Origin of the sequence: Limimaricola pyoseonensis (assembly GCF_900102015.1) — a bacterium.
Classification (GTDB): domain Bacteria; phylum Pseudomonadota; class Alphaproteobacteria; order Rhodobacterales; family Rhodobacteraceae; genus Limimaricola; species Limimaricola pyoseonensis.
Genome location: NZ_FNAT01000001.1, coordinates 275,528 through 384,838, shown reverse-complemented (window position 1 = coordinate 384,838; position 109,311 = coordinate 275,528). Strand labels below are relative to the sequence as shown.

Annotated in this window: 115 protein-coding genes, 2 tRNA genes and 1 riboswitch (2 of these 118 only partly in view); of the genes, 51 read left to right on the top strand and 66 right to left on the bottom strand. The window is 69.3% G+C overall.

Translation table 11 applies throughout. The annotated features are described in order from the left end of the window. The 5 genes from BLT43_RS01885 to ypfJ all read right to left on the bottom strand — a co-directional run. Nucleotides 1-559, bottom strand: the beginning of a protein-coding gene (locus BLT43_RS01885; protein WP_090109569.1) for a Hint domain-containing protein. It extends 1,826 nt beyond the left edge of the window; the window shows 559 of its 2,385 coding nt (coding positions 1-559); its start codon is at nt 557-559; its stop codon lies off the left edge, out of view. Nucleotides 560-1,105: 546 nt separating this feature from the next. After that, nucleotides 1,106-1,705 (bottom strand): DUF1190 domain-containing protein, encoded by a 600-nt coding sequence (locus tag BLT43_RS01880; RefSeq protein WP_090109567.1) that lies wholly within the window; start codon nt 1,703-1,705, stop codon nt 1,106-1,108. 47 nt (nt 1,706-1,752) lie between these two features. Continuing rightward, nucleotides 1,753-2,928 carry a glutathionylspermidine synthase family protein gene (locus BLT43_RS01875; protein WP_090109565.1) on the bottom strand — a complete coding sequence of 392 codons (1,176 nt, stop codon included), beginning with the start codon at nt 2,926-2,928 and terminating at the stop codon, nt 1,753-1,755. Between the two features lie 20 nt (nt 2,929-2,948). Next, a tRNA-Leu gene (locus tag BLT43_RS01870) sits at nt 2,949-3,033 on the bottom strand. 45 nt (nt 3,034-3,078) lie between these two features. Then, complete coding sequence (ypfJ, locus tag BLT43_RS01865; RefSeq protein ID WP_090109563.1) at nt 3,079-3,930, bottom strand: KPN_02809 family neutral zinc metallopeptidase; 852 nt, start codon at nt 3,928-3,930, stop codon at nt 3,079-3,081. An 81-nt stretch (nt 3,931-4,011) separates the two neighbouring features. On the opposite strand from ypfJ, the gene BLT43_RS01860 reads away from it, so the two are divergent. The 3 genes from BLT43_RS01860 to rocF are packed head-to-tail and all read left to right on the top strand — an operon-like array spanning nt 4,012 to nt 6,025. Then, nucleotides 4,012-4,590, top strand: a complete 579-nt coding sequence (locus tag BLT43_RS01860) for a YqaA family protein (RefSeq protein WP_090109561.1) — start codon at nt 4,012-4,014, stop codon at nt 4,588-4,590. Between the two features lie 9 nt (nt 4,591-4,599). Further along, nucleotides 4,600-5,058 (top strand): disulfide bond formation protein B, encoded by a 459-nt coding sequence (locus BLT43_RS01855; RefSeq protein WP_090109560.1) that lies wholly within the window; start codon nt 4,600-4,602, stop codon nt 5,056-5,058. Between the two features lie 43 nt (nt 5,059-5,101). Beyond that, nucleotides 5,102-6,025 carry an arginase gene (gene rocF / locus BLT43_RS01850; protein ID WP_090110226.1) on the top strand — a complete coding sequence of 308 codons (924 nt, stop codon included), beginning with the start codon at nt 5,102-5,104 and terminating at the stop codon, nt 6,023-6,025. Nucleotides 6,026-6,071: 46 nt separating this feature from the next. Here the strand turns inward: rocF and BLT43_RS01845 are convergent, their stop codons facing one another. After that, nucleotides 6,072-6,347 (bottom strand): usg protein, encoded by a 276-nt coding sequence (locus tag BLT43_RS01845; protein WP_090109558.1) that lies wholly within the window; start codon nt 6,345-6,347, stop codon nt 6,072-6,074. Between the two features lie 206 nt (nt 6,348-6,553). Here BLT43_RS01845 and gyrA point away from each other — a divergent pair, with 206 nt between their 5' ends. From gyrA to gluQRS, 5 genes are all read left to right on the top strand, one after another. After that, on the top strand, nt 6,554-9,331 hold the full coding sequence (gene gyrA, locus BLT43_RS01840; RefSeq protein WP_090109556.1) for a DNA gyrase subunit A: 2,778 nt from the start codon (nt 6,554-6,556) through the stop codon (nt 9,329-9,331). Nucleotides 9,332-9,482: 151 nt separating this feature from the next. Continuing rightward, a complete protein-coding gene (locus BLT43_RS01835) occupies nt 9,483-10,316 on the top strand; it encodes a LysR family transcriptional regulator (protein WP_090109554.1) in 834 nt (277 codons plus the stop codon). Between the two features lie 279 nt (nt 10,317-10,595). Further along, nucleotides 10,596-11,951: a methylenetetrahydrofolate--tRNA-(uracil(54)-C(5))-methyltransferase (FADH(2)-oxidizing) TrmFO gene (trmFO, locus tag BLT43_RS01830; RefSeq protein WP_090109552.1), complete on the top strand. Its 1,356-nt coding sequence runs from the start codon at nt 10,596-10,598 to the stop codon at nt 11,949-11,951. Nucleotides 11,952-12,013: 62 nt separating this feature from the next. After that, nucleotides 12,014-12,196, top strand: a complete 183-nt coding sequence (locus BLT43_RS01825; RefSeq protein WP_090109551.1) for a hypothetical protein — start codon at nt 12,014-12,016, stop codon at nt 12,194-12,196. A gap of 7 nt (nt 12,197-12,203) precedes the next feature. Further along, on the top strand, nt 12,204-13,049 hold the full coding sequence (gluQRS, locus tag BLT43_RS01820; RefSeq protein ID WP_090109549.1) for a tRNA glutamyl-Q(34) synthetase GluQRS: 846 nt from the start codon (nt 12,204-12,206) through the stop codon (nt 13,047-13,049). 42 nt (nt 13,050-13,091) lie between these two features. Here gluQRS and hisI read toward each other — a convergent pair whose 3' ends face one another. Beyond that, on the bottom strand, nt 13,092-13,448 hold the full coding sequence (gene hisI / locus BLT43_RS01815) for a phosphoribosyl-AMP cyclohydrolase (RefSeq protein WP_090109547.1): 357 nt from the start codon (nt 13,446-13,448) through the stop codon (nt 13,092-13,094). Between the two features lie 66 nt (nt 13,449-13,514). On the opposite strand from hisI, the gene BLT43_RS01810 reads away from it, so the two are divergent. After that, nucleotides 13,515-13,988: an iron-sulfur cluster assembly scaffold protein gene (locus BLT43_RS01810; protein ID WP_090109545.1), complete on the top strand. Its 474-nt coding sequence runs from the start codon at nt 13,515-13,517 to the stop codon at nt 13,986-13,988. 183 nt (nt 13,989-14,171) lie between these two features. On the opposite strand, the gene BLT43_RS19425 is transcribed toward BLT43_RS01810, so the two are convergent. The 5 genes from BLT43_RS19425 to sciP all read right to left on the bottom strand — a co-directional run bounded on the left by BLT43_RS19425 (nt 14,172) and on the right by sciP (nt 19,931). Continuing rightward, on the bottom strand, nt 14,172-14,294 hold the full coding sequence (locus BLT43_RS19425; RefSeq protein ID WP_278245629.1) for a hypothetical protein: 123 nt from the start codon (nt 14,292-14,294) through the stop codon (nt 14,172-14,174). A 127-nt stretch (nt 14,295-14,421) separates the two neighbouring features. Further along, nucleotides 14,422-16,518, bottom strand: a complete 2,097-nt coding sequence (gene recG / locus BLT43_RS01805; protein ID WP_242652185.1) for an ATP-dependent DNA helicase RecG — start codon at nt 16,516-16,518, stop codon at nt 14,422-14,424. Further along, on the bottom strand, nt 16,515-18,701 hold the full coding sequence (gene ligA / locus BLT43_RS01800; RefSeq protein ID WP_242652184.1) for an NAD-dependent DNA ligase LigA: 2,187 nt from the start codon (nt 18,699-18,701) through the stop codon (nt 16,515-16,517). The genes recG and ligA overlap by 4 nt, the downstream gene beginning before the upstream one ends. 118 nt (nt 18,702-18,819) lie before the next feature. Continuing rightward, the gene (gene ctrA / locus BLT43_RS01795; protein ID WP_090109543.1) at nt 18,820-19,536 is read right to left on the bottom strand and encodes a response regulator transcription factor CtrA; all 717 of its coding nucleotides are present in this window, start codon (nt 19,534-19,536) and stop codon (nt 18,820-18,822) included. A 95-nt stretch (nt 19,537-19,631) separates the two neighbouring features. Further along, nucleotides 19,632-19,931, bottom strand: coding sequence for a CtrA inhibitor SciP (gene sciP, locus BLT43_RS01790; RefSeq protein WP_090109541.1), 300 nt, complete (start codon nt 19,929-19,931; stop codon nt 19,632-19,634). A gap of 157 nt (nt 19,932-20,088) precedes the next feature. On the opposite strand from sciP, the gene mnmA reads away from it, so the two are divergent. Beyond that, nucleotides 20,089-21,228, top strand: coding sequence for a tRNA 2-thiouridine(34) synthase MnmA (gene mnmA, locus BLT43_RS01785; RefSeq protein ID WP_090109539.1), 1,140 nt, complete (start codon nt 20,089-20,091; stop codon nt 21,226-21,228). 55 nt (nt 21,229-21,283) lie between these two features. Here the strand turns inward: mnmA and lpxB are convergent, their stop codons facing one another. The 12 genes from lpxB to pyrH form a co-directional block, all read right to left on the bottom strand. Beyond that, nucleotides 21,284-22,432 (bottom strand): lipid-A-disaccharide synthase, encoded by a 1,149-nt coding sequence (lpxB, locus tag BLT43_RS01780; protein ID WP_090109538.1) that lies wholly within the window; start codon nt 22,430-22,432, stop codon nt 21,284-21,286. Beyond that, nucleotides 22,432-23,217 carry an LpxI family protein gene (locus BLT43_RS01775; RefSeq protein WP_090109536.1) on the bottom strand — a complete coding sequence of 262 codons (786 nt, stop codon included), beginning with the start codon at nt 23,215-23,217 and terminating at the stop codon, nt 22,432-22,434. Before BLT43_RS01775 ends, lpxB begins: the two co-directional genes overlap by 1 nt. A gap of 1 nt (nt 23,218) precedes the next feature. Beyond that, entirely contained in the window at nt 23,219-24,001 is a 783-nt protein-coding gene (gene lpxA / locus BLT43_RS01770; protein WP_090109534.1) for an acyl-ACP--UDP-N-acetylglucosamine O-acyltransferase, read from the bottom strand. Further along, nucleotides 24,001-24,477, bottom strand: coding sequence for a 3-hydroxyacyl-ACP dehydratase FabZ (gene fabZ, locus BLT43_RS01765; RefSeq protein WP_090109532.1), 477 nt, complete (start codon nt 24,475-24,477; stop codon nt 24,001-24,003). Before fabZ ends, lpxA begins: the two co-directional genes overlap by 1 nt. Nucleotides 24,478-24,567: 90 nt before the next feature. Beyond that, nucleotides 24,568-25,191: an OmpH/Skp family outer membrane protein gene (locus BLT43_RS01760; RefSeq protein ID WP_090109530.1), complete on the bottom strand. Its 624-nt coding sequence runs from the start codon at nt 25,189-25,191 to the stop codon at nt 24,568-24,570. Then, a complete protein-coding gene (gene bamA / locus BLT43_RS01755; protein ID WP_242652183.1) occupies nt 25,191-27,500 on the bottom strand; it encodes an outer membrane protein assembly factor BamA in 2,310 nt (769 codons plus the stop codon). Before bamA ends, BLT43_RS01760 begins: the two co-directional genes overlap by 1 nt. Nucleotides 27,501-27,809: 309 nt before the next feature. Further along, nucleotides 27,810-29,141 carry an RIP metalloprotease RseP gene (gene rseP, locus BLT43_RS01750; protein WP_090109527.1) on the bottom strand — a complete coding sequence of 444 codons (1,332 nt, stop codon included), beginning with the start codon at nt 29,139-29,141 and terminating at the stop codon, nt 27,810-27,812. Between the two features lie 12 nt (nt 29,142-29,153). After that, on the bottom strand, nt 29,154-30,326 hold the full coding sequence (dxr, locus tag BLT43_RS01745) for a 1-deoxy-D-xylulose-5-phosphate reductoisomerase (RefSeq protein ID WP_090109525.1): 1,173 nt from the start codon (nt 30,324-30,326) through the stop codon (nt 29,154-29,156). Continuing rightward, a complete protein-coding gene (locus BLT43_RS01740; RefSeq protein ID WP_242652182.1) occupies nt 30,323-31,075 on the bottom strand; it encodes a phosphatidate cytidylyltransferase in 753 nt (250 codons plus the stop codon). Before BLT43_RS01740 ends, dxr begins: the two co-directional genes overlap by 4 nt. A gap of 101 nt (nt 31,076-31,176) precedes the next feature. Next, a complete protein-coding gene (uppS, locus tag BLT43_RS01735) occupies nt 31,177-31,908 on the bottom strand; it encodes a polyprenyl diphosphate synthase (RefSeq protein WP_090109521.1) in 732 nt (243 codons plus the stop codon). Between the two features lie 38 nt (nt 31,909-31,946). Further along, nucleotides 31,947-32,510: a ribosome recycling factor gene (gene frr / locus BLT43_RS01730; RefSeq protein ID WP_090109520.1), complete on the bottom strand. Its 564-nt coding sequence runs from the start codon at nt 32,508-32,510 to the stop codon at nt 31,947-31,949. Nucleotides 32,511-32,633: 123 nt separating this feature from the next. Then, the gene (pyrH, locus tag BLT43_RS01725; protein ID WP_090109518.1) at nt 32,634-33,359 is read right to left on the bottom strand and encodes a UMP kinase; all 726 of its coding nucleotides are present in this window, start codon (nt 33,357-33,359) and stop codon (nt 32,634-32,636) included. 107 nt (nt 33,360-33,466) lie between these two features. Between pyrH and miaA the strand changes: the two genes are divergently transcribed. The 4 genes from miaA to BLT43_RS01705 all read left to right on the top strand — a co-directional run bounded on the left by miaA (nt 33,467) and on the right by BLT43_RS01705 (nt 38,670). After that, entirely contained in the window at nt 33,467-34,345 is an 879-nt protein-coding gene (gene miaA, locus BLT43_RS01720; protein ID WP_090109516.1) for a tRNA (adenosine(37)-N6)-dimethylallyltransferase MiaA, read from the top strand. A 104-nt stretch (nt 34,346-34,449) separates the two neighbouring features. Further along, nucleotides 34,450-36,096, top strand: coding sequence for an ABC transporter substrate-binding protein (locus tag BLT43_RS01715; RefSeq protein ID WP_242652181.1), 1,647 nt, complete (start codon nt 34,450-34,452; stop codon nt 36,094-36,096). A gap of 190 nt (nt 36,097-36,286) precedes the next feature. Continuing rightward, nucleotides 36,287-37,756 (top strand): hypothetical protein, encoded by a 1,470-nt coding sequence (locus BLT43_RS01710; RefSeq protein ID WP_090109513.1) that lies wholly within the window; start codon nt 36,287-36,289, stop codon nt 37,754-37,756. 80 nt (nt 37,757-37,836) lie between these two features. Beyond that, nucleotides 37,837-38,670 carry a DUF1206 domain-containing protein gene (locus tag BLT43_RS01705; RefSeq protein WP_242652180.1) on the top strand — a complete coding sequence of 278 codons (834 nt, stop codon included), beginning with the start codon at nt 37,837-37,839 and terminating at the stop codon, nt 38,668-38,670. Between the two features lies 1 nt (nt 38,671). On the opposite strand, the gene BLT43_RS01700 is transcribed toward BLT43_RS01705, so the two are convergent. Next, complete coding sequence (locus BLT43_RS01700) at nt 38,672-39,268, bottom strand: lytic transglycosylase domain-containing protein (protein WP_090109509.1); 597 nt, start codon at nt 39,266-39,268, stop codon at nt 38,672-38,674. 184 nt (nt 39,269-39,452) lie between these two features. Here BLT43_RS01700 and ssb point away from each other — a divergent pair, with 184 nt between their 5' ends. Continuing rightward, on the top strand, nt 39,453-39,965 hold the full coding sequence (gene ssb / locus BLT43_RS01695; RefSeq protein ID WP_090109507.1) for a single-stranded DNA-binding protein: 513 nt from the start codon (nt 39,453-39,455) through the stop codon (nt 39,963-39,965). Between the two features lie 36 nt (nt 39,966-40,001). Here ssb and BLT43_RS01690 read toward each other — a convergent pair whose 3' ends face one another. Then, the gene (locus BLT43_RS01690; protein ID WP_090109505.1) at nt 40,002-41,126 is read right to left on the bottom strand and encodes an anhydro-N-acetylmuramic acid kinase; all 1,125 of its coding nucleotides are present in this window, start codon (nt 41,124-41,126) and stop codon (nt 40,002-40,004) included. Between the two features lie 63 nt (nt 41,127-41,189). On the opposite strand from BLT43_RS01690, the gene tyrS reads away from it, so the two are divergent. After that, entirely contained in the window at nt 41,190-42,440 is a 1,251-nt protein-coding gene (gene tyrS / locus BLT43_RS01685) for a tyrosine--tRNA ligase (protein ID WP_090109503.1), read from the top strand. A 57-nt stretch (nt 42,441-42,497) separates the two neighbouring features. On the opposite strand, the gene BLT43_RS01680 is transcribed toward tyrS, so the two are convergent. Then, nucleotides 42,498-43,475, bottom strand: a complete 978-nt coding sequence (locus tag BLT43_RS01680; RefSeq protein ID WP_090109502.1) for a DUF3179 domain-containing protein — start codon at nt 43,473-43,475, stop codon at nt 42,498-42,500. A 158-nt stretch (nt 43,476-43,633) separates the two neighbouring features. Here BLT43_RS01680 and BLT43_RS01675 point away from each other — a divergent pair, with 158 nt between their 5' ends. From BLT43_RS01675 to eno, 3 genes are read left to right on the top strand one after another with little or no spacing between them, the layout of a single operon-like run. Beyond that, on the top strand, nt 43,634-44,053 hold the full coding sequence (locus BLT43_RS01675; RefSeq protein ID WP_090109501.1) for a Fur family transcriptional regulator: 420 nt from the start codon (nt 43,634-43,636) through the stop codon (nt 44,051-44,053). Then, the gene (locus BLT43_RS01670; protein WP_090109500.1) at nt 44,054-44,947 is read left to right on the top strand and encodes a DMT family transporter; all 894 of its coding nucleotides are present in this window, start codon (nt 44,054-44,056) and stop codon (nt 44,945-44,947) included. A gap of 31 nt (nt 44,948-44,978) precedes the next feature. Next, nucleotides 44,979-46,256 carry a phosphopyruvate hydratase gene (gene eno / locus BLT43_RS01665; protein WP_090109499.1) on the top strand — a complete coding sequence of 426 codons (1,278 nt, stop codon included), beginning with the start codon at nt 44,979-44,981 and terminating at the stop codon, nt 46,254-46,256. Nucleotides 46,257-46,330: 74 nt separating this feature from the next. Here the strand turns inward: eno and BLT43_RS01660 are convergent, their stop codons facing one another. Next, on the bottom strand, nt 46,331-46,804 hold the full coding sequence (locus BLT43_RS01660; protein ID WP_090109498.1) for a PRC-barrel domain-containing protein: 474 nt from the start codon (nt 46,802-46,804) through the stop codon (nt 46,331-46,333). Nucleotides 46,805-46,881: 77 nt separating this feature from the next. On the opposite strand from BLT43_RS01660, the gene BLT43_RS01655 reads away from it, so the two are divergent. Continuing rightward, nucleotides 46,882-47,142, top strand: a complete 261-nt coding sequence (locus BLT43_RS01655) for a sulfurtransferase TusA family protein (protein ID WP_090109497.1) — start codon at nt 46,882-46,884, stop codon at nt 47,140-47,142. 149 nt (nt 47,143-47,291) lie between these two features. Here the strand turns inward: BLT43_RS01655 and BLT43_RS01650 are convergent, their stop codons facing one another. The 6 genes from BLT43_RS01650 to purC all read right to left on the bottom strand — a co-directional run bounded on the left by BLT43_RS01650 (nt 47,292) and on the right by purC (nt 55,548). Then, on the bottom strand, nt 47,292-50,045 hold the full coding sequence (locus tag BLT43_RS01650) for an Rne/Rng family ribonuclease (protein ID WP_090109496.1): 2,754 nt from the start codon (nt 50,043-50,045) through the stop codon (nt 47,292-47,294). A gap of 430 nt (nt 50,046-50,475) precedes the next feature. After that, on the bottom strand, nt 50,476-51,810 hold the full coding sequence (locus BLT43_RS01645) for a sigma-54-dependent transcriptional regulator (protein ID WP_090109495.1): 1,335 nt from the start codon (nt 51,808-51,810) through the stop codon (nt 50,476-50,478). A 9-nt stretch (nt 51,811-51,819) separates the two neighbouring features. Beyond that, nucleotides 51,820-53,568: a sensor histidine kinase gene (locus BLT43_RS01640; RefSeq protein ID WP_090109494.1), complete on the bottom strand. Its 1,749-nt coding sequence runs from the start codon at nt 53,566-53,568 to the stop codon at nt 51,820-51,822. A gap of 71 nt (nt 53,569-53,639) precedes the next feature. Next, nucleotides 53,640-54,308 carry a phosphoribosylformylglycinamidine synthase subunit PurQ gene (purQ, locus tag BLT43_RS01635; protein WP_090109493.1) on the bottom strand — a complete coding sequence of 223 codons (669 nt, stop codon included), beginning with the start codon at nt 54,306-54,308 and terminating at the stop codon, nt 53,640-53,642. Between the two features lie 199 nt (nt 54,309-54,507). Next, nucleotides 54,508-54,747, bottom strand: a complete 240-nt coding sequence (gene purS / locus BLT43_RS01630; protein WP_090109492.1) for a phosphoribosylformylglycinamidine synthase subunit PurS — start codon at nt 54,745-54,747, stop codon at nt 54,508-54,510. A 39-nt stretch (nt 54,748-54,786) separates the two neighbouring features. After that, nucleotides 54,787-55,548: a phosphoribosylaminoimidazolesuccinocarboxamide synthase gene (gene purC, locus BLT43_RS01625; protein ID WP_090109490.1), complete on the bottom strand. Its 762-nt coding sequence runs from the start codon at nt 55,546-55,548 to the stop codon at nt 54,787-54,789. A 175-nt stretch (nt 55,549-55,723) separates the two neighbouring features. On the opposite strand from purC, the gene BLT43_RS01620 reads away from it, so the two are divergent. The 3 genes from BLT43_RS01620 to bmt all read left to right on the top strand — a co-directional run bounded on the left by BLT43_RS01620 (nt 55,724) and on the right by bmt (nt 59,154). Further along, nucleotides 55,724-56,038 (top strand): DUF1476 domain-containing protein, encoded by a 315-nt coding sequence (locus BLT43_RS01620; protein WP_090109488.1) that lies wholly within the window; start codon nt 55,724-55,726, stop codon nt 56,036-56,038. Between the two features lie 154 nt (nt 56,039-56,192). After that, a complete protein-coding gene (locus BLT43_RS01615) occupies nt 56,193-58,178 on the top strand; it encodes a phosphatidylglycerol lysyltransferase domain-containing protein (protein WP_090109486.1) in 1,986 nt (661 codons plus the stop codon). Continuing rightward, entirely contained in the window at nt 58,141-59,154 is a 1,014-nt protein-coding gene (gene bmt / locus BLT43_RS01610) for a betaine--homocysteine S-methyltransferase (RefSeq protein WP_090109483.1), read from the top strand. Before BLT43_RS01615 ends, bmt begins: the two co-directional genes overlap by 38 nt. 69 nt (nt 59,155-59,223) lie before the next feature. Here the strand turns inward: bmt and BLT43_RS01605 are convergent, their stop codons facing one another. The 3 genes from BLT43_RS01605 to BLT43_RS01595 form a co-directional block, all read right to left on the bottom strand. After that, nucleotides 59,224-60,693 carry a carboxypeptidase M32 gene (locus BLT43_RS01605; RefSeq protein ID WP_090109481.1) on the bottom strand — a complete coding sequence of 490 codons (1,470 nt, stop codon included), beginning with the start codon at nt 60,691-60,693 and terminating at the stop codon, nt 59,224-59,226. Further along, complete coding sequence (gene ctaA / locus BLT43_RS01600; protein ID WP_090109479.1) at nt 60,690-61,835, bottom strand: heme A synthase; 1,146 nt, start codon at nt 61,833-61,835, stop codon at nt 60,690-60,692. The genes BLT43_RS01605 and ctaA overlap by 4 nt, the downstream gene beginning before the upstream one ends. A gap of 118 nt (nt 61,836-61,953) precedes the next feature. Then, on the bottom strand, nt 61,954-62,697 hold the full coding sequence (locus BLT43_RS01595; protein ID WP_090109477.1) for an RNA methyltransferase: 744 nt from the start codon (nt 62,695-62,697) through the stop codon (nt 61,954-61,956). Between the two features lie 74 nt (nt 62,698-62,771). Between BLT43_RS01595 and BLT43_RS01590 the strand changes: the two genes are divergently transcribed. Both BLT43_RS01590 and BLT43_RS01585 read left to right on the top strand, forming a co-directional pair. Beyond that, nucleotides 62,772-63,101: a TfoX/Sxy family protein gene (locus tag BLT43_RS01590; protein ID WP_090109475.1), complete on the top strand. Its 330-nt coding sequence runs from the start codon at nt 62,772-62,774 to the stop codon at nt 63,099-63,101. A 52-nt stretch (nt 63,102-63,153) separates the two neighbouring features. After that, nucleotides 63,154-63,780: a thiamine phosphate synthase gene (locus BLT43_RS01585; protein ID WP_090109473.1), complete on the top strand. Its 627-nt coding sequence runs from the start codon at nt 63,154-63,156 to the stop codon at nt 63,778-63,780. Here the strand turns inward: BLT43_RS01585 and olsA are convergent. The 3 genes from olsA to BLT43_RS01570 form a co-directional block, all read right to left on the bottom strand. Further along, nucleotides 63,756-64,637, bottom strand: coding sequence for a lyso-ornithine lipid O-acyltransferase (gene olsA, locus BLT43_RS01580; protein WP_090109471.1), 882 nt, complete (start codon nt 64,635-64,637; stop codon nt 63,756-63,758). The two genes, BLT43_RS01585 and olsA, sit on opposite strands and share 25 nt — an antisense overlap. Then, nucleotides 64,634-65,395, bottom strand: a complete 762-nt coding sequence (gene olsB / locus BLT43_RS01575) for an L-ornithine N(alpha)-acyltransferase (protein WP_090109469.1) — start codon at nt 65,393-65,395, stop codon at nt 64,634-64,636. Before olsB ends, olsA begins: the two co-directional genes overlap by 4 nt. Before the next feature lie 146 nt (nt 65,396-65,541). Beyond that, on the bottom strand, nt 65,542-65,721 hold the full coding sequence (locus BLT43_RS01570; RefSeq protein ID WP_090109467.1) for a DUF3553 domain-containing protein: 180 nt from the start codon (nt 65,719-65,721) through the stop codon (nt 65,542-65,544). A gap of 33 nt (nt 65,722-65,754) precedes the next feature. On the opposite strand from BLT43_RS01570, the gene BLT43_RS01565 reads away from it, so the two are divergent. After that, the gene (locus tag BLT43_RS01565; RefSeq protein WP_165612515.1) at nt 65,755-66,375 is read left to right on the top strand and encodes a histidine phosphotransferase family protein; all 621 of its coding nucleotides are present in this window, start codon (nt 65,755-65,757) and stop codon (nt 66,373-66,375) included. Here BLT43_RS01565 and BLT43_RS01560 read toward each other — a convergent pair. From BLT43_RS01560 to BLT43_RS01530, 7 genes are all read right to left on the bottom strand, one after another. After that, the gene (locus tag BLT43_RS01560; protein WP_090109463.1) at nt 66,347-67,612 is read right to left on the bottom strand and encodes a glutamate-5-semialdehyde dehydrogenase; all 1,266 of its coding nucleotides are present in this window, start codon (nt 67,610-67,612) and stop codon (nt 66,347-66,349) included. The two genes, BLT43_RS01565 and BLT43_RS01560, sit on opposite strands and share 29 nt — an antisense overlap. Before the next feature lie 51 nt (nt 67,613-67,663). Then, entirely contained in the window at nt 67,664-68,770 is a 1,107-nt protein-coding gene (gene proB / locus BLT43_RS01555; protein WP_090109461.1) for a glutamate 5-kinase, read from the bottom strand. After that, nucleotides 68,758-69,798, bottom strand: a complete 1,041-nt coding sequence (gene obgE, locus BLT43_RS01550; protein WP_090109460.1) for a GTPase ObgE — start codon at nt 69,796-69,798, stop codon at nt 68,758-68,760. Before obgE ends, proB begins: the two co-directional genes overlap by 13 nt. Nucleotides 69,799-69,900: 102 nt before the next feature. Beyond that, complete coding sequence (locus tag BLT43_RS01545; RefSeq protein ID WP_207497384.1) at nt 69,901-70,428, bottom strand: GNAT family N-acetyltransferase; 528 nt, start codon at nt 70,426-70,428, stop codon at nt 69,901-69,903. Then, complete coding sequence (locus BLT43_RS01540; RefSeq protein WP_090109458.1) at nt 70,428-70,973, bottom strand: GNAT family N-acetyltransferase; 546 nt, start codon at nt 70,971-70,973, stop codon at nt 70,428-70,430. The genes BLT43_RS01545 and BLT43_RS01540 overlap by 1 nt, the downstream gene beginning before the upstream one ends. Nucleotides 70,974-71,131: 158 nt before the next feature. Next, the gene (gene rpmA / locus BLT43_RS01535) at nt 71,132-71,401 is read right to left on the bottom strand and encodes a 50S ribosomal protein L27 (RefSeq protein ID WP_090109457.1); all 270 of its coding nucleotides are present in this window, start codon (nt 71,399-71,401) and stop codon (nt 71,132-71,134) included. Nucleotides 71,402-71,413: 12 nt separating this feature from the next. Continuing rightward, on the bottom strand, nt 71,414-72,028 hold the full coding sequence (locus tag BLT43_RS01530) for a 50S ribosomal protein L21 (RefSeq protein WP_090110220.1): 615 nt from the start codon (nt 72,026-72,028) through the stop codon (nt 71,414-71,416). Nucleotides 72,029-72,244: 216 nt separating this feature from the next. Between BLT43_RS01530 and BLT43_RS01525 the strand changes: the two genes are divergently transcribed. Further along, nucleotides 72,245-72,571, top strand: a complete 327-nt coding sequence (locus tag BLT43_RS01525; RefSeq protein ID WP_090109456.1) for a hypothetical protein — start codon at nt 72,245-72,247, stop codon at nt 72,569-72,571. 3 nt (nt 72,572-72,574) lie between these two features. On the opposite strand, the gene BLT43_RS01520 is transcribed toward BLT43_RS01525, so the two are convergent. Further along, complete coding sequence (locus BLT43_RS01520; protein ID WP_090109455.1) at nt 72,575-73,414, bottom strand: DUF2059 domain-containing protein; 840 nt, start codon at nt 73,412-73,414, stop codon at nt 72,575-72,577. A 164-nt stretch (nt 73,415-73,578) separates the two neighbouring features. Between BLT43_RS01520 and BLT43_RS01515 the strand changes: the two genes are divergently transcribed. From BLT43_RS01515 to BLT43_RS01505, 3 genes are all read left to right on the top strand, one after another. Further along, nucleotides 73,579-73,668: transfer RNA gene (locus tag BLT43_RS01515), tRNA-Ser, on the top strand. Nucleotides 73,669-74,134: 466 nt separating this feature from the next. Next, nucleotides 74,135-74,920: an ion transporter gene (locus BLT43_RS01510; protein ID WP_090109454.1), complete on the top strand. Its 786-nt coding sequence runs from the start codon at nt 74,135-74,137 to the stop codon at nt 74,918-74,920. Nucleotides 74,921-75,240: 320 nt separating this feature from the next. After that, complete coding sequence (locus BLT43_RS01505; protein ID WP_165612514.1) at nt 75,241-76,806, top strand: GAF domain-containing protein; 1,566 nt, start codon at nt 75,241-75,243, stop codon at nt 76,804-76,806. 483 nt (nt 76,807-77,289) lie between these two features. On the opposite strand, the gene merA is transcribed toward BLT43_RS01505, so the two are convergent. The 3 genes from merA to BLT43_RS19290 are packed head-to-tail and all read right to left on the bottom strand — an operon-like array spanning nt 77,290 to nt 79,289. Further along, a complete protein-coding gene (merA, locus tag BLT43_RS01500) occupies nt 77,290-78,705 on the bottom strand; it encodes a mercury(II) reductase (protein WP_090109452.1) in 1,416 nt (471 codons plus the stop codon). Nucleotides 78,706-78,717: 12 nt separating this feature from the next. Further along, complete coding sequence (gene merF / locus BLT43_RS01495) at nt 78,718-78,948, bottom strand: mercury resistance system transport protein MerF (RefSeq protein ID WP_090109451.1); 231 nt, start codon at nt 78,946-78,948, stop codon at nt 78,718-78,720. Further along, nucleotides 78,945-79,289, bottom strand: a complete 345-nt coding sequence (locus BLT43_RS19290; RefSeq protein ID WP_242652179.1) for a hypothetical protein — start codon at nt 79,287-79,289, stop codon at nt 78,945-78,947. The genes merF and BLT43_RS19290 overlap by 4 nt, the downstream gene beginning before the upstream one ends. Nucleotides 79,290-79,362: 73 nt before the next feature. On the opposite strand from BLT43_RS19290, the gene BLT43_RS01485 reads away from it, so the two are divergent. The 6 genes from BLT43_RS01485 to BLT43_RS01465 all read left to right on the top strand — a co-directional run bounded on the left by BLT43_RS01485 (nt 79,363) and on the right by BLT43_RS01465 (nt 82,940). Beyond that, the gene (locus BLT43_RS01485; RefSeq protein WP_090109450.1) at nt 79,363-79,818 is read left to right on the top strand and encodes a MerR family transcriptional regulator; all 456 of its coding nucleotides are present in this window, start codon (nt 79,363-79,365) and stop codon (nt 79,816-79,818) included. A gap of 201 nt (nt 79,819-80,019) precedes the next feature. Next, entirely contained in the window at nt 80,020-80,349 is a 330-nt protein-coding gene (locus BLT43_RS18820; RefSeq protein ID WP_131802608.1) for a hypothetical protein, read from the top strand. A gap of 72 nt (nt 80,350-80,421) precedes the next feature. After that, on the top strand, nt 80,422-81,837 hold the full coding sequence (locus tag BLT43_RS01475) for a multicopper oxidase family protein (RefSeq protein ID WP_207497383.1): 1,416 nt from the start codon (nt 80,422-80,424) through the stop codon (nt 81,835-81,837). Nucleotides 81,838-81,858: 21 nt separating this feature from the next. Then, on the top strand, nt 81,859-82,290 hold the full coding sequence (locus BLT43_RS01470; RefSeq protein WP_090109447.1) for a DUF411 domain-containing protein: 432 nt from the start codon (nt 81,859-81,861) through the stop codon (nt 82,288-82,290). 57 nt (nt 82,291-82,347) lie between these two features. Then, entirely contained in the window at nt 82,348-82,485 is a 138-nt protein-coding gene (locus BLT43_RS19060; protein ID WP_017927530.1) for a hypothetical protein, read from the top strand. Between the two features lie 2 nt (nt 82,486-82,487). Continuing rightward, the gene (locus BLT43_RS01465; RefSeq protein WP_242652178.1) at nt 82,488-82,940 is read left to right on the top strand and encodes a c-type cytochrome; all 453 of its coding nucleotides are present in this window, start codon (nt 82,488-82,490) and stop codon (nt 82,938-82,940) included. Between the two features lie 39 nt (nt 82,941-82,979). Here the strand turns inward: BLT43_RS01465 and BLT43_RS19210 are convergent, their stop codons facing one another. Both BLT43_RS19210 and BLT43_RS01460 read right to left on the bottom strand, forming a co-directional pair. Next, nucleotides 82,980-83,165: a hypothetical protein gene (locus BLT43_RS19210; protein WP_207497382.1), complete on the bottom strand. Its 186-nt coding sequence runs from the start codon at nt 83,163-83,165 to the stop codon at nt 82,980-82,982. Between the two features lie 207 nt (nt 83,166-83,372). Then, complete coding sequence (locus BLT43_RS01460) at nt 83,373-84,347, bottom strand: AraC family transcriptional regulator (protein WP_090109443.1); 975 nt, start codon at nt 84,345-84,347, stop codon at nt 83,373-83,375. Between the two features lie 620 nt (nt 84,348-84,967). Between BLT43_RS01460 and BLT43_RS01455 the strand changes: the two genes are divergently transcribed. The 3 genes from BLT43_RS01455 to BLT43_RS01445 all read left to right on the top strand — a co-directional run bounded on the left by BLT43_RS01455 (nt 84,968) and on the right by BLT43_RS01445 (nt 88,225). Beyond that, nucleotides 84,968-85,789, top strand: a complete 822-nt coding sequence (locus tag BLT43_RS01455; protein ID WP_090109441.1) for an SDR family oxidoreductase — start codon at nt 84,968-84,970, stop codon at nt 85,787-85,789. 278 nt (nt 85,790-86,067) lie between these two features. Next, nucleotides 86,068-87,444, top strand: a complete 1,377-nt coding sequence (locus BLT43_RS01450) for an NAD-dependent succinate-semialdehyde dehydrogenase (RefSeq protein ID WP_090110217.1) — start codon at nt 86,068-86,070, stop codon at nt 87,442-87,444. Between the two features lie 184 nt (nt 87,445-87,628). Further along, nucleotides 87,629-88,225 (top strand): SDR family oxidoreductase, encoded by a 597-nt coding sequence (locus tag BLT43_RS01445; RefSeq protein ID WP_090109439.1) that lies wholly within the window; start codon nt 87,629-87,631, stop codon nt 88,223-88,225. 330 nt (nt 88,226-88,555) lie between these two features. On the opposite strand, the gene BLT43_RS01440 is transcribed toward BLT43_RS01445, so the two are convergent. Beyond that, complete coding sequence (locus BLT43_RS01440; RefSeq protein ID WP_090109437.1) at nt 88,556-88,936, bottom strand: winged helix-turn-helix transcriptional regulator; 381 nt, start codon at nt 88,934-88,936, stop codon at nt 88,556-88,558. 138 nt (nt 88,937-89,074) lie between these two features. On the opposite strand from BLT43_RS01440, the gene BLT43_RS01435 reads away from it, so the two are divergent. The 3 genes from BLT43_RS01435 (at nt 89,075) to BLT43_RS01425 (ending at nt 91,089) form a co-directional block, all read left to right on the top strand. Then, on the top strand, nt 89,075-89,683 hold the full coding sequence (locus tag BLT43_RS01435) for an NAD(P)H-dependent oxidoreductase (RefSeq protein ID WP_090109435.1): 609 nt from the start codon (nt 89,075-89,077) through the stop codon (nt 89,681-89,683). Then, nucleotides 89,670-90,371, top strand: coding sequence for a glutathione S-transferase family protein (locus BLT43_RS01430; protein ID WP_090109433.1), 702 nt, complete (start codon nt 89,670-89,672; stop codon nt 90,369-90,371). The genes BLT43_RS01435 and BLT43_RS01430 overlap by 14 nt, the downstream gene beginning before the upstream one ends. Before the next feature lie 70 nt (nt 90,372-90,441). After that, nucleotides 90,442-91,089, top strand: a complete 648-nt coding sequence (locus BLT43_RS01425) for a DsbA family oxidoreductase (protein WP_090109430.1) — start codon at nt 90,442-90,444, stop codon at nt 91,087-91,089. 99 nt (nt 91,090-91,188) lie between these two features. On the opposite strand, the gene BLT43_RS01420 is transcribed toward BLT43_RS01425, so the two are convergent. Genes BLT43_RS01420 through BLT43_RS01410 form a run of 3 tightly spaced genes read right to left on the bottom strand, consistent with a single transcriptional unit; the run spans nt 91,189 to nt 93,228 of the window. Continuing rightward, entirely contained in the window at nt 91,189-91,983 is a 795-nt protein-coding gene (locus BLT43_RS01420; protein WP_090109428.1) for a metal ABC transporter permease, read from the bottom strand. After that, nucleotides 91,983-92,747: a metal ABC transporter ATP-binding protein gene (locus tag BLT43_RS01415; protein WP_090109426.1), complete on the bottom strand. Its 765-nt coding sequence runs from the start codon at nt 92,745-92,747 to the stop codon at nt 91,983-91,985. Before BLT43_RS01415 ends, BLT43_RS01420 begins: the two co-directional genes overlap by 1 nt. A 4-nt stretch (nt 92,748-92,751) precedes the next feature. After that, nucleotides 92,752-93,228, bottom strand: coding sequence for a Fur family transcriptional regulator (locus tag BLT43_RS01410; protein ID WP_090109424.1), 477 nt, complete (start codon nt 93,226-93,228; stop codon nt 92,752-92,754). A gap of 97 nt (nt 93,229-93,325) precedes the next feature. On the opposite strand from BLT43_RS01410, the gene BLT43_RS01405 reads away from it, so the two are divergent. From BLT43_RS01405 to BLT43_RS01375, 7 genes are all read left to right on the top strand, one after another. Next, nucleotides 93,326-94,411: a zinc ABC transporter substrate-binding protein gene (locus BLT43_RS01405; RefSeq protein ID WP_090109421.1), complete on the top strand. Its 1,086-nt coding sequence runs from the start codon at nt 93,326-93,328 to the stop codon at nt 94,409-94,411. 119 nt (nt 94,412-94,530) lie between these two features. Beyond that, a complete protein-coding gene (locus BLT43_RS01400; protein WP_242652177.1) occupies nt 94,531-95,178 on the top strand; it encodes a DUF1007 family protein in 648 nt (215 codons plus the stop codon). Beyond that, nucleotides 95,160-96,080 carry a nickel/cobalt transporter gene (locus BLT43_RS01395; protein ID WP_090109418.1) on the top strand — a complete coding sequence of 307 codons (921 nt, stop codon included), beginning with the start codon at nt 95,160-95,162 and terminating at the stop codon, nt 96,078-96,080. Before BLT43_RS01400 ends, BLT43_RS01395 begins: the two co-directional genes overlap by 19 nt. A gap of 184 nt (nt 96,081-96,264) precedes the next feature. Next, nucleotides 96,265-97,476 carry a GTP-binding protein gene (locus tag BLT43_RS01390; protein ID WP_090109416.1) on the top strand — a complete coding sequence of 404 codons (1,212 nt, stop codon included), beginning with the start codon at nt 96,265-96,267 and terminating at the stop codon, nt 97,474-97,476. After that, nucleotides 97,473-98,093, top strand: a complete 621-nt coding sequence (locus BLT43_RS01385) for a DUF1826 domain-containing protein (RefSeq protein ID WP_090109414.1) — start codon at nt 97,473-97,475, stop codon at nt 98,091-98,093. The genes BLT43_RS01390 and BLT43_RS01385 overlap by 4 nt, the downstream gene beginning before the upstream one ends. Next, entirely contained in the window at nt 98,090-98,383 is a 294-nt protein-coding gene (locus BLT43_RS01380) for a DUF6525 family protein (protein ID WP_090109413.1), read from the top strand. The genes BLT43_RS01385 and BLT43_RS01380 overlap by 4 nt, the downstream gene beginning before the upstream one ends. A 626-nt stretch (nt 98,384-99,009) precedes the next feature. Beyond that, nucleotides 99,010-99,408: a nuclear transport factor 2 family protein gene (locus BLT43_RS01375; RefSeq protein ID WP_165612513.1), complete on the top strand. Its 399-nt coding sequence runs from the start codon at nt 99,010-99,012 to the stop codon at nt 99,406-99,408. 216 nt (nt 99,409-99,624) lie between these two features. Here the strand turns inward: BLT43_RS01375 and BLT43_RS01370 are convergent, their stop codons facing one another. The 8 genes from BLT43_RS01370 to BLT43_RS01335 form a co-directional block, all read right to left on the bottom strand. Next, nucleotides 99,625-100,389 carry an ABC transporter ATP-binding protein gene (locus tag BLT43_RS01370; protein WP_090109410.1) on the bottom strand — a complete coding sequence of 255 codons (765 nt, stop codon included), beginning with the start codon at nt 100,387-100,389 and terminating at the stop codon, nt 99,625-99,627. Further along, on the bottom strand, nt 100,379-101,389 hold the full coding sequence (locus BLT43_RS01365; protein WP_242652176.1) for a FecCD family ABC transporter permease: 1,011 nt from the start codon (nt 101,387-101,389) through the stop codon (nt 100,379-100,381). The genes BLT43_RS01370 and BLT43_RS01365 overlap by 11 nt, the downstream gene beginning before the upstream one ends. Beyond that, entirely contained in the window at nt 101,386-102,318 is a 933-nt protein-coding gene (locus BLT43_RS01360) for an ABC transporter substrate-binding protein (protein WP_090109409.1), read from the bottom strand. The genes BLT43_RS01365 and BLT43_RS01360 overlap by 4 nt, the downstream gene beginning before the upstream one ends. Next, complete coding sequence (locus BLT43_RS01355) at nt 102,315-103,022, bottom strand: (2Fe-2S) ferredoxin domain-containing protein (RefSeq protein WP_090110214.1); 708 nt, start codon at nt 103,020-103,022, stop codon at nt 102,315-102,317. The genes BLT43_RS01360 and BLT43_RS01355 overlap by 4 nt, the downstream gene beginning before the upstream one ends. Nucleotides 103,023-103,113: 91 nt before the next feature. Then, nucleotides 103,114-103,330, bottom strand: a riboswitch (cobalamin riboswitch). Between the two features lie 73 nt (nt 103,331-103,403). Then, entirely contained in the window at nt 103,404-104,720 is a 1,317-nt protein-coding gene (locus tag BLT43_RS01350) for an MFS transporter (RefSeq protein ID WP_090109408.1), read from the bottom strand. Between the two features lie 7 nt (nt 104,721-104,727). After that, nucleotides 104,728-104,982, bottom strand: a complete 255-nt coding sequence (locus tag BLT43_RS01345) for a metal-sensing transcriptional repressor (RefSeq protein ID WP_090109407.1) — start codon at nt 104,980-104,982, stop codon at nt 104,728-104,730. Nucleotides 104,983-105,075: 93 nt separating this feature from the next. Beyond that, nucleotides 105,076-105,789 carry an NAD(P)-dependent oxidoreductase gene (locus BLT43_RS01340; protein WP_090109406.1) on the bottom strand — a complete coding sequence of 238 codons (714 nt, stop codon included), beginning with the start codon at nt 105,787-105,789 and terminating at the stop codon, nt 105,076-105,078. A 24-nt stretch (nt 105,790-105,813) separates the two neighbouring features. Further along, complete coding sequence (locus tag BLT43_RS01335) at nt 105,814-106,536, bottom strand: DUF4386 domain-containing protein (protein ID WP_090109405.1); 723 nt, start codon at nt 106,534-106,536, stop codon at nt 105,814-105,816. Nucleotides 106,537-106,639: 103 nt separating this feature from the next. On the opposite strand from BLT43_RS01335, the gene BLT43_RS01330 reads away from it, so the two are divergent. Next, nucleotides 106,640-107,527, top strand: coding sequence for a LysR family transcriptional regulator (locus BLT43_RS01330; RefSeq protein WP_242652175.1), 888 nt, complete (start codon nt 106,640-106,642; stop codon nt 107,525-107,527). Between the two features lie 41 nt (nt 107,528-107,568). On the opposite strand, the gene BLT43_RS01325 is transcribed toward BLT43_RS01330, so the two are convergent. Beyond that, nucleotides 107,569-108,282: a winged helix-turn-helix transcriptional regulator gene (locus BLT43_RS01325; protein ID WP_207497381.1), complete on the bottom strand. Its 714-nt coding sequence runs from the start codon at nt 108,280-108,282 to the stop codon at nt 107,569-107,571. 155 nt (nt 108,283-108,437) lie between these two features. Between BLT43_RS01325 and BLT43_RS01320 the strand changes: the two genes are divergently transcribed. Further along, nucleotides 108,438-109,311: the 5' portion of an FAD-binding oxidoreductase gene (locus tag BLT43_RS01320; protein WP_090109403.1), read on the top strand. Its footprint extends 563 nt past the window's final position; 874 of the gene's 1,437 nt are visible here — the first part of the coding sequence; the start codon lies at nt 108,438-108,440; its stop codon lies off the right edge, out of view.

The window sequence follows — 109,311 nt, the reverse complement described above, 5'->3', positions numbered from 1 at the left end:
CGGAGGTCACGGTCAGCGGGTCGCCGTCGGGGTCGCTGTCGTTGTCGAGCACGTCGATGGTGACGGCCATCTCCTCGCCGGTGCGGGCGCTGTCGTCCTGCGCGTCGGGGGCGCGGTTGTCGCCCGGCTGCGGGTCCTTCAGGAAGTTCTCGATGTCGTAGAAGTCGAGCCGCTCGCCGATCGGCTGCATGTTCTCGTCGAGGAACTGGATCCAGCCATTGACGCCGTTGCCGTCGTCATCCGGCGTGACGTCCTTGACGTAGAGATTGCCAAGGCCGCGCAGGTCGAGCGTGTCGACATCGTCGGAGCCGCCATCGCCGCCGCCGTAGACCTTGCCGCCCTTCTCGACATCGAAGGTGTCGCGGCCGTCGCCGCCATGCATGGTCTCGCGGGCATCGCCGATGATGTGGTCGTCGCCGTCACCGCCATAGACGTGGTCGGCGCCGCCGCGACCGTCGATGTGATCGTTGCCCGCGCCCCCCTTGATGACGTCGTTGCACTCGGTGCCGATCAGCTTGTCGTCACCATCCGTGCCCACGATACGCTTGCCGCCTGACATCAATCGTTCTCCTTCCTCGCGGACCCAGCGGCCCGGCATGACCTCTTGGTGCGCCGGGCGGCTGATGGCTCACCGGCGCCGCGCCGCCGGGCGCGTCTTGCTATGCTGTCGCGATGCCGGCCGGGCGGCCCGCATGCAGACTGAATTCGTCCGACCCTCGGCCGGACCGGCCACCCCAGCTGGCCGGCTCCCCGCAACCGGGAATGGTTCGTAAGGTATCCCCCGCCCGCCGGCGGACAAAGGAAATCTTGTCGAAATCATGGTGCGGCGATGACCTCCTTGCGCCCGAATGGGGCGAGATGACGGCGAAACGCCCGCAAGCCCCCGCGCCATTGTCGCGTCAGGCGGGACAGTCGGCGGCCGATCCGGCCCTGACAGCCGGTCTAGCACGGCTCTTGGGCCCCGATAGGGCGATGTTCGGAAACAACGCGGCAGCATGACGGCACGGGCCGGACCGGGGCCGCGCCCGGACCGATCCCGTCAACTCATTGTTTTCGTTTTGCGATCAGTCGGCGCCCGCGCGCCGAATTGGCCCGCCCGGCCGGTTCAGCCGCCGAAGCCGCCGCGCAGGCCGCTGCCGGTGCGCGCGGCGCCGAAGCCGCCGCTGCGGGCCACGGTGGCCCGCGTCATCGGCGCGGCGCCGCGGGTCACGGGACCAGAGCGGAAGGCCTGCGGCGAAAGCGCCGCCGCGCCGCGGTTCGAGTTCAGCACCGTGCCGCCCGTGGTGGCAAAGCCGCCCGAGGAGCGGCCGTAGAAGGGCTGCGCGCCGACGCCGCGCCCGCCCATCATGTTGCCGATCAGATAGCCCGCCATCAGCGGCAGGAAGATCGAGCCGCCACCGCCGCCCGCGCGCTCGTCGACTACGCATTCGGTGCCGTGCTCGGCCTCGCAGAGCGCCTCGTCGTCGTAGCGCGGCGCGGTCTCGACATGCGCCTCGAGCGCCTGGCCGAAGCCCTCCTCGCAGGACTGCTCGGTCACCCAGGTGCCGGGCCCGGCCGCGGCCTCCATGCAGGCCTCGAGCGTCGGGAAGGCGGCGGAGGGCACATCTTCCTCTCGGCAGGCGGCAAGGCTGAAGGCAGCGGCGCCCAAAAGTGCGATGCGGACGTGGCGCGAACGCTTGCGCGGGGTGGCGGTGGTGCGGGTCATGGCGTCTCTCCCTTCGGAGCGGAGCGGAACGTAGCGGCGCGGCCGGCTCAGTCCCTGATGAAATGCGGCTTGAAGCGGCTCAGGTCGCGCGTCACGCGGTCGCGGTCCTCGCGCAGGCCCATGCCGACGCAGCTTTGGCCCACGACCCACGCGCCGATGACGGGGTGCATGCCGTCGAATTCGGGCAGCGGCTGATAGGCCTGCAGGATCTTCGGATGCGCGTCGTAGGTCCGGTCGGCGGCGCGGTCCTCGACCCCGGGCGCCACGATGTCGACGCTCGCGCCTTCGCGCGAAAACAGCGGCTTGCGGACATGGCCGTCCGCCAGCGCGGCACGCGCCGCGGGCGTGTCGGCCTCGTCCTCGAAGAAGGCGGGCAGCAGGTTCGGATGCCCCTCGAACAGCCGCCAGAGCACCGGCAGGATACCCTTGTTCGACAGCACCGCCTTCCAGGGCGGCTCAAGGAAGCGGCAGCGCGCGCCGGGCAGCGCCTCGGCGAAGTCGTCGCGCAGCATGTCCTCCCACGGGTAAAGCTTGAACAGCGCGCCGATCACCCGGGATTCGTTGTCCGAAAGCTGCCCGGCTGTGGTCAGGCCGATCTCGGGGATCGGCACGAAATGCGCGCCCAAGCCGGCCTCGCGCGCGGCCCAGGCCATGTATTCGGTGGTGGCGTAATCCTCGGGGTTGTCGGCGAAGCAGGCGAAATGCAGGTCGGTGTCGGGCGCGAAGATCTCCTGCAGCCGCGCCACCAGCGCCTCGTGGAGACCGTTGAACTGGTCCGCGCCCTCGGGCAGCCTTCCGGCCGCCGCCATGTCCTCGAGCCACTGCCACTGGAACGCGGCGCTCTCGTAGAGCGCGGTCGGCGTGTCGGCGTTGTATTCCAGGAGCTTCGCCGGCCCCTGCCCGTCATGCGCGAGATCGAAGCGGCCATAGAGTTCCGGCTCGCCCGCGCGCCACGACTCCGCCACGAAATCGCGGGACGCCTCGGGAATGGCGAGGCGCTCCATCAACTCTTCGGAGCGGATCACGTGGTCGACCGCCTCGCGGCACATGGCGTGCAGCTCGGTGGCGGGATCCTCGATCATCTCCTCCACCTCGGCGAGGTCGAAGGCGTAGACCGTCTCCTCGTCCCAGTAGGGCTCGCCATGCATGTGGTGGAATGTGAAGCCGGCCTCTTCGGCCTTGGCGGCAAGATCGGGGCGGGCCCCGATGGCGATGCGCTGCATGTGCCCCCCGTCGTCTACGCTGGTGCCGGTGATCGGACTCGAACCGATACGCCTTTTGGGCGGCGGATTTTGAATCCGCTGCGTCTACCATTCCGCCACACCGGCCAGCGCGACCGTCCTAGACCGCCGCGCAGGCCCGGTCAACGCGGCTCAGAGCGTCTCGACCGAGAAGGTGTCGCAGGCGGCGATCTCGCCCTGCTCGTAGCCGCGGGCGAACCAGCTCTGGCGCTGCTCCGACGTGCCGTGGGTGAAGCTTTCGGGCCGCACCGTGCGCCCCGCCTCGCGTTGCAGCGTGTCGTCGCCGATCTGCGCGGCGGCGTTCATCGCCTCGGCGATGTCGCCGGGCTCGAGCGAGCCGAAGCGCGCCTCGGCCCGCGCGGCCCAGATGCCGGAAAAGCAGTCGGCCTGCAGCTCGATCCGCACCGAAAGGGCGTTCGACGTGGCCTCGTCGCTCTGCCGCCGCACGGCGTTGACCTCGGACAGGATGCCCAGCTCCTGCTGCACGTGATGCGCGACCTCATGCGCCACGACATAGGCCGCGGCAAAGTCGCCGCCCGCGCCGAGCCTGCGGTCGAGCGTCACGAAGAAATCGGTGTCGAGGAAGATCCGCTCCTCGGGCGGGCAGTAGAACGGGCCGCTCGCGGCGCTGGCACCACCGCAGGCCGACTGCGTCGCGCCCTTGAACAGCACCAGCTCCGCCGGGTCGTAGGTCGCGCCCAGCTCGGTGGCGAAGATCTCGGACCAGACCTCCTCTGTGTCGGCCAGCGTCACCGAGACGAACTGCGCGCGCTCCTCGTCGGCGGCGGTGACCTCGCCGCCGCCCTGCGGCGCGAGCTGCCGGTCGTCCAGCAGGGGCGTCAGATCGACGCCGAGGAAGTAGCCCACGACCACGATCGCCAGCACGCCGAGGCCGCCCGCCCCGCCCACGGCGACGCCGCGCCTGCCGCCCATGCGCCGCCGGTCGATGATGTTGCCGCTGCCGCGGCGTCCGCGCCATTTCAAGGGTCGGCCCTCCGATGCCGGTTGACCCCGGGGCGGGGTCGTGGTCCTGAAAGCAGACGCTCCCTGGGGGATACCGGTTCCATGCTCCGTCGCCTATACGATCTCACCCTGTCTCTCGCCGGCCATCGCCATGCCATGCCGGCGCTCGCCACGGTCAGCTTCGCCGAATCCTCGGTCTTCCCGGTGCCGCCCGACGCGCTGATGATCCCGATGATCCTCGCGCGGCCGCGCCGGGCCTGGGCCATCGCGCTGGTCTGCACGCTGGCCTCGGTGGCCGGCGCGCTTCTGGGCTATTTCATCGGCTGGGCGCTGTTCGAGAGCGTCGGGCAATGGGTGCTCGACCTCTACGGCAAGGCGGACGAGTTCGACGCCTTCGCCGAGCGCTACAACGAATGGGGCGCCTGGGCGGTGCTGGTCGCGGGGGTCACGCCTTTCCCGTTCAAGGTCATCACCATCGCCTCGGGCGTCACCGGCCTGTCGCTGCCGATCTTCATCGTCTCCTCGATCCTCGCCCGCGCGGCGCGGTTCTTCCTGGTGGCGGCGGTGCTGCGGGTGTTCGGCGACAGCGCGCGCGACTTCATCGAGCGCAGGCTGGGGCTGATGTTCACGCTGTTCTGCGTCGCGCTGATCGGCGGGTTCTACGTCATCAAATACGTCTGAGGAGGCCGGATGAGCCGCCAGATTTCCCTGATCTTCGCCACGCTGGGCTCGATCGCGCTGCTGGGCGGCGCGTTCATCTTCCAGGCGCTGGGCTATCCGCCCTGCGCAATGTGCATCTGGCAGCGCTGGCCGCACGGCATCGCCATCGCGCTCGGCGTGGTGGCGATGCTGCTGCCGGGGCGGGTGCTGCCGGCGCTGGGCGCGGCGGCGATGGCGACGACGGCGGCGATCGGCGTGTTCCACACCGGGGTCGAGCGCGACTGGTGGGAAGGCCCGGCCAGCTGCACCGGCACGGGCCAGAGCCTCGGCTCGCTGTCGGGTGGCGACCTGCTCTCGACCGACGGGCCGCTTCTGGTGATGTGCGACGTGGTCAGCTGGGAGTTCGCGGGCCTGTCGATGGCCAGCTGGAACGCCGTGCTGTCGCTGGCGCTGCTTCTGTTCTGGCTCTCGGCGCTGCGGCGCAGCTGATAGCCCCTTTCGCCCGGCGGCGGCTCGGGTCATGATGCGCGGCATGACTGATTGCATTCTCATCGGCGCCCCGGTGGACAGCGGCAAACGACGCCGCGGCTGCCTCATGGGCCCCGACGCCTACCGCACCGCCGGGCTCGCAGAGGCCCTGTCTTCCCTTGGCCACGGCGTGACCGACATCGGCAACGTCGCCCCCGACAGCGTCGAGGTCGACCCGCCGCGCAACGCCGCGATCCACGAGCTGGCGCTGAATGTCGGCTGGACCGCCGCGTTGATGCGCGCCGCGCGCGAGCAGGCGCCGAAGGGCTTCCCGATCTTCATGGGCGGCGACCACGCGCTGTCGCTCGGCACCGTGGCGGGCATGGCCGCCCATGCCGAAGAGATCGGCCGGCCGCTCTTCGTGCTGTGGCTCGACGCGCATAGCGACTTCCACACGCCCGACAGCACCACCAGCGGCAACCTGCACGGCACGCCGCTGGGCTACGTGACGGGGCGCGAGGGCTTCGAGGCCTTCCCCGACCTGCCCGCCACCGTGCCGGTGGAGCGGGTCGGCATGATCGGCCTCAGGAGCGTCGACCCCGAGGAGCGCGCCGCGCTCGAGGATGGCGACGCGACGCTGGTGGACATGCGGATGATCGACGAGGTCGGCATCGCGCGGCCGCTGTCGGAGTTCCTCGACAAGGTGCAGGCGGCGAACGGCATCCTGCACGTCTCGCTCGACGTCGATTTCCTCGACCCGATGGTCGCCCCTGCCGTGGGCACCACCGTGCCGGGCGGCGCGACGGTGCGCGAGGCGCATCTGGCGATGGAGATGCTGTCCGACAGCGGTCTCGTCGCCTCGCTCGACCTGGTCGAGCTCAACCCCTCGCTCGACGAGCGCGGCCGCACCGCGGCGCTGATGGTCGAGCTGGCGGCCTCGCTGATGGGACGGCGGGTCTTCGACCGGCCGACACCGCGCGGCCACTGACGGTTCGCCGCCAATGTCCGGGGGCCGTGTCCCCCGGACACGGGCCTCAGTGCAGGGTGAACTCGCCGGTGACGTGGCGCCATTCGCCGGGCGCGATCAGCTTGCGGTGGGTGAAGCGCACCGAGTGCAGCGGCCCCTCGATCTCGGCCTGCCAGTACTCGATGAACTCGAAGAGCTTCGGGTGGTCCGGCGCCAGATCGTAGTGCTGCCAGACGAAGCTGTTGAGCACGTGACGGTAGTCGGGCATGCGGTAGAACAGCTCGGCCGTGGTCAGCCCGTAGCCCTTCAGCATCAGCTCGGTTTCGGAGGGGTCGCGAGGCATTGTCCTGCTCCTTGTTGGCGCGCGCTCTTGACGCCGCCGACCGATTCCAGCATGACCCCGTAAAAAGTCAATTATCCCAGTTTGTTAGCCACAAGGCTCGCTGGCTGCCAGCGGTGTCTGGGATCGCGTGTTGCGCCCCATATCGCGCGGGTGCTATAGGTTCCGCCAACAATATATAGCAGTCATCAGACGGCAGGTTCCCCCACGTGAGCGACATTCCCGACACGCCCGAGACCGAGGATTCCACCCCGCCCGAGCGGCCGGCGCCGCATGGGCCGACGATCTCGATCACCGACGAGATGAAGACCTCCTATCTCGATTACGCGATGAGCGTGATCGTGAGCCGGGCCATCCCCGACCTGCGCGACGGGCTGAAGCCGGTGCATCGGCGCATCCTCTACGCGATGCACGAGACCGGCAACACGCATGACAAGCCCTATCGCAAGTCGGCGCGCCCGGTGGGCGACGTGATGGGCAAGTATCACCCGCATGGCGACTCGGCGATCTACGACGCGCTGGTGCGGATGGCGCAGGACTTCTCGATGTCGCTGCCGCTTCTGGACGGCCAGGGCAACTTCGGCTCGATGGACGGCGACAATGCCGCGGCCATGCGCTACACCGAGGTCCGGATGGACAAGCCGGCGGCCTACCTGCTGGCCGACATCGACAAGGACACGGTCGACTTTCAGGACAACTACGACGGCAAGGACCGCGAGCCCACCGTGCTGCCGGCGCGCTTCCCGAACATGCTGGTCAACGGCGCGGGCGGCATCGCGGTCGGCATGGCGACCAACATCCCGCCGCACAACCTTGGCGAAGTGGTCGATGCCTGCCTCGCGCTGATCGACGACCCGGACCTCTCCTCCGAGGGACTTATGGAGATCGTGCCGGGCCCGGATTTCCCGACCGGCGGGCTGATGCTCGGCCGCTCGGGCGCGCGCAAGGCCTATCTCGAAGGCCGCGGCAGCGTGATCATGCGCGCCAAGACCCATGTCGAGGAACTGCGCCGCGACCGCTTCGCGATCGTGATCGACGAGGTGCCCTACCAGGTGAACAAGGCGGCGATGATCGACCGCATCGCCGAAGCGGCGCGCGACAAGCGGATCGAGGGCATCGCCCATGTCCAGGACGAGAGCGACCGTTCGGGCGTGCGCGTCGTGGTCGAGCTCAAGCGAGACGCGACGCCGGACGTGGTGCTGAACCAGCTATTCCGCTTCACGCCGATGCAGACCTCTTTCGGCTGCAATATGCTGGCGCTGAACGGCGGCCGGCCCGAGACGCTGACGCTGCGCGGCTTCCTCACCGCCTTCCTCGACTTCCGCGAGGATGTCATCGCGCGGCGCACCGCCTATCTGCTGCGCAAGGCTCGCGAGCGCAGCCATATCCTGTGCGGCCTCGCCGTGGCGGTGTCGAACGTCGACGAGGTGGTCGCCACGATCCGCGCCTCCGCCGATGCGGCGGATGCGCGCGAGAAGCTGATGACCCGCGCCTGGCCGGCGCAGGACATCCTCGAATACATCAAGCTGATCGACGACCCGCTGCACCCGGTCAACGAAGACGGCACCTACAACCTGTCCGAGGCGCAGGCCCGCGCCATCCTCGAGCTCAGGCTGCAGCGCCTGACCCAGATCGGCGTGAAGGAAGTCACCGACGAGCTGCAGGAGCTCGCGGGCAAGATCCGCGACTATCTCGACATCCTGTCCTCGCGCGAGCGCATCCTGACGATCATCCGCGAGGAGCTGCGCGAGGTGCGCGAGCTCTTCGCCGTGCCGCGCCGCACCGAGATCGTCGACTGGGCCGGCGACATGGAGGACGAGGACCTCATCGAGCGCGAGGACATGGTCGTCACCGTGACCCAGGGCGGCTACATCAAGCGCACGCCGCTGGCCGAGTTCCGCGCGCAGCGCCGCGGCGGCAAGGGCCTGGGCTCGATGCAGACCAAGGAGGACGACGTCGTCACCTCGCTCTTCGTGGCGAACACGCATGACCAGATGCTGTTCTTCACGACCGACGGCATGGTCTACAAGCTCAAGTGCTGGCGCCTGCCGCTGGGCGGGCGCACCGCGCGCGGCAAGGCGATCGTCAACATCCTGCCGATCCCCACGGGTGTCTCGATCGCCGCGATCATGCCGGTCGACCGCCCCGAGGAGGACTGGTCCGACCTGCAGATCGTCTTCGCGACGAGCGCGGGCGACGTGCGGCGCAACGCGCTGTCGGACTTCACCAACGTCATGCGAAACGGCAAGATCGCGATGAAGCTGCCCGAGGGGGTCAGCCTCGTGAACGCGCGCATCGCGTCGGAGGATGACGACGTGATGCTGGTCACCGACTCGGGCCGTGCGATCCGCTTCCGCACCACCGACGTTCGGGTGTTCCAGGGCCGCTCCTCGACCGGGGTGCGCGGCATCCGGCTGGCCGATGACGACCACGTCGTGTCGATGGCGGTGATCCCGCATTTCGAGGCCGAGGCCTCGGAGCGCGTCGCCTACCTCAAGATGCGCCGCGCCATGGCCGGGCTGACCGACGAGGCCGAGGCGGAGACCGAGGACGACGACGACAACGTCGCCGCCGGCGCGCTCAGCCCCGAGCGTTATGCCGAGATGTCGGCCTCCGAGACGCTGATCCTCACCATCTCGGCGCGCGGCACCGGCAAGCTCAGCTCGAGCCACGACTACCCGGTGCGCGGCCGTGGCGGCATGGGCGTGGGGGCGACCGACAAGGGGATGCGCGGCGGCCCGATCGTCACCGCCTTCCCGGTCGAGACCGGCGACCAGATCATGCTGGTCACCTCGGCCGGCCAGTCGATCCGCGTGCCGGTGGACGGGATCTCCTTCCGCTCGCGCTCGGCCGGCGGGGTCAAGGTGTTCAACCTGTCGCGCGGCGAGGAAGTAGTGTCGGTCGCGCGCATCGCGGATCAGGGCGACGCCATCGAAAATGGTGGCGAAGCCGAGAACGGCGGCGAGGAGGATACCCCGGCGGGGTAAGTTGCCAGAAAGCCACGGCATAGCCGTTTCCGGAAACGCGCCGCTTGTGAAGCGGCGCGTTTCTTTGTGATGTGCCCGCATCTTCGCAAGTCCGGTTTTGCGGTATTCGCCCTTTTCGTCCGAAACGCGATCTGATCCCCGAGGCCCGTTCATGGACAACTGGGACGACCTGCGCTTTCTGGTCGCAGTCTCCAAGACCGGTACGATGACCGGGGCCGCACGCCTGCTGGGCACCAACGTGGCGACGGTGTCGCGCCGGGTCGAGCGGCTGACGCAGCAGCTCGGGCAGCCGCCCTTCGTCAAGACGGCGGAAGGCTGGAAGCCCTCGGCCGCGGCCGCGGGGCTGATCGAGGTGGCCTCGGCCTTCGAGGGGCGGATCTCGCGCGAGATCAACCAGAACGGCGCGCAGGGCGCGCGCGGGCCGATCCGGATCGGCTGCCCGCCCTTCATCAGCAGTCACGTGCTGTTCCCGGCGCTCGCGCACAGCGCCGACCGCCTCGCCTCGGTGCAGCTCGAATTCACCGACCGGGTGTTTCAGGAGGGTCTCGGCGACAACGACGTGGTGATCCGGCCGAAGCCGCCGACCGGCGGCCGGCTGAGGACCCGGCGGGTCGGCGAGATGGCGGTCAGGCTCTACCGGCACGAGCGCGAAGGCGAGGAATGGGCGGGGCTCGACCGCAGCTACGACGAAACCTCGGTCAACGGGCTGGGGCTGACCCGCTATGGCCGCCCGCCGCTGATGCGGGTGCCGACATTCCGCGCGCTGGCCGACCTTCTGGTCCAGAGCGGCCTGCCCGGCCCCCTGCCCGACCTGCTGGCGCAGGATCATCCGATGCTGGAGCCGGTGCCCGAGGTGCCGCCCTTCCAGATCGAATTGTGGGTCATCTACCATGAAAGCCGGCGGGGCGACCCGGCGATCGAGGCCGTGCTCGACTGGATCGATGCCGCCTTCGCCCAGCTGGCGCCGCCGCATCACGCGAAATGAATTGCACAAACGCAAGTACGGGTTTGCCGGGGTGAGGCTTGGCAGCCGCACCCGTCGCGTGAAAATGTCGATCCAGTGGTGGTCGTTCCGGACGCCCCGCCCACAAGCCCCGGCCCGGCCGATCGACCGGACAAGAGCGGCAAGGGAGGTTGGACGGGACGGCGCGCCCTCAAGACGGCCAAACTCTCCGCGCCGCGATCTGGGGCTGCTCACTCACCGGGCGGCCCCTCGCGCCCCGACCGTCTTTTCTTCCCTTCCGCTTCGTCCTATCTGGGCGTCATGACAGAACCCCTTCATATCGTCGGCGGCGGCATGGCCGGCTCCGAAGCCGCATGGCAGGCCGCGCAGGCCGGCATTCCCGTGGTGCTGCACGAGATGCGGCCCAAGGTCGAAACCTTCGCGCATCGTACCGGCGACCTGGCCGAGATGGTCTGCTCGAACTCGTTCCGCTCGGACGACGACGAGCAGAACGCGGTGGGCCTTCTGCATTGGGAGATGCGGGCCGCGAACGGGCTGATCATGTCCACCGCCGACCGGCATCGCCTGCCCGCGGGCGGCGCGCTCGCGGTCGACCGCGACCCCTTCGCCGCCGACGTGACCGCGCAGCTCAAGGCGCATCCGCTGGTCAGCGTCAGCTACGAGGAAGTGACCGAGCTGCCCGAAACCGGCCGCTGGATCTTCGCCACCGGCCCGCTCACCTCGCCGGCGCTGGCCGAGGCGATCTCGGCGGTGACCGGCACCGGGGCGCTGGCCTTCTTCGACGCCATCGCGCCGATCGTCTATGCCGAGAGCATCGACATGTCGGTGGCATGGCGGCAGTCGCGCTACGACAAGGGCGAGACGGAGGAAGAGCGCACCGCCTACATCAACTGCCCGATGACCAAGCCCCAGTACGAGGCCTTCATCGACGCGATGCTCGCCGCCGACAAGGCCGAGTTCCACGAGGGCGAGACGGCGGGTTATTTCGACGGCTGCCTGCCGATCGAGGTGATGACCGAGCGCGGCCGCGAGACGCTGCGCCACGGGCCGATGAAGCCTGTGGGCCTGACCAACCCGCACGACCCGGAGAACAAGCCCTACGCCGTCGTGCAGCTTCGGCGCGACAACAAGCTAGGCACGCTCTACAACATCGTCGGCTTCCAGACGAAGATGAAATACGGCGCGCAGACCGAGGTGTTCCGGATGATCCCCGGCCTGCAGGAGGCGCGCTTCGCCCGGCTCGGCGGTATCCACCGCAACACCTTCCTGAACTCGCCGACGCTGCTCGACGGGCAGATGCGGCTGAAGGCGCGGCCGAACATCCGCTTCGCCGGACAGGTCACCGGCGTCGAGGGTTATGTCGAGAGCGCCGCGATGGGGCTGCTGGCGGGCCGCATGGCCGCCGCCGAGATACTGGGCCGGGAGCTGCCGCCGGTGCCGCAGACCACGGCGATGGGGGCGCTCGTCACCCACATTAGCGGCGGGGCCGAGGCCAAGACCTTCCAGCCTATGAACGTCAATTTCGGGCTGTTCCCGCCGCTCGAGGGCGTGCGCGGCGGACGGCGCGGCCGCAAGGATCGCTACAAGGGCTACACCGACCGGGCCAAGGAAGACTGGACCGGCTGGCTCGAGGGACAGGCGGCCGAAACCGCCTGACCCCTTGCCCGGGCCGCATCGCAACCACAGATGTAGCGAAACGCCTCTTACACGGACCCGACATGCTCTACGTCCTTGCCCTGCTTCTGCCGCCCGTCGCGATCATGCTGACGGGCCGCGTGATCGTCGGACTGATCGTGCTGGTGATCTGGCTGCCCGCGATCCTGATCTCGGGCGGTCTCGGTCACCCGATCTTCATCCTGCTGGCCTGGTTCCTGATCCATCAGCGCGCGGTCACGCGCTGACCGAGGCATGAGCGTCACCCGCTTCGCGCCCTCGCCCACCGGGCCGCTGCATCTCGGCCATGCCTTCTCGGCGCTGACGGCGGCGGCACGCGCGGCGGCCGCGAACGGGACATTCCTGCTGCGGATCGAGGACATCGACCGGCAGCGCTCGAAGCCCGAATGGGAACGGCAGATCTACGACGACCTGCGCTGGCTCGGGCTCGACTGGCCCGAGCCGGTTCTGCGCCAATCGGACCGCCTGCCCGCCTATCGCGAGGTGCTGGAGCATCTCTGGGCCGAGGGGCTGCTCTATCCCTGCGGCTGCAACCGGCGCGACATCCTCGAGGCGGCCTCCGCGCCGCAGGAAGGCGGGCCACGCTTCGGGCCGGACGGGATGATCTATCCCGGCACCTGTCGCGACGCCGCCCGCCACGGCCCGTTGCCCGAAGATACGCCGCTCAGGCTCGACCTCGGGCTGGCCGCGCGCCGGATCGAGGGGCCGCTGATCTGGCGCGAGACCGGCGAAGACGCAGGCGAGCGGCGCATCGCAGCCGCCGAGCTGATCGAGACGGTCGGCGACCCGGTGCTGGCGCGGCGCGACATGGGCACCTCCTACCACCTCGCCGTGGTGGTGGACGACGCGCATCAGGGCGTGACCGAGGTCGTGCGCGGCCGCGACCTTCTCGAAGCGACGCCGCTGCACGTCTTCCTGCAGCGGCTCCTTGGCCTGCCGGTGCCGGACTACCACCATCACCAGCTGATCCGCGACGAGACCGGCCGCAGGCTCGCCAAGCGCGACGACGCGCGCGCCATCGCCGTCTTCCGCGACGAGGGCCGCACGCCCGACGACATCCGCCGGATGATCGGGCTCTAGGCCACTTTACTCTTCAAATACTCCGGCCCGACGGTTCAGCCGTCACACCATCGGCTTCGTGAGCTCGACCTCTTCGCCGTCCCGCACCGCGGTGTAGAAGCAGCTGCGCCGCCCGGTGTGGCAGGCCGGGCCGGTCTGTTCGACCTGCAGCAGCAGGCAGTCGCTGTCGCAGTCGATCCGCATCTCGACGAGGCGTTGGCGGTGGCCCGAAGTCGCGCCCTTTTCCCAGAATTCCTGCCGCGAGCGCGACCAGTAGGTGACCATGCCGCTGGCCAAGGTCTTCTCGATCGAGGCCGCGTTCATCCAGGCCATCATCAGCACCTCGCCGGTGTCGGCCTCCTGCGCGATGGCGGGGATGAGGCCGTTGGCGTCGTAACGCAGGGAGGCGGGGTCGAACATCGGTGGAAACCTTTTGCATCTGCTGGCGCCGTGCCTATCTAAGGGGGCGGCAGGGAAAGGGCAAACATGACCGACACGACCGGCGGCGAGACCGACCTGATCAAGCTCTACTCGCAGCGGATCCTCGCGCTGACGACCGAGATGCCGTTCACCGAGCGGCTGGAGGCCCCGGACGCCACGGTGCGCCGCCGCGCGCCGCTCTGCGGCTCGACCGTGACGGTGGACGTCACAGTGTCGGAGGGCCGGGTGACGGGCTACGGTCAGGACGTGAAGGCCTGCGCGCTGGGCCAAGCCGCGGCCGCGGTGGTGGGCCAGAACGTGATCGGCCGGTCGCATGCCGAACTGGCGCGGGCGCGCGACGAGCTGCGCGCGATGCTGGCCGAGAACGGCCCCGCCCCCGCCGCGCCCTTCGATGAATTCGAGGTGCTGCAGGCGGCGCGCGAATACCGCAACCGCCATGCCTCGATCCTCTTGGCGATCGAGGCGGTCACGCAGGCGGTCGAGGAGGCCGAGGGCGGCGCGCAGACGGCCTGCGGCTGAGGCATTCCGGATAAAAAACGCCGCCGCGCACCCCTCGGGGTGGCGGCGGCGAAGTCGGGACCTTCCGGGGCTCCGGCCGCGAACGGAACGGGGCGGTTCCGGGCGACGGATCAGGCTATCCGCCGCCAGCGCCCTGCGGGACTTGGGCTGCGGCGACCGGCGAAGGGTCCGGGCAAATCGGTGTCAGACCAGGCCGGGGAGGCAAAGACCGACAAAAAGCAATGCAACGAGGGAGGCCACGCCCAGCGCGTCCGAAAGCAGCGTGTCGCGCGAGCGGTCGATCACCAGTTTCAGTTCCCGTGCCATGGCGCGTCTCCTTCCCTGCGCGTTCCAGTTGCCACTTTGTTCTCACACGGGAACGGACCTGTAAAGAACTTAATGAGAACATTCCGTTCTCATGCGGTCTCGGCGTGTTCCGGTGTTGCGGAAATGTTCACCCGACCGAGATGAGGCGGATGGCGCGGTCCTGCTCCATCAGCCACAGCAGCACCCGCGCCGCCTGCCCGCGTTCGCCCTTGAGCGCCGGGTCGAGCGTCAGCAGCGTGCGCGCGTCGCTCTGCGCCAGCGCCATGAGCCCGGCATGGCGTTCGAGATCGGCGATGCGGAAGCGCGGCAGCCCGGACTGGGCGGTGCCGATCACGTCGCCCGCGCCGCGCATCGCGAGGTCTTCTTCGGAGATGCGGAAGCCGTCCTCGGTCTCGCGCATGATCTCAAGCCGGCGCCGCGCGGTCTCGCCCAGTGGTGGCTGGTACATCAGCAGACAGGTGGACTTGGCCGTGCCGCGCCCGACCCGTCCGCGCAGCTGGTGCAGCTGAGCGAGGCCGAAGTTCTCGGCCCGCTCGATGACCATGATCGAGGCGGCGGGGACGTTGACGCCGACCTCGATGACGGTGGTGGCGACCAGCACCTTGGTCTCTCCCGCGACGAAGCGGGCCATGGCGGCGTCCTTCTCGGCAGGCGGCAGCTGCCCGTGCACCAGCCCGACCGCGCCTTCGCCCAGCGCGGCGCGGAGCCGCTTGAAGCGTTCCTCGGCGGCGGTCATGTCGGAGACCTCGCTCTCCTCGACCAGCGGGCAGACCCAGTAGGCCTGCCGCCCCTCGGCGATGGCGGCGCGCAGCTTCTCGACCACCTCGCCCAGCCGCTCGTTCGAGACCAGCGCGGTGGTGACAGGCGACCGACCCGGCGGCTTTTCGTCGAGTACGCTGACATCCATGTCGCCATACTGGGTGAGCGCGAGGCTGCGCGGGATCGGTGTGGCGGTCATCACCAGCACGTCGACGCCCTTACCCTTCGCCCCCAGCTCCATCCGCTGCGCGACGCCGAAGCGGTGCTGTTCGTCGATCACGGCGAGGCGCAGGTCGCGGAACTCCACGTCCTTCTGGAACACGGCATGGGTGCCGACGAGGATCTGGATGCGCCCCTCGGCCAGCGCGGCAAGCTTGGCGCGCCGCTCCGCTCCCTTGTCGCGGCCGGTGAGCAGCTCGATCACCACGCCGGCGCTCTCGGCCAGTGGCTGCAGCCCCTCGAGATGCTGTCGGGCGAGAATCTCGGTCGGGGCCATCATCACCCCCTGCCCGCCCGCCTCGACGGCGATCAGCAGCGCCATCAGCGCCACCAGCGTCTTGCCGGAGCCGACATCGCCCTGCAGCAGCCGGTTCATCCGCCCGTCGGAGCCCATGTCCTTGGCGATCTCGTCCACGGCGCGGGCCTGTGCCCCGGTGGGCGCGTAGGGCAGCGCGGCGATCACCTTGCGCCGGTAGCGCGTATCGCCCCGGCTGGAGCGACCCGGCGCGCGGCGGGCGCGGGAGCGGGCCAGCGCGAGGGTGAGCTGGTGAGCGAAGAGTTCGTCATAGGCCAGCCGCAGCCGCGCCGGGTGCGTAGGGGAAAGGTCGTCAGCACCATCGGGGTGGTGCAGCGCATCGAGCGCCGCGTGCCAGCCGGGCCAGCCCTCGCGCGCCTTCAGTCCGGGATCGATCCATTCCGGCAGATCCGGCGTCATGCCCAGCGCCGAGCGGGCGGCGCGGGCCATCAGCTTCTGCGTGATCCCGGCGGAGAGCGGGTAGACCGGCTCGAAGGCGGGGATCTGTTCGCCCTGCTCCACGGGCAGCACGTGGTCGGGATGCACCATCTGCGCGAGGCCGTCGAAGAGTTCGACCTTGCCGGAGACGAGGCGACGCGCGCCGACCGGCAGCGTGCGTTTCAGGTGGTCGCCGCGCGCGTGGAAGAATACGAGCTGGAAGCTGGTCTCCGCATCCTCCACCGTCACGCGCCAGGGCCGACCCTTCACCGCGGGCTCGTGATGACGCAGCACCTCGACCTCGACCGTGGCCACGGTGGGCGGGACGACCTCGCGCAGGCTGCGGCGACGGGTGCGGTCGATGCCGGAATGCGGCAGGGTCAGCACCACGTCGCGCGGTCGCGTGAGGCCCGCCGCCTCGAAGGCCTGCGCGGTCTTCGGCCCGATCCCGTCCAACGCCTTCAGGTCGCCGAAGAGCGGGAACAGGATCTCGGGCCGGCCCTTCACGCTCATGCGTCGCCGATCAGGGCGAGCCACCCGTCCTCGTCGATCACCTCCACGCCCAGCGCCTCGGCCTTCGCGGCCTTGGAACCGGCACCGGGACCGGCGATCAGCAGGTCGGTCTTGCCGCTCACCGAGCCGGCCACCTTGGCGCCGAGTTGCTCGGCGCGGGCCTTGGCCTCGGCGCGGGTCATCTTCTCGAGCGTGCCGGTGAAGACCACCGTCTTGCCCGCCACGGGGCTGCCCTCGGTCTTCGGGCGTTCGGCCTCCTGGATGTCAAGCTCGGCCACCAGCCGGTCGATGGAGGCGCGCTCGGCCTCCTGGCTCATGGCGGTGACGAGGCTGACGGCGACGGTGAAGCCGATGCCGTCGATACCGGTGATCTCGGCCCAGCTCGGGCTCTCGGGCAGTGCGGCCTTGCGGGCCTTGTCGTCCTCGGCCTGTGCGGCAGGCTCCGCGGCGGCGGCGTCCAGCGCGGCGATCAGCGCCTCCCACGTGCCGAAATGCCGGGCCAGCACGTTCGCGGCCACCTCGCCGACATGCGGGATGCCGAGGCCGAAGAGCATGCGCCCGAGCGGCACCTTGCGGGCGGTGTCGATCGCGTCGAACAGCGCGTTGGCCGACTTCTCGCCCCAGCCCTCGCGGTTCTTGAGCTGCTGCAGCCCCTGACCGTAACGGGTGCGCAGGGTGAAGATGTCGGCCGGCTCCCTGATCCAGCCATCCTTTTGGAACTGCTCCACCTGCTTCGCCCCGAGCCCGTCGATGTCGAAGGCGGCGCGCGAGACGAGGTGGCGCAGCTTCTCCACCGCCTGTGCCGGGCAGATCAGACCGCCGGTGCAACGCCGAACGGCGTCGCCCTCTTCACGCGGAGCCGCCGAGCCGCATTCGGGGCAACGATCTGGGAACACATAGGGAACACTGCCCTTCGGGCGGCGGGCCAGGTCGACATCGGCGATCTTCGGGATCACGTCGCCGGCGCGGTAAACCTGCACGCGGTCGCCCTCACGGATGTCGCGGCCCTCGCGGATCTCCATCCCCTTGGAGTCGCGCCCTCGGATGTAGTCCTCGTTGTGCAGCGTGGCGTTAGAGACGACGACGCCGCCCACGGTGACGGGCTTCAGACGCGCCACGGGCGACAGCGCGCCGGTGCGGCCGACCTGGATCTCGATCTTCTCGAGCGTGGTCCAGGCCAGCTCGGCCGGGAACTTGTGCGCGGTCGCCCAGCGCGGCGTGGTCGAGCGCATGCCGAGACGGCGCTGGAAGGACAGGTCGTCCACCTTGTAGACGACGCCGTCGATGTCGTAGCCGAGATCGGCGCGCTTCGCCTCGATCTCGCGGTAGGTGTCGACCATGCCCTCGGGCGTGTCGCAGCGCCGGGTCATCGGGTTGGTGCAGAAGCCCAGCGCATGCAGCCGTGCGATGGCGTCGAACTGGGTCTTAGCCAGCGGCGCGGAAAGCTCGCCCCAGGCATAGGCGAAGAAGCGCAGCGGCCGGTTGCGGGTGATCTCGGGGTCGAGCTGGCGCAGGGAGCCCGCGGCGGCATTGCGCGGGTTGGCGAAGGTCTTGCCGCCGCGCTCGGACTGGCGGGCATTGAGCGCCGCGAAATCGGCATGGCTCATGTAGACCTCGCCGCGCACCTCGAGGATGTCGGGCGCGCCGTCGAGCGTCTCGGGGATGTCGTCGATGGTGCGGGCGTTGGCGGTGACGTCTTCGCCGACCGCTCCGTCGCCACGGGTGGCGGCCCGCACCAGCTGGCCGTTTTCGTAGCGCAGGGACAGCGACAGCCCGTCGATCTTCGGCTCGGCGGTGAAATCGAGGGGCGCATCCTCGTCCAGCCCGAGGAAACGGCGGATGCGCTTGGCAAACTCGACCACCTCCTCATCGGTGAAGGCGTTGGACAGGCTGAGCATCCGCACCGCGTGCGCCACCTTGCCAAAGCCCTCGGCCGGTGCCGCGCCGACCTGTTCGGAGGGGCTGTCCGCGCGCTTCAGCTTCGGGAAGCGTGCCTCGATCTCGGCGTTGCGGCGGCGCAGCGCGTCGAACTCGGCATCGCTGATCTCCGGAGCGTCATGGGCATGATAGGCCGTGTTCGCCGCTTCGATCAGCGCGGCGAGCCGCGCGAGCTCATCGCCGGCCTGTGCCTCGGTCAAGTCGGAGACCTCGATCTGCCGCAGTTCCTGTTCCGTCGCCGCCAAGGCCGTCCCCCGTTCGCTTGCGGGCCCAGCGCCCGCGCCGCGAACTTAGAAGCCCGCCCCGGCAGCGTCCAGATCGGTCGGCGGGCCGAAGCCGGGAAAGGGGCCGCGTTCGCGCCGCTCAGGCCCCGACGGCGATCCTGGGGGCGGCCTGGCCCTTCGGCTCGGGGTCGCGCAGCACGTAGCCACGGCCCCAGACGGTCTCGATATAGGTCTCTCCACCGGTGGCCTGGGCCAGCTTCTTGCGCAGCTTGCAGATGAAGACGTCGATGATCTTCAGCTCCGGCTCGTCCATGCCGCCGTAGAGGTGGTTGAGGAACATCTCCTTGGTCAGGGTGGTGCCCTTGCGCAGGCTCAGAAGCTCCAGCATCTGGTATTCCTTGCCGGTCAGGTGCACCGGTTGGCCGGCCGCCTCGACGGTCTTGGCGTCGAGGTTGACCGACACCAGCCCGGTGGTGATCACCGACTGGGCATGGCCCTTCGAGCGGCGGATGATCGCATGGATCCGCGCGACCAGCTCGTCGCGGTGAAACGGCTTGGTCAGGTAGTCGTCGGCGCCGAAACCGAAGCCCTTGAGCTTGCTTTCGGTGCCGTCATCGCCCGACAGGATCAGGATCGGTGTCTCGACGCGGTTGAGCCGGAGCTGGCGCAGAACCTCGTGACCGTTCATGTCCGGCAGGTGCAGATCCAGAAGGATCAGGTCGTAGTCGTAGAGCTTCGCCAGGTCGATGCCTTCCTCCCCCATGTCCGTCGCGTAGACGTTGAGGTTCGCGTGGGTCAGCATCAACTCGATGCTCTTCGAGGTGGTCGGGTCGTCCTCCACAAGCAAAACGCGCATTTCTTGGCCCCTTCCGATACCGGCATGCGTTGAGTCCGACTTAACCGCTCAACCGTTAAAACCATGTTACCATGGTTGGAGAGTGCCAATACACGCTATGGTTGTCCACGCTTTCGTGCGGGACCCCGGTATTTCTGCACCGAGGTGGCCCTGAGCCCCGGGACACCATGCCGGCCCGCCAGCCGCTCCCAGCTGGCCAGTTCCTCGGGCGAGATCCCGTAGGTCTCCTCCACCCAGTCGCGCCGAACGAGCCCCGAGGCCACCGCCTTGAGCAGGGCCGCCTTGCGCGACGCCACCCAGCGGGCGGTGCCCGGCGGCGGCAGATCGGCACGGGTCATCACCGTGCCGTCGGGCAGCGTGACCGCGCGTGGCCCGTCGATCTTCCTGAGATACATCGTCACCCTCCTTCCACCCCCGACCGGACCCTGACGCGAAAGCCCCTAAGGACGGGTGAAGGAGGGGGGGTTGAGAACGGGCGCGTTTTTCATATATTCCGGCGCGATCGCCAGCGCCGCGCGCCGACGCCCCTCCCCAACGCGCAAGGATCACCCCATGCCGCTCGATACCGCAGTCAATTCGCTGGGCTTCGCCAAGCCGGCCTCCGAAACCCGCGTCGTGGTGGCCATGTCCGGCGGCGTCGACAGCTCGGTGGTGGCCGCCCAGCTCAAGGAAGAGGGTTACGACGTCGTCGGCGTGACGCTGCAGCTTTATGACCACGGCGCGGCGCTGGCCAAGAAAGGTGCCTGCTGCGCGGGCCGCGACATCCACGACGCGCGCCGCGTGGCCGAGAGCATGGGCTTTCCGCATTACGTGCTCGACTACGAGAACACCTTCCGCGAGGCGGTGATCGACGAGTTCGCCGACAGCTACCTCGCCGGTGCGACGCCGGTCCCCTGCATCCGCTGCAACGAGCGGGTGAAGTTCAAGGACCTGCTCGCCACCGCCAAGGATCTCGACGCCGACTGCATGGCGACCGGGCACTACATCCGCCGCGAGATGGGCGAGCACGGGGCCGAGTTGCACTCGGCCGCCGACGCCAACCGCGACCAGAGCTACTTCCTGTTCTCGACCACGCAGGAGCAGCTCGACTACCTGCGCTTTCCGCTCGGCGGGCTGGCGTCGAAGGCCGAGACGCGCGCGCTCGCCGCGCGCTACGGGCTGTCGGTCGCAGACAAGCCCGACAGCCAGGACATCTGCTTCGTGCCGAACGGCAACTACGCCGCGGTGATCGAGAAGCTGCGCCCCGGCGCGGCCGAGCCGGGCGAGATCGTGCATGCCGACGGCCGGGTGCTGGGCGAGCATCGCGGGCTGATCCACTACACGGTGGGCCAGCGGCGGGGCCTTGGCATCGGCGGCCTCGACGAGCCGCTCTACGTGGTCAAGCTCGACGTCGACGCCCGCCGCGTCGTGGTCGGCCCGAAGGAGATGCTGGCAACGCGCCGGGTGCCGATCCGCGAGGTCAACTGGATCGGCGGCGGCAGCTTCACCGACCAGGCCGAGCGCGAGGTGCTGGTGCGCGTGCGGTCCACCCGACCGCCGGCGCCCGCCGTGATCCGCCCGATCAGCGAAACCGAGGCCGAGGTCGAGCTTCTGTCGCCCGAGCAGGGTGTCTCGCCGGGCCAGGCCTGCGTGTTCTACGCCACCGAGGGCAGCCGCGTGCTGGGCGGCGGCTGGATCTGGAAGGGCCGCTGAGGCCGGGGGCAAAACTCTTCGAAGAGTTTTGCCGGTATCTCCGAAGAAACCGGTACTAGCCCGCGCGGTCGAGGATCGCGCGGGCCGCGCGCAGCCCCGGGGCCTCGCCTGCCGCACCCAACCGCTGCATCGTCTCGGCCAGCGCCGCGCGCTGCGCCTCGGGACGCTCCAGCACCCGCAGCAGCGCCCGGCCTATCGGCTCGGGCTGGCAATCGCGGCCGATATATTCCGGCACCACGCGGGTCTCGCTCACGAGGTTCACCAGCGTCACCGTGTCGGTCAGCAGCATCCGCCCGATAATCTGCCGCGAGATCCAGCCCATGTCGTAGGCCACGACCATCGGCGTATCGGCCGCCGCCAGCTCCAGCGACACCGTGCCCGAAGCCGCGAGCGCGACGTCGGCGGCGCGGAAGGCCGCGCGCTTCTCGGCCCCGTCCGGGTCGTCGGCCGGATCGATCAAGAGCGGCGCGACGTCCCAATGCCGCGTCTCCGCGCGTACGAGGTCCGCCACCGGCGCGGCGCAGGGCAGCACCACGCGGGCCTCGGGCAGCGCCGCCTGCACGCGGGCCAGCGCCGCGCCGAAGGTCTCGGACAGGCGCTGCACCTCGCCCCGCCGCGATCCGGGCAGCGCCAGCACCAAGGGCGCATCACCGATGCCGTGGCGGTCGCGGAAAGCGCGGGCTTCCTTCTCGGTGGCCTGCGGGTCGGTCACGACCGGGTGACCGACGAAGTCGCACTCCATCCCGGCCGCCTCCATGTAGGGCGGCTCGAACGGAAAGAGCGCCAACACGTGGTCGATGCTGCGCGCCATTTTTGCCGCCCGGCCCGGCCGCCAGGCCCAGACCGTCGGCGCGACGTAATGCACGCAGCGCACCTTTGCGCCCGCCTCCTTCACCCGCCGCGCCACGCGCAGGCAGAAATCGGGGCTGTCGATGGTCAGCAGGATGTCGGGCCTGGTCTCGATCACCGCGCGGGCGGTCTCGTCGATGCGGCGCATGAGCTGGCGGTAGCGCGGCAGCACCTCGGCGATGCCCATCACCGACAGCTCGTCCATCGGAAAGCGGCTCTTCAGCCCTTCGGCCTGCATGCCGGGCCCGCCGACGCCGTCGAAGGCGATGCCGGGGGACAGCTGCTTCAGCCCCGCCATGACGGCCCGGCCGAGCCGATCGCCCGAGGGCTCGCCCGCGATGACGAAGACCCGCATCAGCGCACCCAGAGCGCGATGCCGTGGCGGTCCGCCAGCGCGACGACCTCGTCGCGGCCCAGCACCATGACACCGCCCGCCGCGATGACGATGGCCGAGAGGCCCGCGCGCGCCGCGCGCTCCACCGTGGCTGGGCCGATCACCGGCAGATCGGCGCGGCGATCCTGACCGGGCTTGGGCGCCTTGTAGAGCAGCCCGCCCGCAGCCTCGCCGTTCGCGAGGCTGTCGAGCATCCAGTCGGTGCCGGGCAGCGCCTCGACCGCGAGGCAGAGGCCGCCGCGCACCACGCAGGCCTGCCCGACATCGGCGGCGGCCATGGCGCGGTGCACCGCCTCGGCGCGGTCGGCATCGGCGCGATGCGCGTCGTTCGGGGCGACCGCACCCAGCGCCCCGGCTTCGGGCAGCAGGTCGGGCGCGATCTCGTGCGCGGCGCGCAGGGCGAAGCCCTGTTCTTCGAGGAGCGCCATCACGGCGCGCAGCGTGCCGTCGTCGCCCTGGCCCATGGCTGCCATCAGGCGCGGCACCAGCGGCGCGGTGGCGGCGTCGATGGCCGACGGGTCGACCGCGGGGCGGGTCATCGCGCCGGCAAGGCAGATCTCGTCCACGCCGTGCGCCTTCAGCTCGGCCAGCAAGGTGCCGAGCGTCTCGATGCGGTAGGATAGCCGTTCGGCCACCTCGGGCGCATCGACCGGCACGCCGCGCATCTCGCAGACCAGCGCGTCGGGGCGGCGCGCCAGGATCTCGCCCGGCAGCGCCCCGGTTCCGGCAAGGAGCGCCAGCGCCATCTCAGCCCTGCGGCGTCAGGAACTGGCGGTCGCTGTCGCCCGAGACGAAGGCCACGAGTTCGCGCACCAGGGCGCTGTCGCTCTCCGACAGGTCGGCCGCGCGCTGGTGGAAGGTGCCGTCGCCCTCGGCCAGCGCCCGGAAGGCGGCGCGCAGCGCGGAAATCTCGGCGCGCTCGGTGCCGCGGCGCTTCAACCCGACGAGGTTCAGACCGTCGAGCCGGCCGCGCGGCCCCTGCACGAGACCGAAGGGAATGACATCGTTGGTCACCATGGTCACCGCGCCGATGATCGCGCCGCGGCCGATGCGGACGAACTGGTGGATGCCGCAGAGCCCGCCGACGATCACGTCGTCGCCGATCTGGCAGTGGCCGGCGACGCTGGCGTGGTTCACGAGGATCACCCGGTCGCCGACGGTGACGTCATGCGCGACGTGGCAGCCGGCCATCAGCAGGCAGTCGTCGCCCACCCGCGTCTCGCCGCCGCCGCCCTGGGTGCCGGTGTTGATCGTCACGTGTTCGCGGATGCGGTTGCGCGCACCGATCCGCAGCCGGGTGCGCTCGCCGCCGAACTTCAGGTCCTGCGGGATCTCGCCGATCACCGCGAAGGGGAACACCACCGTCTCCGCGCCGATCTCGGTGTCGCCGGTGACGACGACGTGGCTCTTGAGCTCGACGCCGTCGCCCAGCACCACCTCGGGCCCGACATGGCAGAACGGGCCGACGCGGCAGCCTTCGCCGATCCGCGCGCCCTCCTCGATCACGGCGGAAGGGTGGATCGCGGCCATCAGCCCTGCAGGTCCATCATCGCGGTGAACTCGGCCTCGGCGGCCATCTCGCCATCGACGGTAGCCACGCCCTTGAAGCGCCAGACCTTGCCGCCGGGCTTGCCGCGCGTGGTCTCGACCCGCATCTCCAGCCGGTCGCCGGGCACCACCTTGCGGCGGAACTTGCAGTTGTCGATGCCCATGAAGTAGATCAGCATGTTGCCGTCGACGAGGCCCATCGAGGCCCCGACCATCACGCCCGCGGTCTGCGCCATCGCCTCGACAATGGTGACGCCCGGCATGATCGGCGTGCCGGGGAAATGCCCCTGGAAATGCGGCTCGTTCATGGTGACGTTCTTCAGGCCCGTGGCCGAGCGCGTGCCGTCGATGTCGACCACGCGGTCCACCAGCAGGAACGGGTAGCGATGCGGCAGGATGCGCTGGATCAGCTGGATGTCGGCGGTGGTGGGCGCGCCCGTCTCGGGGGTGTCGGTCATGTCTCGGGGTCCTTCCCTCGGGGCCAATATTCGCCGTCTGACTAGCAACTCGCCCCCCGCCCGGCAAGCGCCGGCCCCGATCGCCCGGCCTCAGCGCGGCGCCGGGTCCTCGCCCCGGGGCGCGTCCTCGATCTCGGCCCCGTCGCCCACCGCGGCGTCGAGCGCGGCGATCGCGGCATCGGTGGCGTCGACCGCACCGGTCGACAGAAACACCGCCCGGCGGTCGAGCATCACCGAGGCGCCGCGGGCGATCATCACCTCGCCGAGCGTTGGTCCGGCCGCGGCGAGAAAGCGTTCGCGGCTTTGCGCGATTTCCTGCTGCAGCGCCCTTTCCCTCGCGTCGCGTTCACGGCGGATCTGCTGCACCTTGGCGTCGAACGCCTCGGCCTCGGCCCGGAAGGCCTCGGGCGTCATGTCGGCGCGGCGTTCGGTCAGGCTCTGCTCTTCCGCCGTCAGCTCGGCCTCGAGGGCGCGGTTTTCCTCGGCCAGCGCCTCGGAGTCCTGCTGCAGTTCGCGCGCGATGCGCTGGCCGAAGCGGGTTTCGGCAAACAGCCGCTCGGTGTCGATCACCAGAACCGCGGAAACGGCGGGCGCCGGCGCCGGCGCGGCCTGCGTGTCGGCCACGGGCCGGGCATCGGCCACGCGCTGGGCCATGGCCGGACCGGCCGACAGCGCCAGGCAAAGGCCGAGAAGCGCCAGAGCCGCGCGGCGCATCAGAAGCGCGAGGAAATCGTCAGGTCGAAGTTGCGCGTCTCGTCCCGCTCCTCGGCCTGAAGGGCCTCGGTGAAGTTGAAACGCAGCGGCCCGATCGGCGTGTCCCAGAAGATCGAGGCGCCGACCACCGCCCGCGGCGTGTAGTCGTCATAGAGCACCTCGGCCCCGGTGCCGCGATCCGAGCCGATGTCCCAGACCGAGCCGTAATCCGCGAACAGGCCGCCGGAGATGCCGTAATCCTCCGGCAGGCCGAGCGGGAACTCCGCCTCGAGCCGGGTCACGGCATACTTGTTGCCGCCGAGCGCATCGTCGGAATCCGCATCGCGCGGCCCGATCCCGCCCGGCTCGAAGCCGCGCATGAGCCGGCTGCCGAGGAAGAAGCGGTCGGTGACGCGGGTGTCGCCGTCCTCGTGATGCAGCACGCCGCCCTCGACGGTGGCGCGCAGCAGCACGTCCTCGCCCCAGACCCGGGTCTCGGCCGAGGCCAGCGCCGTGGTCTTGATGAAGGCCTCGTCGCCGACGCCGAACTCCTGCCCGAAACGCAGGCGATAGCCGCTGCGCTGGTCGAGGCCGGCGCGGCGGCTGTCGTAGCTGTAGTTGTAGCCCACCGAGTTGGTCCAGACGCCGGCCTCTTCCTTCTCGGCCTTGATGATCTCGCTCGCATCGTCGGAGACGTCGGTGATGTCGGTGTACTCGGCGGCGTAGTAAGTCTGCAGCCGGCCGTTCTCGCTCACCGGGAAGGTGAAGGAGGGCGAGATCCGGAAGGTGTCGGTGTCGTAGAGCGCCGAGTCGTTGTCGGTCGAGCGGTAGTCGACGCCGATGCCAAAGCGCAGGTCGCGGCCGAGGAAGGCCGGCTCGGCGAAGTCGAAGGAGATGCGGCGGTTCTTCTCGCTGGTCGAGATGTCGAGGCTGAACAGCTGGCCGCGGCCGAGGAAGTTGCGCTCGGAGAACCCGGCCACGAGGCCGAGGCCGTTGTCGGTCGAGAAGTTCGCGCCGAAGGAGAGCGAGCCGGTGGGCTGCTCCTCGACATCGACGTCGATCACGACGCTGTCGGGGCGCGAGCCGGGCCGTGCCTGCACGTCGGCGTCGGCGAAGTAACCGAGGGCACGGATGCGCTCGGCGCTCTCGCGGATGGCGCGCGGGTTGAAGGGGTCGCCCTCGACGGTGTTGAACTGCTGGCGCACGACGCGGTCGAGCGTCGTGGCGTTGCCCTCGATGTCGATCCGCTCGACGAAGATGCGCTCGCCGCGGGTCAGCACGTAGGTGACGTCGAGCGACAGGTCGCGCGGGTTGCGCTCGATCCGCGGCTCGACCCGCAGGAAGTCGACACCCTGCCGGATCGCCAGCTTCTCCATGCGCGCGATGTCGTTCTCGATCGCGGTGGGCGAATAGGTCTCGCCCCGGTCGAGCTCGACCGCCGACTCGAAGCGGGCGGCGTCTAGCCCCTCGATCTCGCTGGCCACGCCGACGCGGTTGATGCTGTATTGCTGCCCCTCGCGGATGTTGAGCGTCAGCAGGTAGGCGTCGCGTTCGCGGGTGAGCGAGCTGTCGACATCGAGCACCTCGAAGTCGATATAGCCGCGCGAGCGGTAGAAATCGGTCAGCAGCTGCCGGTCCAGCGCGATCCGGTCCGCCACGAAAGTGTCGTTCTTGAGCAGCTGGCGCAGGAGCCCGGCCTGGCGGGTTGCCAGAACGCTGCGCAGCCGCCGGTCGGAGAAGCTGCGGTTGCCGGTGAAGGAGATCCGCTCGATCTCGGTGACGCCGCCCTCGGCGATCTGGTAGACCAGATCGACGCGGTTGTCGGAGCGCTCGATCAGCGCCGGCCGCACGGTGGCGTTGATCCGGCCGCGATCGACATAGGCCGCGGCAATGGCGTCGGCATCGGCCTGCGCCTGCACCGGGTTGTAGACCCGGCGCTCGGTCGAAGACACGATCTGCGACAACTCCGCGTCGTCGACCCTGGAATTGCCCTCGAAGGCGATGCGGTTGATGGTCGGGAACTCGGTGACCTCGATCACCAGCCTGTCGCCCTCGGGGCGCAGGTCCACGCTCTGGAACAGGCCCGATTCACGGATCCGCTGGGCGGCGTCGTTCAGCGCCGCGGCCGAGACCCGTTCGCCCCGCGTCACGCCGGCATAGGTGAGGATGGTGCCGGTCTCGATCCGGCGGTTGCCCTCGACCGAGACATCGTCGAAGCGGAATTCCTGCGCCCAGGCCGGCGCCGTGGCCGCCAGTACCGCCGCGATGGCCGCGACGCTCGCGCCGGCCGAGATCCTGCGCGCGAACGCGCCCCTGCTGCGAGCCGTCATCGTCACCATCCCTGCCCCGCGTCGTTTCTTGGCAACGGAGTACCGGCAGCCGCGCGGCTTGTCAAAAGAACTGGGCGAGCCGACGCCAGATTATGCGCGTCAGGGGGATGTGGTCCACACGGCCAGCACCAGCGCGACCAACGTCACGGCCGGAAAGAGCAGCCGGTCGAGGTTCATCGCAAGCAGCAGCCCCAGGGGCCTGATCGAGGTGTCGTGCATCGCCAAGCCTCCAGCAAGAGCGTCCATGGGCTCATCATGCCGCCGGATCGTGGCGACATTCGGGCAAGGCGGTGGCTCGGGCGGCGCCGCTCAGGGGCAGAGGAACAGGTCGTTGAGCACCGCGAAGACGGTCAGCGTCAGGATCAGCGACAGCCCGAGCGCCATCAGCAGCCGCAGCGCCTTGTCGCCGGGCTGGCGGCCGGTGATCGCCTCGTAGCCGAAGAACACCAGATGGCCGCCGTCGAGCACCGGGATCGGAAACAGGTTCAGAAGGCCCACCGCGGTGGACAGCACGGCGACGAACCAGATGAAGCTTGCCGCGCCCTGCTCGGCCATGGCGCCCGAGGTTTGGGCGATGCCGACCGGGCCCGAGAGGTTGCACGACGAGATCGCGCCGGTGATCATGTGCCACAGCCCCGACAGCGAGGACGTGATGATGGTCCAGACCTGGCCGGCCGCTTCGGCCATTGCCGTGGCGAGGCCGGGCGACTCGGTGGCGGCCTCGAAGAACAGCCCCGAGGAGATGCCCATCAGCCAGCGGGTCTCGAAACCGCCGCCCTCGCGCGGCAGGTCGACCCGGCGCGGCGCCAGCGCCAGATCGCGGGTCTCGCCGTCGCGCCAGACCCGCAGCGACAGCTCGCGCCCGTCGGAGCGGCTGACGATGTCGACCAGTTCGGCGAAGGCGAAGACCTCCTGCCCGTCGAGCGACAGGATGACGTCGCCCGGACGCAGCCCGGCATCGGCCGCGGCCGAGCGCGGCGAGACGCCGCCCACCAGCGGCGGCTGCGGGTAAGGCCCGCGCAGCATCCGCTCCTGACCGTCGCGCCGCACGCGGTAGTCGAGCACCAGCTCGGCCGGCAGTTCGCCCAGCACGGCGAGGCCGCCGCTTTCGGGCAGGGTCCGCCCGTCGATCGCGAGGATCTCGTCGCCGGGCCGCAGCTCGTTGACATAGCCCGCCGGCAGCGGCGCGAGCGACTCCACGGTCAGAGGGTCGGTCGCGCGCCCCTGCGCGAGGATCACGCCGGCGAAGATCGCGAGGCTGAGCACGAAGTTGAAGATCGGGCCGGCCGCGACGGTCGCCGCGCGCGCCCAGAGCGGCGCGCCCAGCATGGTGTGGCGCAGCCGCGCCGCGTCGGTCCCGGCCGCGTGCCCGACCGAGGCGGCATTGGCGTCGCCCAGGAACTTGACATAGCCGCCGAAGGGCAAGGCCGCGACCTGCCAGCGGGTGCCGCGCCGGTCGGTGCGCGAGAACAGCACCGGCCCGAAGCCGAGGCTGAACACCTCGGCATGGATGCCCGACAGGCGGCCGATGATGTAGTGGCCGTATTCGTGGATCGCCACGATCACCGACAGCGCGGCCACGAAGGCTAGCAGGGTGAAGGCGGCATTGCCGAATTGCGGCAGGATCTGGCTGAGCTCCAAGGCGATGTCGTCCTATGCGGCTTGGGTCGCCGCGGCACGGGCCGCGCGCGACCGCGCTTCTGCGTCGGCCCCAAGGACCGCGTCGAGGCCCGGAGTGTCAACCCGCAGAAGCCCATCACGCGACATCGTGTCCAGCACCTGCTCGACCACCGGCGCCATCGCCATGAAGCCGAGGCGCCGCTCGAGAAAGGCGTCGAGCGCGGCTTCCTTGGCGGCGTTGAAGGCGGCGCCGGCGAGGCCGCCCTCCTCCATCACCCGCCTTGCCAGCCCCAGCGCCGGGTAGCGCGCCGCCTCGGGCGCCCGGAAGGTCAGGCTGCCGAGCCGGGCGAGATCGAGCCGCTCGACCGGCAAGGCGCGCCGCTCGGGCCAGTTCAGCGCGTAGCCGATGGCATGGCGCATGTCGGGCGCGCCCATATGCGCCATCAGCGCCCCGTCATTGAAGCCGACCAGCGCATGCACGAGGCTCTCGGGGTGGACCACCACTTCGACCTGATCGGGCTTGAGGCCAAAAAGCTCCTTGGCCTCAATGACTTCGAGGGCCTTGTTGAACATGGAGGCGCTGTCCACGGTGATCCGCTGGCCCATCGACCAGTTCGGGTGCGTCGCCGCCTGTTCGGGCGTGGCCTGCGCGAGACGCTCGAGCGGCCAGTCGCGGAAGGCACCGCCCGAAGCCGTCAGGATGACCCGCTCGACCGCCGCGCGTTCCTCGCCCACCAGCGCCTGGAACACCGCCGAATGTTCGCTGTCGACCGGCAAGAGCGTCGCGCCGTGGCGCTGCGCCTCGGCCAGAACGAGCGGGCCGGCCGCGACCATGGTTTCCTTGTTGGCCAGCGCCAGGGTCGCCCCCTGCCGGATCGCCGCGAGACCGGGCAGCAGCCCGGCCGCGCCGACGATGGCGGACATGACCCAGTCCGCCGGCCGCGCCGCGGCCTCGGCAATCGCGGCGTCACCCGCCGCGACCTCGATGCCGGTGCCAGACAGGCGCTCGGCCAGTTCGTCGCGGCAGGCCTCGTGGCAGGTGACGGCGACCTGCGCCTTCAGAGCCCGGGCCTGCTCGGCCAGCAGCGCCACGTTGCGGCCGCCGGTCATCGCGACCACCTCGAAACGTTCGGGCGCGGCGGCGATCAGCTCGACCGTCTGGCAGCCGATCGAACCGGTCGCGCCGAGAATCGAGACGCGTTTCAAAAGTCCACTCCGGGCAGGAAGCCCAGCGCCGAGACGAGCAGCATGAAGAGCGAGGCGCCGAGCATCGCGTCGAACCGATCGAACAGCCCGCCATGGCCGGGGATCAACGCCGAGCTGTCCTTGACCTTCATGCGGCGCTTGAGCGCGCTCTCGGCGATGTCGCCCATCTGGCTGGCAAAGCTCAGAAGCATCGAGATCCAGATCAGGTGCCACGGGCTCGACGTCAGCAATGCGAAGGCCAAGCCCACCGCACCGGCAGCGACCCAGCCGGCCGAGGTGCCGGACCAGGTCTTCTTGGGGCTGACCTTGGGCCAGAATTTCGGGCCGCCCAGCGCCCGGCCGGCGACGTAGCCGAACACGTCGGTGAAGGTGACCACGAGGATCAGCCAGAGCAACCAGGTAAAGCCGTACTCGGCCCGGAACGTGACGAGCCCCCAGCCCGCGACCTCGATCCCGAGCGCGAATCCGAAGAAGGTGAGCCGCTCGCGCTTGAGCATCATCGCGCCAGCGAGCGGCGCGACGAGAAACAGCAGGAGCACCCAGTTCTCGTGGCTCGACAGCTGGCCCGACAGCACCGAGGCGCAAAGCGCGGCGAGCAGCATGCCCGGCGTCGGCTTGCCGGGCTCGATCATCATCCAGAGTTCCCAGACCATGACGGCGGTCACGAAGACCGTCAGCATCTGGAACCACAGCCCGCCCATCATCACCGCCAGCGCGCCGATCACCGCCATCGCGGCCCCGGAGGCCATTCGGGTTCCCAGATCGCCCCAACGGCCGGGGTCGGCGAGTGCCGCGGTCGAAGACGCCATGCCGCCCCCCTCTCTCGTCTTGCTGTCCGCTTCCTCCGCCATCAGGCCTTGACGGCTCCGAAGCGGCGGTCTCGGGCGGCGAAGCCGGCGCAGACCTTTGCGAACTCCTCGGGCGTGAAATCGGGCCAGAGCGTGTCGATGAACTCGTACTCCGCATAGGCGGACTGCCACAGCAGGAAGTTCGAGATCCGCGCCTCGCCCGAGGTGCGGATCACGAGGTCGGGGTCCGGCAGCACATGGGTGTCGAGAAAGCGCGACAGCGTCTCGGCATCCACGTCCTTGTGGGTCAGCCGCCCCTGTTCGATCTCGTAGGCGAGCCGCTTGGCGGCGCGGGTGACCTCGTCGCGGCCGCCGTAATTGAGCGCCACGGTGAGATGCACCCGGTCATTGCCGGCGGTGAGAAGCTCAAGCTCGTCCATCAGCGCCACGAGCTTCTCGTCGAGCCGGATGCGGTCGCCGATGAAGCGGACGCGCACGCCCTTCTTGAACAGCGCCCGCGCCTCGCGCGCGATGTAGCGCCGGAACAGCGCCATCAGCCCCGAGACCTCGGCCTGCGTGCGACGCCAGTTCTCGGTCGAGAAGGCGAAGATCGTCAGGTATTCGACCCCGAGATCGGGGCAGGCCTCGACGATGTCGCGGACCCTCTTGGCCCCGGCCTGATGGCCGAACAGCCGCGGTCGCCCGCGCTGCTGCGCCCAGCGGCCATTGCCGTCCATGATGATGGCGACGTGTTTCGGTCCGCCCGATCCGGTCTTGTCCTGCTCGGCAGCCATCGCGGCCTCCTGGAGGTGAGAATGTCGAGGCCGGCGCCTCAGACCTGCATGATCTCGGCCTGCTTGGTCTCAAGCTGCTGATCGACCTGCTTGATGTAGCGGTCGGTCAGCTCCTGGACCTCCTGCTCCCAGAACTTCTGGTCGTCCTCGGACAGGCCGTCGGCCTTGGCCTTCTTGATCTGGTCCATGCCGTCGCGGCGCAGGTTGCGGATCGCCACCCGCGCATGCTCGGCATAGGTGCCGGCCACCTTGGTCAACTCGCGCCGGCGCTCTTCGTTCAGTTCCGGGATCGGCAGCATGATGATGGTGCCGTTGAGCTGCGGGTTGATGCCGAGCCCGCTTTCGCGGATCGCCTTCTCCACCTTGCCGACCATCGCCTTGTCCCAGACGTTGATGGTCACCATGCGCGGCTCGGGCACGTTGACGGTGCCGACCTGGTTGATCGGGGTCATCTGGCCATAGGCCTCGACCTGCACCGGCTCGAGCATTGAGGCCGAGGCGCGGCCGGTGCGCAGCGAGGCAAACTCGGTGCGCAGCGCTGCGATGGCGCCGTCCATGCGGCGCTGGAGGTCGTCGGTGTCGAGTTCGAAATCGTCTGCCATCGGTCTCTTCTTGTCGTTCGAGGGAGCGGCTGTTCGTTGCCGGTCTACCGGCAATACGCCCCGCGTTCCAGAACCCTTTGCCGGGACCGGCCTTCGCCCGGTCCCGCGGGGGACTGAAAAAGCTCAGCCATGCACCCGTGTCGAGGTTCCCTCGCCGGCCAGAATGCCGCGGAAGCCGCCCGGCTCGTCAAGGCTGAAAACGATGATCGGAAGATCGTTGTCGCGCGCGAGCGCGATCGCCGAGGCGTCCATCACGCCGAGATGCTTCTGCAGCACCTCGTCATAGGTGACGGTCTCGTAACGCTTCGCATCCTCGAACTTCTTGGGGTCTCTGTCGTAGACGCCGTCCACCTTGGTGCCCTTGAAGATCGCCTCGCAGCTCATCTCGTTGGCGCGCAGCGTCGCCGCGGTGTCGGTGGTGAAATACGGGTTGCCGGTGCCGGCGGCGAAGATGCAGACGCGCTTCTTCTCGAGATGGCGCACCGCGCGGCGGCGGATGTAGGGCTCGCAGACCTGGTCCATCGGGATGGCCGAGATCACGCGGGTGAACACGCCCAGCGTCTCGAGCGCCGACTGCATAGCCAGCGCGTTCATCACCGTGGCGAGCATGCCCATGTAGTCGGCGGTGGTGCGCTCCATGCCCTGGGCCGAGCCCGAGAGGCCGCGGAAGATGTTGCCGCCGCCGATCACCATGCAGATCTCGACGCCGAGGTCGTGCACCGACTTGACCTCGCGCGCGATGCGTTCGACGGTCGGCGGATGCAGCCCGAACGCCGTGTTCCCCATCAGCGCCTCCCCGGAGATCTTGAGCATCACCCTGCGGAAAGCGGGCTTTTGGGTCTCGGACATGGAGGCTCCGTGGTCTGTTGGGGATGTTTTGGGTCGCGCGGGAAGATGGACGAAAGCGGCAGGCAGTTCAATGCCGTGCGAACGCCTTCGGCGGCCTCCGGCCGGAAATGAGCGACATGGCCGACATCGCGCGCGGGCTCGACCCTGCGCGCCCGGTGCTGATCGCCGGGCCCACCGCCTCGGGAAAATCGGCGCTGGCGCTTGAGATCGCCGAAACCGGCGGCGGTGTCGTGATCAATGCCGACGCGCTGCAGGTCTATGCCGACTGGCGCATCCTGACCGCGCGCCCCTCGATCGAGGAGGAGGCGCGCGCTCCGCATGCGCTTTACGGCCATGTCGGGCGCGGGCAGGACTGGTCGGTCGGACATTGGCTGCGCGCGGTCGCGCCGCTGCTGGAGGGCGCGCGGCCGGTGATCGTCGGGGGCACCGGGCTCTACTTCTCGGCCCTGACCGAAGGCCTGGCCGAGATACCGGCCACGCCGGTCGAGGTGCGGGCCGAGGCCGATGCCATCGCCCTGCCCGAGCTGGTGGCCGGGCTGGACCCGCGCAGCCGGGCGCGGATCGACCTGAACAACCGCGCGCGGGTGCAGCGCGCCTGGGAGGTGCTGCGCGCCACCGGGCGCGGCATCGCCGACTGGCAGGCCGACACGCCGGCGCCGCTGCTGCCGCTCGACCAGGCCCAGCCACTGGTCCTGCGCCCCGAACCGGGCTGGCTGAACGCCCGCATCGCGCGCCGCTTCGACGCGATGCTGAGGGACGGCGCGCTCGACGAGGTCCGCGTGGCGCTGCCACATTGGAGCCCGACCGCCCCATGGGCCCGCGCGATCGGCGCCCCGGAACTGGTCGCGCATCTGCGCGGCGCGGCCACGATCGAAGCCGCGCGGAACGACGCGGTCATCGCCTCTCGGCAATATGCCAAGCGCCAGCGCAGCTGGTTCCGCAACCGGATGTGCGGCTGGCGCGCCATCGATCCCGCCACGCTCTGAACCAAGGCTGCCAGGGCTTTGACCCGGCAGGAGAAACGGCTAGAACTTGTAAGGCCGCCATGGCCGCCGCAAGAGCGGCCCCCGCGCATGCCGGAGGATCGCCGATGCCCCCGCCCCGTTCCGCCGCCCTGCATCCCGTGGCAAGTGCCGATGCCCGGGAACTGCGTGCCGGCCGCATGTCGCGCCGCGAGTTCCTGACCCGCGCCACGGCGCTGGGCGTCTCGGCGCCCGCGGCGCTGGGCCTCGCCGGGCTGCCGGTGCCGGGCCGTGCCGGGCCCTCGCCACGGCCGGGCGGCACGTTGCGCGTGGAAATGGAGACCCGGCCGATCGTCGATCCGCGCCGCGCGGAATGGAGCCAGGTCGCGAACTTCTACCGCGGTTGGCTCGAATACCTCGTGCGCTACCAGCGCGACGGAACGCTGGTGCCGATGCTGCTGGAGCGCTGGGAGGTCGACGACGCGGCCACCCTGTTCACGCTGCACCTGCGCGAGGGGGTGACTTGGAACAACAGCGACCGCTTCACCGCGGACGACGTCGTGCGCAACATCGAAGGCTGGTGCGACAGCCGCGTGCCCGGCAACTCGATGGCGCTGCGGATGTCGGCGCTGCTGGATCCGGCCACGGGCCGGGCCCGGCCCGGCGCGATCGAGCGGCTGGACGAGGTCACCGTCCGGCTGACGCTGTCGCGGCCCGATGTCTCGCTGATCGCCTCGATGGCCGACTACCCTGCCGCGATCGTGCATGGCAGCTTCGACGGCGGCGATCCCTCAGAGCGCCCCGTGGGCACCGGGCCCTACCTGCCCGAGACGAACGAGCCGGGCCAGCGCCAGGTGCTGGTGCGCAACCCGGACCATGACTGGTGGGGCACGGAGATTTTCGGCGGGCCCCATCTCGACCGGATCGAGTATCTCGACTACGGCACCGACCCGGCGGCGAAGCTCGCCGCCGCCCGGGCGGGCGAGATCGACATGACCGCCCGCACCGCCGGCGATTTCGTGACGGCCTTCGACGAGATCGGCTGGACCGGATCGGAGGTGATGAGCGCCGCGACGCTGGCCGTGCGGTTCAACCAGGCCCATGCACCCTATGGCGAGCTGCGGGTGCGGCGGGCGCTGCAGATGGCGGTCGACAACGCCATCATTCTCGAGCTGGGCCATGGCGGCCGCGGTCTCGTCGCCGACAACCACCATGTCTGCCCGATCCATCCCGATTACGCGGAGGTCGAACCGCAGCAGCACGACCCCGCCGCCGCCCGCGCGGCACTGGTCGAGGCGGGGCACGGCGCGCATGTGTTCGAGCTGGTCTCGCTCGACGACGCCTGGCAGGCCCGAAGCTGCGACGCCGTGGCCGCCCAGCTTCTCGATGCCGGCATCTCGGTCGAGCGCCGCGTGCTGCCCGGCCCTCTCTTCTGGGACGGCTGGCGCGATTTTCCCTTCTCGGCCACCGAATGGAACATGCGCCCGCTCGGCGTGCAGGTGCTATCGCTGGCCTACCGCTCGAACGCGCCGTGGAACGAGACCGGCTACGCGAACGAGACCTTCGACCAGCTGCTGGACGAGGCGATGTCCGTCACCGATGCCCGGCGCAGGTCGCTGGTGATGGCGCGGATCGAACGGCTCCTGCAGGAAGACGGCGTGCTGATCCAGCCCTACTGGCGCGCCCTCTTCCGCCACCACGCCCCGGCGGTCCGGGATGCCGGGATGCATCCGATGTTCGAACATCACCACCATGAATGGTGGATCGACCGGTAGCCCGGCTAACGCCGGCTGCGCGAACCGCCCCGCCCGGTCTGCACGCGGGAATTGTCAAAAAAGCCACACTCGCTCTCTGGTAGGGCCGGAACAGAGGGGTCGGCTCGACCCCTGCCGGCTGACCGCTTAGCCCCTTTGGGCACCAAGACAGACCGGGCGGCCCGACGGCATGACACGAGAACAAAAAGCGTTGATCTTCGTGCTGACGGGCGGGCTGTTGTGGTCGATCCAACCGGTGTTCCTGCTCATCTTCGGCCAAAGGTACCAGGAAACGAACTCTGTCTTCGTGCTGCTCAACCATGTGGGGATCGTGGCCGTGGTGGGGACCACCGCCTTCTTCACGGCCAATCGCAAGCGTGTCGCGGCGGCGTTTCGCAGCCGCGCCGACAAGTGGAGTTTCCTGCTCACCACCGTGGCCGACGGGCTTCTGGTCAGCATCGCATTCATTGCCTTGGCGAAGTCCGCGAGGGGCGGCGACCTCGTCACGGCGGCCGTCATCTTCGAGGCCTGGCCGATCATCGCGACCGCCATGCTGTCGTGGTTCAGCAAGAAGAGAGACGACAGGAACTGGGCCTCGAGGCTCGCGCTCGTCCTGTTCTGCGCCGGCTTCCTGATCATCAACCTCACCGACATCCGAATCCTGCTGCAATTCGGAGAGTTCTCGGACACGCTCCTGCCCGTCGTCTCGTCGCTCAGCATGGGCCTAACCGTGGTGGTGGTGCAGGTCTATATTAGGCGGCGTGCCAGTTTCTCCAGAATGCGGGAGTTCAGCGTTTTCCTGACGGTTCGCGCGTTGGCGGCCACCCTGTTCATAGGACTCTACTGCCTGGTCGAAGCCGCGCCGGGACGTCTGGAGTTTAGCGTGGAATTCGTCAGCGCGAGCCTGCTGATCGGCGTTCTCGTATCGCTGAATTCCTTCTTCTTTCATATCGGCGCGCGCAACATCAGCGGCAATGTTGGAACCCTAGCCGCGCTGATCGCGCCTGTGCTCGCGCCGGTCATCATCTACATGCTGGGCTATGGCCATTTGCACACCAACTTATTGGTGGGCTCAGCGGGAATCTTCGCGGGGATCGCGCTGACCTCGCGCGGCAAGGACATCAACGGCCAGTTCCTGCTGATCCTTCTGGCGATCGCCGCCTTCGGCCATGTCGTCATTTTCATCCCCGGCCGGGGCGCGCCGCATTACTGGGCCTATATCCAGACGATTTCCGTGTTTTTTGGGCTCCTGCAGGCCTCGGCTATCACGCGGCTGTCGAACCGCTTCGAAAGGCTCATCTCCCTGAGAAGCATCTGCGCCCATGACGCGGGATCCTCGAATGCCGCCCGGGCCGAGCTCATGGCGCTGAAAAGGGAGTCGACCTCGATCTCGGAACTGCTCCTGCTAAGCATCGTGGCCCTGGCGAGCATCATCATCACCTTGTACTCGCGCGAGAACTCGTTCGAGGGGGACTCGATCGCCTACATCATCTGCGTGACCATCAGCTACATGATGGTGATCTGCTGGGTACTTCAGAAAAGGATCATGCATTTCGATCTCGACCCCCTTTCCGATCTGGCGCAGCAGCGGGGTCGAATGCCGGGGCGCGTTCTCAGCTATGCTCTGATCGTCCTGATGTTCGTATGGTTCTTGTCGATCATCTGGTCCGTGCCGCGGTAACCCTGCGCCGGCGCGGGCGGGCGAGCACGAATTCGGCGGCTGACACGGAACAGGTCGAGCCGCGCGAGAATTAAGCCGGCATGACACATCAGAACCTCCAATGGGCAGTCCCCGTGATGCGCCTCGGCTATGCCGGGCGCGGCCTCATCTACCTCGTCGTGGCGATCCTGTCGTTGATGGCGATCTGGCGCGGCTCGACGCCGGGCGGCACGGGCGAGGCGATGGCCTCGCTGGAGCGCGCCTGGTGGGGCGTCGGGCTGCTGGCGCTGATCGCGATCGGCCTCGCCGCCTACGGCGTCTGGCGGCTGGCCGCGGCGTTCTGGGATCTCGAGGCCTATGGCAGCAATGCCAAGGGCGCGGTGGCCCGGACCGGTCAGGTGGTAACCGGGCTGATCCATCTCGGCCTCGCCGGCACCGCCGCGGCGATCCTGATGCCGTCCTCCAGCGGCTCTGGCGGCGGCTCCAGCCTCGACAAGTGGACCGCGCAGGTCATGCAGGTGCCCTTCGGCCAGTGGATCGTCGGCCTTGCCGGGCTGATCGGCATCGGGGCCGGGATCTACTACATCCACAAGGGTCTTTCGGGCAAATACATGCAGAACCTGCGCGCCAAGTCCGCGACGCTGAAGCTCAAGCCCGCCCTGACGGCCGGCCTCGCCGCGAACGGCGCGGTGATCGCCATCGTCGGCGGCTTTCTCGCTTGGGCGGCCTGGACGCTGAACCCCGACCAGGCGGGCGGCCTGGCCGAAGCCTTCGACTGGCTGCGCGACCAGCCCTTCGGCACGGCACTCGTCACAGCGCTCGCGGCCGGCCTGCTCGGCTTTTCGCTGTTCTGCTTCGTCAACGCCGCCTACCGGATCGTGCCGAAGCTCAAGACCGACGACATGGAGACCATGGCGCGCAAGCTCGCCGCGTGACCTAGCGCCCGAGGATCGCCTTCACGTAATGCGTGGTCTCGGCATAGGGCGGAACGCCGCCATGCTTCTGCACCGCGCCGGGACCCGCATTGTAGGCGGCCAGCGCCAGCCGCCAGTCGCCGAAGGCGTCGTACTGCATCCTGAGATAGCGCGCCCCGCCTTCGAGGTTCTGCTTCGGGTCCGCCGGGTCGACCCTCAGGAGCCGCGCCGTGTCGGGCATGAGCTGCGCGAGGCCGAGCGCGCCGACCCGGCTCACCGCTCGCGGGTTCCAGCCGCTTTCCTGCTGCACCAGCCGTAGGAACAGGTCCTCGGGGATTCGGTACCTGCGCGCCGCCGCCTTGGCCAGATCGAGGTACGGCCCGGCATAGCGCCCCGAATAGGCCGGCGCCGCGGCCAGCGCCGGCGGCAGCTCGGCGCGCGGCGGCTGGAACCGGTTCGAGCCGGCATATTGCGAGGCCGCCCGCCCGTCGAGCACCCCGAGCTGCGAGGCCGAGAGCTGCGGCGCGCGCGACATGCTCGACACCCTGTCGGCCAGCGCCGCGCCCGGACCGGCCGCGACCAATGCCGCCAATGCGGCCCGCGTGATGAGATTGCGCATACCCGTCCCTCTTGCCCGCCGGTTGAACTCCGGCCGTCAGGTCGTCCGTCGCGTGTCTTGCGAAGGCTAGCCGATCGCCACGGAAATGGAAGGCGGAAGTGGCGAAAGCCCTGTCATCCCCGCGCCGGGAACATTAGTGTACGCCGGACGAAACAGCAGATTCCACGGCGAAAAGGGGACCCACATGGCCGGATCCGTGAACAAGGTGATCATCATCGGCAATCTGGGCCGCGACCCCGAGGTCCGGACCTTCCAGAACGGCGGCAAGGTGGTGAACCTGCGCATCGCCACATCCGAGACCTGGAAGGACCGCAACACCGGCGAGCGGCGCGAGAAGACCGAGTGGCACTCGGTCGCGATCTTCAACGAGAACATCGGCCGGATCGCCGAGCAGTACCTTAAGAAGGGCTCGACGGTCTACATCGAGGGCCAGCTCGAGACCCGCAAGTGGCAGGACCAGAGCGGCAACGACCGCTACTCGACCGAGGTCGTCGTGCGCCCCTACAAGGGCGAAATGACGCTTCTGGGCGGCCGCGGTGGCGACGGCGGCGGCTCTGGCGGCGGCTATGGCGACGACCGTGGCGGCTATGGCGGCGGTTCGGGCGGTGGCTACGGCGATGATCGCGGCGGCGGCTATGGCGGCGGCAACCAGGGCGGCGGCGGCAGCCGCGACATCGACGACGAGATCCCGTTCTGATCGGATGCGCCGCCCCAAAGGGCGGCGCTCTTCGTTTCAGCCCAGCGCCACGGCCAGCTCGCCCGGCCGGCTGAGCGTGCCCCCGCCCACCGCGGCGCGCACGCCCGTGGTGCCGGGGCACGAGGTCGGAAGGCCCCGCGCCACCCGCACCGCGAGAAAGCCGAAGGCCTGCGCCTCGAGCATGTCGCCGTCGAGCCCCGCGGCCTCGACCGGCTCGGTCGGGCAGTCGCAGCCCGCCGCGATCATCGCCATCAGCACCGGGTTGTGGCGCCCGCCGCCGGTGACCAGCAGCCGCTCGGGCGGCACCGGGCACTGCTCCATCCCGGCCGCGACCGAGGCCGCGGCGCAGGCGGTGAGCGTGGCGGCGGCATCGGCGTCGGACAGCTCTGCCACCGCGGCCGAAAGATCGGCGAAGGCGTCGCGGTCGAGCGATTTCGGCGCCATGCGGTAGAAATGCGGATGGCGCAGGAAGTCTTCGACCACCGCGTCCGCCACCTCACCCTGCGCCGCCAGCGCCCCGCCCTCGTCGAGCGCGAGACCGCGCCGCGCCTGCATCAGGTCGTTGACCGGGGCGTTGGCCGGACCGGTGTCGAAGGCCAGCAGCGCGCCTTCCGCCTCTGGCCGGGCGAAGCCCGGATCGACCAGCGTCAGGTTGCCGACCCCGCCGAGGTTGAGGAAGGCCACGGGCCCCGTCGCGCCGGCGAACTTCGCCAGGGCGAAATGGTAGAACGGCGCGAGCGGCGCGCCCTCGCCGCCGAAGCGCACATCGGTGCTGCGGAAGTCCCAGACCACCGGCAGGCCCAGCGCCTCGGCGAGGATCGCGCCCGACCCCGCCTGATGCGTGCCGCGCCCGCGCGGGTCATGCGCCAGCGTCTGGCCGTGGAAGCCGACGAGGTCGATGTTCTCGAAGCGACTCAGGATCTCGGCATGGGCGGTCTCGACCACCTCCGCGGCGGCCTCGACCTCGGGGCCCTCCCAGCGGCCCAGCGCGGCGCGCAGCACCGCGCGCTCGGCGTCGGTATAGGCGCGGTAGGCGGTCTCGCCGAAGCCGAAGACGGTCTCGCCGTCGGTCTCGATCACCGCGGCGTCGACGCCGTCGAGCGAAGTGCCCGACATCGCCCCCAGCGCCCTCACCCGGTCGCTCGTTCCGATCCGCCGCATCGTGCTTTCCCTCGCCCGTCCTGCCGCCTATAGAGTGGCGCGACCAAGAGAGGGGCACAAGACATGACCTACCACCCCAAGAGCGACTTCATGTCCGTGATGATCGAGCGCGGCTATCTGGCCGACTGCACCGATTACCAGGGCCTGGACGAGGCGCTGTCGAAGGGGGTCGTGCCCGCCTATATCGGCTATGACGCCACCGCGGCGTCGCTCCACGTGGGCCACCTGCTCAACGTGATGATGCTGCGCTGGCTGCAGAAGACCGGTCACAAGCCGATCACCCTGATGGGCGGCGGCACCACCAAAGTGGGCGACCCGTCCTTCCGCTCGGACGAGCGGCCGCTGCTCGGGCCCGACCAGATCGCCTCGAACATCGCCGGCATGAAGCAGGTCTTCGCGCGCTACCTCTCCTACGGCGAGGGGCCGACCGACGCGCTCATGCTCGACAATGCCGAGTGGCTCGACGGGCTGAACTACCTTGAGTTCCTGCGCGACATCGGCCGGCATTTCTCGGTGAACCGGATGCTGAGCTTCGAGAGCGTGAAGTCGAGGATCGACCGCGAGCAGTCGCTCTCGTTCCTCGAGTTCAACTACATGATCCTGCAGGCCTACGACTTCCTCGAGCTGAACCGCCGCTACGGCTGCGTGCTGCAGATGGGCGGCTCGGACCAGTGGGGCAACATCGTCAACGGCATCGACCTGACGCGCCGCGTGCTCGACCACGAGATCTACGGCCTGACCTCGCCGCTGCTGACCACCTCGGACGGCCGCAAGATGGGCAAGTCGGCCGGCGGCGCGGTCTGGCTCAACGAGGAGATGCTGAGCCCCTACGAGTTCTGGCAGTTCTGGCGCAACACGACCGACGCCGATGTCGGCCGCTTCCTCAAGCTCTACACCGAGCTTCCCGTCGACGAGTGCGAGCGCCTCGGCGCGCTGTCGGGCTCTGAGATCAACGAGGGCAAGATCGTGCTGGCCGACGAGGTCACGGCGCTCCTGCATGGCCGCGAGGCCGCCGAGGCCGCCAAGGCCACGGCGCGCGAGGTGTTCGAGAAGGGCGGCGTGGGCGACGACCTGCCGACGCTGACGCTTTCGGAGCAGGAAATCGGCGACGGCATCTCGATCGTCCAGCTAATCGTGCGCTCGGGCCTTGCCGGGTCGGGCAAGGAGGCCAAGCGACTGATCGCGGACAACGGCGCCCGGATCGACGACCAGCCGCTGACCGATGCCGGGATGATGATCGACCGCGCCGCGCTTGCCGCGCCGATCAAGCTCTCGGCCGGCAAGAAGCGCCACGCGCTGGTCCGTCTAGGCTGACGACAAAAGGGGGCGACCGGTGACGGTCGCCCCTTTTCCCATGACTGAATGGCGTCTCTAGCCGCCCAGCATCCACTCGCCCTCCGGCCAGAAGGCATGGAAGGCGAAGGCGAAGAGCACGTCATGCGGCAGGTCGCGGCCGCCCGCGTCGCGCACCCGGACATTGCCGACGTCGCGCCCCTCGGCCACGCGGCCCGCATCGAGCGCGCTGGCCTGCCCCGGCTCCCACGACACCACCACGCCCGCCTCGCGGATCGTGCGCTCCTGCCGCAGCCGCTCGAAAGTCCAGGCCCGGTCGCCCACCCGCACGACCCGCATCAGCGGCGGGATGCCGTGCGGCGGCATCTCGCCCGAGTAGAGGAAGGGCCGCGCTGCCCGGTCATAGGCGACATAGGGGTTGCGGCCATAGGCGCGGCGCCAGTCCGGCTCGTCCATCACGAGGCCCTCCGGGTAGGCGGCGCGGTAGCGCTCCCAGCTGTCCATCCAGGCGGGCAGAAGCTCCAGTTCGCGCCCGGTCATCGCGCCGACGATGCCGGTGCCGACCGCCTGCTGCCACCAGCTTTCGGTCTGGCGGTCATACATCACCATGTCGGAATGGCGCAGCAGCCCCGAGACGCCGAAACTCAGCACCTGCCCGCCCACGCGGCGGTCGAACACCATGCCGGAGTTGCACAGCGGGCAGTAGGTCACCGCCACCGGCACGCCGCCGGCGCTGTCGTTGACGATCTCGTGCCAGAGCAGGTAGCGGATCGGGTAGGCGCGCGCCCTGACCCCCTCGACCGGCAGCACCATCACGGGCTCCTGCGCGCCGAGCCGCGTTTCCTCGGAGGCGGCGATCATGCGCGGGTCGTCGATCGCCGGGATGCCGTCCTTGGGCGGCCCGCCGGAGCGGATCTCGGACCAGTCGGTGATGGCCGCCGTCGTGAAGTCGGTCTGCGGCCATTGGCGTTGCCAGCGCTCCGGTTGCGCATGGGCCGTGCTGGCGACGGCCATGGCGGCGACGGCAAGCGCCGCGGCGATCTTCAGAATTCGCATTCATCATCCTCCCTGCGCCCAAGCCTGACAGCGCGGCGGGCCTGCGCGAAGCCTGCCTCACGCACAGGTGACGGGTCGCGAGAGCGCGTGCGCCTGCGGGGTGGCGCCCTTCCGGCGAACCGGCTAGACCGGCGGCAAGACGACCGACGGACCCCGACATGCCCCGATCCATCCTGGCCCGCTGCGAACAGAACGGCCTGCGCCTCACCGAGCAGCGCAAGGTGATCGCGCAGGTGCTCGAAGCCGCCGACGACCACCCCGACGTCGAGGAGCTGCATGCTCGCGCCGCGGCCGAGGATGCCCGCATCTCGCTCGCCACGGTCTACCGGACGGTCAAGCTGTTCGAGGAGGCCGGCATCCTCGAGAAACACGAGTTCGGCGACGGCCGCGCCCGCTACGAGACCGCGGATCGCGAGCACCACGACCACCTCATCGACATGCATTCCGGCGAGGTGATCGAGTTCGTCGACGCAGAGATCGAGCGGCTGCAGGAAAAGATCGCCGAGCGGCTCGGCTACCGGCTGATCGGTCACAGGCTGGAGCTTTACGGCGTGCCCAGCGACGAGAAAGACACCTAGATGGAAAACCTGCGCGGCAGCGTGCTGATGGTGCTCGCGATGCTCGGCTTCGCGCTCGAGGACATGTTCGTCAAGCAGATGGCGGATGCCCTGCCGGTCGGCCAGATCCTGATGCTGCTCGGGCTCGGCGGCGGTCTCGTCTTCGCGGCGATGTCGCTGGCGCGCGGCGACCGGCTGTGGTCGGCGGATTTCAACCACCCGGCCGTGGTGGCGCGCAATCTCGGCGAGGTGATCGGCACCGGCGCCTTCATCACCGCCGTGGCGCTGTCGCCGCTGTCCACCGCCACGGCGATCGCCCAGTCGATCCCGCTTCTGGTGACGCTGGGCGCGGCGCTGTTCTTCGCCGAGCCGGTGGGTTGGCGGCGCTGGACCGCGATCTGCATCGGCATGATCGGCGTTCTGGTGGTGATCCGGCCCGGCATGGCCGGCTTCACCCCGATGTCGCTCTTCGCGCTGCTGGGCGCCGTGGGTTTGGCCGGCCGCGACCTGATCTCGCGCCGCGTGCCGCAGCGGATTTCCTCGGTCAAGCTGTCGGTCTACGCCTTCCTGATCCTCGTGCCCGTGGGCTACGCCATGGTGGTCGTGGCGGGGGCCGAACTGGTGATGCCCGACGCCACGAACGCGGCGCGGCTCGCCGCCGGCATCGCCGTGGGCGTGGCCGCCTACTACGCGCTGACCGCCGCGACCCGGCTGGGCGATGTCTCGGTGGTCGCGCCCTACCGCTACACGCGGCTCGTCTTCGCGTTGGTCATCGCTTACGTCGCCTTCGGCGAGCGCCCCGACGCCCTGACCTATGTCGGCGCCGCGATCATCGTCGGCTCCGGCATCTACACGCTGTGGCGCGAGGCGCGGCTGCGCCGGCGCGCTTCACGACGGGTCACGCCGGCGTTATAGAACCCTCGAACCTTCCCATACGGAGACTGCCATGAGCACGATCATCGACATCCACGCCCGCGAGATCCTCGACAGCCGGGGCAACCCGACGGTGGAGGTGGACGTGGTCCTCGAGGACGGCACTCTGGGCCGCGCTGCCGTGCCCTCCGGCGCCTCGACCGGCGCCTACGAGGCGGTCGAGAAGCGTGACGGCGACAAGGCGCGCTACATGGGCAAGGGCGTGCTCGAGGCGGTTGCGGCCGTGAACGGCGAGATCGCCGAGGCGATCCTCGGCATGGACGCGACCGAGCAGGTCGAGATCGACCAGGCGATGATCGAGCTCGACGGCACCGACAACAAGGGCCGGCTCGGCGCCAACGCCATCCTCGGCGTGTCGATGGCGGTGGCCAAGGCCGCGGCCGAGTTCACCACCCAGCCACTGTTCCGCTACGTGGGCGGCATGTCGGCCCGCGTGCTACCCGTGCCGATGATGAACATCATCAATGGCGGCGAGCATGCCGACAACCCGATCGACATCCAGGAATTCATGATCATGCCGGTGTCGGCCACCAGCATCCGTGAAGCCGTGCGCATGGGCTCCGAGGTGTTCCACACCCTGAAGAAGGAGCTGTCGGCGGCGGGCATGTCCACGGGCCTCGGCGACGAGGGCGGCTTCGCGCCCGAGCTGGGCGGCACCCGCGAGGCGCTCGACTTCATCCTCAAGTCGATCGAGAAGGCCGGCTACAAGCCGGGCGAGGACATCTACCTCGCGCTCGATTGCGCCGCGACCGAGTACTACAAGGACGGCAAGTACGAGATGAAGGGCGAGGGCAAGTCGCTGACCTCGGCCGAAAACGTCGCCTACCTGCAGGCGCTGGTGAACGACTACCCGATCATCTCGATCGAGGACGGCATGTCCGAGGACGACTGGGACGGCTGGAAGATGCTGACCGACGCCATCGGCGACAAGGTGCAGCTGGTGGGCGATGACCTCTTCGTCACCAACCCCGCGCGCCTGAAGGACGGCATCGAGAAGGGCTCGGCCAACTCGCTTCTGGTCAAGGTGAACCAGATCGGCACGCTGACCGAGACGATGCAGGCGGTCGAGATGGCGCAGCGCGCGCGCTTCACCTGCGTGATGTCGCACCGCTCGGGCGAGACCGAGGACGCGACCATCGCCGACCTCGCCGTCGCCACCAACTGCGGCCAGATCAAGACCGGCTCGCTGGCACGCTCCGACCGGCTCGCCAAGTACAACCAGCTGATCCGGATTGAGGAGATGCTGGGCGAGACCGCGATCTACGCCGGCCGCTCGATCCTGCGCGGCTGAGCGCGGCGACGCACGGAAAAAAGAAAGGCCGCGGCATCAGCCGCGGCCTTTGGCGTCACGAAAACCGGGACGGATCAGTTCCAGTAGCCTTCGTCGGCCTCGGGCATCTGCTCCAGCATCTCCTGGCTCATCCGGGTGACGACATCGAAATCGCCCATGCCGTATTCGCCGACGATGCGAACGTCCTTGAAGTCGATGATGACCTCTTCGTCACCGATATCGAGCCAGCCGCCGGTCTCGACCACGAGGCCGATCAGCTCGCCATCGCGCGACATGACGATGTCCTCGATCTCGCCGATGTTTTCCCATTCGGCTTCGACCTCGACATAGGCATTGGGGTCGAGCCAGCTTTCTTCCTCGTATTCGGCGCCGATGGTGTAAAGCTCTTCGCCGATCAGGTTTTCGGCGCGCAGCGTGTTGGCGTAGTTGTCGGCACTGACGACGCCGCTCGTGGTGTCGAAGCTCTCAGTATGCGCTTCGGCGGCGGCGCCACCGGCAGCGAGGGTGAGGCCAAGCGTCAGGGCCGTGGAAGTCATCAGGCGGGTCATGCTGATCTCCTCTCGTTGCGTTTCGTGGTTCGACGGTCCAACAGAAGGCGGAAACGAATGTTCCAAAGGATGGCCGGATGAATTTTCCGAAATCACGTGGAACCCCCAAGGCTTACGACGCAAGGGGGCTGATCTGCCCCCTGCCCGTCCTGCGCGCGCGCAAGATCCTTGCGGCGATGCAGACGGGGGAGGAACTGCAGATCCTGACTGACGATCCGGTCGCCCGGATCGACCTGCCGCATTTCTGCGCCGAGGCGGGACACCGGCATCTGGGCGTGGAGGACGGACCCGAGGGGCAGCTGCACCGGATCCTGCGGGGTGCGGAGGCCGGCGACTAGGTCGTCGTCCGTCCAAATCGAAGGGTCTTCACAGTACGGAACGAAACAGACGAATTCGTTCCGTTCATCGTTCGACAGCAAATGGCCGGAAACGAAACGGGCCGGGCAGGTTTCCCTGCCCGGCCCGCATGTCTCGGTCTGCGGTCCGCTCAGCGGCCGACCGACCACCAGCCGCGGCGGCGCGGCTTCTTGTCCGCCTCCGCATCGGCCCCGGCTTCGGCCGGTTCCGGCTGCCGGGCCTTCTCGACCGTCTCGGCCACCTGTTCGGCCACCTCGGGCATCACCTCGGCCGCGTCCTCGCGCGTCTCGGGCTTGCCCTCCGGCGCGGCCGCATCCGTGGCGCCGGCCGCAGCGACTTCGGCCTCGGCCGGAGTCGGGGCCGTTTCGGCCACCTCCTCGGGCTTGGGCTCCGCCTTCTTGCGGCGGGTGCGCTTGGGCTTGGGCTTCTCCTCGGTCTCGGTCGCCTCGGTCGCGGCGGGGTCGGCCTTCTTGCGGCGGGTCCGCTTGGGCTTCTCCTCGGCCTCGGCCGGAGTTTCGACCTTGGCGGTCTTGGCCTCGGCTTCGGCTTCGGCCTCTTCGGGCTCGACCTTCTTGCGACGAGTCCGGGTCCGCTTGGGCTTGGGCGCAGGCTCCTCGGCGGGCTCGGCCGCAACCTCGGCGTCCTGCGCGGCCTCGGCCGGTGCGGCCGCTTCCTCGGGCGCGGGCTCGGGCTGCGCGGCCTCCTCGACCGGCTGCGGCGCGGTCTCGGCAGGCGTTTCGACGGCCGGCTCCGCGTCCTGCGCGGCGGACTCGTCGGCTTCGGACTGCATGTCGTCATCGCCCGAGGCATCGGCCTCGCCATTGCCACCCCGACGGCGGCGGCGACGGCGGCGGCGGCGACGCGGCTTGTCGTCGTCCTCCTCGCCACGGGTCTCGGAGACCTCTTCGCCCTTTGAGGCGGTCGTCTCGGTCGCGGCTTCGCGCTCGGCCTCTTCCTCCTCGACCTCCTGCGGCAGCTCGGCCTCGGCCTCCGCCTCGGCATCCAGCTCTTCCATCAGCGCCGCGGTCGAGACGACGGGCGCCGCCTCGGGCACCGCGCGGGTGGCGGTCTTGAACTTCTCGACCGTGAAGTTCGGCGAGACCAGCTCGGGATCACCCTCGACCCGGACCGCCATGCCGTAGCGCTGCTCGATCGCGGCCACATGCTCGCGCTTGTGGTTCATCAGGAAGTTCATGATGCCGAAGGGCAGCTTGACCAGCACTTCCTTGGAGCGGCCGCGCACGCCCTCTTCCTCGAGTTGGCGCAGGATCGACAGCGCGACGTTCTCGTCGGAGCGCAGCAGGCCGGTGCCGTGGCAATGCGGGCATGGCTGCGTCGTCGCCTCGAGCATGCCCGGACGCAGCCGCTGGCGGCTCATCTCGAGCAGGCCGAAGCCGGAGATCCGGCCGACCTGGATGCGGGCGCGGTCGGTCTTCAGCTTTTCCTTGAAGCGCTTCTCGACGGCGGCGTTGTTCTTGCGCTCGTCCATGTCGATGAAGTCGATCACGATCAGGCCGGCGAGATCGCGCAGCCGCAGCTGGCGGGCCACCTCGTCGGCGGCCTCGAGATTGGTCTTCACCGCGGTCTGCTCGATCGAGCCTTCCTTGGTGGCCCGGCCCGAGTTCACGTCGATGGCGACGAGGGCCTCGGTCACGCCGATCACGATGTAGCCGCCCGACGGCAGCTGCACGGTCGGGTTGAACATGCCCGAGAGGTAGCTCTCGACCTGGTAGCGCGCGAAGAGCGGCAGCGGATCGGTGTAGGGCTTCACGTTCTTGGCATGCGACGGCATGATCATCTTCATGAAGTCGCGCGCGGTCCGGTAGCCCTCGACCCCCTCGACGATCACCTCGTCGATGTCCTTGGAGTAGAGGTCGCGGATCGACCGCTTGATGAGGTCGCCCTCCTCGTAGATCTTGGCCGGCGCGATGGATTTCAGCGTCAGCTCGCGGATCTGCTCCCACAGCCGCTGCAGGTACTCGTAGTCGCGCTTGATCTCGGACTTCGTGCGCTGCGAGCCGGCGGTGCGGATGATCAGGCCCGCGCCCTCGGGCACGTCCATCTCGGCCGCGATCTCCTTGAGCTTCTTGCGGTCGGCGGCGTTGGTGATCTTGCGCGAGATGCCGCCGCCACGGGCGGTGTTGGGCATCAGCACGCAGTAGCGGCCGGCCAGCGAGAGATAGGTGGTCAGCGCCGCGCCCTTGTTGCCGCGCTCTTCCTTGACGACCTGGACCAGCATGATCTGCCGGACCTTGATCACCTCCTGGATCTTGTAACGCTTGGGCCGCGGCTTGCGGGCGGGACGCACATCCTCGCTGTCGTCCTCGTCGGCGACGCTCTCGATGCTTTCGTCCTTGCCGGCGCGGTCCTCGTCCTCGTCGCCGGCATCCTCGGTCTCGATCGTCTCGAGCCCGGCGATGGCGTCGCTGTCGCGCGTGGCCACGGCGTCGCTGCCCGCCTCGGCGGCGCGGCTGCGCGAACGCGACCGGCGGCGGCGGCGCGGGCGGTCGCCCTCCTCGCCGTCATCCTCGGACGAGGCGTCCGTGTCGGTGTCATCGGAGGCAGCCGCCTCGGCCTCGGCCTTCAGGCTTTCGGCATAGGCCTTTTCCTCGGCCAGGAGCGCCTCGCGGTCGGCGACCGGGATCTGGTAGTAATCCGGGTGGATCTCCGAGAAGGCCAGGAAGCCGTGCCGGTTGCCGCCGTAATCGACGAAGGCGGCCTGCAGCGAGGGTTCTACCCGCGTGACCTTGGCCAGGTAGATGTTGCCGGCCAGCTGGCGCCGGTTCTGGCTTTCGAAGTCGAATTCCTCGACCTTGTTTCCGTCGCAGACCACGACGCGGGTTTCCTCCGCGTGCGTGGCGTCGATGAGCATTTTCTTTGCCATTGAATCCATTCGCATGGCCGCCCCGGCGGCGCCCCCGAAAGGGTCCGCTCGAACCAGCCATGTCCGATTGTGGCGATGACGCGCGTATCGGCCTCCGCGCGGCCCCTCGGGGCCGTCAACGGGTCGCCTGCATGCTGCGCGCGTTGCATCGCGGTTCTTCCTCGGCCCCGACGGGGCCAGTTCATGCCCGTCCCGAACCGTCCATGGGACGGCCCGTCCGGGGTCAGGTCAGCGGTTTCTCGCGAAACCGGTCTCGTCCGCCGCCGGTGCCGGGTCGACCCGTCGCAAAGGTGGCGGAAAATCCGTCCGGGCGGCGCGCGATGCGCGGTCCCGTTCCGCCCTTCATAGCGGCACTTGTCCACATGACACAATGACCAAAGTGAAACGGCCGCCCCCGAAGGGACGGCCGCGTCGCGAAAAGACCAGTGAATCAAAGGTAGTCGGAACGCTGCAGCCCGTATTTGGCCATCTTCTCGTTCAGCGTGCGGCGCGGCAGGCACAGCTCGTCCATCACCGCGACGATCGAGCCCTTGTGCCGGCGCATGGTGTTGTCGATCAGCATCCGCTCGAACGCCTCGACGAATTCCTTGAGCGGCTTGCCCTCGGTGGTCATCGCCTGCTCGGCCTGCTCGTCGCCGCCGGTCATCAGCAGCGAGGCGATCGAGCCCGAGCCGCGGCGGTTCTGCAGCACCGCGCGTTCGGCCACGTTGATCAGCTGGCGCACATTGCCGGGCCAGGGGGCCTGCAGCAGCTGCGCGGCCTCCTGCGCGCTGACCTCGGGCGCCTCGCAGCCGTATTCGTCGGCGAACTGCTCGGAGAGCCGGGTGAAGAGCGACAGGATGTCCTCGCCGCGCTGGCGCAGCGGCGGCACGACGATCCGGAGCGCCGCGAGGCGGTAGTAGAGGTCGGGGCGCAGCACGCTTTCGCAGGTCTTGCCCTCGTCCTGCAGGTTGCAGATCGCCGCGATGCGGGTCTCGGAGGGCATGCCCTGATCGTTGATCGCGGTCAGCAGCCGGGCCTGCAGCGGCCCCGACAGCGCCTCGATGTCCTCGAGCACGAGCGTGCCGCCCCGCGCCTCCTCGAGCGCCGGAATCGGCTCGTCCTCGGCGGCCGGGCCGAACAGCCGGGCCGCGAGGCGCTCCTCGTCATAGGCCGAGCAGGAGACGAGGACGAACTTCTTCGAGGCGCGGGCGCCGACGGCGTGCAGCGCGTGGGCCACCAGCGTCTTGCCGGTGCCGGTCTCGCCCTCGATCAGCACGTGGCCGTCGGCCTGGCCGAGATCGAGGATGTCCTCCTTGAGCCGTTCCATCACCGGCGACGAGCCGATCAGCTTGTTCATCAGCGCGGTGCCGTCCGACAGCTCGCGCCGAAGCGCGCGGTTGTCGAGCACGAGCCGGCGCGCGTTGCTGGCCTTCTTGGCCAGCTCGGTCATCCGGTCGGGGTTGAACGGCTTCTCGAGGAAGTCGAACGCCCCGAGGCGCATCGCCTCGACCGCCATCGGCACGTCGCCATGGCCGGTGATCATGATCACCGGCAGCGTGCTGTCGACGCTCTTGAGCTTGCGCAGGAACTGCATGCCGTCCATGCCGGGCATGCGGATGTCGCTCACCACGATGCCGGGGTAGTCGGCGGTCAGCCCCTTGAGCGCCTCCTCGGCGCTGGCGAAGCTCTCGGTGTCGAAGCCCGACAGCGCCAGCCACTGGCTGATCGACTGGCGCATGTCCTTTTCGTCGTCGACGATGGCGACCTTCATGGTCTTGCTCATGTGAGCCCCCTATTCCGCTGCAGCCACGCCTTCTTCCAAGATAGGCAGCTGCACTTCGAAAACAGCCCCGCCGGCGGTCGCGTTCCGCGCGGTCAGGCGTCCCCCGAGGTCGTTCACGATCCCGGAGGAGATGGCAAGCCCCAGACCGACACCGTCGCCCGGTTGCTTGGTTGTATAGAACGGCTCGAACAGCGAATCGAGGTCCTCGATGCCGGGGCCGTTGTCGTGCACGGTCAGGACGACGGCGTCCTCGACCGCGAGCGTGATGTCGATCCGCGGGTCGGCCACCTCCTTGGTGGCGTCGATGGCGTTCCTGAGCAGGTTAATGATGACCTGCTCGAAGCGCAGCCGGTCGCCGAGGATCATGGCCGGATCCGAGGGCAGGTTGCGATTGATCTCGACCGAGCGCGTCTTGAGCTGCGGCTCCATCATCGCCAGCGCCGAGGACAGCGCGGCGCGCGCGTCGACTGGCTCGAAGGCTTGGGATCCCTTGCGGGCATAGGATTTGAGCTGCCGGGTGATCGCGCCCATCCGGTCGATCAGGTCGTCGATGCGCTGGAAGGAGGACAGCGCCTCCTCGCTGCGGCGCCGCTCCAGAAGCAGCCGCGCCCCGGCGAGATATGTCTTCATCGCCGCGAGCGGCTGGTTCAACTCGTGGCTGACGCTGGCGGACATCTCGCCTAGCACCGCGAGCTTTGAGGATTGCGCGATGGTCTGCTCGGCGCTCTCGAGGTTGCGCTCGACCTGCTGGCGCTGGGCGATCTCGCGCTGCAGCCGCATGTTGAGCCGCCTGAGTTGGTCGCTCTCGCGCCTGACCAGCAGGAGCCGCGAGGCCGATTTCCGCGAACTGATCCAGAAGGCGAAGGCCAGAAGAACGGCAAAGCCCATGATTTCCAGCGCCAGCACGCCGTTCACCCGCTCGCGCACGGAGGTGTAGGCGGTGAAGGTGACCATCTTCCAGCCCTGGAATGGCACCCGCATCTCGCGCCGCATCACCGCCTCGCCGCGCAGATAGGCGTCGATCGGCAGGGCGGTCCAGTCGGTGGCGAGGAAGGCCCGCTCGATCGCCGACGGCGCGCTCTGGCGCTCCAGCGCCTCGCCCTCGGGCAGCCCGCGCCAGCGCGGCTCGGTCGACAGGATGATCTCGCCCGAGCTGTCGGTGACCAGCACCGCGTCCGAAGTGCCGGCCCAGCTGCGCTCGAGCTTGGCGAGGTCGACCTCGACCGAGATCACGCCGAGCGTGGTGCCGTTGGCGTCGATCTTGCGCGAATAGAGGAAGGCGTAGCCGCCGGTCACCTGCCTGTGGATGGTGAAGACGGTGGAGTTGGCGCGCATCGCCTCGACGAAATAGGGCGCGCCGCGATGGCTTTCGCCCAGCCGCGACCGGTCGGTCGCCGCGACGATCCGGCCGTCGCGGTCGTAGAGCACGAGGCTCGCGGCACCGATCTCGTCGACGAAGGACAGAAGCCGCTGGGTCGAGCGCGAATAGTCCGAGGAGGACAGCGCGCCGATCAGCTCGGGGTCGCGCGCCAGAAGCTGCGGCACGATCGAATTGCGCTGCAGCTCGGAGATCAGGTTGCCGACATAGAGTGTGAGGCGCACCTCGGCCCGGTTGCGGGTGGCCTCGGTGAACCGCTCGGTCAGGAGCACGTTGGTGACCCAGATCACCACCAGCGCGACGGCGCAGAACAGCGCCAGCGCGATGCGCGGCCCCCAGCTTCGCCGGGGTCTTGGGGATGTCGGAGCGGACTGGGCCATTTCTCGGGGTTTACGCCCCCGCCGGGGAAGCGGCAAGCTTCGCGGCGATCACGGCCCGCCCGGCGGGCCCGTCAGGCGGCGACCAGCGCCCCGACCAGCCCATCCAACATCGCGCGCCCGTCGGTGCCGCCATGACCGGCATCCACGGCCCGCTCGGGATGCGGCATCATGCCGAGCACGCGGCGGTTCTCGGACAGCACGCCGGCGATCCGGCCGACCGAGCCGTTCACCTCATCGCCATAGGTGAAGGCGATGCGGTCCTCGGCCTCGAGCATCTCGCGGGTGGCCTGGTCCACGAAGTAGTTGCCGTCGTGATGCGCCACCGGGATCTGCAGCGTCTGGCCGCGGGCGTAGCCGGCGGTGAAGGCGCTGTCATTCGTGCCGACGGCAAGCGGGACGGTGCGGCAGACGAAGCGGATGCCGGCATTGCGCATCAGGGCGCCCGGCAGCAGCCCGGTCTCGGTCAGCACCTGGAAGCCGTTGCAGACGCCCAGGGCGTAGCCGCCCTTGTGCACGTGATCGATCACCGCGCGGCAGACCGGCGACTGCGCCGCGATCGCGCCGCAGCGCAGGTAATCCCCGAAGGAAAAGCCGCCCGGCACCGCGACGAGATCGACGCCGCGCGGCAGACCGGCATCCTTGTGCCAGACCATTTCCACCTCGGCGCCGGCGGCACGCAGGGCGACGGCCATGTCGCGATCGCAGTTCGAACCGGGAAAGACGATGACGGCAGCCTTCATGGCGGAATGTCCTCGGGGTCTGGGCGGCGCGCTGGCCGCGAAGGGTCTGGCCGGAGAACCGGCGGGAAAAGCCCGGCGGCGGCGCCCTCCCCTGCAACCGCCGCCGGATCGCTCCGGGTGCTCGAGGCGAATGCCGAGCGCTCCGCGAAGCGAAGGTCTGAAGACGCAAGCGCCGCCCCGAGGGGGCGGCGGCGCGACCTCAGTTCAGGTCGATCTTGTAGCTTTCGATCACCGTGTTGGCGAGAAGTTTCTCGCACATCTCGGTCACTTGCCGCTTGGCGGCCTCCGGATCGTCCCCGGCGAGGTCGATCTCGATCAGCTTGCCCTGCCGGACTCCCTCGACGCCGTCGAAGCCCAGAGCGCCGAGCGCATGGCGCACGGCTTCTCCCTGCGGGTCGAGAACTCCGGTCTTCAGCATCACCTGCACGCGAGCCTTCATGCGCGCCGCTCCTTCTTGGGTTCGGATTGGAAACGAGGCTCAGTTGATGAGCGTCGGACGGGGCCGGTGGGTGACGTTGGAGGGCAGCACGCCCAGGCGCCGGGCCACCTCGGTGTAGGCGTCGGTGAGCGAGCCCAGATCCTTGCGGAACACGTCCTTGTCCAGCTTCTGCCCGGACTCGATGTCCCACAGCCGGCAGCTGTCGGGGCTGATCTCGTCGGCCACCACCAGACGCTGGTAGTCGTTGTCCCAGATCCGGCCGATCTCGATCTTGAAGTCGACGAGCTTGATGCCGACGCCGTGCATCACGCCGGACAGGAAGTCGTTGACCCGCAGCGCCAGCGGCACGATGTCGTCGAGATCCTGCTGCGACGCCCAGCCGAAGGCGATGATGTACTCTTCCGGCACCAGCGGATCGCCGAGCTTGTCGTCCTTGTAGGAGAACTCGATGATCGGCCGCGGCAGCGGCGTGCCTTCCTCGAGGCCCAGACGCTTGGCCATGGAGCCGGCCGCGAAGTTGCGCACGATCACCTCGAGCGGGATGATCTCGACCTGGCGAATCAACTGTTCGCGCATGTTGAGCCGCTTGATGAAGTGCGTCGGCACGCCGATTGACTGCAGGCCGGTCATGAAGAACTCAGACAGGCGGTTGTTGAGCACGCCCTTGCCCTCGATCACGGCCTTCTTCTCGGCGTTGAAGGCGGTGGCGTCGTCCTTGAAATACTGCACGAGCGTCCCCGGCTCGGGGCCTTCGTAGAGGATCTTCGCCTTGCCCTCGTAAATCTTCTTGCGACGTGCCATGCGCTCTCCACGGGGTTTCGCGCGCCCTGCCCGCCTCGGGCGACGCAACGTTTCCGTGTCGGAGATGCTGCGCGGCGCGGCCTAGGCCGCCTCATAGTCCACCCACCCCTTGCCGGCAAGGTGTTGCGACAGCTATCCTCGTTGCATAGCCCGGCACCACCGAAAGGCAAGGCCCATGACCCTCTTCGACGACCGAGAACACGCCTTCGAGGCGAAGTTCGCGCATGATGCGGAGATGCAGTTCAGGGCCGAGGCGCGCCGCAACCGGCTGCTCGGGCTGTGGGCCGCGGAGCTCCTGGGGCGCAAGGGCGAGGCGGCCGAAGCCTATGCCCGCGAGATCATCAAGGCCGACTTCCACGAGGCCGGCGATGAGGACGTGTTCCGCCGCGTGCAACAGGATCTGGGCCACCTTCTCGACGATGCCGAGATCCGCGCCAAGATGGCCGAGCTGAAGGCCGAGGCCAAGGCGCAGCTGCTGCAGGAAGTCTGACGACCACATCGCGCGCAGCGCGCCCCGCAGGCCGGGCTTGACGCCCGGTCGACCTTCTGGTTTTGCCCGTTTAATCCCGTTTTCACCTCAGACCCGATACTGTCGTGCGCAGCGCCGCGACAGGATCCCGGCCCTCGGACCAGGAGCCGTCGCCATGCGTCATGCCACCGGCCGCCTCGCGCGCCGCCTTGCCTTTCCGCGGATGGGCCGGCTCCTCGTCCGGCTGCTGCCGCCCGCCGCGCTGGCGCTGTGCCTGTGGCTCCTGGCCGACCGGCTGGGGCAGATGGAGCTGGGCGAGGTGCTGCCGGCGCTGAAGAGCCTGTCGGCCGGGCAATGGCTGGCGGCGCTGGGCTTCACCGGCATCAGCCTGTGGGCGCTGGGCCAGTACGACGTCGTTTTGCACCGCGCCATGGGAACCGGGGTCGACCCGTCCCGGGCGCGCGCGGCCGGAATGCGGGCCATGGCGATCGCCCAGACCGTCGGCTTCGGCAGCCTATCGGGCGCGCTGGTCCGCTGGCGCAGCCTGCCCGATTGCGATTTGTGGCAGGTGACGCGGCTTTCGGTCTTCGTGTCGCTGTCCTTCCTCGTCGCGCTGGGCCTGCTGTCGGGCATCGCCGTGCTGGTGGTCGAGGGCCACGTGCTGCCGGCGGCGGCGCTGGCGGTCTTGGTGCTGATGCTGGCCCCGCGCCTGCCGGTCCTGCCCGGCCTGCCGCTGATGCGCTCGGGCACGGCGCTGCGGCTGATCGGCTGGACCGCTATCGACACCTTCGCCGCCGCGGCGGTGCTGTGGGTGCTGCTGCCCGAGGGCTGCGAGATCGGCCTGATGCCGATGATCGCCGCCTATCTCGTGGCGCTCGGCGCCGGCCTGCTCAGCCAGAGCCCCGGCGGCGTCGGCGCCTTCGAGCTGTGCCTTCTCGCGGTCATGCCCGAGCTGCCGGAAGCCGGTCTGCTGACGGCGATGATCGGCTACCGCATCGTCTACCACCTGCTCCCCGCCCTGCTGGCGCTGGCGCTGCTGATCCGGCCCGCAGCGCCGATGCGCCGACCGGCCCTGCAGCTGGCCGAGGGCGCGGCCCGGCACCAGGCGCTGTCACGCGCCCCGCAGGCCGAGTGGGGCCTCGCGCATCAGGGCGCGCAGATCCTGCTGTCGCGCGACCAGAACAGCGGCTGGCTGGCCCGCCGCGCCGGCGGTACGCTGGCGGCAATCGGCACGCCGCTCGGCCGTCCGGAGCTAGAGGCCCTGGCCGACCAGGCCGCCCGGCTCGGTCTCGTGCCCGCGCTGTACAAATGCGACGCCATCACCGCCCTGCGGGCCCGCACGGCCGGCTGGCGGGTCGCGCGCATCGCCGACGAGGCGGTGATCGACACCGCCAGCTGGAGCGCCGACCGCCCGGTCTGCCGCAGCCTGCGGCGCAAGCTCAAGGCCGCCGCCAAGGCCGGGGTGAGCGTGCAGACCGCCACGACCGGCCTGCCGCTCGACGAGATGGCCCGCATCCATGCCGACTGGGCCGACCGCTCGGGCGGCGAGCGCGGCTTTTCCATGGGGCGCTTCTGCCCCGAGCTGATCGGCCACCAGCGGGTGTTCCTCGCATGGCAGGACGACCGGCTGGTGGCCTTCGCGACCTTCCACGAGGGTCGCGGCGAATGGACGCTCGACCTGATGCGGCAGGAAAGCACGGCGCCAGACGGCACGATGATGGCGCTGATCGCGGCCGCCATCGCGGCGGCGCGGTCGGCCGGCGTGCCGCAGCTGTCCCTCGCGGCGCTGCCGGTCCTGCCGGGTTGGCTGCCGGCCGCGATCAGCCGGCGGATCACCGCCCGCCCCGGCTGCGCCGGCCTCGAGCAGTTCAAGCGCGCCTTTGGCCCCGCATGGCGGCCGCTCTACCTCGCGGCGCCGGGATGGCTTGCCGGCCTGCGCGCCGCCCTCGAGATCTCGAAGGCGATCCACGAACCGGCGCCGCTCGGGCGGGAGCCGCGCATCCCCGACGTTGAACTCGCGTCGCGTCCGGTGCAGAAGGGCCCCAAGCTCGGCCGGCGGCCGCTTCCCCTGCCGGTCTTTCGCGGTCACCGGCCGCGCATCATTGACCAGACAGGTTCAGCACATGACCGACGCGCTTTCCCGACTTCTCGAAACCCGTGACTGGCTGCTAGCCGACGGCGCGACCGGGACCAACCTGTTCAACATGGGACTGAGCTCGGGCGACGCGCCGGAGCTGTGGAACGTCGACGCGCCGGACAAGATCCGCAAGCTCTACTCCATGGCGGTCGAGGCGGGCTCAGACCTGTTCCTGACCAATAGCTTCGGCGGCAACGCCTCGCGGCTGAAGCTGCACCAGTCGCAGGACCGGGTGTTCGAACTGAACAAGGCCGCGGCCGAAATCGGCCGCGAGGTCGCCGACAAGGCGGGCCGGCCGGTGGTGGTCGCGGGTTCGGTCGGCCCGACCGGCGACATCATGGCGCCAATGGGCAGCCTGACGCACGAGCTTGCCGTCGAGATGTTCCACGAGCAGGCCGAGGGGCTGAAGGCCGGCGGCGCCGACGTGCTCTGGGTCGAGACCATCTCCGCCGCCGAGGAATTCCGCGCCGCCGCCGAGGCCTTCGAGAAGGCCGGCATGCCGTGGTGCGGCACGATGAGCTTCGACACCGCGGGCCGCACCATGATGGGGCTGACCTCGGCCGACATGGTGAAGATGGTCGGCAAGATCGGCCATGCGCCGGTCGCGTTCGGCGCCAATTGCGGCACCGGCGCCTCGGACCTGATGCGCACCGTGCTGGGCTTCACCGCCGCCGGGGCCGAGCAGCCGATCATCGCCAAGGGCAATGCCGGCATCCCCAAGTACCAGGACGGCCACATCCATTACGACGGCACGCCCGAGCTGATGGCCGACTACGCGGTGCTGGCGCGCGACGCGGGCGCGACGATCATCGGCGGCTGCTGCGGCACCATGCCCGACCACCTGCGCGCCATGCGCGAGGCGCTCGAGACGCGCGGGCGCGGCGAACGGCCGACGCTGGAGACCATCGTCGACCAGCTGGGTGCCTTCTCCTCGGCCTCCGACGGCACCGACGGCGCCGGGCCGACCCGGGCCGCACGGCGGGGCCGCCGCCGCGGCTAAGCGACCGGACGAACAGAAAAGGCCGCACAACCAAAAGGTTGCGCGGCCTTTTTCATGTTACAACGAAAGTCAGAGGTCGTAGAGCGCCCCGAACTTCGTCTCGAGGTAGTCGAGCAGCGGCGCTTCCGACGGCGCGAAGCCGCAGGCCCGCTCGATCACCTCGCGCGGGCGCATCAGGCTGCCGTGGCGCTGCACGTTCTCGCGCAGCCAGCCGGTCGCGCCGGACAAATCGCCCCGCGCCAGCTCGGCGTCGAGATCGGGCCGCGCCGCGCGCAGCGCCTCGTGCAGGCAGCCGGCATAGACGTTGCCCAGCGAGTAGGTCGGGAAATAGCCCATCAGCCCCACAGACCAGTGCACGTCCTGCAGGCAGCCATTGGAAGGCTTGTCGACGGCAAAGCCGAAATCGGCGGCGAAGCGGTCGTTCCAGGCGGCTTCCAAGTCAGCCACGGCGAGGTCGCCCGAGATTAGCGCCCGCTCGAGGTCGAAGCGCATGAGCACATGCAGGTTGTACTGCACCTCGTCGGCCTCGGTGCGGATGTAGTTGTCCGACACCCGGTTCACCGCGCGGGCGAAGTCCATCGGGTCGTCGATGCCGAGATCGCCGAAGGTGCCCCGCATCCGCCCCATCAGCCAGCCCGCGAAGGCCGGGCTGCGCGCGAGCTGGTTCTCGTAGATCCGGCTCTGGCTTTCATGCACGCCCATCGAGGCGCCGCTACCGATCGGCGTCAGGAGGTGCCGCTGCTCGACGCTCTGCTCGTAGCTGGCGTGCCCGACCTCGTGGATGGTCGAGTAGAAGCAGTTGAACGGGTCGTCCGCCTCGGTCCGGGTCGTGAGCCGCACGTCGTTGCCCGAGCCCGAGCAGAACGGGTGCACCGCCTTGTCGATCCGGCCGCGCTTCAGGTCGTAGCCGAAAACCTCGGCCAGCTCGCGCGAGAGCGCCAGCTGCGCGGCCTCGTCGAAGCTGCCCGACAGCCCCTTGGGCTGCGGCTTGGCGAGGATCGCCTCGCGCAGCGCGACGAGGCGCGGGCGCAGCGCGCCGAACATGGCGTCGAGCTCCGCCGCCGTGGCGCCGGGCTCGTAATTGTCGAGCAGCGCGTCGTAGACGTCGCGGCCCTGCGCCAGCGCCTCGCCCTCCTCGCGTCTCAGCGCCACGACGCGCTCCAGCGTCGGCAGGAAGGCCGAGACGTCCTCGTCCGCGCGCGCCTCGGCCCAGACGCCTTGCGCCACCGAAGTCACGCGGGCGATCTCGGCGGCGAGCTTGGCAGGCACCTTGCGGCTGCGCTCGAAGCTGCGTCGGATCTCGCGCAGGTTGGCGGCGGCGACGTCACCCTCGGCCTCGGCCGTCTCCAGCCATTCACCGATGCGCGGATCGGTGCGCCGGGCGTGCAGCACGCCCTCCATCGCCGCCGATTCCTCGCCGCGCTGCTCGGCCGCGCCGCGCGGCATCACCGTCTCCTGGTCCCAGCCGAGCCGGCCCGCGACCTGCGCCAGCGCCTCGGTCTCGCGCGCATGCGCCATCAGTTCGTCGTAAGCGCTCATGCGCGGGCACCTCTCAGGGACTGGACATAGGGGTAGCGGGCGAGGAAGCGGGCGCGCAGGATCAGCACCCACAGGAGCACGGCGCCCAGCTGGTGGGTGATCGCCGCGTGCCACGGGGCCGAATAGAGCGCGGTGACGATGCCGATCGCCATCTGCACCACCAGCATCGCCAGCACGGCATTGACGGCGAAGCGGGTCTTCGGGTGCGGCGAGCGGCGGCCGCGCAGCCAGACGACGATGCCGAGGATCATGAGCAGGTAACCCGCCATGCGGTGGATGAACTGCACGAGCCCCGCATCCTCGAAGAAGTTGCGCCAGACCGGTTCGAGTTGGAACGGGTCGGGCGGGAAGAAGCCGTCGCCCATCAGCGGCCAGGTCGGGAAGGCGCGGCCCGCATCGATGCCGGCCACCAGAGCGCCGAGAATGATCTGCACGAAGCCCAGATGCATCAGCCCGGTCATGCCGCCCCAGAGCTTGCGCTCGCCCGAGCGGCGGGCCTGCAGAAGCTCGACCTCGCGGCGCTTGAGCTTCAGGAAATACCACGTGATCAGGCCGAGGATCGCGAAGGCGAGGCCGAGATGAGTGGCGAGGCGGTAGGAGGCGACGGTGATCATACCCTCCTGCAGGCCGCTGTAGACCATCCACCAGCCGACCGCGCCCTGCACGCCGATCAGCACGCCGATGCCCAGAAGCGGCCGGGTCCAGCCCGCCGGGATGCGCTTGGTCAGCAGGAAGAAGGCGAAGCCCAAGGCCCAGACGAGGCCAATGGCGCGGCCAAGCTGCCTGTGCCCCCATTCCCACCAGTAGATGAACTGGAACTCGGACATCGACATGCCCTGGTTCATCAGCTCGTATTGCGGGCTGGCGCGGTAGGCATCGAACTCGGACTGCCAGTCGGCGGCATTGAGCGGCGGGATCGCCCCGGTGACGGGCGCCCATTCGGTGATCGAGAGGCCGCTGTCGGTCAGACGGGTCATGCCGCCGACGAAGACGATGGTGACCACCATGGCGAAGAGCAGGCCGAGCCAGATCCGGATCGCGCGGCGGGCGTCGGCGCGGCCCCGGTCGATGCCGCCGGGCGTGGCCCGGGCCTTCTCGCCGGTGCCGACCTCCTCGAAGATGGAGCGGGCTGGTTTCGCCATGTCAGGGCCTCCGTCTGGTCGGCGCGCACCCTAGGCCCGCGCCGCTCGGGCGGCAAGGCCGGGACGGCCGGTGCGCCTGCGATTGCAGGGGGTTCCGGGTCGCGCCGGAGCTATGCGTTCAGCCGCGCTCCTTCCAGCGGACCATCTGTCGCATCACGCCGTGCAGGGTCTGCACGTCCGAGCGCGTGAGCGGCATACGGCTCCACAGGTTGCGCAGCGTCTGCTTCATGTGGGCGGCCTTGTGCTCCGGGAAGAAGAACCCGGCCTCGTCCAGCCGGCCCTCGTAATGCTCGGCGAGCTTCTCGACCTCGTGCGCCTGCGCCCACTCGGCCCCGGCCATCTCGACGCGCCGGTCCTCGACCTCGGCGCTGGCGCGGCGCCACTCATAGGCCAGGAGCAGCACGCATTGCCCGAGGTTGAGCGAGGCAAATTCCGGGTTCACCGGCACCGAGACGATGGCATTGGCGCGCGCGATGTCGTCGTTCTCCATGCCGGCGCGCTCGGGGCCGAACATCACCGCGACCTTCTGGCCCTGCGAGATGCGCTCTGCGGCGTCGCGCATCGCGGCCTCGGGGGTCATCACCTCCTTGGTCAGGCCGCGCGGGCGCGCCGTGGTGGCATAGACGAAGGTGCAGTCCGAGACCGCCTCGGCGGTGTCGGACGCCAGCATCGCCTCGTCGAGAAGCCGCCCCGCGCCGGAGGCCAGCGCCACGGCGCGCTCCTGCGGCCAGCCGTCGCGGGGGGCGACGACGCGCATCCGGTCGAGGCCGAAATTCCACATCGCGCGCGCTGCCGCGCCGATGTTCTCGCCCATTTGCGGGCGGATCAGGACGAAGGCGGGCTGCGGGGCGTGCTCGGTCATGGCGGTCCGGGGGCTGTGCGTGGGATGGCGCGCGGTGTAGCCTCGGGACGCCGGGGAGACAAGGAGGACGACGCATGGCCTATGACGAGGGGCTGGCGGAGATCATGCGCGGCGATCTCGACGGGACGCCGGGGCTGACCGAGCGCAGGATGTTCGGCGGCCTCGCCTTCATGCTGAACGGCCACATGGTTTGCGGCGTGCATGCGGGCGGCGCCATGTTCCGGGTCGGCAAGGAGCACGAGGCGCAGGCCCGCGCGATCCCCGGCACAGGACCGATGGAGTTCACCGGCAAGCCGATGGGCGGCATGGTTTCGGCCGACGAGGAGGTCATGGCCGACGACGAGCGGCGCGCGGCGCTGATGGCGTTGGCGATCGCCAATGCCGAGGCGCTGCCGCCGAAGTAGCCAAGCGCCAACAGACCGGATATAGGGCCACCTCGAAGAGCAGGAGGCCCTCATGAGCGACACCGAAGACGCGCCGCAGATCTATCTCGTCACCCCGCCGGAATTCGAGCTGTCGGTCTTTCCCGACCGGCTGGCCGCCTGCCTCGACGCGACCGAGGTGGCCTGCGTGCGCATGGGCCTCGCCACCGCCGACGAGGACCGGATCGCCCGCGCCGCCGACGCGCTGCGCGAGGTGACCCATGCCCGCGACGTGGCGCTGGTGATCGACAGCCATGCCCGCCTCGTCAGCCGGCTCGGGCTCGACGGCGTGCACCTGACCGACGGCTCGCGCTCGGTGCGCGCGACCCGCAAGGATCTGGGCGAGGACGCGATCGTCGGCGCCTTCTGCGGCAACTCGCGCCATGACGGCATGACGGCGGGCGAGATGGGGGCGGACTACGTCTCCTTCGGCCCGGCGGGTGCGACCGAACTCGGCACCGGCAAGCAGGCCGAGGCCGAGCTGTTCGAGTGGTGGTCGATGATGATCGAGGTGCCGGTCGTGGCCGAGGGCGCGCTCGACCTCGACCTCGTGCGCCGGCTGGCGCCGCATGCCGACTTCTTCGGCATCGGCGAGGAGATCTGGCGCGAGGAGGATGCCGCCGAGGCGCTGCGGCGCTACGCCTCGGCCATGGCGGGCTGATCCTCGAGCGCGCCGGCGCCCTCGAGCCCGGCGCGCACATCCGCCTCGAGCCGCCGGGCCAGCGCCTTGCGGTCGGGGTGGTCGGCTACCCTGACCGGCGCATGGTAGATCACCTCGATCGTGCCATGCCGCCGTGCCGCCAGCATCTTCAACATGTGCGGCCCGAACTCCATGTCGCCCCACCAGCCGTAGAAGCGCGGGTCGCCCCCCTCGGCCGCCCGGTAGACCAGCGACACCGGCTGGATCTCGAGGTCGGGCTGGTCCGGCGACAGGAAGGCCGCGAAGAGCGTCGGCTTGAAGGGCAGCACCCGCCGCCCGTCGGTCGAGGTACCCTCCGGAAAGAACGACAGCCGGTGCCCCGCGGCGAGCCGCTCGCGCATCAGCTTCACCTGCGCGGTGGCCTCGCGCCGCTCACGTTTGATGAAGACCGTGCCGGTGGCCTTGGCGAGCCAGCCGATGCCGGGCCAGCCGCCCACCTCCTCCTTGGAGACGAAGTAGATCTCGGCCGGCGCGTTCAGCGCGAAGATGTCGAGCCAGGACGAATGGTTCGCCACCATGGCGCCGCGCCCCGCCATCGGGCGACCGGTCACGCGGTAGCCGATGCCGAGGATCGCGAGCGCGCCGCGACAGACGGCGCGGGTGAGCTTCGGCGTCAGCGGACGGTGCAAGCCGAAGACCGGTCGCTCGACCAGCCGCAGCACCAGGGTCAGCAGCAGGCCCGTGAGCACGAACAGCACCAGCGGCACGCCGCGCAGCACGGCGCGGGCCCAGCCGCCCGCGCCCGGTGCCTCGAACGGGGCCGGCTCGGCCCCGTGCCAAGTGAGGCGGCGCGTCTGCGGATCGGGGGCATCGGTCATTGCGGCGTCCGGTAGAGAGCGGTCTGGCGGGCATCCACGCGCGAAAGGTCGAGCAGCATGCACACATCCATGCAGTTGAAGTCGTGATCGATAAAGACCCCCTGCCCGACCTGCCCGCCGAGCCGCAGATAGGCCTTTATCAGGGCGGGCATCGCGCGCATCGCGGCGGCGCGATCGACGCGCTCCTCGGGCAGCAGGTCGGGTGCGGGCTGGTCGCGCGAGATCACGCGAAGTTCCTCGGGGGCCAGATGCGCCCGGTGCAGGAGCGACAGCGACCCGGCCACATCGGCGATGCGGGTGCCGGGAAAGGAGGCGGTGCCGAACAGAAGCTCGACCCCGCGGCGCTCCACATGCTCGGCCAGCCCCTGCCAGAGCCGGAACATCGCGCCGCCGCCACGGTAGTCGGGATGCAGGCAGGAGCGGCCCAGTTCGAGCAAGCGGCGCCCAGAGCGGTGGAGCGGCCGTAGATCGAACTCGTCCTCCGAATAGAACTGGCCGATCTGCGCCGCGCCCTCCTGCGACAGCAATCGGTAGAGCCCCACGACCTGGTCGCCCGCGGGCCGGGCCTCGTCGACCAGCAGCAGATGTTCGGCCACCGCATCAAAGCGGTCGCGCTCGACGCGGGCGGCGTGGTCGACCCCGGCGCCCGTGCCACCCAGCTCCTCGACGAAGACGGCATAGCGCAGGCGTGCCGCGGCCAGGATATCGTCGGCATCCCGCGCGAGGCGCACGGTCAGTTGCGGTCGGGTAACGATCATTGATGCTGACGCGGCACGAGGGTCATCGCCCCGGGCTCCCTTGGCTCATCGGACGGTGCCGCCGGTTCTATGGGGCCGGGCCGCCGCCGGCAACCGTCGGCGGCGTTGACAGAACAGGGCAGATTGCTACCTTAGGTTGTATTCGCTCAACTGGAGACCAGGATGAGATCGACGCGCGACCCATCGAGCACCACCTTGCCGCGTTCGCGGAAGTTGACCGTGATGCGGCCGCCGATGTTCGACTGGACCTGGCCTTCGCCCCATTCCGGCCGGTCGGGATGCCGGACGACGACGCCCGGCGTGAAAATGGCGTTCAGATCGGTCATCGCGATCTCCTCTGGAATTCGGGTGGCACGGGGATGAGCGGGTCGGGCGACAGTCTGCCCGCGCTCGTCGCATCGCGGATCTGCCATGATCTTATCAACCCGGTGAGCGCGATCGGCAATGGGGTGGAGCTGCTGGCCATGATCGCGGCGCCCGGCCCCGAGATGGCGCTCATCACCGAAAGCGTGAACAACGCGATCGCGCGGATCCGCTTCTTCCGCATCGCCTTCGGCGCCCCGGCGCCGGGGCAGCTGATCGGCCGTGCCGAGATCGTCGCCACGCTCGACACGCTGTCGCATGGCGGGCGCACGCATTACGACTGGCGGCCGACCGAGGACCAGCCCCGCGACGCGCTGCGCCTTGTCTACCTGCTGCTGCAATGCGTCGAGACGGCCCTGCCGCAAGGCGGCGACGTCGTGATCCTGGGCTCGGGGGCGGAATGGCGGATCGAGGCCAGCGCCCGGCGCATCCGCCTCGATTCGGATGCTTGGGCATGTCTGACCGACACAGTGCCGATGCCGCCGCCCGACCCTGGCCAGGTGCAATTCCCGCTGGCCGCCGCGGCGCTGGCCGCCAGTGGCGGCCAGCTTGGTCTCGAGGCGTGCGCGACCCACCTCGCGTTGGAGGTCAGCTCCGGATCGTGCCGTCCCCGGTGACGAGGTACTTGAAGCTGGTCAGCTGCTCGGCCCCGACCGGGCCGCGCGCGTGCATCTTGCCGGTGGCGATGCCGATCTCGGCGCCCATGCCGAACTCGCCGCCATCGGCGAACTGGGTCGAGGCGTTGTGCACGAGGATCGCACTGTCGATCCGCTCGAAGAACCGCTCGGCGGTCGCCTGGTTCTCGGTGATGATGCCGTCGGTGTGGTTCGAGCTGTAGCGCCGAATATGCGCGATCGCCCCGTCGACGCCGTCCACCGTCGTCGCGGCGATGTCCATGTCGAGATACTCGCGGCCCCAATCCTCTTCGGTCGCGGCTTCGGCGCCCTCGACATCCCGGAACGCGTCGGAGGCATGCACCCGGACCCCGGCCTGGGCCAGCGCCGAGACGATCTCGCGGCCGAGGCTGTCCTTGACCGCCTCGTCCACCAGCAGGCACTCGGCCGCGCCGCAAATGCCGGTGCGACGGGTCTTGGCATTCAGCACGACCTCCATCGCCTTCTTCGGGTCGGCGTCCTTGTCGACGTAGATGTGCACGATGCCCTCGAGATGGGCGAAGACCGGCACCCGCGCCTCGCGCTGCACGAGGCCGACGAGGCCCTTGCCGCCGCGCGGCACGATCACGTCGATATGGTCGGTCGCCTTCAGCATCTCCGAGACGGCGGCCCGGTCGCGGGTCGGGACGAGCTGGATCGCGTCGGACGGCAGCCCTGCCTTCTCGAGGCCGGTCTTCAGGCACTCGGTGAGCAGGGTCGAGGAGTTGAGGCTCTCCGAGCCGCCGCGCAGAATCACGGCATTGCCGGACTTCAGGCACAGCGCGCCAGCGTCGGCGGTGACGTTGGGACGGCTCTCGTAGATCACGCCGACCACGCCGAGCGGGGTGCGCACGCGGCGGATGTTGAGGCCCGAGGGCATGTCCCATTCGGTCATCACCGCGCCGACCGGGTCGTCCTGCCCGGCGATGGCGCGCAAGCCGTCGACGATCGACTGGATGCGGTCGTCGTCGAGCTTCAGGCGGTCCATCATCGCGGGGCTGATGCCCTTCTCGGTCGCGAACTCCTGGTCCTTGGCGTTCGCTTCCTTGATCTCGTCGCGGCGGCGCAGCACCTCCTCGGCGGCCGCCTCGAGCGCGGCCTTCTTGGTCTCGGCCGGCGCGTAGGCCAGCTCGGCTGCGGCAGCGCGGGCGCGCTCGCCGATATCCTTCATCAGGGCGGGAATGTCGGTGGTCTCGGTCATGCGGGGCTCCTTTCGGACGCTGTCATGTTCGTTGGTCGTGTGCGGCCGGTCTCAGACGACCATGTCGTCGCGGTGCACCAGCGAGGCGCGGCCCTTGTAGCCCAGCACCTTCTCGATCTCGTCGCTCTGATGGCCGCGCAGCTTGCGGGCCTCCTCGGCGGTGTAGCGGGTCAGGCCGAAGCCGACGCGGATGCCGTCCGGGCCGGTGATCGCCACAGGGTCGCCGCGACCGAACCGGCCCGACACGCCGGTGACGCCGGCCGGCAGCAGCGAGTTGCCATCGGCGAGCGCCTTGGCGGCGCCGGCGTCGATCCGGATCTCGCCCTTCGGCTTCATCGCGGAGATCCAGTTCTTGCGGGCCGAATGCGGGTCGGTCTGCGCCTTGAACCAAGTGGCGTTGGCGCCTTCCATCAGCTGCTTGAGCGGGTTGAGCGGCGAGCCCAGCGTGATCGCCATGTCGCAGCCCGCCTCGGAGGCGACCTTCGCGGCGAGCAGCTTGGTGATCATGCCGCCCTTCGACAGGCCGGAGACGCCGAGCCCGGCCATGGCCTGGATCTCGGGGGTAATCTCCTTCACCTCCTCGAAACGCTTGGCGCTCGGATCGACATGCGGGTTGCCGTTGTAGAAGCCGTCGACATCCGACAGCAGGATCAGCTGGTCGGCACCGACCGTAACAGCGACCTGTGCCGCCAGGCGGTCGTTGTCGCCGTAGCGGATCTCGTCCGTGGCGATGGTGTCGTTCTCGTTCACGATCGGGATGACACCGAGCGTCAGCAGCGTATCGAGCGTCGCGCGGCTATTGAGGTAGCGACGACGGTTCGTGGAATCGTCCAAAGTTACAAGGACTTGCGCCGTGGTCTTGCCATGCGGCGTAAAGACGTCCTCGTAAGCCCGGGCAAGACGGATCGTGCCCACCGCCGCGGCGGCCTGACTCTGCTCGACCGGCAGTTCGCCTTGCGGCAAGTGCAGGACCCGGCGGCCAAGCGCGATGGAGCCCGACGAGACCAACGCCACCTCGGTGCCGTTCTCGCGCAGCATCGCCACGTCCTCGGCCAGGCTGCGCAGCCAGTCCGATCGAAGCTGTCCGGTCTCGCGGTCGACCAGCAGGGCCGAACCGATCTTGACGACCAGTCGCTTGGCTTCCGTCAGGGTTGCCATGTTCCGTTGTCCTCCTCGGGTATTGTCTTCTGGCGCAGGCGGTCCGCGTCGATGCGCGCGCGCAATGCGCGCAGCACCTCGGTCACGCCTTCGCCGGTGGCGCCGGACATCAGAAGCACCTCGCCGCCGCATTCGGCAGCCAGTTCCTCGGCCAAGAAGGCCCTCTCTTCCTCGTCCAGCGCATCGATCTTGTTGAGCACCGTGATCCTCGGCTTTTCAGCCAAACCCCCGCCATAGGCGTTCAGTTCACCGATGATGGTACGATAATCGACCATCGGGTCGCCGGAGGTGCCGTCCACGAGGTGCAAAAGCACCGCGCAACGCTCGACATGGCCAAGGAACATGTCCCCCAGGCCGCGTCCCTCGCTCGCGCCCTCGATCAGGCCGGGGATGTCGGCGACCACGAATTCGACATTGTCGACGCCGACCACGCCGAGATTGGGGGCCAGCGTCGTGAAGGGATAGTCCGCCACCTTCGGCCGGGCGTTCGAGGTCGCGGCCAGGAAGGTGGACTTGCCGGCATTGGGCAGGCCCAGCAGGCCGGCATCGGCGATCAGCTTGAGCCGCAGCCAGATCTCCCGCTCGATCCCGGGCTGGCCGGGATTGGCGCGGCGCGGCGCCTGGTTCGTGGCGGTCTTGAAATGGGTGTTGCCCCAGCCGCCATTGCCGCCGCGCGCCAGAAGCACGCGCTGGCCGACCTCGGTAAGGTCGGCAAGGACGGTTTCTTGGTCTTCGTCGATGATCTCGGTGCCGACGGGCACGCGCAGCACGATCTCGTCGCCATCGGCGCCGGTTTTCTGGCTGCCTTGGCCGGGCCGGCCGTTCTGCGCGAAGAAATGCTGCTGGTAGCGGAAGTCGATCAGCGTGTTCAGCCCGTCGACCGCTTCGGCGACGACATCGCCGCCCTTGCCGCCATCGCCGCCATTCGGGCCGCCGAATTCGATGAACTTCTCGCGGCGGAACGAGGCGCAGCCATTGCCCCCCGCGCCCGAGCGGATGGTGACCTTGGCGAGATCGAGGAATTTCATGTGCCGGATGCCTCTTGCGGATAAGCGCTTGAGGTAGCCGATCGCGCCGCCCTTCTCAAGGGCGGCGCCGCGGGCGGGAGACCCGCCATCCGTTTCGCCGCGTCAGGCGGCCTTGCGCCGCGCCTCGTCCTGCAGCGACTGCCAGCGCTGGCGCGTGAGGCGCACCTTCTGGCCCGGCACGTCGTGGCCAAGCACCATGGAAGGCAGCATCTGCGGCCCCGCCGGCTCGAAGCCGAGCTTGGCGAGCACCCGGCCCGACCCCTCGTTCTCGTCGTAATAGCCAGCCTCGACGGTCTCGGCCGCAGGGTCGGCGAAATGCGCCGCGAGCACGGCGCGGCCGGCCTCGGTGGCATAGCCGCGGCCCCAGCGGTCGCGCGCGAACCAGTAGCCCAGCGTCGGGTCGATCGCGATCACGCCCGCGAAGCCCTCGGCGTCGTGCACCGCATGGGCCGGGATCCGGCCGGCCTCGACCTCGCCCGCGAACCATTCGGCGTCGCCCCGGCCGTAGGGATAGGGCACGCGGCTGAGCCAGCGGGCCACCTCGATGTCCTGCAGCGCGGCGTGGATCGCGTCCACGTCACGGGCACAGACCGGCCGCAGCCGGAGTCGTTCGGTCGTCAGTTCGGTCATCAGATCTTCAACGCATAGGTCCATGTGGGGGCGGTGGCGCCGCGGGCCACCGAATAGGCTTCGGCATCGCCCAGATACTCGAAGCCGCAATTGGTCAGGACGCGGGCCGAGATGGCGTTGTCCTGGAACACTTCCGCGAAGATCTGCGCCGCGCCATGCGGGTTGGCGGCAATCAGCGCGCGCAGCGCTTCGGAGGCGAAGCCGGTGTTCCAGAAGGCCGGCGCGACCCAGTAATGCACCTCGGACTGGCCGCGATCCATGCGGGTCAGCGTCACCAGCCCCAGCACCTCGGCCAGCGAGTTCTCGGAGCCGTCGATCACCCAGACATCCTCGCCACGGTCGGGGCGCTGCGCGCGCTCGATCAGCTGGGTGATCGTGCCGGGCGGCAGCGGGTGCGGGATGGTGCGGGTGCCGCGCGCCACGCGCGGATCGGCAGCGTAATGCGCGATCAGCCCCTCGTCGGAGCGGCGCACCGGCCGCAGCACGAAGCGTTCGGCCTGAATCACCGGCTGGCCATCGCTGACCTGAATGTCGTTGCTCTTCATGGGTGGCCTCCTCCGCTACCCTGCTGCCTCAAATGGGCCGGTTCCGGCCCGGCCGCGTCCGCGCGCTTCATGCTACGCGCGTCTTGTATTCATAATGAGAACGGGGGACCGGCCTCTTGCCGATCCCCCGTCCTCTGTCTTCGACTGAAGGTCCGGCGTTACTCCGCGGCCTCGGCCACCGGGAGCACCGAGATGAAGGTGCGGCCCTTGAGGCCCTTGTGGAAGGTCACGCGACCCTCTTCGGTGGCGAAGATGGTGTGGTCGCGGCCCATGCCGACACCCTGGCCCGGCCACATCTTGGTGCCGCGCTGGCGCATGATGATGTTGCCCGGGATCACGGCTTCGCCGCCGAACTTCTTGACGCCGAGGCGGCGTCCGGCGCTGTCGCGCCCGTTGCGGGAGGAGCCGCCTGCTTTCTTGTGTGCCATGTGTCTCTCTCCTTAGGCCTTGAGGTCCTTGGACTGGGCGACCCAGCCCTCTTTCTCGATCTTGCCCTTGAGGCCGAGCTCTTCGTCGACGCGGGCGATGTCGGCCTCGGTCCAGGCCGCGATCTGGGCGAAGCTGGTGATGCCGGCGGCCAGCAGCTTCTTCTCGAGCGCCGGGCCGACGCCCGACAGCTTCTTCAGATCGTCGCCGCCGGCGGCGGGCGCTTCGGCCTTGGCGGCCTTCTTGGCCGGCTTGGCGGCGGGCGCGGCGGCCTGCGGGGCCGAGCCGGCACCGATGGCGGCCTTGACGCCCGACTTGTCGGCGCCTTCGGCCAGCAGCTCGGTCACGCGGACCAGGGTCAGCTGCTGACGGTGGCCCTTGGTGCGCATGGAGGAGTGCTTGCGGCGACGACGCACGAAGTTGATGACCTTGTCACCCTTGACCTGGTCGATCACCTCGGCCTGCACGCCGGCACCCGAGACGAAGGGCGCACCGATGGTGTCGCCGATCATCAGAATATCGTTGAACTGGACGGTCTCGCCCGCTTCGGCGGCGAGCTTCTCGACCCGGAGCACGTCGCCCTGGGCCACCTTGTATTGCTTGCCGCCGGTCTTCAGAACCGCAAACATCATTCGTTCCTTCGTATCCCGCGTCGCTCGGGTCCCCCCTCGGGGCGTTCATGGCCCTTCCGGGCCACCCTTGGACAGCGCGCCCCTTCGGGCGATCATTGCAATCATGCGGCGTCCTTGGCGGACGACCGCGCATCCCGAGGCAAGAGCCCTTGCCGGGATGCGGGCTTATCCGCACAACGGACCCGCAAGTCAACCCCCGTCCCGGAGCCCTTCATGCGTGCCGCCCCCCTTCTCCTCGCCCTGCTCCTCGCCGGTTGCGCGCCGGGCGCCCTGCCCGGCCTCAGACCGACCCTGATGCCGGCCAGCGCCGCCGATCAGGCCCGGCGCGGCGCGGTCGAACTGGCGGTGAAGGGCGACTTCGCGGCGCTGCTAGGCGACATCGAGGCCGGCGGCGGGCCGGCCCTGACCCGCGCCTTCGACGCGGCCGGCGTGCCCGGCACCGATCGGCCGGCGCGCCTGCTGCAGATGCAGGGCGATCTCGGGCTCTACCAGACCAACCCCGGCGCGCTCACCACCGCCTTGCTGCTCTGGGGCGGCTGAGCCTCAGATGTCCTGACCGGCCATCGCCGCGGCCGCCGCGCGCCCCAGGTCGCGCGAGATGTCGCTGAACATCGCGTCGAAGGCCTCGAACATCGCGCGGTTCAGGTCCCCGCCTGTCGCGGTTTCGGAGAACGCGATATAGGCCTCCAGGTCCGCCTCCTCGGCGGGCTGGTAGGCCAGGTTGAGGAAGGAATAGACCCATTCGGTGGTCGACCGCCGGATCTCCTCTTCCTGCGACCAGACCTGCAGCAGGATCTCGTCCTCGCTCAGCGCGCCGTCGAAGCCGCCGCCCTCGAGCAGCCCCAGAGAGAACGCGTAATTCGCGTTGAGCGCGCCGACGAGGTTGGCCTCGATCAGGTCGTTGGCCTCCACGAAGCGATCGACCAGTTCAAAGCGCGGCGTCTCCTCGGCCATGGCGAGGGCGGCAGCCTCGCGGGCGGCCGCCTCGACATCCTCGTCGAGCAGGGCCTCGCGCGCGGACAGCTCCAAGGCCACGAGACGACGGCCGGGGCCATCGGCGAAGAAGTCGATCATCGGCGCGATCTCCGCCCCGTCGAGTGCCTCCGCCATGCCGTCGCGCAGGCTTTGCTGCATCGCCTCGGCATCGTAGATCGCCGAGACCGCCTCGCTCCAGCCCGCCGGCGCCCGGCCGTCGAACATGCCCTCGGCGATCTCGGCCCCGTAATCGAGCCCCTCCACCCGCATGACGGCGACCATCCCCTCGAGCGCGAGCGCATCGTAGAGCGCATCGACCCCGGCATCGGGCGCCGGCTGGGCGGCCACGGGGCCGAGCCAGAGGCATGTGGCGCAAAGCGCGGCGGCAGGTTTGAAGGGCAAGGTCATGACGTTCTCCGGCGGTCTGTGAGGGAAAATATACGGCGCCATCCGATGCGCCAAGCGAAGCTTCCCCGAGGTGATGCGGCCTTCGCGGCGGCAAGGCGAAAATTCCCGCGATTTGGGGCTTGCACGCCCCCGCCGCTCTCGTTACATCGCCCCCCACAGACCGCGGAGAGGTGCCGGAGCGGTCGAACGGGGCGGTCTCGAAAACCGTTGACCCTTCACGGGGTCCCAGGGTTCGAATCCCTGTCTCTCCGCCACTATCCCCCTTGATCCAACTGCAGTACAGTGAGTTCAACGGGCTTAGTGCGCGTGTCGGAATGTCGCACGAATAGCGCTAAAAGCGTCATGCCATGGCACCTTTCAAGCCTTCCGGGTGCGCCGACTGTGTTCCCCATTCAAGCTACCTATGCCTCCTAGGCGCCAGTCGTGCCATTCGACGACCCAACCTTGATCGACTGGCGAGCAACAATGGGAATCCTCTCCTGCCGCCGGTCTCGTGGACACCAACCCGGTTGGAGTGCCAAACCCGACCGGCGACGCGATCAGGCAATTTGCGCCGTCGCTCAGCCTTATTCCTCGCCCCAGCATTTCCGGCAGCGTCCCACCTCGGCCTCGCTGAGCCCTCCAATCCCAGGCGCGAAGCGGGAACTCAGGCCTCTTCCCGGCTTGTGTCGCCTCGCGGCCATCCGCATAGAGGTGCCGGTTTTCGAAATGGAGTCGGGCATGTCGATCCGAGATTACGTCGCCGAGAGGCTGGACCGCCCGGTGACGCGGAACTTCATCACGGGTGTGATCCTCTTCAACGCGGTCGTTCTGGGGTTCGAAACCTCCGATGCCGCGATGGCCGCGGCCGGCGACCTGATCATCTTCCTCGACGTGCTCTGCCTCTCCATCTTCGTGATCGAGATCGCCCTGAAGATCTTCGCCCGCGGATTCTCGTTCTTCCGCTCGGGCTGGAACGTCTTCGACTTCGCGATCGTGGCGATCGCCCTCGTGCCGGCGACCCAGGGGCTTTCGGTGCTGCGCGCGCTGCGCATCCTTCGGCTGTTGCGGATCATCTCCGTGGCCCCCACCCTGCGCCGGGTGGTCGAAGGCTTCGTGTCGGCCCTGCCGGGCATGGCTTCGGTGTTCCTGCTGATGGCGCTCATCTTCTACATCGCCGCGGTGATGGCGACGAAGCTCTTCGGAGAGGCGTTCCCGGACTGGTTCGGCACGATCCCGCACTCGGCCTATTCGCTGTTCCAGATCATGACGCTGGAAAGCTGGTCCATGGGCATCGTGCGCCCGGTGATGGAGACCTATCCCTATGCCTGGCTGTTCTTCGTGCCGTTCATCCTGGTCACGACCTTCGCGGTGGTGAACCTCGTGGTCGGCCTGATCGTGAACAGCATGCAGGATGCCCACGCGCAGGAATCCAATGCGGCCACGGAGGATTACCGGGACGAGGTTCTCAAACGCCTCGAACTCATCGAGAAACGTCTGTCCGATCGCGGGTCGCGAGGCGATTGAAGGCACCCGCCTTTCGGCCGGCGACACCATGAAGTTCGCGTCGACGGTACACGGCAAGACCCGCAAGCCTCGAGAGAACCGACCGCTCTCGGACAGGCAAGGCCGCCTGCGCGGCCCGTCCGCGCCGGGTCGTTGCGATCGGTTCCGAGTCGGCTGCGACCGGCGCAAGTAGCCGCCCGTCGCAGCCGACCATGGCCGCCGCTCGCCGGCCGCTGCGCTGCCCTGACGTAGCATCGCCAAACCCGTCCTTCATGGTGCGACACATTGCCTCGACATGGCCCGGGACAGTCGGTAGGCGTGGTGGATTGGATGGGGGAACCGTGAAACATCTTGAATCTCTCTTTGACCGTGCACTCGACGCAGTGGTCGGCATGGACGAGGCCGGGATGGTCGTGGCCTGGAACGGCGCCGCGGAGACCCTGTTCGGCTGGGCCAAGTCCGAGGCCCTCGGGGCGTCGATGGGTCAGCTCATCGTTCCGCCGCAGCATCGCGAGAACCACGCGCGCGGTCTCGAGCACTTCAACCGCACCGGCGAAGGGCCGGTTCTCGAAAAGCGCGTGCAGATCACGGCCTTGCACCGGGACAGCACCGAGTTCCCCATCGAGCTGTCGATCTTCCCCATGCCGCTCGACGGGGGCGGACGCATCTTCTACGCGTTCATCCGCAGCAGGGTCGCGGAAGAGACGGCGCGCCGGGAGCAGGAGCTTCGGGCGCGAGAGGCCGATGCGCTGCTGGCGGTGGCGCAGCGCCTGCTCGACGACGTCTCGTTCGACGAGTTCACGCAGTTCTGCCTCGACACGGTCTGCGGCGTCTCGGGCATGGAGGCCGGGCATTTCCTCGTCGTGCGCGGGCGCGGCGATCATGCCCGCCTGCATCCCACCGGGATCTGGCACCTGGCGGACGCGCATTTCCAGCCGGTCGTGGAGGCCACGAGCCGCGTGCTCTTCGCGCCCGGCGAGGGGCTGCCGGGGCGGGCCCTGCGGTCCGGCAGGCTGGAGGCGCTCGACGACCTCTCCGCCTCCCGCCAGTTCGTCCGGCGCGACACCTTCGCGAAGGTGGGGCTGACCCGCGCGGTCGCGCTGCCGGTCGGACAGGGCGACGAGATCCACGGCGTGCTCGAGTTCTTCGGCACCCCGCGGGCCCGGCTCGATGCGCAGATCCTGCGGATGCTGCAGACCATCGGCAGCCAAGTCGGCGTGGCGATCCGGCGCAAGCAGAATTCCGAGCACCGCGAGACGCTCCGCCGCGAGATGAGCCACCGCGTCGGCAACAGCTTGACCGTGCTCGCCTCGATCTACCGCAGCTGTTCGCGCGCGGCACAGAACAAGGATGAGCTGGACGACGCCTTCCTCGGGCGTCTCGTGGCGGTGGGCCGGGCCAACCGCATGGCGATCGAGGATGCCAGCGAGGGCGTCGCGCTGCCGGCGCTGATCGGCGAGGCGATCGGCATCCTGCCCGAGCGCGACCGGATCACCATCGAGGCCCCCGCGCTCGTCGTCGACAGCGACAGCGTCATGCCGCTGTCGCTGATCCTTAACGAGCTTGCCACCAACGCGCTGAAACATGGCGGAGCGCGGGAGGACGCCCGGATTTCCATCCGCGCGGCCGTCTCCGAGGCGCAAGAGGACCTCGTGCTTGACTGGAGCGAGATCCGCGATATTGCCCCGGCCGCCCCGCCGCAGGCCTCGCAGCGCGTCGGTTTCGGCACCCGCTTGATGCAGCTGATGGTCGAGGGCCGCCTGGGCGGAAGCTTCGAGCGCCGGCATGACGAGACGGGCTTCCATGTCCGGCTGCGCCTGCCATGCGCGCGCCTGGAAATGGCGGAGGCGCCGGGCCCCGGTGGCACGCGATATGGCCAGTCGCCTTCGGTTGCCCCAAACGCCTAGCGCCGGTTTCGGTCTTGCTGCGGCGCCCGATGGCAGCAGTGTGGACAAGCTCGGTCTGTAGTCGGCCGGTGACGGCGTGTGCCTCAGGCGCCGGGACCTGAGGCCACGGTTGGTCGTCTCCGGCTTTGCCGTCTTCTTCCTGCCCGAGCCGAATGGCCGAACCGGCACCGTCGGCAACCGGCGTGATCTGCTCCCCCGAGAGGCGTCGTCTGCAGGTTAACCAGTTCAGGTTTTGGTCGTTCTCGTCCCGATGGCCAGACGCGCGGGGTGAGCCACGTCAGCTTGCGATCAAGCCACCTCAGTAAGGAGCCACGTGTCCGCAGCGCGGCACTACAAACGAAACAGTTCGTCCTGCGGCAACAGGCAGACAAAGGCTGCGTCGTACTGCACGCCAAAGCGGCTGCTTCGTCATGTGAACCATTAGACGGAGAACTGCGCTACGACGCCGCGGGGAGAGCGCAATCCGATCATTCGCCTATGGCTTCATCCTGCGCAGCAGCTGAGCGCGGCCACGTCCTTTTCGAAGGTCTGGGCGGCGAGCTTCAGCCCTTCGACGGTCGTAAGGTAGGGCATGATGGTGTCGCCCAGCTCCTCGTAGGTAAGCCCCGCCCGCAGCGCCATCGCCGCGGTCTGGATGCTGTCGGCACCCTCGGGGGCAAGGATCTGCGCGCCCAGCAGCCGCTTGCTTCCTGCGTCCGCCACCAGCTTGATCAGCCCGCGCGTGTCGCGGGCTGCCAACGCGCGCGGCACCGCGTCGAGCGGGAGGACCGATGTGACCACCTCGTGCCCCGCGGCGCTGGCCTGTGCCTCGCTCAGCCCCACGCCCGCCACCTGCGGGTCGGAAAACACGACCCACGGCATCAGGCGGTTGTCATAGACGCGCGCCTCGCCCGCCACCGCGTTCTTCGCCGCGAGCCTGGCGCCGTAGGCGGCCATGTAGACGAACTGGTCGCGCCCGGTGACGTCGCCCGCGGCCCAGACCTCCGGGTTGGCGGTGCGCATCTGCGCGTCGACGACGATGCCGCCTCGCGCATCGGTCCCGATCCCCGCGGCGCCGAGGTTCAAAGCGTCGCTGTTCGGCACCCGCCCGGTGGCGAGCAGCAGGCGCTCGGCCTCGAACCATTCACCCCCGGTGCCGGTCAGACGCACGCTGCCGCCGTCGCGTGCCACGCTCTCGTAGCCCGTGACCCGTTCCAGACGGATGCCCTCTTCGGCGAGGTAGCCCTCCAGCGCTTCGGAGACCTCGGGTTCGGCCTCCGGCAGCACGCCGCGGCGGCTGACCAGTGTCACCGCGACACCGGCGCGGGCGAAGATCTGCGCCAGCTCCACGCCGACATAGCCCGCGCCGAGGACCAGCATCAAGGCGGGCAGATCGGTCAGTTCCAGCGCAGATGTGCTGTCTATGGCTTCGACCGTCTCGATGCCGGGGATCGCCGGCACATGCGGCCGGGACCCGGTCGCGATCACGATCTTCGTCGCCGGGAAGGCGGCGCCGTCCACGGTCAGCCTGCCCTCATCATCGAACCGGGCGCGCCCTTCGACGTGGTCGATGTTCTCGTGCGCGGACAGCACGTCCTCGTATTTCGCCGCACGCAGCTCGTCCACGAGCGCCTGCTTGTGCGCCACCGTCGCGGCCCAGTCGGTGAGGCGGGCCCCGGCCTTGATGCCGTCGAACCGGTTTGCCGCGCGGGCGTGATGCAGCCCCTCCGTCGCGCGGATCAGCGCCTTGGAGGGCACGCAGCCCACGTTGACGCAGGTTCCGCCGATGATGCCGTCGCCGATCAGCGCCACCCGCGCCCCGGCTTCAGCGGCGGTGATGGCGGCCGAGAACCCGGCCGAGCCGGCACCGATCACGGCGAGGTCGTAAGCGCCGCCCTTGGGGATGCAGCAATCAGTCATGTCCACCTCTATTCAGTTCGGTCGCCGGCGCCGCCAGAGCGCGTAGAGCGTCACGCCGACGAACACTGCGAGCGCCGGCAGAAGCACGATGTCGAGCCAGCCCAGAAGGGCGGAGAGCCCGACCGCACCCAGCAGGATCACCAGGACCGGGGTGAAACAGCACAGCGCCACGACGACCGTGCCGATCAGCCCGTATTTCAGGAGGCGGTCGTTGGTGTCGGAGGATGCCTCGCGCCGGCTCATGAACCGGTCCCCGCGTGCAGGGCCGCATCGTGACCGACGCCCATGACGACGGCGATCAGCGCCTCGCGGTCCGTGGCGGCGGCGTCGTAGCGCAGAAAATGGGTGTCATCCTCGGCCTCTCCTGCGACGAACTGCGCGACCTCCACCGTGTCGATGCGCTTGAGCGCGGTGTGCTGACCGATGACGAAGCCAGTGACGCCGAGGCTGACAGGCACCAGCGGCAGGACGCAGGCCGAGGTCATCGCGAGCGTACCGAGCAGCCCGGCAACGGTCCCGGCCCGGCCGGTTCCGTCTGGTCCTCCCCCGCTTAGTCGCTCGGCCCTGATCATCTTCGCAGTCATCGCGCCGCTCCGTTGTCGCTCGATGACAGGCAAGCTAGGGTCTGTAGCAGCTACAGGATCAAGGAGAATTCCGATGCCGGACGATCACGCCGTCGCGAACGACCTGAGGCGCTCCGATCTTGCCCGGCTGACCGGCTGCAATCTCGAGACGATCCGCTACTACGAAAACGTCGGCCTGATGCCCGACCCGCCACGCACGCCAACAGGCCACCGCCGCTACGGCCCGGCGCATGTGGAGCGGCTGAACTTCGTGAAGCGCGCACGGGATCTCGGCTTCACCATACAGGAGATCCGCGCCCTGCTGTCCCTGGTCGATCGTGGCAGCCACACCTGCGCCGAGGTCGAACAGTTGGGGCGACACCATCTCGACGTGGTCCGCTCCAAGATCCGCGATCTACAGGCGATCGAGACCCTTCTGGCCCGGACCATCGCAAGCTGCACCGGGACCGACAGCCCCGACTGTCCGCTGCTCGACGTCCTCAAAGGGGGGCAGACCGAGCCAGAACAGGCCGACGCGGCTTCCGAATAGCCCCTCCAGGCGTGATGCCGCGAAGGTGGGTTCTCCGCCTTGACCCGCACTTGGCGGTTCACGACCCATGGCGGATAGCAAGCCTTCGCGCGGCGAACGCTCTGGGACGTCCCTGCGAATGGCCTCTGATCGCTGACAGCAAAGTGAGGGAGCCACGCCAAGGCCTTGCGTGGGCTTGCCGATGCTGCCCATATGCTCCCCATGGCTCGCCTCCTTGCACTCTGCCTGTTCCTGATCGGGCTGGTGGCTCAATCCACGCCCATCGTCGCCGAGGCGATGCCGGCGATGCATGACGGCTCGGCAATGGTCGCGATGGCCGATTGCGCGGACTGCCCCGAGGGAATGACGGACGGCAGCGATGCCTGCCCGGCCGTAGGCGCCTGTGCGGCCGGAGCAGCTGCACTCGACATCAACTCCCCGGACTGGGCGTTCGTGTCTTCCATTCGCGAGGTCCGGCGCGTGTTCGGCGACGTTTCGCGAACCGGAGGTCGCCCGGCCCCGCTGCTGGAGCCACCCCGCCGACTGGTCTGAAGCCGCCCGCCTGCTTCGAGGCGGGCCAACTCCGCGCGCATCGCGCGGCACCTTCCGATCAGGATTATCCAGATGACCCATTTCACGGGCCTCTCTCGCAGAGGCTTCCTCTTTGGCGCCGCGGCGCTGGGCGGCGCTGCGTTCCTGCCGACCGCCGCCGCAGCCGGACCGCAGTTAGAGCTGACCGCCATGCGCACGCAGGCGCAACTCCTTGCCCAGCCACGCCCGGCGACGCCGGTCTGGGGCTATGGCGGCGACCTTCCGGGCCCGGAGCTTCGCTTCCGGCAAGCCGACCGCCTCAGCCTGCACGCCCGAAACGACCTCGACACGCCGACCAGCATCCACTGGCACGGGTTGCGCGTGCCCAGCGCCATGGACGGCGTCGCGCATCTCACGCAGCCGCCGATCCCGCCGGGCGGGGACTTCCACTACGAGTTCGACCTGCCCGATGCCGGGACCTACTGGTATCACCCGCATATGGGCGGCGCCGAACAGCTGGGGCGCGGCCTCGCGGGCGCGCTGGTGGTCGAGGAAGAGGTGCCGATCCGCGTCGATCGCGACCTCGTCTGGATGCTTCAGGACTGGCGGCTCGAACCGGATGGCGCGATCGCGTCCGACTTCGACGGCATGCATGACGCGATGCATGGCGGCCGGATCGGCAACCACGTGACGCTGAACGGCCGGCCCGGCCCCCGCATCGCGGTCGCTCCGAACGAGCGGCTGCGGCTCAGGATCGTCAATGCCGCCACGGCCCGGATCTTCGCGCTCGACTTCGGGGCGCTCGCGCCGGTCGTCGTCGCGCTCGACGGCCAGCCGGTCGCGCCGCATGCGCCCGAGGATGGCGTGGTGCTGATCGGGCCGGGCATGCGCGCCGACATCGTGCTCGACGCCAGCGGCGGGGCCGGCACGGAGGCCCCGGTGCGCGACCTGTTCCGGCCCGACGGCGCCTACGAGGTCGCCACGCTGGTGCATGGCCACACGCCGCTGCGCGCCCGCGCGCCGGACTGGGACATGGCCCTGCCCCCGAACCCACTGCCCGAGCCCGACCTTGCCGCCGCCACGCGCCACGAGGTCGTGTTTCACGGCGGGATGATGGGGCAGATGATGATGGGCGCGGACGCGCCCGCGATGATCGATCAGATGCGGCAGGGCCGGATGTGGTTCATCAATGGCCGCGCCGCGCAAGGCCATGACGACCCGCCCCTGATCGTGGCCGAACGCGGCAGCACGCAGCTGATCGCGATGGAGAACCGCACCGGCTGGTGGCACCCGATCCACCTGCACGGCCACGTCTTCCGCATCGTTTCGCGCGATGGCCGGCCGACCGTGCACCGCGAATGGCGCGACACCGTTCTCATGGCCCCAAAGGAGCGCGTCGAGATCGCGTTCCGGGCCGACAACCCCGGCGACTGGATGCTGCACTGCCACGTCCTCGCCCACCAGGCTGCCGGCATGGCGGCGCTGATCCGCGTCGCCGACGCGACCTGAACCATGGAAAGGAAACCCCGCATGAAGACCATCAGGACCCTAGCCACCGCCACCCTGTTCGGCCTCACCGCCCTGCCGGTGCTTGCCGACGCGATGACGCTCTACAAAGACCCGAACTGCGGCTGCTGCGCGGCGCATGCCGAATACCTGCGCGAGAACGGCTACGAGGTGGAGATCGTCGAGACCTACGACCTCGCCACCGTCAACAAGAAGGCCGGCATCCCGATAGGCCAGCAGGGCTGCCACACCGCGCTGATCGACGGCTACGCGATCAACGGCCACGTGCCCGCCGACATCCTGTCGCGCTTTTTTGCCGAGAGGCCCGAGGCGATCGGCCTGAGTCTGCCCGGCATGCCGATGGGCGCGCCCGGCATGGGCGACGACCCGGACGTCGAACTCGACGTCGTGATGATCGACGCCGAGGGCACGGCGCTGCCCTATCCGGCCGAGTGATGCCCTTCCGGCCGGCGCAGTTCCGCGCCGGCCGTTTCCCGATGATTGGAGACCCGTATGATGGGACCCGAGATGATGACCGCCATGGGCGGATGGATGATGCTCGGCATGGGCGCGGTCTGCCTGCTGGCCGTGCTGGTGCTGCTGCTCGCCGCGGCGGCGCTGATCAAGTATCTTCGCAGCCCGGGAGGATAGCCATGGCACGACGGGGAGCAGCGGTTTTCGTGGCCGCCTCTGGAGCCGCACTGCTGCTGGGCGCCGGCGCGGTCGCGCTCTGGCCCTCGGGCGGTGACGCGACCGAACACGGCCGCCAGCTCTACCTCGACAACTGCGCGGCCTGCCACGGCGCCGAGCTCGAGGGCCAGCCGGACTGGCGCCGGCCCCTGCCCTCGGGCCGACTGCCCGCCCCGCCGCATGACGCGACAGGCCACACCTGGCACCACCCCGACCGAGTGCTGCGCGAGATCATCCTGCGCGGCACCGAGGCGGTGGTCGGAAATGGCTACGAAAGCGACATGCCGGGCTTCGAGGGTCTTCTCACCGAGGCCGAGGTCGAGGCGATCCTCGACTACCTGAAGTCGGAATGGCCCGAACGCGAACGCACGCATCAGCAGCGCGTCACGGCCGCCGACGAGGCCGCCGGCGGCTGACCATGCCCCGGGGTCGGCGGCCTTGCGGGCGTCGACCCATTACCGCCTTGCTCGGCTTCGGCAGCCCTTCCCCTGCTGGACAGAGCCGTAGCGATTGCCCGACTTCGGGAAGAGGTCGAGCGCCCGCGTCCCGAGCGGGTTGGCGAGACCGCCGGGCATGCCATCCTCGACGCATTTCTCGCGTCCCGCCGCAGCATGGCCGGGGTCGGCTTCCAACTTGGACATGCCTTTTTCTGACCTGCCCCAATCGGGTGCTCCGGGTCAGTTGTCGGTGCATGATCGTCCTTCGGTCAAAGGAAGCGAGACTTTCCGGCGCCGGGGTACAACTCAAAGACGCCATGGGACCGGATGGTGTCGTCGTGCCGACGTCACCGCTCGCTCGGGATCCGTTCATGCACGAGCCCCTTGCAAGACCCGCTCGGCAATCGGGCTTCACGAGACCACGCCGCCGCCGCTCCGAATCCTGTCGGGCGTCGCACCCGTCCAACCATGGAGTGCGCGGTAGAACGAGTTCGGCTCGGCATAGCCCAACAGGAAGGCGATCTCGCCGGTGCTGAGGCGCGTCTGCGTCAGGTAGTGGCGGGCAAGCCTTTCGCGGACGGCGGAGAGCTCCTTCTGGAAACTCGTGTCCTCCGCCGAAAGCCGGCGCTGCAAGGTCCGTCCGCTCACCCCGAGATCGCGCGCGGCCTCGTTGATGCTGACCCGGCCGGACGCGATGGTCTCGTTGAACCAGCCCCGCAGACGCCCGGCCATCGAGGTCTGCGCGGTGGCATCCGAGAGTCGCTGCCGCAGCCCCGGCTCGAAGGCGGCCCACATCGCGGGGTTCGCGGTCAGGAACGGCCGCTCCGCGTCGCGCCCGCGGAAGGCCACGCGGGCCGCCTCGCCGTGGCGCGGTGCGCAGCCGAGCCAGTCGGCAAAGGCGTGCGGCTGAGGCAGCGGCACCGGGCTTTCGACGCGGGTGGGCACGATCCGTTCGCGCAGCCCCAGTCGCGCGAGATGGGTGAAGAACACCAGCTCCCCGGCGATGAGCGACGGCGGCGGGTCGATGTCGCCTGGCAGCCCCCGGATCTCGACCACGGTCTCGGACGCGTCTTTCTCGACGGAAAGATGCATGGGGCCGATCAGCGGCTTGTAGAGCGCCAGCCGCGCCAGCGCCGCATCGAGGCTCTCGCTGCACAGGCAGGCGAAGAGCGCCGGGCTGAACGTCTCGGCGGTCATCGCCCTGGCCAGTCGCAACGGCAGAAGCGGGTCGCCCGACACGCGCTCCATGGCCTGCCAGAGCCGGAAATACTCGGCGCTGTCGAGCGAGGCCGCCTCGCGCCGGAACAGGTCGAGCGGAAGACGGGCGCTGCGCAGCACGTCCTGCGGATCGATCCCGAGCTGCCCCAGGATCAAACCCCACCCCATGTCGATCGCGTATCTGGACGCTCCTGTTCGCACGATGTCTCCCTTCGCTCATCATGCCCAGCGCCATCCGATCGAAGGACCGGTCGCCCCGCCATCTGCGGACCCGGATCATCGGCTTGCCACATCGGCCGCCGTCATAACGCGCCTTGGCGCCGTGCAAGTCGATCACGCGGGCAACGGCATCATCGACCACCAGCGGCGAAGAGCCCCTGCCCTGCATCGAGCAACTGGCGACGACGCTGGCGACCTTGGCTGCCAATTCATCGTGGGCATCAGTGCCTGAAAGCGTCGCCATCCGGCCTTCGTTCGCATTGCCGACGCCCGAGATGGCACCGATAGAAAGGGCTGCCTGCTGCGGTGCCATGTCGAAGTCCTTTGCAATGGGGCCCAATCCCCACGGCTCCGCGATAGCCGATTGGCCATGCCAACGCCTCACTACAACACGCCATATCAATATCGGATCGCGCCAACCGACACCATGCAGCGACCCCGCACGGCATGAAGACGTCAGCCCTTCCGATTGGCGTGATCCGGCGGCGAAATGGCGCGATCCGATTTTGCTGGCACCCCGCAGCAGTGCCATCTCGGTCTCATCGCCAACCCTCCCGACGGAGACCGACATGCCCCAGACCATTCTCATCACCGGCGCCTCGACCGGCATCGGCCGGGCCACCGCCCGCTTCTTCCACGACAAGGGCTGGAACGTGGTCGCCACCATGCGCAGCCCGGAGAACGAGACCGAACTCTCGGCGCTCGATCGGGTCCTCGTCACCCGGCTCGACGTGACCGACGGCGCCTCGATCACCGCTGCCGTCGATGCCGCGATCGATCGCTTCGGCGCGATCGACGTGCTGCTCAACAATGCGGGCTACGGCGCCTACGGGCCTCTTGAAGCCTTCCCCGTGGAGGGCATTCGCCGACAGTTCGACACCAACGTGATCGGATTGCTCGAGGTCACGAAGGCGGTGCTGCCCACCATGCGAGACCGGGCGTCCGGCACCATCGTCAACATCTCGTCCATCGGCGGCCGGATGACCTTCCCGCTCGGCACGCTCTACCACGGCACGAAGTTCGCCGTCGAAGGGCTCTCGGAGGCCCTACATTACGAACTCGAGGCGATCGGCATCCGCGTGAAGATCGTTGAGCCGGGCATGATCGCCACCGATTTCGGCGGGCGGTCCTTCGACTTCCGGAACGACGAAGGCCTCGCCGGCTACCAGCCCATCGTGCAGGCGATGTTCGAGACCATGGGCAGCGAGGACTTCACCCGTAACGCCTCGGCCCCGGAAGTCGTCTCGCAGGCGATCTGGGACGCCGTGAACGACAACAGCCCGCGCCTGCGCTACACGGCGGGCGAAGATGCCCAGCAACTGATGGCCGCGCGCTCCGCCCAGGACGACGAAGAGTTCATCGGCGGCATCAAGCGGCAGTTCGGCCTCTGAGATCGTCGCTCACGTTTCGGCGCGGCGCTCCTGCGCCGCGCCGTCTTTCGATCTTTGCATCCGGTCAGTCCCGCAGTCGTAGACGCAATCAAGCTCTCGGGGCGTTTCGTGCTGTCGGGATGACATCACGGTTTGAGGTCGAGCCTCGGACAACGCCGGGGGACGAGCGCCCTTGCCCCACATTCTTCCGCACGGGGCTGTGACCACGTCGCTCGGAACGTGGCATGCCCGCTTCGCATTGCGACCGGTACTCGGAACGAATGAAAGGCGAAGTCCACGTGTCGCAGATCACCACCATCAATCCCGCCACCGAAGAGACCATCGCCCATTACGACACCATGTCGAAGGCCGAGGCCATCGAGACGGTCGAGGCCTGCCATGCGGCCTTTCTCGAATGGCGCGAGACCAGTCACGAGGAGCGGGCCGGGTACCTGCGCCGGATAGCGCAGGAACTGCGGGACAATGCCGATGCGCTCGCACGCCTGATGACCGAGGAGGTCGGCAAGCTCTACCGCGACTCGAAGCAGGAAGTGGAGATCTGCGCCGCGATCTTCGACTACACCGCCGAGCACGGCCCGAAGGAGCTGGCCGACGAGGAGCGCCGCCATTCGGGCGGCAAGAAGCGGGGTCTCGTGAGCTTCGCCCCGGTCGGGGTGATTTACAGCATCCAGCCGTGGAACTTCCCCCTCTACCAGCCCGTGCGCGTGCTGGCTGCGAACCTGATGGCGGGCAATGGCGTGGTGCTCAAGCATGCCGGCATCTGCACCGGCAGCGGGCTGAAGCTGCGCGAGGTCTGCATTGCCGCCGGCCTGCCCGAGGATCTGTTTCAGGTCGTCATCATCGACCACGACACCTCGGACGCGCTGATCGCGCATGACAAGGTACGCGGCGTGACCATGACCGGCTCCGACGGCGCGGGGCGCCATATCGGCGCGCAGGCGGCGCAGGCCCTGAAGAAGCAGGTACTCGAGCTGGGCTCGAACGACGCCTACCTCGTGCTCGAGGACGCCGATGTCGACCTCGCCGTGAAGACCTCGGTGATCGGCCGGCTCTACAACAACGGCGAGACCTGCGTGTCGGCCAAGCGCTTCGTGGTCGCGGACAAGGTCCATGACGAATTCGTCGAGAAGTTCGTCGCCGCCATGCAGGACATCAAGCTGGGCGACCCGATGGGGGACGACACCGATCTCGGCCCGCTGTCGAGCGCCGGGCAGCTGGACACCGTGCGCGAGCAGGTGGAGAGAAGCGTCGCCGGCGGTGCCACCGTCGCCTGCGGCGGCGAGGTGTCCGACCGCACCGGGCATTACTACAAGGCTACCGTGCTGACCGACTGCGTCCCCGGCACCCCGGCCCATGACGACGAGATCTTCGGCCCCGTCGCCGCCGTGATCCGCGCCAAGGACGACGAGGACGCGATGCGCATCGCCAATGACAGCCGCTACGGCCTCGGCGGCGGCATCTTCAGCCGCGACGAGGACAAGGCCGTCAGGCTGGCCAGGGACTATTTCGACACCGGCATGGTCCGGATCAACAGCTTCGGCGCGGCCGACCCGAACATGCCGTTCGGCGGGGTCAAGGATTCGGGCTTCGGTCGCGAACATGGCGGCTTCGGGATGAAGGAATTCGTCAACGCGAAGGCCATCTACCTGCCGTGAAGCTCAAGGGTCGGCCGTCCGTGGTGATGCCTACGTAAAAGGCCGCCCCGGCGCCGATCCGGCACAGCGCGGCGTCGCGCCTCTCCGGGGCCGCGATGCGAACCCAGCAGGGCCAAGGGGCCGCGGTCGGGACGACCGGCCGATCGGAACCCGAAGCCCTGCGCCACAGCGAAGGAGTTACGTCATGAAGATTCTCGTCGCCGGTGCGACCGGCAATACAGGCCTGCGTCTCGTCAAGGAGCTGATCTCGCGCGGCCATATCCCCGTAGCGCTAGTGCGCGAAGGTTCGGACACCGGCAAGCTGCCCGAAGGGGCCGTGCAGCGGCAGGGCGACCTGACCGACCTGCGGGACGATGTCTGCGACGGCTGCGAGGCCGTGATCTTCGCCGCCGGCTCGGGCGGTCACACCGGCCCCGAGATGACCGACAAGGTCGACCGCGACGGCGCAAAGCGCCTGATCGACATCGCGGCGAAGGCCGGGGTGGGCCGCTTCGTTATGCTCAGCTCGGTGGGCACGGAAAACCCCGATCCCGAGCACGAACTGGGGCACTACCTTCAAGCCAAGCACGAAGCCGACGAGCACCTGAAGGCCTCCGGCCTGACCTATGCCATCCTCCGCCCCGTGCGGCTGACCGAGGCCGATGGCGACCGGAACATCGTGCTCGGCGACGAGGTCGACCCGCGGGGCGAAGCAGCGCGTGGCGACGTCGCCGCGACGCTGGCCGATGCGGTCGAAAGCAGCGAATGGGCCGGAAAGGTCCGCCTGATGCAATCGGCCTGATCCGAAGGGCATGGATCAATTGGAGCGTTCTGACGAGGCGGCACGAGCGTCGTGAACGGCGCGCTGCAAGACACTGACAAGTGCGCCCCCTTCGAACGCCGGATCCCTGCTAGGACGCCGAAAAAGACCTTGGCCCGGCGCTCTTTAGGAGCGCTGGGCCATTCTCGAATTGACTGTCGGAAACGAACATTCACAGACATTGCGACGAAGTCCCGTCCGATACACGCAGGACCGTCATCAAGATCGCCTCCGCAGGCCGGCATCCCGATGAATGGCACGGACGGATGCAGCACCGGTCCGCGGCGACCGCCACCTGCCGCGCCCAAGAAATCAATCGACGTGCAGGTCCCTCGGCAGGCTTTCGCTCCACTGCCGCAGCCCATCGAGAAACCCGAGGGCGGTCCGGCCGAGATCGGTGATCTCGTAGGTCACCGACACCGGCGAAGTGTCGAGAACCTCGCGCTTCACCAGGCCCCGGTCTTCCAGCTGGCGCAGGCGCTCGGTGATCATCTTCTTCGAGGCGCCGCCGATCATCCGCGCCAGGTCGTTGAACCGCACCGGACCGTCCTTCAGATGCCAGAGGATCGAGCCGGTCCACTTGCCGCCGACGATACGCATGCCGCGCTCGATGGCGCAGGGCTCGGCGCAGGCGTCGCGGGCGTGGCGGCGGCCCTCGGCGTCCTCCTCGATCCAGGCGGTCTTGTCTGTCATGGCGGCTCCCTTTCCCGGCAGACCCTCGGTCGAAACAAGGTTACGAAAAGTATACTGGTTGCGTTTCCATCCCTCTAGCCACATCTCGGCCCTCGCACCCGCCGCGTCAAGCGGCCTCCACGACGAAGGACCGAGACCATGAGCAAGATCCACATCCTGAACGGCGCGCAGCCCTATGCCTTCGCCCCCGGCGGACTGAACGCCACTCTCGCCGAGCGCGCGAAGACCACGCTCGCGGCGCAGGGCCACGAAGTGCGCCTGACCACCATCGCCGAGGGCTACGATGTCGAGGCCGAGGTCGAGGCGCACCGCTGGGCCGACGCGGTGATCCTGCAGTTCCCCGTGAACTGGATGGGCGTGCCGTGGTCGTTCAAGAAATACATGGACGAGGTCTACACCGCCGGCATGGACGGCCGGCTGACCCGTGGCGACGGCCGCACCGCCGAGGCGCCCAAGGCCAATTACGGCATGGGCGGCACATTGGCCGGCAAGCGCTACATGATCTCTGCCACGCTCAACGCGCCGGCCGAGGCCTTCGACGACCCGGCCGAGCCCTTCTTCGAGGGAATGTCCATGGACGACCTGCTGCGCCCGGTCCATCTCAACGCCAAGTTCTTCGGCATGACACCGTTGCCGAGCTTCGGCGCCTTCGACGTGATGAAGGACGCCGACGTGGCCGGCGATCTCGCGCGTTTCGACGCCCACCTGTCACGGGTCTTCGCGGAGGAAGCCCATGCCGCGGCCTGACATCGTCCTCTACACCGCCAACACGATGAACGGCTGGAAGCCGCTGATCTTCCTGCACGAGGCGGAGATCGACTACGAGCTGGTGCCCGTCGACTTCGGCCGGCGCGAACAGAAGTCCGACTGGTATCTCGCGCTCAACCCGAACGGCCGCATCCCGACCATCGTCGACCGCGGCAACGACGACTTCGCGGTGTTCGAGAGCGGCGCGATCCTGTGGTACCTGGCCGAGAAATACGACCGCTTCCTGAGCCACGACCCGAAAGAGCGCTCGGAGACCATGCAGTGGCTGATGTTCCAGATGGGCGGCCTCGGGCCGATGATGGGACAGGCGATGTTCTTCCAGCGCATCGCCAAGCCCAATGGCGACGAGGTGCCCTATGCAATCACGCGCTACGTCAACGAGAGCCGGCGACTGCTCGAGGTACTCGACAAGCGGCTCGCGGGGCGCGAGTGGCTCGTCGGCGACGCGCTGTCGATCGCCGACATCGCCACCTACCCATGGGCGCGCAGCCATTTCTGGGCGACGGTGAGCGTCGAGGGCCTACCGAACCTGCAGGGCTGGCTCGATCGGCTCGACGCCATGCCGCGCGTGCAGGCGGCGCTGCAGCTGCCCGAGCCGAGACCCTCGGCCTTCGGCGAGGGCGACATCGACGCCGCGGCGGCGGAAAACGCGGCGCGGTTCAGGTGAGCCGCCCGCAAGGGCATTGACAGGGCGCGCCCGGGGCGACAGGGGCGCGCCAACCGCAAGGAGAGATCCCATGACCAAGACCATCCGCGTCGACATCGTATCCGACGTGGTCTGCCCGTGGTGCGTGATCGGCTATTCGCAGCTGGCGCGCGCCTCGGTCGAGACCGGCCTCGAGATCGAGGTGCACTGGCATCCGTTCGAGCTGAACCCGCAGATGCCGCCCGAGGGCGAGAACCTGCAGGAGCATCTGGCGGCGAAATACGGCACCACGCCCGAGGATTCGCGCCGTGCGCGCGAGCGGCTGACCGAGATGGGCGCAGCGCTCGGCTTCACCTTCGACTACGCCGACGACATGCGCATGGTGAACACCTTCCGCGCCCACCAGCTGATCGACTGGGCGGCGGAACGGGGCCGCGGCCACGAGGCCAACATGGCGCTGTTCGCGGCCTTCTTCACCCGGCGCGAGAACCTCGATGACCCGCATGTGCTGGCCGAAGTGGCAAGCGGCATCGGCCTCGACCGCGACGCTGCGCTGGCGATGCTCGAGGCGGGCAGCCATGCGCAGATGGTGCGCGAAAAGGAGCAGTTCTGGACCTCGCGCGGCATCTCCGGCGTCCCGGCGATGATCTTCGACCGCCAGCACCTCGTGACCGGCGCGCAGGGCGAGGAGAATTACGCCCGCATCCTGCGCCATCTCGCCGAAGAGCAGGCCGCCTGACCTGCCTGCCGTCCGGCACCTGAGTCCGCGCGGCAGGCCAAGGCGAACCCGTCACCGGTCATGTATCCGGTGGCGGACCCGGCGGCCGGACCTCAGGCCTCAGGCGGAGCGGCGCAGGCTCGACGCGACGGTCGACAGGCTGAAGAGCAGCGCGGTCACGCAGACGATGGTGGGGCCGGTCGGCGTGTCGAGCGCGTAGGAGGCGTGCAGCCCCGCCCAGGCCGAGACCATCGCCACCAGCGCCGCCATCACGCCCATGCGCTCGGGCGTCGCCGCGAAGGGCCGGACGGTGGCGGCAGGGATGATCAGGAGCGCGGTGATCAGAAGCACGCCGACGACCTTGATCGCCACCGCGACCACCACGGCGAGCGCCAGCGTCAGAACCAGCTGTTCGCGCTTGGGGTCGATGCCGGCGGCGCGGGCGAGGTCGGGATTGAGCGTTGATGTCAACAGCGCCGACCAGCGCCAGCCGATCAGCGCCAGCACCAGCAACGCCCCGCCCCAGACCACCCCAAGATCGGCGCGCGACACCGACAGGATGTCGCCGAAGAGATAGGCCATCAGGTCGATCCGCACGCCGTCGAGGAAGGTCACGCCGACGAGGCCGAAGGCCAGCGCCGAATGCGCCATCACCCCGAGCAGCGTGTCCATCGCGTAGCCACGCCCCGAGATCACCGCGACGATCGTGGCCATGGTGAGGGCGACCACCAGCGTGCCGACGAAGACCGGCAGCGACAGCGCGAGCGACAGCGCCACGCCGAGGATCGCGGCATGCGCCGTCGCGTCGCCGAAATAGGCCATCCGCCGCCAGACCACGAAGCAGCCCAGCGGCGCCGCCGCGAGGCCTGTGCCGATCCCGGCCAGCGCGGCGCGGGTCATGAAATCATCGAGCATTATTCTGCGGCGTCCTGCGGATGGTCGTGGTGGTGGTGATGGTGCGGATGGTCGTGCCCGTGGTCGTGATGGTGCCGGTAGAGCGCCAGCGCGCCGCGCGTGCCCGCCCCGAACAGCCGCCGGTAGTCGGGTGCGGCGGCGACCACCTCGGGCGTGCCCTCGCAGCAGACATGGCCGTTGAGGCAGATCACCCGGTCCGAGGCGCTCATCACCACGTGCAGGTCGTGGCTGATCATCAGCACGCCGCAGCCGGTCTCTCGGCGCACTTCCTCGATCCGCCGATAGAACGCCGCCGAACCCGGCTGGTCGAGACCGGCCGTGGCCTCGTCGAGGATCAGCAGCTGCGGCTCCTCTAGGATCGCGCGGGCCAGCAGCGCGCGCTGGAACTGGCCGCCCGACAGCGCCGCCATCTGCCGCCCGCCGATATCCGGCACGCCCGCGCGCTCCAGCGCTTCGCGGGCGCGGGCGGCAGGGATCCGGCGCGGCAGGCCGAGAAACCGCTCCACCGTCATCGGAAGGGTCGGATCGAGCACCAGCCGCTGCGGCACGTAGCCGATGCGCAGGCCGCGCGCGCGCTCTACGCCGCCGGTCGCCGGCCGCACGCCGCCGAGCAGTGCGGCGATCAAAGTCGATTTGCCCGACCCGTTGGGGCCGACGATCGTGACGATCTCGCCGGGATCGACATGCAGGTTCACGTGATGCAGCACCGTCGTCTCGCCATGGCGGACGGACAGGTTCCGTGCGGTGACCAGGGATTGCGTCATGGGCTCAGGCCGCGGGCGCGCAGGCGGGGCACAGCCCCTCCGCCTCGCGAACGGCCCGCTCGACGACGAAGCCCGCCTGCCTGGCCGCGCGGCCGATCTCGCCCTGCGCGGGGTCGGCCTCGGCCTCGACCACGCGATCGCAGGAGCGGCAGATCAGGAACACCGGCGCATGCGCGTTGTCGAGATGCGAACAGGCGATGAAGGCGTTGAGCCGCTCGATCCGGTGAGCGAAGCCGTTCTTGGTCAGGAACTCGAGCGCCCGGTAGGCCACGGGCGGCTGCGAGCCCAACCCCTCGGCGCGCAGCTGCTCGAGGATCTCGTAGGCGCCCATCGCCCGGTGCTCGGAGAGCAGGATCTCGAGCACGCGCTGGCGGGTCTTGGTGAACTGCAGGTTCCGTTCCGTGCAGATCTGCGCCGCCGAAGCGACGCCCTCGGCGATGCAGCTGCGGTGATCATGCGCTTCGAACGCCTGGTTCGTCATTGCGATCTCCTGCAAGGGACGGGCACGGAATGGGGTTGATACGTTATATCATACGCACTATGCAGCGCTGCGTGTTATATAATCACAGGAGCTTCCGATGTCCATGACCTCCGAACGATCGCTGATCGGCTGCGCCCTCGCCCTGACCGTTGCCTCGGGCGCCGCCGCGGAGGTGCCGCGCGTCGCGACCGACATCGCGCCCGTGCATGGCCTGGTGGCCCGCGTGATGGACGGCCTCGGCGAGCCCGACCTCGTCGTGCAGCCGGGCGCCTCGCCGCACGACTACTCGATGCGCCCCTCGGAGGCGCGCGCGCTCGAGCAGGCGGATGCGGTGTTCTGGATCGGCCCGGCGCTCGAGCCGTGGCTCGACGAGACGATCGACACGCTCGCCTCGGACGCGCTGGTGGTCGAGCTGCTCGACGCGCCGGGTCTCGTGACGCTCGAGTTCCGCGAGGGCGCGGTGTTCGACGATCATGACCACGATCACGGGGGCGAGGCCCATGCTGACGGGGATCACGCCCATGACGAGGATCACGCGGATCACGATCACGAAGACCACGCGGATCACGGGCATGAGGACGGCCATGACGAGCACGCTTCTCATGACGGCGAAGGCCACGACGAAGCGCATGCGGACCACGCCGGGCACGATCACGGCCACGCCCACGACGGCCTCGACCCCCATGCCTGGCTCGACCCCGAGAACGGCAAGATCTGGCTCGAGCTGATCGCCGAGGAACTGGCCACGCTCGACCCCGAGAACGCGGAGACCTACCGCGCCAACGCGACCGCGGGGCAAGGCGAGATCGACGCGGCGGTCTCCGAAGCGCGCGAGACGCTGGCCTCGGCCGGCGAGATCGAGTTCGTCGTGTTCCACGACGCCTACCACTACTTCGAGAACCGCTTCGGCATCTCGGCCTCGGGCGCGATTTCGCTGAGCGACGCCTCCGACCCGAGCCCGGCGCGGATCGAGGAGGTGCGCGACCGGGTCCGCGATCTCGGCGTGGCCTGCGTCTTCTCCGAGCCGCAGTTCAACCAGAGCGTCGTCGAAACCGTCACCGAGGGCACCGAGGCCCGGGCGGCGGTCATCGACCCGATCGGCTTCGAGCTCGAGGTGGGGCCGGACTTCTACCCTGCCCTGATCCGGTCGATCGCCGAGGACATCGCCGGCTGCGCGTCCTGAGCCATCGCGCCCGGGCTCGGCGCCCCGCCGCATCGGCGGCGGGGCGCCGAGCCGCGCAGGCCCGCATTGATCCGCAAGTGGCAGGGATCTAATCCGACATCATGCGACGCTGCGCTCTCATGGCCGCCTTCTGTCTCTCGCTGCTTCCCGCCGCGGGACGGGCGCACCCCCACATCTTCATCGACACGGCGTTCCGCTTCGTCTTCGACGAGGCCGGCCGGCTCGCCGCGATCCGCGTGGACTGGAGCTACGATGAGTTCTATTCGCTGATGCTGATCGAGGAGAACGGTCTCGACGCCGATGCCGACGGCACGCCCGAGCCCGCGCGCGTCGCGGGATTCGCCGGCAAAGATGTCGACTGGGAGGCCGGTTTCCCCGGAGACTTCACGCTTGAAAGCGACGGCGATGCCGTCGCCCTCGACCGGCCGGTCGATCACGCGGCGCGCTTCGAGGACGGCCGCATGATCATGTCGCATACCCGCAGGCTAGGCGCGCCGCTCGCCGTCGAGGGCCGCGAGGTCGTGGCACGCTCCTACGACCCGACCTACCTCGTCGCCTACGACGTGCCCGCCGATCCCGGCGTCGAAGGCCGCGACGGCTGCGCGGTCATCCGCGAGGCCGCCGACCGCGAGAAGGCGCAGGAGGAATACGGCGACCAGCTCGCCGCGGTCGATGCCGCCTCCGACCCGTTCGCGGCGGTCGAGCTCGACGATATCGGCATTCTCTTCGCCGACCGCTTCGTGCTGTCATGCGCCGCCTCCTCCTGATAGCGCCGATCCTGCTGCTCGTCTCCGGCGCTGTCTGGTTCGTCACCTCCGGTGCCGACCTGCGCGTCGCGGCCTGGGCCGCCGGGTGGCAGCGCGAGTTCCAGACCACGCTCGCCTCGGGGCTCAGGGCGCTGCGCGCGGGCGAGCCCGGCGCGCTCGGCGCCATGCTGTCGATCTGCTTCGCCTACGGCTTCTTCCATGCCGTGGGGCCCGGCCACGGCAAGTTTCTGATCGGCGGCTACGGCCTCGGGCGCGAGGTGCCGGTGCTGCGGCTTTCGGCCATCTCCGTGCTGTCCTCGCTCGGGCAGGCGGGATCGGCGGTGGCACTTGTCGGCACCGGCCTCTTCGCACTCGGCTGGACCCGGCAGCAGCTGACCGACACCGCAGAGAGCGTGATGCTGCCGCTCGGCACCTTGGCCATCGCCCTCGTCGGGGCCTGGCTGATGCTGCGCGGCGCGCTCCGGCTTTGGCGCGTGCTCCGGCCGGCGGCGGCACCGGCGGCGGCGCACGCGCATGACCACCACCACGACCATTCGGCCTGCGGCTGCGGTCATCGCCACGGCCCGGCGCCCGAGGATCTCGAAGGTCGCGGCACGCTGGCCGAGACGCTGGCGCTGATCGCCAGCATCGCCATCCGCCCCTGCTCGGGCGCGATCCTGCTGCTGGTGCTGACCTGGCACATGGGCATCTTCGGCGCCGGGGTGCTCGGCACCGTGGCGATGTCGCTCGGCACGGCGGCGCTGACCGTCGCGGTCGCGGTGGTCAGCGTCTTCGCCCGCCGCAGCACGGTGCTGTCGCTGGGAAGCGGCGGCCGGGCCCGACTGGCGATGCCGGCGATCGAGATCGCAGCCGGCCTGCTCGCCGCCCTCCTCGCCATCGAGATGATCGGCGTGGCGGTGTGATCGACGCGGGCGCGCCGCGACGGCTGTTCCCGACGTCCGACTGAACGGCGGCGCATACGCGCTCGCTGGCGATCAGGGCAAGACGGGCCACCGCCGAGATGCATCGCCGCCGGAGACGGGGGCTTGGAGCCGGATGATCGGTGCGATAATCGTTATGATATAACGTAACGAATCGGAGCGACCCATGCCAGCCGCCGACACCCGTCTTCCCGTCACCGTGCTCTCCGGCTTTCTCGGCGCCGGCAAAACGACGCTGCTGAACCGCGTGCTCAACAACCGCGAGGGCCGTCGCGTCGCGGTGATCGTCAACGACATGTCCGAGGTGAACATCGACGCCGACCTCGTGCGCGCCGACACCGAGCTGTCGCGCACCGACGAAACGCTGGTCGAGATGTCGAACGGCTGCATCTGCTGCACCCTGCGCGACGACCTGCTGCAGGAGGTGCGCCGGCTCGCCGCCGAGGGGCGCTTCGATTACCTGCTGATCGAATCCACCGGCATCTCCGAGCCGCTGCCCGTCGCCGCGACCTTCGACTTCCGCGACGAGGCAGGCCAGAGCCTGTCAGACATCGCCCGGCTCGACACCATGGTCACGGTGGTCGACGCGGTGAACCTGCTGGGCGACTATGCCAGCCACGACTTCCTGCACGACCGCGGCGAGACCATGGGCGAGGCGGACGAGCGCACCCTCGTCCACCTGCTGACCGACCAGATCGAGTTCGCCGACGTGGTGGTGCTGAACAAGGTCACCGATGCCGGACCCGAGAAGGTCGACGCCGCGCGCAAGATCATCCGCAGCCTGAACGCCGACGCGAAGATCATCGAGACCGACCGTTCCGAGGTGGCGCCCGGCGCGATCCTCGACACCGGGCTGTTCGATTTCCAGAAGGCGCATGAGCACCCGATGTGGGCCAAGGAGCTCTACGGCTTCGCCGACCACGTGTCCGAGACCGAGGAATATGGCGTCGCCTCCTACGTCTACCGCGCGCGTCAACCCTTCCACCCGGAGAAGATCATGGCCGTGCTGAACGGCGCCCTGCCCGGCGTGATCCGCGCCAAGGGGCATTTCTGGATCGCCACCCGCCCCGACTGGGTGGCCGAGTTCTCACTCGCCGGCGCGCTCTCCTCGGTGACGCCGCTCGGCCAGTGGTGGGCCACCATCCCGAAGGCGCGCCACCCGGACCACGACGGCGCCCGGGCCTATCTCGCGCAGCATTGGATCGAACCCTGGGGCGACCGGCGGCAGGAGGTCGTGTTCATCGGCGCGGGCATCGACTGGCCGGCGCTGAAGGCGCGGCTGGACGGCGCGCTGGTGCCCGAACATCAGGCCCCCGGCCCGGACGCGCTGCCGGACCTGCCAGATCCCTTCCCGGCCTGGCGCGAGGCGGCGGCATGACGCTGCACCGTCCGCTCGCCCCGGGCGTCGCATTCACCTCCGCGCCCGAGGGGCTGCGCGCGATCCACGCCGCCGGGGCCGGCGGGGTGATCTGGCGGCGCGCACCGCTCGCCTCGTTCCAGCAGTGGATCGAAGGGCTCGACCCGGCTGTCCTGCCGCGCGCCCGGGTCATCCTGCGGCCCGAGGCGGCGCGCGACGCGGTCATCGCGGCCTCCGACAGCGCGGGCCTCCCCGACGTGCCCGAACGCGCGCGCCTCGCCGATGACGTCGCCGCGCTGGCCGACATCTTCGCCGAGTTGACCCGTGCGCGTTGGCTGCGCCTGCGGCTCGACGTCATCGCGACGAATGCCTGCCGCCGCTTCCACATCGACCGCGTCACCGCGCGGCTGGTCTGCACCTATCGCGGCAGCGGCACGCAATACGGCGTCTCGGCGCAGGGCGACCCCGCAATCGTCCACGCGGTGCCCACCGGCTCGCCCTTCGTCATGCGCGGCACGCTCTGGCCCGGCGCAACCGGGCCGGAGCTGCTGCACCGCTCGCCGCCGATCAAGGGCACGGGCGAGACCCGGCTGATGCTGGTGCTCGATCCGGTCACCGACCCGGAGGAGGTGCCATGAGGCGAAACCTCTCGACCACCCTGCGCGGCCGCAATCGCGAGGGCGACCCAATGCGCGCCTACGACGCCCTGCCGGCGCCGCTTCGGGCCTGGCTCGCGCAGGCGGCGCTGCCCTGGTCGCCTGCCTCCTGCCGCAAGATCTGGCTGAAGGCGCGGCGCGAAGGCGCGACCGAGGACATGATCCTCGCCCGGCTCGACCGGGCGGAGCGCAAGACCCTGTCGCGTGACCGGTTCTCGGCATCCGCCGGGGCGGTCTCCGGACACGACGACCGACAGGACCAGTTTGCATGAAGCTGAGCCTCGCGGCGGCCGCGCCGGCCATTGCCGATGACCCGCTCGACACCACAGCGACGTTCGAAACAGCGCATCGGGAAGGGAAGCACGCGATTGATGCCGGCGATCATTCGCATGCACCCGCCCCGCCCCGCCCCTGCATCGGCCATTCCGCCAGCCTGCACTTGATCCTCACAGCCGCTGGACCGCGGAAGATGGCGCTGACAATGCACAGGGGCGGCACGATCCCGGCGATGCCGCGCGGACAGGCGCTGGCCAATTCGCCGCCCCAAGAAGAGCCCATTACGATTAGGCCAACCGGAACCCAAAGCGCAGATCGCCGGCCATGCTTGGCGGCTTGTCCAGGACCGTCTTGATCCGAAGAACAGACGCCAGTTGACCGTTCAATCGCGGCAGCATCGGAATGCGAACGGCCCGCATGGTTTCCGCTACGGCGTTTGCTTTTGACAAGTGCCACGGCCAGACCTACCAAGTCGGCATGATGCGTCGCCGACAGCCCCCGAGCTATTACCGCCGTCACTGACGGCGGCTCGGTGATGCGCGACGATCAGCGAAGCCGCCGCCCCTCGGGCGGCTCGATCGGTTCAGAGGCGTCCGGGCTGAACTCCCCTAAGGAGACCGGAATGACCCCCGAAGACCTCTGCCACCGCTACCTCGACTGCCTGAACACGGGCGACCTGGAAGGCGTCCGCGTCCTCTTCACCCCCGACGCCGAGATCGTGTCGCCGCTCTACGGCGTCCGGCCCGCGCACGACTTCTATGCCGAGCTCTTCGCGGACACGACGCGGTCGCGGACGACGCTCCTCAACATCTTCGACAGCTCGGCGGAAGGCCGGTCCCTCGCGCTGCATTTCCGCTACGTCTGGACCCTGGCCAGCGGCAAGGTCGTCGAGTTCGAATGCGTCGATGTATTCGAACTGGCCGAGGACCGGCAGCGCTTCACCAGGATGACCATCATCTACGACACCGCGCCCCTGAGGTCGGATTTCGAGGCGTCGCGCAAAGGCGGTCAGGCCGGTTGATGACCCGCGGGGCACGCGGGCCAGACAGGCATCGCGCGGGCAGTCCTCGTCAAGACAGTCGCAACCCGGGGTGGCGCGCCGTGCGCCACCCCCGACCGCGACCTATGCGTCGAGCTAGGTGATGACGGTCGCGCCGACGGACTGGAACCGGTCCATCCCAGTTCCGTGCCTCCGCAGAACAGAGGCGCGGCCCGGTCCCGGTGCCGCTCGGAGAGATCAGAGCCGGTCGCAGCGGACGGGCCCCTCGAGCCGAAACAGCGTGCCCTCAAGCTGGCCCTCGACACTGTAGACTTCGCGCAGAAGATCCGGCGTGAGGGTGTCGGCCGGGGTGCCCGTTGCCACGGATCGCCCCCGGGACATCACCGTGACGGTGTCGCAATAGCGGGCCGCCATGGAGAGGTCGTGGAAGGTCGCGAGCACCGTCCGGCCCCGGCGTCGGACCTCGTCGAGCAGCACGAGCTGGTAATGCAGGTCGAGGTGGTTGGTCGGCTCGTCGAGGATGTAGAGCGCCGGGTCGCGCGCCAGAAGCTGCGCCATGTGGGTGCGCTGCTGTTCGCCGCCCGAGAGCGTCGAGGCGTCCTGATCCTGCCGGTCGGCCAGACCGGCCAGGTCGAGCGCCTCGTCGATCCGCTTGGCCGTGTCCCCCTCCGAGAGCCCGGTCCGCGCCAGCCCGATCTCCACAACGTCGCGGACCGAGAGCCCCGACAGCAACCCGCTTTCCTGCACCAGCGCGCCGGTGACGCCCGCCCAGCCCCGCGGCGTCCAGTCGCGCATCGGCCGGCCGGCCAGGGTGATCGTGCCGGATTTCGCGCGGGCGGCGCGGTAGAGCACGCGCAGCACGGTGGTCTTGCCGGCCCCGTTCGGGCCGAGCAGGCCGTGGAAGCGCCCCTCGCCCACGTCGAGCGAGACGCCGTGGACCCTCGGCAGCCCCCCGGCCTCGACATGCAGGTCCCGGATGCCGAGAAAGGCCTCAGAGGACATCGCGGACCCTCCGCAGGATGAAGATGAAGGGCGGCGCGGCGAACAGCGCCAGCAGCACGCCGAGCGGCAGCTCCTCGGGCGCGAGCAGGGTGCGGCAGAGCAGATCGACGCAGACCAGCACGACCGCGCCCAGCAGCATCGCCAGAGGCAGAAGCCGCCTGTGCCGCGCGCCGATCAGCAGCCGCGCCATGTGCGGCACGATCAGCCCGACGAAGCCGACGATCCCCGCGACCGCGACCGACAGCCCGGTCAGCAAGGCCGCCCCGGCGAAGATCGCGAGGCGGAACGGCGCGACGCGCAGGCCCAGCGCCGCCGCGCGTTCGTCGCCCAGAAGCAGCATGTCGAGGTCGCCCGCCCGCCAGAGCGCGCCGGCCGCCACGACCACCGTGGCCGCCAGCGGCACGGGCAGATCGCCCCAGCCGGTCCCGGCAGCCGTGCCCATCAGCCAGCCCAGCGCGGCGCGGGTCGCCTGGGGGTCGCCGATGTAGAGGAAGAACGCGGTCAGGGACTGGAACATCAGCGACACCGCGACACCGGCCAGGATGACGACGAGAGGCGACAGCATCCGCCCGGGCCGCACCGACAGGCCCAGCGTGATCGAAAAGGCCGCGCACGCGCCGAGAAAGGCGGCGAACGGCACGCCCAGCGCCGCGACGATCCAGGCCGGGGCCCAGATGATCATCGCGACCGCCGCGGCCGAGGCCCCCGAGGACAGGCCCATCAGGTAGGGGTCGGCCAGGGGGTTGCGCAGGGCCGTCTGCATCAGCGCCCCCGCCAGCGACAGCCCCGCGCCGATCAGCGCAACGGCGAGCACGCGTGGCAGTCGCCACTGCCAGACGATCAGGCTCAGCGACCGCGGCGCTGCCGGATCGCCGGTCAGGATCGCCCAGCGGTCGGCCCAGCCGATCGCCGCGGTGCCCCAGAACACCCCGGCCAGCATCGCCGCGCCGAGCAGCGCGAGCGAAACCGGCCAGAGCCAGGTGTGTCGCGCCGATGTCACTTCAGCGCGTCGAGCTGGGCCGCGAGGTTCTCGACACCGTCGACGAACTGCATGCCCAGAACGGTCTGCGAGAACGGCACCGTGACGAAGCGGCCCTCGCTCACGGCCGGCAGCTGCGACAGGACCGGGTCGTTCTCCATGTAGCTCCGCTTGGCATCGGCCGTGGACCAGTCCGCCTCGATCAGCACGATCACGTCGGGGTCGGCGGCGGCGACCGTCTCCCAGCTCACCTCGGCCCACTGCCCCTCGACATCGGAGGTGATGCTCTCCAGCCCGACCTGCTGCATCAGCACGGCCGGGGCGCCGCAGCAGCCGGCGGTGTAGGGGGCGGTATCGCCGCTGTCGAACAGGAAGGCGGTCTTGCCCTTGCCGGGCGCCGCGCCCTCGACCGCCTCGAAGCGGGCGCGCAGCTCGTCCGCCACGGCAGACGCGCGCCCCTCGATCCCGAAGATGTCCCCGATCATCGCGATGTCGGTGAACACGGGCTCGATGCCCAATGCCTCGTCCTCGGGATGCCGCGCGCTGCAGGACGCATCCGCGAGATAGGTCCCGATGCCGAGGTCCTGCCAATCCCCGGCCGCGCCGAGATTGTCCTCGTTGAAGGCCGAGCCGAAGCCCGCAAAGAGAAAGTCCGGCTCCTCGGCCAGAACGATCTCGCGTGCGGGATACTTGTCGGCGAGCACCGGCACGCTCTCATAGGCCGCGCGCCAGACCTCGGGGATCTCGTCATCCATGTAGGCCGTGCCGATCAGGCTGTCTTCGAGGCCCAGCGCCAGCATCACCTCGGTGGCCTGCTGATTCAGGGTGATCGCGCGCAAAGGCGGCTCATCGAAGGTCTGGGGGCCGTGGCAGGTCTCCACCTCGGCCTCCTGCGCGAAGGCGGCAGGCGCGGCGAGGACGAACATCGCGGCGAGGATGCGGGATGTCATGCGGGTACTCCGGTGGTGAAGGTTTCGAGCTCGGGACATCGCGCCCCGCGGACCAGCGCGGTCTCGACGAAGCGGCGCACCTCGGCCCGGCTGGACAGGCGGTACCATTGGCCGCGCGGGTAGAGGATGGCGACGGGCCCGGCATTGCAGGGGATCAGGCAGGAAGTGCGGATCACCTCGACGTCGCGCAGACCGGCGGCAGAGGCCTCGCGCGTGATCTCGCGCGCGAGGTCCGGCGCGTCGCGCAGGTGGCAGCGCGGGCCGGTGCAGACGAGGACATGATGCCGGATCGGCCCCGGATCGTCCCATCCCCGGCCATCCGCCCCGCCGGGCTGGGCAGCAAGGGGGCGCGGCACGCACGGCGCCGTGGCGATCGCGGCGATGACGCCGGGATCGAGATCGACCGGATCGGCCCAGAGCAGATCGGGCAGCTGCCCCTCCTGCCGCGACAGCCACTCCGCCGCGGCATTGGGCAGCCAAGCGGCGAGGCTTTGGGAAAAGGGAATGCCGGCCGGGCGCAGCAGGATTTCCGTCGCGCCCTCGGCCCGGGCCGCGTCGAGCGCCTGCCACAGGCTCCCGCCCTCCTCCTCGAGCCGGATCGCGCGCGCGAGGCCGTCGGTCGCGGCGACGAGGCCGCGGACCAGTTTCTCGAAGCGCGCCCGGCTCAGGTAGCTCGTGGAAATCAGGTAGATCGTGATGCGCATCGCCATTGCCCTTCGGGGGCACCGGGACGGATGCGCGGCCGGCTGGCCGATATGCTCATCGCCTTTCCTCCCCGGGACACCCCGCCCGATGGGTTACAATCCAGCGATGGCAGGTCTCCTGACTCGCGGGTCTCGGCCGTCCCGACCCTTCCCGGACCGATGCGGTCCAGTGGTCATGCCGGGGGCTCGCCGCTTACAGTTGCGGGGGCAGTCACGGATTTGGCGCCTGATGGCTACACCTCACCGTGTTCCCTTTTCATCCCGCCGACCTGTTGCGGCCGGCGGAAACCATCGCGCGGGACCCTGCCGCCAGTTCGGCCGCCCGTCAAGCCGTTGCGCCCCGCGTGGCGAACAAGCTGCGTGGCGCGCGACCCTGTCGCTCTAGGGCACCGCCCAAGCCCGGTGATGGTCGTCGATGACGTAGGCATGGCTGTGCTGGCGTCGCCCCCGCAGATGCGGGTGATCGAGCGGCAGGTCGTCATGCCGGTGCAGCCGCTCGGCGGGGTCGTCGGAGGGCCAGAGATACATGCCGAGACAGGCGGAACAGGCGGCGAGCCCCGCGAGGGCCAGAAGCGCCGGGACCGCTCCCTGCTGCGTCATCAGCCATCCCGCCAGCGGGTAGGTCGCCAGCCAGCAGCCATGCGAGAGGGCGAACTGCGCCGCGAAGACGGCCGGCCGGTCCCCGGCATGTGCGGAGCGGCGCAGCAAGCGTCCGCCAGGTGTCAGCACGGCCGAATAGCCCGCGCCGGCCACGGCCCATACGGTCAGCAAGAAGGGCCAACTCGGCCCCATGGCAGCGACGCCACCGGCCAGAACTGTCAGCGCGGCGCACATGAGAACGGCCCCGATCAGCATCACGGGCCGGTCCGCCAACCGGTGGAGCAGACGTGGCAGCAGCAGCGCCGTCGCCATCGAGCCGCCGCCGAAGGCCGCCATCGCGACCGCCACCGCCGTCTCTCCCAGCCCCAGATCGCCGCGGACCAGCACCACCGTGTTCACCAGCACCATGGCCCCGGCCGCCGCCGCGGCGAGGTTCAGCGCCAGCAATCCGCGCAGCCGCGGCGTGGCGAGGTAGATCCGCAGCCCCCGCGTGGTGCGATCATAGATGCCGCGGCGCGAAGGCACGTCCGGGCGCGGCAGGCGCACGGTCAGCACCAGCCCCGCCGAGGCCAGAAACCCGGCCAGCGTGCCGATGAAGAGCGCATCGTAGCTTAACGTAAGGAGGAGCAGCGCCGCGAAGATCGGCGATGCGATCGCCTCCAGATCATAGGCCAGTCGCGACAGCGACAGCGCATGGGTGTAGCGCCCCTCCTCCGGCAGCACGTCGGGGATGGTCGCCTGAAAGCACGGCGTGAACGCCGCCGAGGCCGATTGCAGCAGGAGAACCAGCAGATAGGCCTGCCAGAGCTCGGTCACGAAGGGCAGGAACAGCGCGACGCCGGCGCGGACCAGGTCGAGCGCGACGAGAAGCCGCCTGCGCGGCAGCCGCTCCGCCAGGGCCGCGGCCACCGGCGCGACCACGACATAGGCGACCATCTTGATCGTGAAGATCGTGCCGAGCACCATCCCGGCGCGCGCCCCCGAGATGTCGTAGGCCAGCAGGCCGAGCGCGACGGTGGCCAGACCGGTGCCGAGCAGCGCCACGACCTGCGCGAGAAACAGGTGGCGATAGGTCCGGTCGGCCAGTACAGCGAACATGGCGCCCTCAGAGATAACGGGAGATCGTCCGGAACTCCGCGATGTCGGCGGCCTCGGTCTCGAGACAGTGGTCGATGTGGTCGTGGATCAGCTCGCGCTTGGCGTTGACGATCGCCCGCTCCACCGCCTGAAGCTGCTGGGCGATCTCCACGCAGGGGCGGCCGCCCTCGATCATCTCGATGACATGGCGCAGATGCCCGTCGGCGCGCTTCAGCCTCGTGGCGATCCTGGGATGGGTGGCATGCAGCGTGGTGTCCGTCATGCCCGAAGAATATCCCCCCCGGGGGGATGTGGCAATCTGCGCCGGTGCGAGAGCGACAGGGCGGCCGGGCCGGCGGCCGCCCCGCGCCGGCCCTCAGCGTACCACGGGCATCTCGCCGAGCGCCGCCTGCCCGCCTGCCCTGACCGAGGCGCCGTTGCGCCCGGTGATGGCCGGAGTCTCCCGGATCAGCGCCGGATCGGTCAGCGCCGCCACCATGAACAGCGCGAAATCGGTGCGCCGGGTCAGGTTGCTGGCGAGGATCGGGTCGCCCACGTGACTGGCCCAGACCGGCAGGCCCTCGCTCGGACCCTCCTCGAGATCCGAGCCGCGCACGACGGTCCAGTCGCGGTCCGACGCGAAGACGAGATCGGTCGCACGGACCTGGTCGTCGAGATCGACGAGCCGCAGCGCCCTCAGGATCGGCGTGCCGAACCTGACGATGGCGCGGATCTTCCAGTCGTAGCGGTCGAGGCCATCGCGGCTGATGTGCCAACCGCAGGAGAAGACCAGCCGCGCATGGCGCGGGGCGAGGTCGAGCACGGCGCGCGCGGTGCCGGAGGCGTAGTCCTGCACGCCCCAGGGCGCGAGCACCACCAGCACGCCGTCGCAGCCGCGCGTCGCCGCCTCGATCACCGCGCGGTCGTCGGTGCGCCCTGGATGAACGGTGATGCGGTCGCCGAAGCGGGCGAGCTTGCCGACACTCTCAGGGCGGCAGACGCCGGTGACCTCGTAGCCGCGCGCCAGCGCGTGTTCGGTCATGTGTTGCCCGAGCTTGCCCGAGATTCCGACGATGCAGATGCGTTTCATGGGGGTCTCCTTTCGATGCGGGGGTCAGGCCGCGGCGGTGCGCGGCGCGGGGATGCGCGGGCCACGGGTCAGCAGCCACAGCGCGAAGCCGATCTCGGCCAGCGTCACCACGAGCAGCAGCGCGATCTTCACTGCCTCGAGCCACGCGGCATCCGGCAGGGCGAACATCTGCACACTGTCGACGAGGTAGCCGGTGCCGCCGACGATCAGCCCGAGCCCCAGGAGCCGCGGGTAGAGCCCCGAACGCAGGACCAGCGTGCCCAGAAGCAGCAGGTGCAGGAAGAAGAAGACCTGCCAGATCCAGACGCCGGCGTCGTGGACGTGCCGCATCAGGCCGGCCAGCTCGAACCGCTGCGCCGCGCTGAAGCTGTCGAGCGGCACCCGCCCGTCCGCCAGCGCCAGCGATCCGGCATGGAAGAACAGCATCGCCGCCATCACCGCGACCATCATCAGCCGCGCGTAGGAAGCCGCGAGCGAGAGCGTCGCGTTCACGGACCGGAACATGAAGTAGAGCATGACCGAGACGAGCACCTCGGCCGTCATCATCACCACGTCGCCCACGAGGCCGGCGTGAAACAGGCCGCGGCGCTCACCGATGTTGGCGAAGGTCGCGGCTGGGTCGCCGGCGACGTTCAAGACGCCCGGCACGTAGAGGATCGAGAAGCCTCCGGCGAAGGCGATGACGAGGTAGAGCGCGCCGGTCAGGCGGGCATAGCTGCGCGAGGTTGGGTCATGGAACGCGTGCATCGCGGGCCTCCTATCAGGCTGACGTAACGGCATGACCGCGTTCTACGCCTCTTCGCCGATGCAGGAAATTGACCAGATACGCCGAGCTGATATGCAGATCCGCATGGATTGGCGGAGCGTCACCTTCGACTGGAACCGCGCCCGGGCCTTTCTCGTGACGGCCGAGGAGGGCTCGCTCTCGGCGGCTGCCCGCGCGCTGAAGCTGGCGCAACCGACGCTCGGCCGGCAAGTCGAGGCGCTGGAGGCCGAGCTCGGCGTCGCGCTGTTCGAGCGCTCGGGCCGCGGGCTACGCCTGACGCCCGCGGGCCACGACCTGCTGGAACATGCCCGGGCCATGGGCGAAGGCGCCCGTGCGCTGTCGCTGGCAGCCTGGGGCCAGACCGAGGCGCTGGAGGGCGAGGTGGCGATCTCGGCCTCGGACGCCTTTGCGAGCTACCTCCTGCCGCCGATCCTCGACCGGTTGCACCGGCAGGAGCCGCGCATCCGGATCGAGGTGGTGGTTTCCAACGCGCTCTCGGATCTCGCGCGGCGCGAGGCGGACATCGCCGTGCGCAATGTCCGACCGACCGAGCCCGACCTGATCGGGCGGCGGGTCCGCGACGCCTCGGCCCGGCTCTATGCGGCACCGGGCTACCTCGACCGGCTGGGGCGGCCCGGCACGGCCCAAGGCTTCTCGGCGGCGGAGTTCATCGAGATCGACGCCTCGGGCAGCCTCATGGGCCTTTTGAACACCAAGGGCTTCAGCCTCGACGAAAGCAACTTCCCTTATCGCTGCCGCAGCTTCACGGTGATGTGGGAAATGGTGCGACAGGGCATGGGGATCGGCATCCTCGACGACCGCATCGGCGATGCCGACCCGCTGGTCGAGCGCGCCGTGCCGGATTTCGCGCCGATCGACTTCCCGGTCTGGATCGTCGCCCATCGCGACATCGCCCGGTCCCGCAGGCTGCGGGTGGTTTTCGACGCGCTGGTGGAGGGCTTCGGCGCCTGACGCGCAGCGTCTCGGCGGCCCGACCGGCCGCGAGGTGCGTCTCACATGGCCGCGGCGAGACGGACCGCTTCGAACGAACGGCGCGGCGTCCCGGCGAAACTGCTGAGGCCGAGCCAGGACCGCATCGAGCGCGACAGCTCCCGATCCCCCTCGATCAGCAGCCGGCCCGCGCGCTGCTCCGCCTCGATCGAGGTCAGCCCCATCCAGATCATCGTCATGGTGCGAAGCGCACATTCGACGAGAAGGTCGATGTCGAAGCCGGGATCGACGTAGCAGAGATCGACGAGCGGACCATCGACGATGAGCCAATGATTTTGCTTGTTCGGGGCGAGATCGGGATACACGAATTGTATCACCCGGCGATCCTCGGGCATCTCGGTCACGTTGAGGCTGCGCCGCATGTCCCACATCAGCAGGGTCGGATCGAGGTTTCGCAGCGATACTTCCGAGTCGACCCAGCTCTGGGCCCAGAAGCCCAGCGCCATGATGATGGGCCGCGTCGCCTCGCCCGCCGGGGTCAGCTGATATTCCGATCCGCATTCGCCGACCCGCTCGATGAGGCCGATTCCCTCGAGTTCCTTCAACCGCTTCGACAGCAGGGCCGGGGATATTCGGGGCAGTCCGCGACGCAGATCGTTGAACCGCCGGGAGCCGCAGAGAAATTCGCGCACGATCAGCGGCGTCCAGCGGCTGCACAGAAGTTCCGAGGCCATCGCCACGGGGCAGAACTGGCCATAGCTGGCGACCACGGACATGGCACCATCCTCGCTATTCGGGCTGAAATTCATTGTAGCACGAGACGGCGGCGGCGGAGCCGGTTCATTTCGTGAACTTGCCACGGCCTTTCGGCTTCGCGGAGACTCCGTTCAGACGAAACATCCTTCCCTCATCAGTCTCGGAGCGCTTCGCCATGAACACGCTTTCCGTCATGACCCTCGAAGGACCGCCGGCCCAGCTGTCGGACGACGATCTCTCGGCCCTGGACCAGTCATTGCGCGGCTCGCTGGTGCGACCCGGCGAGCCCGGCTACGACGAGGCCCGCGCCATATGGAACGCCACGATCGACCGGCGGCCGGATCTCGTTGCGCGCTGCGCCGGCCCCGCCGACGTCATCGCCGCGGTGCGCTTCGCAAAGACGCATGGCATGGTCCTCGCCGTGCGGGCCGGCGGCCACAACATCGCGGGCAAGGCCGTCGCCGATGGCGGCCTGCTCATCGACCTGTCACAGATGCGCGGCGTCCGCGTCGACCCCGCGACCCGCAGGGCCTGGGTCGAACCGGGCGCGTTGCTCGGGGATGTCGATGCCGAAACCCAGGCGCATGGGCTGGCCGTGCCGGTCGGGATCAACTCCACGACCGGCATCTCGGGCCTGACGCTCGGCGGCGGCTTCGGCTGGATCACCCGCAAGTTCGGGATGACCGTCGACAACCTGCTGTCGGCAGACGTGGTCACCGCCGATGGCACGATGGTCCGCGCGTCCGAGACCGAGAACGCCGACCTGTTTTGGGGCCTGCGCGGTGGCGGCGGCAATTTCGGTGTCGTGACGGGGTTCGAGTTCCAATTGCACGAGCTTGGCCCCGAGGTGCTCGCCGGGCTCATCGTGCATCCCTTCGACGACGCGAAGGACGTCCTCAAGGCATGGCGCGGCTTCGCTGCCGAGGCACCGCGCGAGGCGACCGCTTGGGCCGTGCTGCGCAAGGCGCCACCATTGCCCTTCCTGCCCGAGGAGTGGCATGGGCGCGAGGTCGTGGTCCTTGCGGCCTGCTATGCCGGCCCGGTCGCTG

Coding starts and splice junctions, on each gene's coding strand:
- BLT43_RS01455 (WP_090109441.1), top strand. CDS start 84,968: ATGCCCCAGACCATTCTCATCACCGGCGCCTCGACCGGCATCGGCCGG.
- BLT43_RS01530 (WP_090110220.1), bottom strand. CDS start 72,028: ATGTTTGCGGTTCTGAAGACCGGCGGCAAGCAATACAAGGTGGCCCAG.
- BLT43_RS01605 (WP_090109481.1), bottom strand. CDS start 60,693: ATGAGCGCTTACGACGAACTGATGGCGCATGCGCGCGAGACCGAGGCG.
- sciP (WP_090109541.1), bottom strand. CDS start 19,931: ATGTATCTCAGGAAGATCGACGGGCCACGCGCGGTCACGCTGCCCGAC.
- fabZ (WP_090109532.1), bottom strand. CDS start 24,477: ATGACCGACACCCCCGAGACGGGCGCGCCCACCACCGCCGACATCCAG.
- BLT43_RS01525 (WP_090109456.1), top strand. CDS start 72,245: ATGCGTGCCGCCCCCCTTCTCCTCGCCCTGCTCCTCGCCGGTTGCGCG.
- BLT43_RS01560 (WP_090109463.1), bottom strand. CDS start 67,612: ATGACCGAGACCACCGACATTCCCGCCCTGATGAAGGATATCGGCGAG.
- BLT43_RS01465 (WP_242652178.1), top strand. CDS start 82,488: ATGGCACGACGGGGAGCAGCGGTTTTCGTGGCCGCCTCTGGAGCCGCA.
- rocF (WP_090110226.1), top strand. CDS start 5,102: ATGACTGATTGCATTCTCATCGGCGCCCCGGTGGACAGCGGCAAACGA.
- BLT43_RS18820 (WP_131802608.1), top strand. CDS start 80,020: ATGGCTCGCCTCCTTGCACTCTGCCTGTTCCTGATCGGGCTGGTGGCT.
- eno (WP_090109499.1), top strand. CDS start 44,979: ATGAGCACGATCATCGACATCCACGCCCGCGAGATCCTCGACAGCCGG.
- recG (WP_242652185.1), bottom strand. CDS start 16,518: ATGAGCGTGAAGGGCCGGCCCGAGATCCTGTTCCCGCTCTTCGGCGAC.
- BLT43_RS01620 (WP_090109488.1), top strand. CDS start 55,724: ATGACCCTCTTCGACGACCGAGAACACGCCTTCGAGGCGAAGTTCGCG.
- bmt (WP_090109483.1), top strand. CDS start 58,141: ATGACCGACGCGCTTTCCCGACTTCTCGAAACCCGTGACTGGCTGCTA.
- BLT43_RS01370 (WP_090109410.1), bottom strand. CDS start 100,389: ATGTCCTCTGAGGCCTTTCTCGGCATCCGGGACCTGCATGTCGAGGCC.
- BLT43_RS01355 (WP_090110214.1), bottom strand. CDS start 103,022: ATGCGCATCACGATCTACCTGATTTCCACGAGCTACCTGAGCCGGGCG.
- BLT43_RS01640 (WP_090109494.1), bottom strand. CDS start 53,568: ATGGCCCAGTCCGCTCCGACATCCCCAAGACCCCGGCGAAGCTGGGGG.
- ctrA (WP_090109543.1), bottom strand. CDS start 19,536: ATGCGCGTTTTGCTTGTGGAGGACGACCCGACCACCTCGAAGAGCATC.
- olsA (WP_090109471.1), bottom strand. CDS start 64,637: ATGACCGATGCCCCCGATCCGCAGACGCGCCGCCTCACTTGGCACGGG.
- BLT43_RS01845 (WP_090109558.1), bottom strand. CDS start 6,347: ATGCCTCGCGACCCCTCCGAAACCGAGCTGATGCTGAAGGGCTACGGG.
- BLT43_RS01330 (WP_242652175.1), top strand. CDS start 106,640: ATGGATTGGCGGAGCGTCACCTTCGACTGGAACCGCGCCCGGGCCTTT.
- BLT43_RS01335 (WP_090109405.1), bottom strand. CDS start 106,536: ATGCACGCGTTCCATGACCCAACCTCGCGCAGCTATGCCCGCCTGACC.
- trmFO (WP_090109552.1), top strand. CDS start 10,596: ATGACAGAACCCCTTCATATCGTCGGCGGCGGCATGGCCGGCTCCGAA.
- BLT43_RS01875 (WP_090109565.1), bottom strand. CDS start 2,928: ATGCAGCGCATCGCCATCGGGGCCCGCCCCGATCTTGCCGCCAAGGCC.
- merA (WP_090109452.1), bottom strand. CDS start 78,705: ATGACTGATTGCTGCATCCCCAAGGGCGGCGCTTACGACCTCGCCGTG.
- BLT43_RS01410 (WP_090109424.1), bottom strand. CDS start 93,228: ATGACGAACCAGGCGTTCGAAGCGCATGATCACCGCAGCTGCATCGCC.
- BLT43_RS19060 (WP_017927530.1), top strand. CDS start 82,348: ATGATGGGACCCGAGATGATGACCGCCATGGGCGGATGGATGATGCTC.
- BLT43_RS01700 (WP_090109509.1), bottom strand. CDS start 39,268: ATGCGCAATCTCATCACGCGGGCCGCATTGGCGGCATTGGTCGCGGCC.
- BLT43_RS01855 (WP_090109560.1), top strand. CDS start 4,600: ATGAGCCGCCAGATTTCCCTGATCTTCGCCACGCTGGGCTCGATCGCG.
- proB (WP_090109461.1), bottom strand. CDS start 68,770: ATGGCAACCCTGACGGAAGCCAAGCGACTGGTCGTCAAGATCGGTTCG.
- BLT43_RS01415 (WP_090109426.1), bottom strand. CDS start 92,747: ATGACGCAATCCCTGGTCACCGCACGGAACCTGTCCGTCCGCCATGGC.
- BLT43_RS01825 (WP_090109551.1), top strand. CDS start 12,014: ATGCTCTACGTCCTTGCCCTGCTTCTGCCGCCCGTCGCGATCATGCTG.
- BLT43_RS01395 (WP_090109418.1), top strand. CDS start 95,160: ATGCGCCGCCTCCTCCTGATAGCGCCGATCCTGCTGCTCGTCTCCGGC.
- purC (WP_090109490.1), bottom strand. CDS start 55,548: ATGGCACGTCGCAAGAAGATTTACGAGGGCAAGGCGAAGATCCTCTAC.
- BLT43_RS01775 (WP_090109536.1), bottom strand. CDS start 23,217: ATGGCGCTGGCGCTCCTTGCCGGAACCGGGGCGCTGCCGGGCGAGATC.
- BLT43_RS01390 (WP_090109416.1), top strand. CDS start 96,265: ATGCCAGCCGCCGACACCCGTCTTCCCGTCACCGTGCTCTCCGGCTTT.
- BLT43_RS01715 (WP_242652181.1), top strand. CDS start 34,450: ATGCCCCCGCCCCGTTCCGCCGCCCTGCATCCCGTGGCAAGTGCCGAT.
- BLT43_RS01420 (WP_090109428.1), bottom strand. CDS start 91,983: ATGCTCGATGATTTCATGACCCGCGCCGCGCTGGCCGGGATCGGCACA.
- purS (WP_090109492.1), bottom strand. CDS start 54,747: ATGAAGGCTCGCGTGCAGGTGATGCTGAAGACCGGAGTTCTCGACCCG.
- BLT43_RS01425 (WP_090109430.1), top strand. CDS start 90,442: ATGACCAAGACCATCCGCGTCGACATCGTATCCGACGTGGTCTGCCCG.
- BLT43_RS01690 (WP_090109505.1), bottom strand. CDS start 41,126: ATGCGGCGGATCGGAACGAGCGACCGGGTGAGGGCGCTGGGGGCGATG.
- pyrH (WP_090109518.1), bottom strand. CDS start 33,359: ATGTCCGAGACCCAAAAGCCCGCTTTCCGCAGGGTGATGCTCAAGATC.
- BLT43_RS01655 (WP_090109497.1), top strand. CDS start 46,882: ATGAATTTTCCGAAATCACGTGGAACCCCCAAGGCTTACGACGCAAGG.
- BLT43_RS01860 (WP_090109561.1), top strand. CDS start 4,012: ATGCTCCGTCGCCTATACGATCTCACCCTGTCTCTCGCCGGCCATCGC.
- rpmA (WP_090109457.1), bottom strand. CDS start 71,401: ATGGCACACAAGAAAGCAGGCGGCTCCTCCCGCAACGGGCGCGACAGC.
- BLT43_RS01585 (WP_090109473.1), top strand. CDS start 63,154: ATGAGCGACACCGAAGACGCGCCGCAGATCTATCTCGTCACCCCGCCG.
- BLT43_RS19290 (WP_242652179.1), bottom strand. CDS start 79,289: ATGACTGCGAAGATGATCAGGGCCGAGCGACTAAGCGGGGGAGGACCA.
- BLT43_RS01405 (WP_090109421.1), top strand. CDS start 93,326: ATGTCCATGACCTCCGAACGATCGCTGATCGGCTGCGCCCTCGCCCTG.
- BLT43_RS01740 (WP_242652182.1), bottom strand. CDS start 31,075: ATGGCCTCCGGGGCCGCGATGGCGGTGATCGGCGCGCTGGCGGTGATG.
- BLT43_RS01345 (WP_090109407.1), bottom strand. CDS start 104,982: ATGACGGACACCACGCTGCATGCCACCCATCCCAGGATCGCCACGAGG.
- BLT43_RS01660 (WP_090109498.1), bottom strand. CDS start 46,804: ATGACCCGCCTGATGACTTCCACGGCCCTGACGCTTGGCCTCACCCTC.
- miaA (WP_090109516.1), top strand. CDS start 33,467: ATGAGCGACATGGCCGACATCGCGCGCGGGCTCGACCCTGCGCGCCCG.
- gluQRS (WP_090109549.1), top strand. CDS start 12,204: ATGAGCGTCACCCGCTTCGCGCCCTCGCCCACCGGGCCGCTGCATCTC.
- BLT43_RS01520 (WP_090109455.1), bottom strand. CDS start 73,414: ATGACCTTGCCCTTCAAACCTGCCGCCGCGCTTTGCGCCACATGCCTC.
- ctaA (WP_090109479.1), bottom strand. CDS start 61,835: ATGGCGAAACCAGCCCGCTCCATCTTCGAGGAGGTCGGCACCGGCGAG.
- BLT43_RS01835 (WP_090109554.1), top strand. CDS start 9,483: ATGGACAACTGGGACGACCTGCGCTTTCTGGTCGCAGTCTCCAAGACC.
- mnmA (WP_090109539.1), top strand. CDS start 20,089: ATGCCGCTCGATACCGCAGTCAATTCGCTGGGCTTCGCCAAGCCGGCC.
- BLT43_RS19210 (WP_207497382.1), bottom strand. CDS start 83,165: ATGTCCAAGTTGGAAGCCGACCCCGGCCATGCTGCGGCGGGACGCGAG.
- BLT43_RS01470 (WP_090109447.1), top strand. CDS start 81,859: ATGAAGACCATCAGGACCCTAGCCACCGCCACCCTGTTCGGCCTCACC.
- BLT43_RS01760 (WP_090109530.1), bottom strand. CDS start 25,191: ATGCGCCGCGCGGCTCTGGCGCTTCTCGGCCTTTGCCTGGCGCTGTCG.
- frr (WP_090109520.1), bottom strand. CDS start 32,510: ATGGCAGACGATTTCGAACTCGACACCGACGACCTCCAGCGCCGCATG.
- BLT43_RS01400 (WP_242652177.1), top strand. CDS start 94,531: ATGGCCGCCTTCTGTCTCTCGCTGCTTCCCGCCGCGGGACGGGCGCAC.
- BLT43_RS01570 (WP_090109467.1), bottom strand. CDS start 65,721: ATGACCGATCTGAACGCCATTTTCACGCCGGGCGTCGTCGTCCGGCAT.
- BLT43_RS01510 (WP_090109454.1), top strand. CDS start 74,135: ATGTCGATCCGAGATTACGTCGCCGAGAGGCTGGACCGCCCGGTGACG.
- BLT43_RS01325 (WP_207497381.1), bottom strand. CDS start 108,282: ATGTCCGTGGTCGCCAGCTATGGCCAGTTCTGCCCCGTGGCGATGGCC.
- BLT43_RS01615 (WP_090109486.1), top strand. CDS start 56,193: ATGCGTCATGCCACCGGCCGCCTCGCGCGCCGCCTTGCCTTTCCGCGG.
- BLT43_RS01670 (WP_090109500.1), top strand. CDS start 44,054: ATGGAAAACCTGCGCGGCAGCGTGCTGATGGTGCTCGCGATGCTCGGC.
- BLT43_RS01485 (WP_090109450.1), top strand. CDS start 79,363: ATGCCGGACGATCACGCCGTCGCGAACGACCTGAGGCGCTCCGATCTT.
- BLT43_RS01680 (WP_090109502.1), bottom strand. CDS start 43,475: ATGCGAATTCTGAAGATCGCCGCGGCGCTTGCCGTCGCCGCCATGGCC.
- bamA (WP_242652183.1), bottom strand. CDS start 27,500: ATGACGGCTCGCAGCAGGGGCGCGTTCGCGCGCAGGATCTCGGCCGGC.
- BLT43_RS01440 (WP_090109437.1), bottom strand. CDS start 88,936: ATGACAGACAAGACCGCCTGGATCGAGGAGGACGCCGAGGGCCGCCGC.
- BLT43_RS01435 (WP_090109435.1), top strand. CDS start 89,075: ATGAGCAAGATCCACATCCTGAACGGCGCGCAGCCCTATGCCTTCGCC.
- BLT43_RS01445 (WP_090109439.1), top strand. CDS start 87,629: ATGAAGATTCTCGTCGCCGGTGCGACCGGCAATACAGGCCTGCGTCTC.
- BLT43_RS01705 (WP_242652180.1), top strand. CDS start 37,837: ATGACACATCAGAACCTCCAATGGGCAGTCCCCGTGATGCGCCTCGGC.
- tyrS (WP_090109503.1), top strand. CDS start 41,190: ATGACCTACCACCCCAAGAGCGACTTCATGTCCGTGATGATCGAGCGC.
- BLT43_RS19425 (WP_278245629.1), bottom strand. CDS start 14,294: ATGGCACGGGAACTGAAACTGGTGATCGACCGCTCGCGCGACACGCTG.
- uppS (WP_090109521.1), bottom strand. CDS start 31,908: ATGGCTGCCGAGCAGGACAAGACCGGATCGGGCGGACCGAAACACGTC.
- BLT43_RS01595 (WP_090109477.1), bottom strand. CDS start 62,697: ATGACCGAGCACGCCCCGCAGCCCGCCTTCGTCCTGATCCGCCCGCAA.
- BLT43_RS01545 (WP_207497384.1), bottom strand. CDS start 70,428: ATGACCGAACTGACGACCGAACGACTCCGGCTGCGGCCGGTCTGTGCC.
- olsB (WP_090109469.1), bottom strand. CDS start 65,395: ATGATCGTTACCCGACCGCAACTGACCGTGCGCCTCGCGCGGGATGCC.
- BLT43_RS01810 (WP_090109545.1), top strand. CDS start 13,515: ATGACCGACACGACCGGCGGCGAGACCGACCTGATCAAGCTCTACTCG.
- BLT43_RS01880 (WP_090109567.1), bottom strand. CDS start 1,705: ATGACCCGCACCACCGCCACCCCGCGCAAGCGTTCGCGCCACGTCCGC.
- BLT43_RS01380 (WP_090109413.1), top strand. CDS start 98,090: ATGAGGCGAAACCTCTCGACCACCCTGCGCGGCCGCAATCGCGAGGGC.
- obgE (WP_090109460.1), bottom strand. CDS start 69,798: ATGAAATTCCTCGATCTCGCCAAGGTCACCATCCGCTCGGGCGCGGGG.
- BLT43_RS01340 (WP_090109406.1), bottom strand. CDS start 105,789: ATGAAACGCATCTGCATCGTCGGAATCTCGGGCAAGCTCGGGCAACAC.
- BLT43_RS01360 (WP_090109409.1), bottom strand. CDS start 102,318: ATGACATCCCGCATCCTCGCCGCGATGTTCGTCCTCGCCGCGCCTGCC.
- BLT43_RS01590 (WP_090109475.1), top strand. CDS start 62,772: ATGGCCTATGACGAGGGGCTGGCGGAGATCATGCGCGGCGATCTCGAC.
- BLT43_RS01475 (WP_207497383.1), top strand. CDS start 80,422: ATGACCCATTTCACGGGCCTCTCTCGCAGAGGCTTCCTCTTTGGCGCC.
- ssb (WP_090109507.1), top strand. CDS start 39,453: ATGGCCGGATCCGTGAACAAGGTGATCATCATCGGCAATCTGGGCCGC.
- BLT43_RS01385 (WP_090109414.1), top strand. CDS start 97,473: ATGACGCTGCACCGTCCGCTCGCCCCGGGCGTCGCATTCACCTCCGCG.
- purQ (WP_090109493.1), bottom strand. CDS start 54,308: ATGAAGGCTGCCGTCATCGTCTTTCCCGGTTCGAACTGCGATCGCGAC.
- BLT43_RS01540 (WP_090109458.1), bottom strand. CDS start 70,973: ATGAAGAGCAACGACATTCAGGTCAGCGATGGCCAGCCGGTGATTCAG.
- hisI (WP_090109547.1), bottom strand. CDS start 13,448: ATGTTCGACCCCGCCTCCCTGCGTTACGACGCCAACGGCCTCATCCCC.
- lpxA (WP_090109534.1), bottom strand. CDS start 24,001: ATGGCCGCGATCCACCCTTCCGCCGTGATCGAGGAGGGCGCGCGGATC.
- lpxB (WP_090109538.1), bottom strand. CDS start 22,432: ATGCGGGTCTTCGTCATCGCGGGCGAGCCCTCGGGCGATCGGCTCGGC.
- BLT43_RS01650 (WP_090109496.1), bottom strand. CDS start 50,045: ATGGCAAAGAAAATGCTCATCGACGCCACGCACGCGGAGGAAACCCGC.
- BLT43_RS01375 (WP_165612513.1), top strand. CDS start 99,010: ATGACCCCCGAAGACCTCTGCCACCGCTACCTCGACTGCCTGAACACG.
- BLT43_RS01430 (WP_090109433.1), top strand. CDS start 89,670: ATGCCGCGGCCTGACATCGTCCTCTACACCGCCAACACGATGAACGGC.
- BLT43_RS01675 (WP_090109501.1), top strand. CDS start 43,634: ATGCCCCGATCCATCCTGGCCCGCTGCGAACAGAACGGCCTGCGCCTC.
- BLT43_RS01460 (WP_090109443.1), bottom strand. CDS start 84,347: ATGGGGTGGGGTTTGATCCTGGGGCAGCTCGGGATCGATCCGCAGGAC.
- BLT43_RS01350 (WP_090109408.1), bottom strand. CDS start 104,720: ATGTTCGCTGTACTGGCCGACCGGACCTATCGCCACCTGTTTCTCGCG.
- BLT43_RS01565 (WP_165612515.1), top strand. CDS start 65,755: ATGAGCGGGTCGGGCGACAGTCTGCCCGCGCTCGTCGCATCGCGGATC.
- BLT43_RS01645 (WP_090109495.1), bottom strand. CDS start 51,810: ATGAGCAAGACCATGAAGGTCGCCATCGTCGACGACGAAAAGGACATG.
- merF (WP_090109451.1), bottom strand. CDS start 78,948: ATGAGCCGGCGCGAGGCATCCTCCGACACCAACGACCGCCTCCTGAAA.